Source organism: Enterobacter sp. UPMP701 (genome assembly GCF_053709515.1).
Genome location: NZ_JBSKJN010000012.1, coordinates 1 through 94,965 on the forward strand (window position 1 = coordinate 1; position 94,965 = coordinate 94,965).

The window sequence follows — 94,965 nt, forward strand, 5'->3', positions numbered from 1 at the left end:
GTGAAGAGGCCATCCGGAAGGATGGCCTTTTTGCGTTTCTGAACCACCGGATGTTGCAGGCCGGGTAAGGCGAAGCCGCCACCCGGCAGGTCAGACCGCACACCACCTCACAATAAACTCAGCAATCCCGTCCACATCATTTAAATCCAGCACCGGAATTTCAAGCGGCAGTCCAGCATCACTGGCCACCGCAATCACATGCTCATCCAGCGTTAACTCGCTGATATCATGCCCGGCATCGCTTCTGAACAGCAGGATCTTAGGCACGGCCTCATGCTTAAATCCCTCAACCAGCACCAGATCCAGCGTGGAGTGATCCATCCGGCTCACCAGATACGCGAGATCCAGCGGCGCCTCATCCGGCGTTTCTGTCATCAATGCCCAGCGCTGATTGCTTGCGACCATTGTCTGCGCAGCACCCGCTTTGCGCAGCTCATAGCTATCTTTGCCCGGCTTATCGACATCCATATTATGGTGAGTATGCTTAATCAAGCCTGGACGAATACCGCGGGCGCACAGCGCGGGTATCAGTTTTTTCAGCAGCGTGGTTTTTCCTGTCCCACTCCAGGCGGAAATGGCTAAAACAGAGGTCATCTCTTCTCCTGCATGGCCTGTAAATCTTCCGTTGTGTTCACATTCACGAACGATGTTTTCATGTCGCTAAAATCAACAGCATGTCCGCCGACCTGAAGCATAAACACCATCACTTTTCGTTCTCCGGCAGCCAGATAGTCGCTCAAAGCAGGGATCAACGATCTGTTAATGAGCGCGATAGTTGGGTGGTCGCGCTCGCCGTCATGCACCCAGACCACGGATGAATCACCCCGCTGCTGCACCATTCGCTCCACCAGGCTGGTTGGTATAAATGGCGTATCGCACGAACAAAAGAGAAACCACTCTCCCTGCGACTGCTGCATCACCGAAAGCATGCCGGCCAGCGGCCCCGGATAATCTGCGAGGTTATCCTGATAAACGGGAAATCCGCTGCGCTGGTAAATATCGATATGGCGATTTGCGCTCAGCGCCATTGCCGATACCTGATCGACAAGCGTATCAGCGACATGCTGCCATAAGGGCTTGCCCTTCAGGAGCTGTAATCCCTTATCTTCCCCGCCCATCCGCGTAGCTCTGCCGCCTGCGAGAACGACGCCAATGATTTCCTGGCTAAGATTCACGAATATCGCCTCTTTTATTGTGGGATTGACCCTGCTAACGTGTCACTCTAAATGAAAGGAGCACCACCATGAAATGTAAACGTCTGAATGAAGTCATTGAACTCCTCCAGCCAGCCTGGCAAAAAGAGCCTGAGCTGAATCTGATGCAATTCTTACAGAAACTGGCGAAAGAGTCAGGTTTTGACGGCGAACTGGCAGACCTTTCTGATGACATCCTGATCTACCACCTCAAAATGCGCGACTCTGCCAAAGATGCTGTTATTCCTGGTATTCAGAAGGATTATGAGGAAGATTTTAAAACCGCATTGCTGCGCGCCCGGGGCGTAATTAAAGAGTAAAAGCTTGTAAGCGGAGCCACCGAAATCGCCACAAGATGATATCCTGAATCATTCGTATAATTTCCGGATGATCGGATGAACGACCAGGCTTTTACTTTCCAGACACTACACCCGGATACCATTATGGATGCCCTGTTTGAACAGGGTATTCGTGTGGATTCCGGGCTAACTCCGTTAAACAGCTACGAAAACCGCGTCTACCAGTTTCAGGACGAGGATCGTCAGCGCTTCGTCGTTAAGTTTTATCGACCTGAACGCTGGTCCGCAGAACAAATTCAGGAAGAACACCAGTTTGCTCACGATCTGCTGGAAGATGACGTCCCCGTAGCCGCACCCATAAAGTTCCATAACCAAACGCTGCTTACGCATGAAGGGTTTTACTACGCCGTATTCCCAAGTCTGGGTGGTCGTCAGTTTGAAGCGGATAATATCGATCAGATGGAGTGGGTTGCTCGCTATCTGGGACGTATACACCAGACGGGGCGCAAAAAAGACTTTATTGCCCGTCCGACTATCGGGATTCAGGAATACCTTCTTGAACCGCGCGACGTATTCGAAAAATGTGCAATGATCCCCAAAGCGTTAAAGGATGATTTCCTTAACGCCACCGATAAGCTCATAGCTGCGGTTAAAGCCTGCTGGCGAGATGATATCGCCATCCTGCGGCTGCATGGCGATTGTCACGCCGGGAATATCCTCTGGCGTGATGGCCCGCTGTTTGTCGATCTTGATGATGCGCGCATGGGACCAGCGGTTCAGGATCTGTGGATGCTGCTCAATGGCGATAAAGCCGAGCAGCGCATGCAGCTTGAAACGATTATTGAAGCCTATGAAGAATTTAGCCCGTTTAATTCAGACGAAATTGCCCTGATTGAGCCTTTACGTGCGATGCGTTTTGTTTATTATCTCGCATGGTTAATCAGGCGTTGGGACGATCCCGCATTTCCCCGAAATTTCCCGTGGCTTACCGGAGAAGATTACTGGCGCAGCCAGATATCTACATTTACTGAGCAGGTCAAGGTTCTTCAGGAACCCCCTCTGCAATTAACGCCGATGTATTAATTGGACACACCCAGGAGAGAGTTAATCATGAAAAAAATTTGGCTGGCGCTGGCAGGTATGATTTTGGCATTTAGCGCTTCTGCTGCGCAGTTTACCGACGGCAAACAGTACATCACGCTGGACAAGCCTGTCGCTGGCGAGCCACAGGTTCTGGAGTTCTTCTCGTTCTATTGCCCACACTGCTATCAGTTCGAGCAGGTACTGCATGTTTCTGACAACGTGAAGAAAAAGCTGCCAGAAGGCACCAAAATGACCAAGTACCACGTCGAGTTCCTGGGTCCATTGGGTAAAGACCTGACTCAGGCGTGGGCGGTTGCGATGGCGCTGGGCGTGGAAGATAAAATCACCGCTCCAATGTTTGAAGCCGTACAGAAAACCCAGACCGTTCAGACCACTGCGGATATCCGTAAAGTGTTCGTTGATGCCGGTGTGAAAGGTGAAGAGTACGACGCCGCGTGGAACAGCTTTGTGGTGAAATCGCTGGTCGCTCAGCAGGAAAAAGCGGCCGCTGACCTGCAGCTTCAGGGCGTTCCGGCGATGTTTGTTAATGGCAAATATCAGCTGAACATGCAGGGCATGGACACCAGCAGCATGGATATCTTCGTACAGCAGTATGCTGATACCGTGAAATACCTGGTCGAGAAAAAGTAAGTTCCTTGATGTAAAAACGCCGGTCATTGGCCGGCGTTTTTGTATGAAGATTTAATGCTGTCTATCAGTTCATCTTTCTCTTTCCAGAGCGTATTAAGCCATTGCTGGAAACGACGTTTAAAATTCTTATCGTTAACGTAGTCACCATGCAGCTCGGCATCGATCGGAACTAAATCTACCCGAACCACAATGCGTGTCAGTTTGCCGCTGAGCATGTCGAAAAACGGCGTCTTATCGTTTGCCGGATAGCAGAGCGTGACGTTAAGTAACTTATCAAACTGTGTACCCAGCACGTTAAGCGCCATCGCGATACCCGCAGCCTTTGGCGGAAGCAGATTCTGATAAGGGGAGCGAGTGTGTTGACGTTTCTCTTCGGTAAACCGTGAGCCTTCAACAAAGTTCACGATGGTCGTTGGATGCGCGCGAAACTTTTCACAGGAACGACGAGTCGTCTCCACATCCTTACCGCGACGCTCCGGATGACGAATCAGATAGCTGCGCGAATAACGTTTCATAAACGGCATATCAAGCGCCCAGCAGGCCAGCCCGATAAAGGGCACCCAGGCAAGCTGTTGTTTCAGGAAGTACTTGTTCATGGGGATGTGTTTGCGGAAAAGCACGCATAACACCACGATGTCCGCCCAGCTGTGGTGATTGCAGATCAGCAGGTACCAGTTCTTTTTGTTGAGGCTTTCCAGCCCTTCAACATCCCACTTCAGATGCGGATTCAGACACAGCAGGATCGCCAGCCCTTCGCACCAGCAGTACATCATGAAATTACAAAACGCAGATACGGCTCGCCACACCACCGGGACAGGCAGCAGCAGTTTAACTATCCCGGCGACAATGATCGGCACAGAACAGGCAATCGTCACCAGAATAGTTAAAATGATGCTTAGCGGTAATGTTATTGCAGCGAGCAATCTCGACATGATGAGCTTTTTCAGGTAGTTAGCTGTAAGTGAGCGACCGGCTATTCGGCGCAGGGCGCTGATTTTACCAGAAAACAGGCAAAGTAATGGCGCTTTCATACCGTCAATCGGCGGCTTTTACCCGGACACAGAAGATTTCTCTAATATTGAGCGCTAATCAGGAGTTATATCCACATAGACTAAATAGCCATCACCACACATTTTTGAGGGCGTGCTGTCAATTAAGTGCATGATATTTAGTGTTTTATTTATGGTGGGCGTCTGCGTTAAGCGTCTTTTTTATATATGAAGTGAAAATATACACAAACTTATCCACAGTTTGAATTTTGCGAGCGATCCTCACGATCGCAAAATCTTTTCCTGTATCTGGTGCGAATAACTGATGTTTTCATCCTTCTGTGGCATCCTTTACCCATAAATTGATTAAAGGCACGGACATTATGGTTCAGATCCCAGAAAACCCACTTATTCTCGTCGACGGCTCTTCTTACCTGTATCGGGCGTACCATGCGTTTCCTCCTCTGACCAATAGCGCAGGGGAACCTACCGGCGCAATGTACGGCGTGCTCAATATGCTGCGCAGCCTGATCCTTCAGTATCAGCCGACCCATGCGGCTGTCGTTTTTGATGCGAAAGGCAAAACCTTCCGCGATGAGCTGTTCGAGCATTACAAATCTCACCGTCCGCCAATGCCTGACGATCTGCGTGCGCAGATTGAGCCGCTGCACGCCATGGTGAAAGCGATGGGCCTGCCGCTGCTGGCGGTTTCTGGCGTGGAAGCTGACGACGTCATCGGCACGCTGGCGCGTGAAGCAGAAAAAATGGGCCGTCCGGTGCTGATCAGCACCGGTGATAAAGACATGGCGCAGCTGGTGACGCCAGGTATCACCCTGATCAACACCATGACGAACACCATTCTGGGGCCAGAAGAAGTGGTCACTAAGTATGGCGTGCCGCCAGAGCTGATTATCGATTTCCTCGCGTTGATGGGCGACTCCTCGGATAACATTCCCGGTGTTCCTGGCGTCGGTGAAAAAACCGCGCAGGCGCTACTCCAGGGGCTGGGTGGCCTGGATACGCTCTATGCGGAATCAGACAAAATCGCCGGCCTTTCCTTCCGTGGCGCAAAAACCATGGCCGGGAAGCTGGAAGAGAACAAAGAGGTGGCTTATCTCTCCTATAAGCTGGCAACGATCAAAACCGATGTGGAACTGGAGCTGGGCTGTGAGCAGCTTGAAGTGCAACAGCCTTCTGCTGACGATCTGCTGAGCCTGTTTAAAAAATACGAATTCAAGCGCTGGACCACTGACGTGGAAGCCGGTAAATGGCTGCAGGCAAAAGGGGCGAAACCTGCGGCAAAACCGAAGGAAACGATCGTCATTGATGCCGAAGAGCAGGCGGAAGAAGAAGCCGCAGCGCTCTCCTTCGATAACTACGAAACCATTCTTGACGAGTCGCAGTTGATTGCCTGGATCGAAAAACTGAAAAAAGCACCGGTCTTTGCCTTTGATACGGAAACTGACAGTCTCGATAACATCTCTGCCAATATGGTGGGCCTGTCATTTGCGACAGAGCCGGGTATTGCTGCTTACGTTCCTGTGGCGCACGACTATCTGGATGCGCCAGAGCAGATCTCCCGTGAACGCGCGCTTGAGCTACTGAAGCCGATTCTGGAAGACGAAAAGGCGCTGAAGGTCGGGCAAAACCTCAAGTACGACCGCGGCATTCTGCAAAACTACGGCATTGAACTGCGCGGGATTGCCTTCGACACCATGCTCGAATCCTACATTCTGGACAGCGTCGCGGGCCGTCATGATATGGATTCCTTATCTGACCGCTGGCTCAAGCACAAAACGATCACCTTTGAAGAGATTGCCGGTAAAGGGAAAAATCAGCTCACCTTTAACCAGATTGCTCTCGAAGAAGCAGGGCGCTATGCGGCGGAAGACGCCGACGTCACACTGCAGCTTCACCTGAAAATGTGGCCAAAACTGCAGAAGCACGAAGGTCCGCTGAACGTGTTCCAGCATATCGAGATGCCGCTGGTGCCCGTGCTGTCACGTATTGAACGTAACGGCGTGAAAATCGACCCTACGGTGCTGCATAACCACTCCGGGGAGCTGGCGCAGCGTTTGACCGAGCTCGAGCAAAAAGCGCATGAGCTTGCCGGCGAGCCGTTTAACCTCTCTTCACCGAAGCAGCTGCAAACCATCCTGTTTGAAAAGCAGGGCATCAAGCCATTGAAGAAAACCCCAGGCGGCGCGCCGTCAACGTCTGAAGAGGTGCTTGAAGAGCTGGCGCTGGACTACCCGCTGCCAAAAGTGATTCTGGAGTATCGTGGTCTCGCGAAGCTGAAGTCTACCTATACCGACAAGCTCCCGCTAATGATCAACCCGAAAACGGGTCGCGTGCACACGTCGTATCATCAGGCTGTCGCGGCCACGGGGCGTCTCTCGTCAACCGATCCTAACCTGCAGAACATCCCGGTACGTAACGAAGAAGGCCGCCGTATTCGCCAGGCTTTCATCGCACCAGAGGATTATCTGATTGTCTCTGCTGACTACTCGCAAATTGAATTGCGCATTATGGCGCATCTGTCCCGCGACAAAGGCCTGCTGACCGCCTTTGCCGAAGGAAAGGATATCCACCGGGCAACCGCGGCGGAAGTCTTCGGCTTGCCGCTGGAGAGCGTGACCAACGAACAGCGCCGCAGTGCAAAAGCGATCAACTTCGGTCTGATTTACGGCATGAGCGCGTTTGGCCTTTCACGCCAGCTCAATATTCCGCGTAAAGAGTCGCAGAAGTATATGGACCTTTACTTTGAACGCTATCCCGGCGTGCTGGAATATATGGAACGCACCCGTGCGCAGGCGAAAGAGAAAGGTTACGTTGAAACCCTTGATGGCCGCCGTCTCTACCTCCCGGACATCAAATCCAGCAACGCGGCGCGCCGCGCTGGCGCAGAGCGTGCGGCGATCAACGCCCCAATGCAGGGAACCGCAGCGGACATTATTAAGCGTGCCATGATCGCTGTTGACGCCTGGCTGGAAAAAGAGAAGCCACGCGTGAAAATGATCATGCAGGTACACGATGAATTGGTATTTGAAGTGCACAAGGACGATCTCGATTCCGTGTCGACAAAGATCCATGAACTGATGGAAAGCAGCATGACGCTTGACGTGCCGTTGCTGGTGGAAGTGGGAAGTGGTGAAAACTGGGATCAAGCTCACTAAGGGTTATATGAATAACGCGCTTTTTATGTAAGTTAGCAACATAACAACGCGCGTTTTGTGACGATCATTAGAATTCCCTATGTAAAGAATGAAAAAAAACTACAAAAAGTGCTTTTTCTGCAGCAAAAAAAGGGGTAGAGTTATCCACGTAGGGTACAGAGGTAAGATGTTCTATCTTTCAGACCTTTTACTTCACGTAATCGGATTTGGCTGAATATTTTAGCCGCCCCAGTCAGTAATGACTGGGGCGTTTTTTATTGCGGCAAAGAAAAGTTCAGGCAAAAAAAAGCGCGGACTTCGCCGCGCTCGGTATTACTCTTCTTCCGCTTCCGTCGCGGGTTCCAGCTCGTTAAACCAGCTATCGAGCTTCTGGCGCAGCTTGTCCACGCCCTGCTTTTTCAGCGAAGAGAAGGGTTCCACCTGTACATCGCCATTGAAGGCCAGTACCGCTTCACGAACCATATTCACCTGCGCTTTCCGCGCGCCGCTCGCCAGCTTATCGGCCTTGGTCAGCAGGACCAGCACGGCAATATCGCTTGCTACAGCCCAGTCGATCATCTGCTGATCGAGATCTTTCAGCGGGTGACGAATATCCATCAGCACCACCAGACCTTTCAGGCACATGCGTTTTTCCAGGTATTCGCCCAGCGCACGCTGCCATTTGATCTTCATCTCTTCAGGCACCTGCGCATAACCGTATCCCGGTAAGTCGACGAGGCGTTTGCCTTCAGCGACTTCAAAGAGGTTAATCAGCTGGGTACGGCCAGGTGTTTTTGAGGTACGCGCCAGGTTCTTCTGATTGGTCAGCGTATTCAGGGCGCTGGATTTACCCGCATTAGAGCGGCCAGCAAATGCCACTTCAATACCGGTATCAGAAGGCAGGTGGCGAATATCGGGCGCACTGGTGACAAAATGCGTCTGTTGGTAGTTCCAGGTAGTCACGTGGTCGTCTCCAAAAATCGTAATCTGAGGGGATTATACCCGAATGCGGGCAAAAGGCTTTTCTCATTGCACAGGGCTTGCAGGCGAATGCCCGAACCGTTGTGAGAGATCGGCTAATGTTGCTATGGGAGATTTCAGAGAATTCGCAGGTGCCAAAAAAGCCAAACTGTTTTAAATCATAAGCTTATTACCGGGTAATTATCTGAAAATTTCTTTTTGTCCCGTTTCGTTGCTTGTTAGTTTAACTGAACAAGGTAAAGTGTGCGTCAGGGCGAGGAAGCCAACGGGAATTAGACTTAAGGATTAGGGTCAGGAGCGCCAGGAGGCGAAGACGCAGGACTGTCAGGATGACCAGCGCCTGGAGGCGTTTTAACAGGAAATGGAACCATACACGGACGGTATCAGCCAAAGGATAAACAGGGTGTGTTGTTGGTAAACATGGAATGTCTGGCCCGCTAAGGGTTGTGAGTCAGGAAAAAAGGCGACAGATTGCTCTGTCGCCTTTTTTCTTTGCTTGCTTTCTGCTAGATTTCGCCGCAATTCTATACTGAAGAAAACGACTTAAAGATAAAACATCATGAAAAAACCGACCACCGCAGCGGGCGCGAAACGCCCGGCAAAAGCACGCCGCAAAACGCGCGAAGAACTTAATCAGGAAGCGCGCGATCGCAAACGCGATAAAAAACATCGTGGCCATGCTGCGGGTAGCCGTGCGAACGGCGGTGCGGCAGCCGGCGCTTCTGCAAAAGGCAAACAGCAGAAAGATCCTCGTATCGGCAGTAAAACTCCCATTCCACTGGGCGTGACAGACACCCCGGTCACTAAGCAGCACAAACCAAAGAGCGAGAAACCTATGCTTTCACCGCAGGCTGAGCTGGATATGCTGGAGAACGATGAGCGCCTGGACGCGCTGCTGGAACGTCTTGAAGAGGGTGAAACCCTGACCGCCGAAGAGCAGTCATGGGTGGATGCCAAACTGGACCGCATTGATGAACTGATGCAGAAGCTGGGTCTGTCTTATGATGACGAAGACGACGAAGAGGAAGAAGAAAAGCAGGAAGACATGATGCGTCTTCTGAAGGGTGGAAACTAACATTTGCATCCGGCAGGTACGATAGTCCTGCTTATAACCCTTCCGGTTATATGTTATCTGGTGTGGTTATTCGTTAAACTACGGCGGTTGTCGCGGCGACAGAAGTGGCTGCGCACCCGAATGATGGCCCGCGATGGGGCCAGAACGGGCCGCCGTATACGAACGCGACACCAACGGAAGGAGTGAGCATGTCAGCACCAACTATCGACTGGGATTTGGCCTTAATCCAGAAATATAACTATTCCGGGCCGCGTTATACCTCATACCCCACCGCGCTGGAGTTCTCCGATGCCTTCGGCGAGGCGGATTTTCAGCAGGCCGTCGCGCGCTATCCAGAGCGTCCGCTGTCGCTTTACGTCCATATTCCGTTCTGCCATAAGCTCTGCTACTTCTGCGGTTGTAATAAAATCGTTACCCGCCAGCAGCATAAAGCTGACCAGTATCTTGACGCACTCGAACAGGAAATTGTGCATCGAGCACCGCTGTTTAAAGGGCGTCACGTCAGCCAGCTTCACTGGGGCGGCGGCACGCCAACCTATCTGAACAAAGCGCAAATAAGCCGCCTGATGGCGCTGCTGCGCAACAATTTCAGTTTTAATGCCGACGCTGAAATCTCGATCGAAGTCGATCCACGTGAAATTGAGCTGGATGTACTGGATCACTTACGCGCCGAGGGCTTTAACCGTCTGAGCATGGGCGTGCAGGATTTCAATAAAGAGGTTCAGCGTCTGGTCAACCGCGAGCAGGATGAAGAGTTTATCTTCGCCTTACTCAACCACGCGCGTGACATCGGCTTTACCTCGACCAATATTGACCTGATTTACGGCCTGCCAAAGCAGACGCCGGAAAGCTTCGCCTTTACGCTGAAACGCGTGGCCGAGCTCAACCCGGACCGCCTCAGCGTCTTTAACTATGCGCACCTGCCAACGCTCTTTGCCGCCCAGCGCAAAATTAAAGATGCCGATCTGCCTTCTGCCCAGCAGAAGCTGGATATCCTGCAGGAAACTATCACCTCGCTGACCGAAACCGGCTATCAGTTTATCGGGATGGATCACTTTGCCCGTCCGGATGACGAGTTGGCGATTGCCCAGCGTGAAGGTGTCCTGCACCGTAACTTCCAGGGTTACACCACCCAGGGCGACACCGATCTGCTGGGGATGGGCGTCTCGGCGATCAGCATGATTGGCGACTGCTACGCGCAGAACCAGAAAGAGCTGAAGCTCTACTACCAGCAGGTTGATGAAACGGGTAACGCGTTGTGGCGTGGTATCGCGCTAACCCGTGACGACTGTATACGTCGCGATGTGATTAAGGCGCTCATCTGCAACTTCCGTCTCGACTTTACCGATGTGGAAGCACAGTGGGATCTGACATTCAGCGATTATTTTGCGGAAGACCTGAAGCTGATTGCACCGCTGGCGAAAGACGGGCTGGTGGATGTGTCGGAGAGCGCGATTGAGGTCACGCCGAAAGGGCGTCTGTTGATTCGTAATATCTGCATGTGCTTCGACGCCTATCTGCGTCAGAAAGCGCGTATGCAGCAGTTCTCGCGGGTGATTTAAGCAGCAAAAGCACGAAACGTAGGCCGGGTAAGGCGAAGCCGCCACCCGGCTTTTACATTTCAACCCCGCTAGCTAAACAGCCCAACCAACGCCGCACACAGCACCGCCGCAACGGCAGTTTGTGGCGTGTGGCTTTCAGCTGCCCCGCTAGAGAGCAAATTGACTAATGTTTCCAGCATGATGTTCACCCCCAATTTCCGGGCACGATCATACAAAACTCATCGGAACAGTAAAGCGCAAAATAACGTCAATTTGCGCTCAATTAATAACCTTTACACAGCGGCGTACGATCACTCCATTCCCAGCTCTTTCAGCTTGCGCGTGAGGGTATTACGTCCCCATCCCAACAGGCGAGCGGCTTCCTGCTTATGGCCCTGCGTATGACGAAGCGCGGTGGTCAACAGCGTGCGCTCCATCTCTGGCTGAGCCTCGGAAAGCAGGTTTTGATGACCGGAACGCAGTGCGCGGTCAGCCCACTGCGCCAGCAGCGTCGCCCAGCTGTCCGGCAGCGCGTGACCGGTGCTGCTTTCAGGTGCAGTGGCTTCAAACAGCTCTGCGGGTAAATCCTGAATCAGCACTTCCTGTCCGGCGGCCATCACGGTTAACCAGCGACAGGTGTTTTCCAGCTGGCGCACGTTGCCCGGCCACGCAAGTCGGGTGAGGGCGGCATCGGTTTCCGGGTGAAGCTGCTTGGCCTCCACGCCAAGCTCGCGGGCTGCCACCTGCAGGAAATGACGCGCCAGGCGGGGAATATCTTCCCGGCGCTCGCGCAGCGGCGGCAGATGAACGCGGATCACGTTCAGGCGATGGAATAAATCCTCACGGAATTTCCCCTCCTGTACGCGCAGCTCCAGGTTCTGGTGCGTCGCAGCGATAATGCGCACGTCCACCTTCACCGGAGCATAGCCGCCCACGCGGTAAAACTGCCCGTCGGCCAGCACGCGCAGCAGGCGGGTCTGCACGTCCAGCGGCATATCACCGATCTCATCCAGGAACAGCGTGCCGCCGTCTGCCTGCTCAAAGCGCCCCTGGCGAATGGTATTTGCGCCGGTAAACGCCCCTTTTTCGTGGCCGAACAGTTCAGATTCAATCAAATCCTTCGGTATCGCCGCCATGTTAAGCGCGATAAAGGGCGCTTTCGCCCGCGGGCTATGGCGATGTAATGCATGCGCCACCAGCTCTTTACCGGTTCCCGATTCACCGTTAATCAATACGCTGATGGACGACCGCGACAGACGGCCAATAATGCGAAACACGTCCTGCATCGCCGGCGCTTCGCCAATGATGTCCGTCGTTGGCCCGAAATCAGGCGTATGGCGCGGCTGCTGCTGCTCCTGGTAGTGGCTAATCGCGCGTTCAACCAGCGCCACCGCCTCGTCGATATCAAACGGTTTGGGCAGATAATCGAATGCCCCTTGCTGGTAGGCGCTCACTGCGGCATCCAGGTCGGAGTGCGCCGTCATTATGATGACCGGAAGCATAGGGTGGCGTTGTTTGATCTGCTTTAACAACGCCAGCCCGTCCATTCCCGGCATGCGAATATCCGAAAGCAGAACATCTGGCGTTTTGGTGGTGAGTGCGTCGAGCACCTCGCTGCCGCTCTCAAACGTCGTGCAGCTTAACCCCGCCCCAGTGAGCGCGCGTTCCAGCACCCAACGGATGGAGCTATCGTCATCGACTACCCAGACTATCCCTCGTTGCATAAACGTCACCTTTATTTTTTAATCGGCAGGAAAACCGAAAACTCGGTATGTCCCGGCCAACTGGTAAATTCAATTTTGCCAGAGTGTTGGTCGATCAAACTGCGGGCAATGGATAACCCCAGCCCGGTGCCGCCTTCACGGCCGCTGACCATCGGGTAAAACAGCGTGTCCTGCAGATGCGGCGGGATACCCGGACCGTTATCCTCAACGTCGATGCGCGCCGCCAGACGATAGCGCACGCCGTGCAGCGTGAGCTGGAAGGCGGTGCGGGTACGTAAAATAATCTCGCCCCCTTCCGGTCCCAGCGCCTGTAGCGCGTTACGTACAATGTTCAGCAGAACCTGTTCAATCTGGTCCGGGTCATGCGCCAGTTCCGGCAGGCTTGGGTCGTAATCGCGCACCAGCGTGACGTTCTCTGGCAGTTCCATTGAGACGAGCTTCACCACCCGTTCCGCCACTTTATGAATGCTTTCAGAGACGTGCATGCCCGGCTGCTGCGGCCCAAGAAGACGGTCAACCAGATTACGCAGGCGGTCGGCCTGCTCAATAATAACGTTGGTGTACTCTGCCAGCGCAGGGTCGGGCAACGCCTTGGTCAGCAGCTGTGCTGCACCGCGTAACCCACCCAGCGGGTTTTTGATTTCATGCGCGAGACCTCGCACCAGGTCACGGGCGGCAATTTGCTGCGCATGCTGCAGCTGCTCCTGGCTCAGGCGACGCTGATTATCCATCGGCGCCATTTCAAGCAGGATCATGCCTTCGGGAAGACGTTGCGCGGTCAGCGATAAAATATGCGAACGCCCGTCGATCACCAGCGTCACTTCGTTATCGGTGAACCCCTGTCCGGCCTGCAAACTTTCCTGCATCAGGCCAATATTCAGCGAGAAATAGCTCAGGAGTTCAGGAAGCGGGGTGCCAAACAGTTTTCTCGCGCTCTGGGCGAGCAGCTGCTGCGCCGCCGGGTTGGCATAATGGACGGCCAGCTCGTCGTCGACCAGCAAGATACTGTTAATTAAAGAATTGAGGATCTGCCCAGCATCGGGCAGCGTGCCAGTTGCCATTCAGCAGTCTCCTGGAGTTGGTTGCACTATTTTAGTGCAGTATAGCGTTTTCGGCGTAAAAAGCGCGTGAGATCAGGTTGTTGGTGGAGAAAAAAGCCCATCCGGAGATGGGCTAAAAGTTTCCACGGCAACTACCCCCGGCGCTTGTCACGCCGGGTAAAACAACTTAATTAAACGCTGTAGTACAGTTCGAACTCAACCGGATGCGGAGTCATACGCACGCGGTCGTTCTCTTCAGTACGCAGAGCGATGTAAGCATCGATAGCGTCGTCAGTGAATACGCCACCTGCAGTCAGGAACTCGCGGTCTGCGTCCAGCGCCTGCAGCGCTTCTTCCAGAGAGCCTGCAACCTGTGGGATCTCTTTCGCTTCTTCTGGCGGCAGGTCGTACAGGTTTTTGTCCATCGCTTCGCCCGGGTGGATCTTGTTCTTGATACCGTCCAGACCGGCCATCAGCAGTGCTGCGAAGCACAGGTATGGGTTAGCCGCCGGGTCCGGGAAGCGCACTTCGATACGACGCGCTTTAGGAGACGCCACCACCGGGATACGGATAGATGCAGAACGGTTACGCGCAGAGTAGGCCAGCATGACTGGCGCTTCGTAGCCCGGGACCAGACGCTTGTAGGAGTTAGTGGTTGGGTTCGCCAGGGCGTTGATCGCTTTAGCGTGCTTGATAACACCACCGATGTAATACAGCGCCTGCTCGGACAGACCCGCGTATTTGTCGCCAGAGAACAGGTTGGTACCGTTCTTGGACAGAGACATGTGGCAGTGCATACCGGAACCGTTGTCGCCAAACATTGGTTTTGGCATGAAGGTCGCGGTTTTACCGAAACGGTGCGCAACGTTGTGCACAACGTATTTGTAGATCTGAATTTCGTCCGCTTTTTTGGTCATGGTGTTGAAGCGGGTTGCCACTTCGTTCTGACCCGCAGTCGCCACTTCGTGGTGGTGGGCTTCAACAACCAGACCCATCTCTTCCATCACCAGACACATGGTGGAACGGATGTCCTGTGCAGAGTCGACCGGAGGAACCGGGAAGTAGCCGCCTTTCACGCCAGGACGGTGACCTTTGTTACCACCTTCGTACTTGGTGGAAGAGTTCCATGCGCCTTCGATGTCGTCGATAGCCACATGGGAGCCGGAAATAGAGGCACCGAAGCGGATGTCGTCAAACAGGAAGAACTCTGGCTCTGGCCCGAACAGAACGGTGTCCGCGATGCCGGTAGAACGCAGGTACTCTTCAGCGCGTTTTGCGATAGAACGTGGGTCGCGGTCGTAGCCCTGCAGCGTACCTGGCTCGAGGATGTCGCAACGGATGATCAGGGTTGGTTCTTCGAAGAACGGATCAATGACCGCAGTGGTGGCATCTGGCATCAGAACCATGTCGGATTCGTTAATGCCTTTCCAGCCACCAATGGAGGAGCCGTCAAACATTTTGCCTTCTTCAAAGAATTCGGCGTTCACCTGATGAGCAGGGATTGTGACGTGCTGTTCTTTACCTTTGGTATCGGTGAAGCGCAGATCAACAAACTTCACTTCATGTTCGTTCAGCATCGTCAAAACGTGTTCAGCGGACATACTTAACTCTCCAGATTGGTCATTGTCGTCGTGGTAACGAGGTCTTCAATTTCTGTTTGTACTGGCTGTTGCCATGTATTTTTTATAAAGCGAAATCTGTGCCAACTTTTAAAACACCCCAAAAAGGCGTTATCATGCGCACCATAGTGCAAAAGGGCTGCACCATGATGGATTTGTTGCACCAGTATAGTGCTTCAATGTGAACATTAAGCACCATATTGGTGCAATTTACGTTAAAGTGCCCTTTTACCGCTCCGTGAAAGCGATCACAAAGCATCTCTGCAATACTTGTTTGCGGGGGATGTTTGTGATCCTGTTTTGTAGTGCGATTAATCCGTGTACAATAACGCGCTATTTCTAAATGCCTGAGGCAAAGTTGTGATCGAAAATTTGCGTAACATCGCCATCATCGCGCACGTTGACCATGGTAAAACTACCCTGGTTGATAAGCTGCTGCAGCAATCCGGTACGTTTGATGCGCGTGCCGAAACCCAAGAACGCGTGATGGACTCCAACGATTTGGAGAAAGAGCGTGGGATTACCATCCTCGCGAAAAACACCGCGATTAAATGGAATGACTACCGTATCAACATCGTTGATACCCCAGGGCACGCCGACTTCGGTGGTGAAGTTGAACGTGTTATGTCCATGGTAGACTCCGTTCTGCTGGTCGTTGACGCAATGGATGGCCCAATGCCACAGACGCGCTTCGTGACCAAAAAAGCTTTTGCCCATGGTCTGAAGCCAATCGTTGTTATCAACAAAGTTGACCGCCCTGGCGCGCGTCCTGACTGGGTTGTTGACCAGGTCTTCGACCTGTTCGTTAACCTCGACGCGACCGACGAGCAGCTGGACTTCCCTATCGTTTACGCCTCTGCGCTGAACGGTATCGCCGGTCTGGACCACGAAGACATGGCTGAAGACATGACCCCGCTGTATCAGGCGATTGTTGACCGTGTTCCTGCGCCAAACGTTGACCTGGAAGGCACCCTGCAGATGCAGATCTCCCAGCTCGACTACAACAACTACGTTGGCGTAATCGGCATTGGCCGTATCAAGCGCGGTAAAGTGAAGCCGAACCAGCAGGTTACTATCATCGATAGCGAAGGCAAAACCCGTAACGGTAAAGTCGGTAAAGTACTGACTCACCTGGGTCTTGAGCGTATCGAGAGCGACATCGCTGAAGCGGGCGACATCATCGCCATCACCGGTCTGGGTGAACTGAACATCTCCGACACCATCTGCGATCCGCAGAACGTCGAAGCGCTGCCAGCCCTGTCCGTTGATGAACCAACCGTATCCATGTTCTTCAACGTCAACACCTCTCCGTTCTGTGGTAAAGAAGGTAAGTTCGTTACCTCTCGTCAGATCCTTGACCGCCTGAACAAAGAGCTGGTGCACAACGTTGCGCTGCGCGTTGAAGAAACCGAAGACGCTGATGCATTCCGCGTTTCCGGTCGTGGTGAGCTGCACCTGTCTGTTCTGATCGAAAACATGCGTCGTGAAGGTTTCGAAATGGCGGTTTCCCGTCCGAAAGTAATCTTCCGCGAAATCGACGGCCGTAAACAAGAGCCGTTCGAAAACGTAACGCTGGACGTTGAAGAGCAGCACCAGGGTTCTGTCATGCAGGCGCTGGGTGAGCGTAAAGGCGACCTGAAAAACATGAATCCAGACGGCAAAGGCCGCGTACGTCTCGACTACGTGATCCCAAGCCGTGGCCTGATCGGCTTCCGTTCTGAGTTTATGACCATGACCTCCGGTACCGGTCTGCTGTACTCCACTTTCAGCCACTACGATGACGTGCGTCCAGGCGAAGTGGGCCAGCGTAACAACGGCGTGCTGATCTCCAACGGTCAGGGTAAAGCGGTTGCGTTTGCGCTGTTCGGTCTGCAGGATCGCGGTAAGCTGTTCCTGGGTCACGGTGCTGAAGTTTACGAAGGCCAGATCATCGGTATTCACAGTCGTTCTAACGACCTGACCGTAAACTGCCTGACCGGTAAGAAACTGACCAACATGCGTGCGTCCGGTACTGACGAAGCAACGGTTCTGGTTCCACCGATCAAGATGACGCTGGAGCAGGCTCTGGAGTTCATCGATGATGACGAACTGGTAGAAGTGACTCCACAGTCAATTCGTATCCGTAAACGTCACCTGACCGAGAACGATCGTAAACGTGCAATGCGCGGTGCGAAAGAAGACTAATACGGTCAATCCGTATTAAAAAAAGCCGCTGAGAAATCAGCGGCTTTTTTATTAGAACGAATAACGTAACCCTAACCGAATCCGGTACTGCTCGCGGTTGTAATCATTCCACCTGTCCAGCCACTGCAGTTCGAGGTACGGCAGCCAGTTTCTGTCGATTTTATAGCTGAACTTGTTGGTAATTTCCCAGTGATGATCTTTGCCATTTTTGCTGTGGTAATCATTCACCCGCTGGAAAAAGTGCGGTTCAAAGGTGTAGAAAAACGCATCCGTCACTTTGAAATTCCAGTAGTTAGCAAACTCATGCGTGTCGTTTTTATCCATCTGCCCGTTATAGTCCGGCGTATCGTAATTGTTATGGTTATAGCGATAGCGGAACGTCAGATTAAACCCGTCCGTAAATTTATAGTTAGTATCTAAATAAACCGCGCCACCTGATCCTGCGCTGCTGTCATTAATCAAGCCGCCGGGCTGGAAGGTCAGTTTGTCGGTCGGTTTGAAGAGTGGATACCACCCCTCGATTTCGTTATAGCTGTGCTTCAGTTCGTCCCATTTCCCCACGTTATAAGCGTTGGTGAACATCAGCCCCGCGCCCATATCGAAGTTATAGCCCGCGCGCAGGATCACTTCGTGCAGCTCAGAGGCGGTGTTATAGGCTTCACGCGTTTCGACATACGCTCCGGCAAATACCGGGCAGGACACAGACGACACGATCAGTACAGTGATGATTCTTTTCATAATTTGTCCATGTATCAGGTACAGAAAGGCCTCCCTCCTGATAAACAGGAAGGACATAATGGCCGGATTTATAGTTATAAAGTGACTGCTGACGCTTTATTGTTGGTGGTTATCTCAGGGGGATTCGCGGTCTGTTTTTTCCGTTTTCCATTCTCCTCGATAATAAAGGCGAAGCGCGCTTCGTTGAGTTTATAAAACAGCCCCATGGTCACGGCGGCAACCATCGCCAGACCGCACGGCCAGAGGAAAATCAGCTGACGTAAGCCAAGCAGGGTGCCCGCGCTCTGCACCGCATGGGGAACGTAGCCAATCTGGGTGAGCATGATGCCGGGCAGGAAACCGGCGAGCGCGGCGGAGATTTTGCGCGAAAAGGTATAGCCGGTATAAACGGACCCTTCGGCGCGAATTCCGGTTTTCCACTCGCCGTAATCGACGGTATCTGGCACCAGCGCCCAGTTCAGGCTGTTTACAAACGCGGTGCCGAAGAAGGCCATGCAGGAAAACAGCACGAACAGCAGGGAGCTGGTTCCCCAGAAGAAGTTCAGCACGTCGCCCACCGCCCACAGCGTCAGCCCGCCTAGATAGACCGGCTTCTTGCCAAAGCGCTTCACCGCGCCGGGCACCAGAAACACGCCAATCAGAATGCAGCCCATGCTGAAAAAGCCCATCCACGACAGCAGATGCAGATCGTTCAGCACGTACTGGGTGTAATAGACCTGAATCGCCAGCTTGATGTTAAACGCGGCGAGGGTACAGAGGTTGGCGATGCACAGCACCAGCAGCGGCGGATTGCGGAAAATCGCACAGAACGATTTCAGCATGCCGGGCTTATGGTGATCGGGCGTAAGCTCCACGTAGCGCTCTTTCACCCCGCTGTAGCACCACCACATGCAGAACAGGCCACCGGTGACGAACACCAGCGCGGCCACCAGATAGCCGAGTGAGGGCTGGCTGACGAACAGCGCCTGAATGGGCATAAAGCCGACGGTGCAGAGCAACAGCCCTACCGTTGCGCCGCCCTGACGCCACGCCGCAAGCTGCGCGCGCTCGTTCGGGTTTTTGGTGATGGCCGGAACCATCGCGCCGTAGGCGCAGTTCATCAGGCTATAGCAGAGGCCAAACATCATGAAGAGCACGGTGGCGAGGGCCGTTTTCACCGTCAGGCTAAAGTCATTGGCCATAAACTGCGCGGTGGCGACCAGCGCCACCGGGACGGAAGCGTAAAGAATGAATGGCCTGAACTTCCCCCTCGGTCCGATGTTGCGCCGGGAGTCGAGCAGCACGCCGGTCAGCATGTCGGTCAACGCGGTAAAAAACTTTGCCACCAGGAAAATAATGCCGCCGTAGAACGCGGGCATGCCCAGTTCGTCCGTGTAAAACTTCAGCAAATACAGGGTGCCAATACACAGCATCAGATTCGAGCCAAAATCGCCCATCCCGTAGGCGCACTTCTCACGCAGGCTCAATTTCAGGGTTAACGGATCACTGTTATGTGTCATGGTCGATCCTCAAAGCGCCCCGCAGGGCGCTCAATCACGTCATTTATGCCGTACGTTTGCGCAGCTCAATTTCTTCCACGATGCGCACATACATCTTCTCGTTGAGGTTGTAGAAGCAGCCCATCGCCACGATGGTGATGACCGCCAGCAGGCTCGGATAGATAAATATCAGCTGCCGCAGCCCTTCAACCGTTCCGGCGGATTGCACCACGTTGGGCACATAGCCGATCTGGGTGAGCATAATCCCCGGGAAAAAACCTGCCAGCGCCTGCGATACCTTCCGGAAGAAGGTAAAGCCGGTATAGACCGTCCCCTCGGAGCGCACGCCGGTGCGCCACTCGCCGTATTCCACGGTATCGGACACCAGCGCCCAGTTCAGGCTGTTCACGAACGCGGAACCGAAGAACGCCAGGCAGGAGAACGCCACGAAGCTCACCGAGCCGCCGCCGAAGAAGTAGTTGAGCAGATCGCCCGCCACCCAAATCATCAGCCCGCTGATGTAGACTTTTTTCTTGCCGAAGCGCCGCACCGCGCCGGGCATCATAAAGACGCCGATAAAAATACAGCCCATGCTGAAGAAGCCCATATACGACAGCAGGATCGGATCGTTCAGCACGTACTGCGTGTAGTAGACCTGAATGGCGAGCTTGACGTTAAAGGCGCCCAGCGTGCACAGGTTCGCGATGCACAGGATAAACAGCGGACGGTTCCCGGCGATGGCGCGAAACGACTGCAACAGCCCCGGTTTCTGCGCCGGGTTAGCGGGCTGCGTCTCGACGTAACGCTCGGTCACGCCCTTATAGCACCACCACATAAAGAACAGCCCGAACAGCGAGAAGAGGGTGGCGGCAAAGATGTAGCCAAGCTGGTCATTGCCCTCAATGAGATTCATCACCGGGACAAAACCGACGGTACAGAGCAGCAGGCCCAGCGTGGCGCCACCCTGACGCCAGGCGGCCAGCGAGGCGCGCTCGTCCGGGTTTTTGGTAATGGCAGGCACCATCGCGCCGTAGGAGCAGTTCATCATGCTGAAGAACAGGCCGTACAGCATGAACAGCACCGTCGCCATCACCGTTTTACCGGTGATTTCAAACGGTGTGCCGACGAAGTTGGCAATCGCCAGTAAGGTCACCGGGAACGCCGCGTACAGTACGAACGGGCGGAATTTCCCTTTCGGGCCGATTTTGCGCCGGGAGTCGAGCATGATCCCGGTGCCCATGTCGGTGAAGGCGGTAAAGAACTTCGCAATCAGGAAGATGATCCCGCCGTAGGTGCCGGGCAGCCCCAGCACGTCGGTGTAAAACTTCAGCAAATAGAGCGTGCCGATATCCAGCAGGATGTTAGAGCCGAGGTCGCCCATCCCGTAGGCGAGTTTTTCTTTAAACGGCAGGCGTAGGGTTGCCGGATCGGAAGTATGTTGCCTCATTATTGTTCTCCGTCTGCCCGCAGGTTTCCCTGCGGGCGAGCCTTATCAGATATCACGTAAGGTGCTAAACAGATCTGCCCATTCGCTGTGCTGGCGATAGAACACCGGCGGCTTGCCGAGCGGGGCATCAACGGTCACGTCACCGCCCTGGCAGATTTCCCCCGTCCACGCATTGACCCAGCTATCCTGAGGCAGATAGAGCGTCCAGTCGCGGCGTCCCTCTTCATGGACCGGCGCCACCAGCAGATCGCGGCCAAACAGATACTGGTATTTCAGCGTGTAGGCACGCGCGTCGTCTTCGTAGTGCAGGAACAGCGGACGCATCACCGGCAGGCCGCTTTTCGCGTTCTGCGCAACCGCAGCTTTGATATACGGCTTCAGAGTGGTGAACACAGTGGTCATGCGCGCGAAGTGCGCGATGGTTTCCGCATCGCCGTCGAACTGCCAGTTATCGCCAGGGCGGTTGCCCTCGTGGGTACGCATCATCGGCGTAAAGGCGCTGAAGTCGCACCAGCGCAGCAACAGCTCTTTGCTGCGCTTCATCTCGAAGAGCGTCGTATAGCCGCCAATGTCGCTGTGGTGCAGCCCGTGCCCGGTCATTGCCAGCGACAGCGCCGCCGGTACGACGGACGCCAGACCATCGTCCAGGCTCCAGTCGACGTTCTGATCCCCCGCCCACATCATCACCGAGTGCTTCTGGCTGCCGGTGTAGCCCGCGCGCATGAAGAACAGGATCTCCCCGAGCTTGCCGGTCTCCTCCAGCGCCTCGTAGTTACATTTCGCCCACAGGGCAGGCCACGCGTTATGCATGATCTCCGCGCTCACGCCGTTGTGCAGGAAGGTATCGGTCGGCAGATATTCCCCGAAATCGGCCATCCAGCCGCCGCAGCCCAGTTCGATCAGGTTCTTTTTAATGACCTCTTTGTACCAGCCGTAGGCTTCCGGGTTGGTCAGGTCGATAACGCCCGCGTAGAACTCGCCGAACTCAACGTGGTAGTCCTCGCCGTCGGCGTTTTTGGTCAGATAGCCGCGCTTCGCCGCTTCTTCGCAGAGATCTTTATCGCTGGCGACGTACGGGTTGATGTAGGAGAGGAACTGCACGCCTTCTTCTTTCCACTGCGCAATCCGCTCATCAAGCTGCGGATAGAGCGCGCTGTTCCACTTCCAGTTCCACATCACGCGCTTGCCAAAGGAGGTCATGCGGATGCCGGACCAGTCCTGTGCCCAGATGCCGTTCACCTTCACGCCGCCCTTGCGCATAGCGTCGAGCTTCTGCTGGCACACCTCGGTGCCGCCCTGAATACCCAGCGTCACGCCGTCGTAAACCCAGTCCGGCAGCTCAGGCTGACGCCCCAGCAGGCCGGTCAGTTTTTCCAGCAGATCGACGTAGGTTTGCGCACATTCGAAGCGCAGCGTGGCGTTATCTTCCCAGAAGGCCAGCTCGTGGAAGTCCGGCGCGCTGAAGTCGAAGTTCATGTAGCAGCTGTTGTCCACGTGGCAGTAGTACTTCTGGGTGCTCACGAAGGTAGGCTGCGGGAAGAAGGTCCAGTAGTAATCGCCGCCTGCGTTCTCTTTACAGTCTGCCTGCCAGGTGACGTAGGTTTGCTTGTTGCGGCCCACGCCCTGCTCGCTGGTCCACAGCGGGAAGGGCTTGCCGCGCAGATCGAAGTACGAGAACTGCTCGCCGCAGCCGTAAATGTGATCGTCAGGCTGGGCCGCCAGCCGCAGCCAGATGCGGTTATGGCTGGTGGCATCGTTTTTCAGCTTCAGCTCCAGACGGCCTTCCGTATCCACGCCCACCAGCAGTGTCGCACTCACCGCATCGCCGCGGGTAAAGCGGATCGCCCAGCCCGCGCTTTGCTGCGTGATGGTCACGTCCGTCAGGGCAATTTTTTCGTTGAGCTTGTCTTTGATGCTGAAGTTGCCGCGAAACATCTCGATATCCGCCTCACCTGCGCCTATCCACAGGCAAGGCGCATCGGTGGAATGGGATAAAATCAGACGGTCCTGCCAGCGCAGGGTGAAACCACTTTCGTTATTTTTCAGGTCAATATTGTGTAGGGTACGCATAAAAACTCCGTCTTTATTATTTAGCCAGGCTATCCAGTAATCCGGCGGCGACGGCAGGCGCTAAGCCCGGCGCCAGCGGCAGGCGGGGGATCACCAGGCAGTGCAGCAGGTGGTAAATATCCTGCTTGCCGTCCCAGACTTTGGTGGTCACTTCGTTGTTGGTGTCCAGCTCCTGCCACCATGAACCGTTCTCGTAGTCCATCAGGTACTTGATGCAGTAATCCCACCATTTCTGATACCAGGCTTCGTACTGCGCCTCGCCAGTGACGGTGTAGAGTGCGTAAGCCGTACCCATCGCCTCGACGATTGGCCAGCGCACGCGTTCGCGCACGATTGGCTTGCCGTCCCAGCCCACTGAGTAGACAAACCCATCGGCCCCGTCGGGCGCCCAGGCGTCGCGGATGGTGGCGTGGAACAGGCCTTTCGCATCTTCCAGCAGCCACTCTGGCGGGGTTTCAAAGCGGGCTTCCAGCGCGGCGCGCAGGTGCAGCATCAGGCGGCCCCACTCGATCCAGTGCCCCGGCGTACCGCCGTAGGCGCGGAAACGGTGAGCAGGATTATCGATGTTGTAATCGCGGATCGGGTTCCAGTTGGTGTCGAAATGCTCGTTAACGCGGTACTCCCCTTTGCGCGCCACGTCGTGAATAATCACCGAGGCGATGCGCAGGGCACGGTCGAGCCATTTCCGGTCGTGGGTCACGTCATACACGATCAGGAAGGCTTCCACGGCGTGCATGTTGGCGTTACCGCCGCGGTAATCTTCCGTTTTGCTGAAGGCTTCATCCCAGGACTCCAGGCACATCTGCTCCTGTTCGCTCCAGAAGTAGCGCTCAATCACCTCGATGGCATCGTCCAGCAGCTTGCGCGCCTGCGGGTGGCCGGTGGTGACGGCGCTCGCCGCGCCCAGCAGGACGAAGAAATGCTGATAGCCCTGCTTGGAGGCATCAACTACCCCTTCATCGTTGACGCAGGCGTACCAGCCGCCGTGCTGTTTGTCGCGCAGCGGGCCGTTGAGGGCATTAATGCCGTGCTCAACCAGGGCGTACGCGCCGGGGCGCCCCATGTTCGCCGCCACCGCGTAGACGTGCAGCATGCGGGCGGTGATCCACAGATGGGTGCCCATATCGCTGCGCACCTGCCCGTTATTGCCCAGCCAGCCAAAGCCGGTCGGGATAGCGGCGTTTTTGCCGAAATCGAGAATGCGGTCGGTCTCTTGTTCGAGCCAGCGGTTGTGGCTCAGAGTGTTAAACCATTTCATGTTCGGGTCCTTTCTCAGCGGCGAGCCATCATTTCGTCGACGATCTCACCCAGACGCTGCAGTTTGGGTACGGAAATATCGCGGAGCATCAGCCCGGTATCCGGCAGGCCAATCACCGAGGACCAGACCGCGCGACCGGCTAAAAAGCCCGACGCACCCGCCTGCATCGCCACGCTCACCGCGCGCGGGAATAACTTATCGTCCACGCCGGAGGAGAGGATCACCCACGGCATAGCGATGTTCTCATTCAGCTTCTGCGAGGCCGTCAATAGTTCCTGCTGCGTGCCCTTACCAAACAGCGGCATCTCCACTTTGTAGAGATCGGCACCGCTGTCACCCAGCTCTTTAGCCGCATCGATAATCGCCTGCTCGCGGTCAAATGCGGCGCCGCGGCGCGGTGGACGCACCACCGGCTCGATAATGCTCAGCAGCCCGTTGTCGTGGCACAGCGTATTGAACGCTTTCACCATTTCCAGGCGCTGCTGCGGATCTTCATCGCTGCGCCACAGCACCAGCAGCTTCAGCGCCTTACCGCCATCGCGTTTGACCGCCTGCGCGTCGATGTTCTTGTCGATCACCACGCTGTCGACCGGAATACCGTTCCCCGGGATAAACTCGTCGGCGGCCACAATCATCGCGCAGCTTTTGGCTACGGCCTGCTGCTCCACGATCTGGCGATAGCAGAACTGCTGATCGACGAGAATGGCAGAGGCGTACGGCGACAGAATTTTCGCCGCGTTGACCTTAAAATCCGTGAGGTGCTGGTCGGTTACCGGCACCGGCGCGCCTGCCGCGGCAAACATCAGGCGCATTGCTTCGCGCTGGTCCACGGCCAGCATCGCAAAACCGCCGGAAGGTCGGGTGATATCTTTCAGGGTGTACATCGTCATTCCTCAGTCCTTTCGTATCAGTGTGATTTTTTCAGCCCGGCAGATGCGCGAACCTGTTCAAGAATGGCCGTCCAGTCTTCGCGCCCGCGCCCGGCGGCGCGTGCCTGGTTGTAAACTTCGCGGGAGGCCGCGCCCAGCGGCATCGGAACGTGGAGTTGGTTGGCCACGTCGAGGGCGATCCCCAGATCCTTATGCGCAAGGTCGATCATGAAGGCGGGAGAAAGATCCCCTTTCAGCACCTTGTTCGGCCAGGACGTCGTGAAGTGGCCTTTGCCCGCCGGCGTGCCGCTCATCACCTTGAGCGCCACGTCAAAGGAGAGGCCGAGCGCTTCGCACAGTACGGCCGCCTCGGCGGAAAGGGCGTTCAGGGCGATGCTCATGTAGTTGTTAATAAGCTTCACACGAATGCCCATGCCCGGCCCGCCAGCGTTAATCAGCTCATTGCCCATCGCCATTAATACGGGGGTAGCGCGTTCAACCTGCTGGGCCGTGCCGCCTGCCAGCAGGAGCAACGTACCGGCGATGGCATGGTCAGACGTGCGTCCGACGGGCGCGTCCATCAGGCTGAAGCCGCGTTCAGCCATCTCGCGGATCAGCGCGTCGGTTTGCAGCGGATGAATGGTGGACATATCTATCACCAGCGCGTCGCGGGATAGCCCCTCGCACACGCCGTACTCGCCGAACAGCACGCTGCGCACCAGGTCGCCGTTTGGTAGCATAGTGATGACGAATTCGGCATCCGTTGCGGCCTGTGCGGGCGTTGCCGCCGCCCGAGCGCCGCTCTCTACCAGCGCCTGAACCGCCTGCGGGTTCACATCAAAAACGTTAAGCTGGTGGCCCTGTTTCAACAGATTCTTCGCCATGGGCGCGCCCATCTGTCCTAAGCCGATAAATGCGATTGCTGACATGCCTCTCTCCTGTCACATCGTGTCAATTTTTGCGCGTTTGTGGTGTCTGTTTTTGATCGTATTTGTAATTTATAGTCAAAAAATTGACACGGGTCACTTTTTAAACATTTGGTGAAATTAAAATGAAGGCATCAGAAATCGCAGAAGGAATCACCATGACTCGCATCGTTTGTGTCGGCATTACCGTGCTGGATCGCATCTGGTATCTCGATGATTTACCGAAAGAAGGTGGGAAATATGTCGCAAAAGACTATACGGAAGTGGGCGGCGGCCCGGCGGCAACGGCGGCGGTGGCGGCGGCGAAACTGGGCGCGGAAGTGGATTTTATTGGTCGGGTGGGGGACGACGATACCGGCAGACGGCTGCTCGCGGAGCTGGAATCCCTGGGGGTGAATACCCGCTTTACGCGCGTGTTTAAGGGGGCTCGTTCGTCACAGTCGGCGGTGCTGGTGGACGGCAGCGGGGAGCGCGTTATAGCGAACTATCCCAGCCCCGATCTCCCTGCGGCGGCAGACTGGCTGCAGCAAATCGACTTCTCCCAGTGGGACATTGTCCTGGCAGACGTGCGCTGGCATGACGGCGCAAAACAGGCGTTTACCCTTGCCAGACAGCAGGGCGCCCCGACTTTGCTGGATGCCGATGTCACCCCGCAGGACATCGCGGAGCTGATAGCCTTAAGCGACCATGCGGCCTTCTCCGCGCCGGGGCTGCGGCGCTTAACGCAGCGGGATGAAACCGAAGACGCGCTGAGAAAAGCACAAACGCTCACAAATGGACATGTGTATGTCACGCAGGGGCGAGACGGCTGCTTCTGGCTGGAAAATGACACGCTGTGCCATCAGCCCGGTTTTGAGGTGAACGTCATTGATACCACGGGTGCGGGCGACGTTTTCCACGGCGCGCTGGCGTTCAGCCTGGGCCAGCAATCCCCCGTCGCAGACGCCGTACGTTTTGCCAGCGCCGTCGCAGCCCTGAAATGCACAAAGCCCGGCGGGCGCGCGGGTATACCCGACTGTGATCAAACCCGCTCTTTTTTGTCACTTTTTGTATAAAATGCGGGGCGTGATGGTTTTCAGAGGACAGCCCATGAGCCTTACCGAACTGACCGGCAACCCGCGTCACGATCAGCTGCTGACGCTGATTGCCGATCGCGGCTATATGAACATTGATGAACTGGCGCAGCTGCTGGATGTCTCCACGCAAACGGTGCGCCGGGATATCCGTAAGCTCAGCGAGCAGGGGCTGATCACGCGTCATCACGGCGGCGCGGGCAGGGCATCCAGCGTGGTAAACACGGCATTCGAGCAGCGTGAAGTCTCGCTTACCGAAGAGAAGCGTGCGATTGCCGAGGCGATTGCGGACTATATCCCGGACGGTTCGACTATTTTCATCACCATCGGCACGACCGTGGAGCACGTTGCCCGGGCGCTGCTTAACCATAACCATCTGCGCATCATCACCAACAGCCTGCGGGTGGCGCATATTTTGTATAAGAACCCGCGCTTTGAAGTGATGGTGCCGGGCGGCACGCTGCGCCCGCACAATGGCGGCATTATCGGGCCTGCGGCAACCGCCTTCGTGTCTGGCTTCCGTGCAGATTATCTGGTGACCAGCATCGGGGCAATTGAGCACGACGGCGCGATGATGGAGTTTGACGTCAACGAAGCCAGCGTGGTGAAAACCATGATGGCTCACTCCCGCCATATTCTGCTCGCGGCCGATCATACGAAATATACCGCTTCTGCGGCCGTTGAGGTTGGTAACGTGTCGCAGGCCACAGCGCTCTTCACCGACGAGATGCCCGGTTCGGCGCTGCAAAATCACCTGAAATCCAGTAAGGTTGAAATGGTTCTGGCCTGTACCAGCGAAGATATCACCTGAAGCAAAAAGCCGCTGATTTCTCAGCGGCTTTTTTATTATTTGAAGCTGTATTTTACCCCCAATATTCCCTGCGTATCGCTGTAGCCTTTGTCGCCAATCTGCTGTGCCACATTGCCCCAGACGCTAAGCTGCGGCGTAATTTGTCCTTCTACACCTGTCTTAAGTTCACCGATATTGCGCGTGCCGCGCATCTCATTGCTGACGTCATCCATGCGGATGCGCGTGGTCTGGGTATTGTGGATCCAGTTTGCCTCGATAAACGGCTGGAAGGTGCGTGATTTACCGTCGTCCATCGCGTTATGTCCGCTGATGTAGGCCTTAACGCCGAGACGCGTCATCAGGTTCCCCTGGGTTTCGTCTTTCACCCGCGTGCCGTTACGTTCGCGATGGTCGTCAGCCTGCACGTCCATCCAGACGGCCTGCGCTTTCGGCTGGATCCAGTAGCTGTTGCGGCCGCTTTCGCCCAGCTTAACGCTATAGCCCGCTTCTACAGAGGCGGTCACGCCGCTGGAGCGATAACGCTCAGTCGCCTGATCCTGCCCCATCACCTTATTATCAAACCAGTTATACAGCACCCAGCTATCCACGTAGGTGCCGCTTTTATCGGCGTCGTTTGCGTACCAGGTACCGTACAGACCAACGCTATAGCCATTCACTTCGCCACGTGAGTGGTATCCGGTCAGGCTGGAAGCGCTCCGGCTCTGGCTGTTGCCGTAGCCTGCCATCAGGCCAAGATGCCAGCGGTCCAGGCCATCAGTGCTCCACTGGGCGACATCGCCACCCAGCTGCAGCACGTAGCGATTGGCGGTTGTTTTTAGCTGGCCGCTGCCATCGTTGAAACGCGTATGCCCGCCGACGTTACGCATCCACAGGCTCGTCACTTTTTGCTCGCCGGTGAGCAAGTCGGTGTACTGCGTTTCACCCAGACGATCGTGCAGGCGGGTCATAAACAGCGTATTTGCCGCATAGCTGTTCGCCTGATAGCTGCCAAATTCCGGACGGTACTGATGTTCGCTTTTCGGCGGTGCAGCAGGCGGTACCGGTTCCTGCGGCGGGATCACCGGGTCAACTGGCGGGTCCACAGGGTCGACGGGATCAACAGGGGGGTCCACCGGGTCAACAGGAGGGTCGACAGGGTCAACAGGGGGATCTACCGGGTCGACCGGTGGGTCAACGGGTTCAACCAGGCTGGTCAGGAACCAGTTCTTACCTTTCTGCACAACGTTATAGTCATAACCCCCCGCCACGATGCGGCTGCCCTTCTCAAACGTCCCGTCAGAGTTACCGCCAACGCTGACAATTTCAATTCCTTCTACGGTTTGTGCGCCGGTACCGCCAATGTTATTCACTTCCACGTCGGTATGGCCGGATGTGTTTCCTTCGACGGTCAGCTTGTCGGTTTCCGAAGTATCGTCAAACAGCACGGTATTGAAAACCAGCTTGCCGCCGTTGCCGATGTAATCCTCGTTGATGGTCAGGGTTTGCCATGCCGCATCCCCGGCATGCTGGAAATTAATCGTGCCACCCGCATTCAGCGTCAGGCTGGTCAGCGTGGAGTTGTCGCGCATATTCCACACGGCATCATTCATCGTAAGCGCGAGGGTACCGGTTCCGGCGGCGTTGCTCTCAATGTAGGACGCTCCGTTCCACAGTGAGTTGTTATTCATTGTCAGCGTGATGGTGCTGTTTTGTGCCGGAAGCGTGCTGGTGGCCGCGACGCCGCCTACGGAAAGGATATCGCCGTCGAGGATGAATTTGCCGCCCGCGGAGGCATCAATCACCCCACCATTGCTGGCGTTCAGGGCATAGCTACCGTTGTCGCGCTGGCCTGCGGTAGTAATGGTTGCGCCGCCCTCGAGCGTTATCACGCCGCGTGACCAGGCGTACATCCCGTGCGGTGCTTGCGCGGAGCTACTGGTTTTCTCACTGCTGTTGACCGCAATGGTGACGTTATCCCCAACGTTTACCGCTGCTGTGTACGCATAGACGCCATGCGCGCTGGCACCGTTGGTGATGATGGTCGCGCCTTCATCAAGGGTAATGGTTGACGAGCCGGTAGAATACACGCCGGAGGCACTGGCCGCGTCAGTGGTGATGGTCGCTTTTTTTCCCAGCTCGATTCTGGAGGCAGAACCCGCATACAGGCCGTAGGCCGAGGTGCCGAACGTTTCGATGGTGGCCTCATCCCCCAGACGGACGGATGAGCCGCTCTGGTTGGTACGAATCCCCTCGGCGTAGGTACCCCGTGTCACAATATGCGCGCGATCGCCGACGATAATGTTATTTTTGGCCTTCGAGGCATCATTCAGTGCATAGGCGCTAATGCCGCGACCGGTACTGCCGGTGGTTTCGATATAGAGATCGTCCCCCACATAAATATTGGCGGAGCCGAGAGAGCCCTGGCTGAAGGAGCTGTATCCGGCATTAATACCGTCACCGCTTTGGCCATTAACGTAAATATGGGTGCGGTCGCCAGTAATAATAAACACCGGATTATCCGGCGTGTTCATACCATGGGTACGAATACCGTCGACATCTTTACCATTATTGGCAGCGACTTTTGACTGGGTACGAATAGTCAGATCGTCACCAAATATCACCCCCGGGCTGCCGGACGTGGAATTCTGGATAACGGTTACTGAATGCTCAAAGGCTTCCGCCCCTGGTCCTTCGAGAGTGATCCCATCTCCATAGACAGGGATATTGCCCGGACTGTACTGGTAGACATAGTTAGGATCGCTGGTATTTTTGCTAAAGTTCGCGTTTGCCGTTGCAGGAATCAGCGCCTGTATTTCTGCAGGCAAATCCGTTACTGCTCCGGTGGCTGGTAAATTAGCAAAATCGATCACTGCTGCATTTGCGGTAAATAGTGCTGACGATAGCGCCAGCGAAATCGCAACGGCGACAGGTGAATGTTTCAATAAATATGGCATAACTGCCCTCTTTCTTTCAGGCGTAAAACATCCTCACACCATTAAATGTGGGTATGTTAAGGAGTTGAAATTACAAAATAGAAACGAGTATTTTATGAATGCTGGTACCTAACTTCCTCTCTAATCGTATTTTATGAACGTAAATTTTTTTCACATCAATGCTGGTCGTTTTTATTATCTCCTGGAGGCACGCTCCTGACATAAATCTGTTAAGTAAAGTGAATTCAACAGTATTCAGGGTGTTTCCTCGCCTGCTGCTCAATCGCCTGCCGGAAAAAAGATGGTTGATTTTTTCCTGCAATAAAGCCTCATTATCATCTGAATAAATAATTCCCTTTATTTCACTGCGGTGAGCGAAAAAATAATGAGCCAACGCCTGCAGTTTACGGTCTGTGATAAGTACAATGTGCATATTAGTCATCGCCAGATGTTCAATCCATTGCGGATCGACAAGCAGGCGCAGGTTATATATCGAAAAATCTACAAAAATAAAGCCGCGTAATAAATGATTCTTCTTCCCGGACAATATTTTATTTTCTACTGCAAGTTGCAGGAAATGATTTCCCACCGGCCAAACTGCGAAGGAGGCGCTGCCACAGTATTGTGATCGCACTGCGGTATCCGGGAATAACTGACAGGACAATTCGCAGCTTATACAGCGGACAACCTTTTGCGACGATGTTATCATCCAGTCCACTCCTGTCTTTTTTTCATTATCAATATTTCACTGCCTTTCAAATGTGTCAATCTTGAAACATATCCAGCGATCCTGACGTATTTATGAGAAATAACGGCAGAGAATATAAATTCCTGGCGGTATCTATTCTTGCAGGCCGCAGGCATAGCGACAGAACATCGGTTGCCAGACGTTCCCCAGGAATATCCATCAAACCATTAAGATTATTCGGCAAAAACAACGCCGGAGAGAAATTGACGAAATAGCACTAATAGCTAAAGATTCGTCACCTCGCTCTGCCTGAACGTCAGTCTTTTCTCAACGTGTGGCTCAATATAATTATTTGGGCTGGCGAAGTGTAATGAAATCTCATTATGTCCTTTTAGCTGAGGCTCACCTAAGAAAAAATTCTTATAACCTATTGAAAATTAATGTGATGCTTCTAATCTTAGGTAGGGAGGTGTCGCGTCCTAATCCTTCTGGCCTATACTGTTGTTAAATATATGGGTGTGCAGGGTTAAATATTGTTATTGTAGAGGAAAGTAAAATTGTATCTCATTAACAAGCTGGTCGAGTATGACCCGGAAAACAAAACTCTGGTGAATCATATTACCGGGCGCACCATACAATTGCAGCTTCCTGCCAATCTCTGCTTTCTTTATCTTGTCACCCATCCTGGCGAAATAATTTCGCAAAATCAGTTAATGGTGGTGGGATGGGGAGAGCGTAACGACGTCACCACACCGAATACCTTTTACCAGGCCATTTTGACATTACGCAATGCGCTGGCTGAGGTGGGGTTACCGCGCGATACGGTAAAAACGATTTCGCGTCGCGGGCTGACGCTTTCCGAAGCCACTCAGGTTGAAGTATTTACCCCCTCCGCAGAGCCGGTAATTGCCAATAAAGACGCGGCAATATCCGGGGGCATCGTGATGAAGAAACCAGTGTGGTTAATAATCGCCACCGCTACGCTTTTGTTGATCGCGATTATTAACGGCGGCTTATTATATAAACATCACCATAACATGCCGTTTAGTCACTACATTCCACTTTCAACGGGCAGCACGACCAACGCCTGCCAACTCTTTTATGCACCTAATGAACATATGCAGGACCACTACCTGCGCTTGTTAAAAAATTACCCCGCCCTGTGTGCCGGAAACCGATACGTTTTTCTCATCGGCTATAGTAAAACGGAGCGAATCGCGGCGTTTGTCTGTAATAACGATGCGCGACATGACGCGGCAGCGCTATGTACCACGCATTATTTTTGGGCGCATGAGCAATGATGACATACGGGAACCGTATTATTTTTCTGGCGGCGTTTCTGGGCGCCGCTATCATCAGCGGCTGGTTAGCGTATTCGCATTTTTCGAGTGCGCCGATACGCTGTACAGGTGATGTGGAATGGACGATTGGTAAAAACCGATTTGTCGGTACGCTTTCCTGGCGAATGCAGCATCGGGAAGGGACCGCGGTCATTAACGGAAAACTGTTTGGTCACGTGGTTTCTGAAGTCAACCGCACCATCTATTTCCACTACAGCGATCACCAGAACGCGCGCGTATTAAATAACGTTCGTATTGTTAAAACCTTCGCCGATAGTGCGGATGAGGCTGATATCAATGCAACGCTACCGGGTTTTTATCGCACCCCGGGAAGAGATCTGAGCCTGATGATTGACGAGTATCGCGGAGCCTGGCTTTTTGCCGCGTCGAACGTCCCTTCACTTTACTGTCATAAAAACGCGCCGTAAAAATCGATTGCACACCTTAGACGGCACGCATAGTCAAACCTCGTTATTCCCGCTACAGTTATCTCTCCACGGCGAAAGGAGATAAACATGCTTTATATCTTTGATTTAGGAAACGTAATCGTCGATATCGATTTTAATCGCGTGCTGGGGGCATGGAGCGACTTTAGTCGTGTGCCGCTGGCGACGTTAAAGCAGGATTTCGCGATGGGGGAGACCTTCCATCAGCACGAGCGCGGCGAGATTAGCGATGAAGAGTTTGCTGAACGTTTCTGCCAGGAGATGGGGCTTTCGTTAAGCTATGAACAGTTTTCCCACGGCTGGCAGGCGGTGTTCGTCGCGATCCGTCCGGAAGTGATCGACATTATGCACAAGCTGCGCGAGCAGGGGCACCGGGTGGTTGTGCTGTCGAACACCAACCGTCTGCACACGACCTTCTGGCCAGAGGAATACCCTGAAGTTAAGGCGGCGGCAGATAAGATCTATCTTTCGCAAGAGATGGGTATGCGTAAGCCTGAAGCGCGAATTTATCAGGCTGTTTTGCAGGCAGAGGGATTCACCGCGGCCGATGCGGTCTTTTTCGACGACAACGCCGATAATATAGAGGGAGCTAACCAGTTGGGTATCACGTCAATTCTGGTGACCGGAAAAGAGACGATACCGAACTACTTTGCGAAGCAGTTATGCTAAAAACCGTTCATCAAAAAGCCACGCATCATACTCGCCCAATGAGGGCCTGGCTGAAGCTGCTCTGGCATCGCATTGATGAGGACAACATGACCACGCTGGCAGGTAACCTCGCCTACGTGTCGTTGCTCTCATTAGTCCCGCTGGTGGCGGTTATCTTTGCGCTATTTTCCGCTTTCCCGATGTTCGCGGACGTCAGCCTGCAGCTTCGCCATTTCGTCTTTGCGAATTTCATTCCTGCCACCGGGGATGTTATCCAGAACTACATCGAGCAGTTTGTTGCCAACTCCAGCAAGATGACGGCTGTGGGGGCTTGCGGCCTTATCGTCACCGCGCTGCTGCTGATGTACTCCATCGACAGCGCGCTTAACACCATCTGGCGAAGCAAAAAAATCCGTCCTAAGGTCTATTCCTTTGCCGTCTACTGGATGATCTTAACGCTGGGGCCGTTGCTGGCCGGGGCGAGCCTGGCAATCAGCTCATATCTCCTCTCCTTGCGCTGGGCGAGTGATTTAAACGGCGTGATTGATAATGCGCTTCGCATCTTTCCGCTGATCCTGTCCTGGCTCTCGTTCTGGCTGCTCTATAGCGTTGTACCGACCACGCGCGTGCCTAACCGCGATGCGGTGGTTGGGGCGCTGGTGGCGGCAGTGCTTTTTGAACTGGGTAAAAAAGGGTTTGCCCTTTACATCACCATGTTTCCCTCTTATCAGCTGATTTACGGCGTGCTGGCGGTGATCCCCATTTTGTTTGTCTGGGTTTACTGGACCTGGTGTATCGTCTTGCTTGGCGCCGAAATAACTGTCACTCTCGGCGTATACCGCGAACTTAAAAAAGCAGCAGAAGCTGAAAAACAATTAGAAGCAGACCAACCATGATTGCATTGATACAGCGCGTGACCCGTGCCAGCGTCACCGTGGAGGGAGAGGTGACGGGTGAAATTGGCCCAGGACTTTTGGTGTTGTTAGGTGTCGAAAAGGATGATGACGAGCAAAAAGCGAACCGCTTATGCGAGCGCGTGCTGGGCTACCGCATTTTCAGCGATGCGGAAGGCAAGATGAACCTGAACGTCCAGCAGGCGGGCGGCAGCGTGCTGGTGGTTTCCCAGTTTACGCTGGCAGCGGATACCGAGCGCGGCATGCGCCCGAGTTTCTCTAAAGGCGCCGCGCCGGATCGTGCAGAAGCATTTTACGAATACTTTGTTGAGCGTTGTCGCCAACAGGAAATGAATACGCAAACCGGACGATTCGCTGCAGATATGCAGGTCTCGCTGGTGAACGATGGCCCCGTCACATTCTGGCTCCAGGTATGAGCCAACTGGCGGCGTGGCCGCGGGTAACAAGAGAGAGTACAGCTATGTATCACCTTCGAGTACCGCAAACGGAAGAAGAGTTAAACGCGTATTACCAGTTCCGCTGGGAAATGCTGCGCAAGCCACTGCATCAGCCAAAAGGCTCTGAACGCGACGCCTGGGACGCGATGGCCCACCATCAGATGGTGATGGACGAAGAGGGTAACCTCGTCGCCGTCGGGCGTTTGTATATCAACGCCGATAACGAAGCGTCGATTCGCTTTATGGCGGTTCACCCGTCAGTGCAGGACAAAGGCCTCGGGACCCTGATGGCGATGACGCTGGAGTCCGTCGCCCGTCAGGAAGGCGTTAAGCGCGTCACCTGTAGCGCCCGTGAAGATGCCGTGGAGTTCTTTGCCAAACTTGGTTTTGTTAACCAGGGCGAAATCACCGCTCCGCAAACCACGCCGATTCGCCATTTCCTGATGATCAAACCCATCGCCACGCTGGACGACATTCTGCATCGTGCAGACTGGTGCGGCCAGCTGCAGCAGGCCTGGTATGAACACATCCCTCTGAGTGAAAAAATGGGCGTGCGGATCCAGCAGTACACCGGGCAAAAATTCATTACCACCATGCCGGAAACCGGCAATCAAAATCCGCACCACACCCTGTTTGCTGGCAGCCTGTTCTCCCTGGCGACGCTTACCGGCTGGGGGCTGATCTGGCTAATGCTGCGCGAGCGCCATCTGGGCGGCACCATCATTCTGGCCGATGCCCACATTCGCTACAGCGCGCCTATCAGCGGCAAGCCGAGCGCGGTGGCGGATCTTGGCGCTCTCGGCGGAGACCTTGATCGTCTGGCTCGTGGCCGCAAAGCCCGCGTGCAGATGCAGGTCGAGCTGTTCGGTGATGAAACCCCGGGCGCGGTGTTTGAAGGAACTTATATCGTTCTTCCTGCGAAGCCGTATGGCGCGTATGAAGAAGGGGGAAATGAGGAGGAATAGTCGCCTGTTCACTCTCGTCGGACGTGATGAATTCGCCATGCGATATCCCGCATAACGTCTTGCGCTGACTGGCTAATTCCACCAAGCTGGAAGAAGCCGTGGATGACACCCATCCAGCGCTGAGCGGTACACGTCACCCCTTGTTTCGTGAGGCGTTGAAACAGCGCCTCTCCTTCATCGCATAACGGATCGTACTCAGCAGTAACGATATGGACCGCTGGCAGGCCGCTGAAGTCTTCTCGCCACAGCGGGCTAACTTCAGGATGCTGACGGTCGGCTCCAGCCAGATATATTTCATAGCCGCTCAGCAGGGTATCGCGAGTAATCACGTAATCCATGCCGTTGAAGGTATAGCTTTCAAAACTGGCCGTGGCGTCGAGCATGGGGTAGATAAGAATAAGCTGTACAGGTTGCCACAGCCCTTTAGCCTTAAGCCGCAGCGCCGTCACCAGCGCAAGATGTCCACCCGCGCTGTCTCCACAGAGGGTGATTTGATTTCTATCCACGCCCAATTTGTCTGCATGCTTCCAGATCAGATCCGCACCTTTTTCGGCATCGTCATGTGCGGCGGGGAAGGTATGCTCCGGTGCCAACCTGTACTGAATCGCAACCACCCGGCAATTGCCGTAGCAGGCTAACTGACGGAGTTGGTTGTCATGGGTATCAAAGCCGCCGCTGATAAAGCATCCACCGTGATAGTAGAGGGCAGCAGGCAATATTTCAGGGGCATTAAGAGGTGAAAACACGCGAATGGTCATATTTTCAAGAACAAGCGTCTCCACCTGAACGCGCGTTTCTGTCTTCCCGGCAAGCCCCGTACTGGCAAGATACCCAGCACGTCGTACCTCAATGGTCTGTCGACGTGACGAGGGCCGACCTGCAGCAATAAATCCCTGAACCAGCTGTGCAATACCCTGTTCCAGTGCCATGAGAATTCTCTTTAACTGTATGGATATACAGTTTTATAGCCTGGTTTGATTCAAAAGAAAACAAGAAAATTGTTCAGGGCAACAATCTGGAAAGCGGCTCGCAAATGGAAGGCAAAACTATTGGGTGGGGCTTTAACCCTGCCGAGAGAAAGGGTATGTTGCCTTTAAAATAGGCAATAGTGATATACTGAGGTGATATATGAGTATACTGGCGGAGCTTAACATGGGCAGAATTCTGATCGATTTGTCGGATGATGTTATTCAACGTCTCGATAACCTCAAACAGCTGCGTAACCAACCTCGTGCCGAATTACTGCGTGAAGCAATTGAGCAGTATCTCGATCAGCAAAGCTCGTCAATTATTCGTGATGCGCTTGGTCTGTGGGGGAACCAGCAAGAAGACGGTTTAGAGTATGAGCGCAAGCTGCGTGAGGAGTGGTAGTGATGGAACACATGGCGGTTTTTGATACCAATATCCTGATCGACCTTTTCAACAATCGCGTCGAGGCAGCAAATACGATCGAAAACACAGCGTCACACCGGTCAATCAGTCTAATCACATGGATGGAAGTCATGGTAGGGGCGCGCAAACATGGCCACGAAGCGAAAACAGCGGCGGTAATGGGCGCATTTGAGGTTATCGATGTAACCCGAGAGATCGCAGAAAGAAGCGTCGTGCTCCGTGAGAAGCATGGCATGAAACTGCCGGATGCCATTATTTTAGCGACTGCCCAAAGCAGAAATTGCCCGTTAATCACCCGGAATATCAAAGACTTTCAGGGGATTGCCGGAGTGGTTTTACCTTATCAATTGTAGGCCGGGCAAGCTCGCGCCGCCCGGCACTCTCACAGGAGACTACTCCCCTTCACCCGGGAACAGGAACGGGTTGATCGAGCTGCGGGCAAAGCCCTCCTGCTCCATCTTCGCGTCCAGAATCAGCGAGGCGAGATCGTCGGCCACGGCTTCGACTTTCGGATCTTTTTCCTGATACAGAATCTTCAGGTAAGTTCCGCAATCGCCGCAGCTTTCGGCTTTCACCGCCGCGTCTTCATTTTCCAGCGACCAGTAGTTCAGATCGCGGGTCTGCTCGCAGTTGCTGCACTTGATGCGCACCACGTGCCACTCGGTTTCACACAGGTTGCAGTGCAGATAGCGCAGCCCCTGCGTGGTGCCAATCTGTACCATGCTGGAGACCGGCATTGAACCACACACCGGGCAGAACTGGCGCGCTTCACCGTATTCAGCGCGGGCTTTACCGGGGATCAGGCTGGCCATTTGCGCCCAGTAGAGCGACAGCGCAGCCCAGATGAACGGCGCTTTATCGCTGCTCACCAGTGAGAAGTCGGAAGCAAACAGCGCGCTCGCCATCTCTTCCAGCTCCTGATCGGAGGCTTTTTCCAGGTTCTCAATGACCGCCAGCGCCGTGCCGCTCATCTCAGGCTTCAGCTCGGCAATCAGCGAATGCAGCAGCTTATGCCAGTGCTTGTCGCGCGGCAGGACGTGAATGTCCAGCGGCGGCTTACCCTGTGCGTTGGCTTCTTTGATGCGTGCGGTCAGGTCCATTTGCAGCGGATGGTCGTACAGCACCACTTCCTGCGCATGGGCGACCAGCGCGGCAAAACGCAGAAAATCGCCCAGCGGGTTGTTCTCTGCCAGCTCGCGCAGACGCTCTGCGCGGCGGTTGTAGAGGTTCTTGAGTCTGGGGAATAACAACGGCGGAATATACTCCGCCGTGCGTTTCTCGCTCGACCCCAGCTCATCTTGCGGGATTATGCGAATACTCATTCAGATGACTTTTCCTGTTTCTGGCGGACTTCACGGTACCAGCGCGGGTGATGTTTCTTCGCCCACGTACTGGTAACCCATCCTTCCACCATCGCGGTAATGGTGCCTTTCACCCAGAGGGCGGCGTAAATATGCACCATGATAACCACAATTAACGCCACTGCGGCAAATGAATGCAGCATCAGCGCGAATCGGATCACCGGGATTGAGAAAGCAGGCGCAAAGTACGGACGCCAGATGATCACGCCGCTCACCAGCAACAGGACCAGGAAAATAATCGCCGCCCAGAATACGCATTTCTGGCCGAAGTTATAACGCCCGGTATCACCTACTTCCTCGTTGACGACGATCTTACGAATATTCTTCGCCCAAAAGATATCATCCCGATTGATTAGGTTATGGTGCCAGTAACGGAAAAACATGATGATAAACGAGGCAAACATCACTACACCCACGAACGGGTGAAGGATGCGCGCCAGTTGCGGCGTGCCCAGTACCTGCATCAGCCAGTTGAAGGACGGGAAGAAGAATCCCAGCCCGCTTATCGCCGCCAGCATGAAGCAGAAGGCGGTGACCCAGTGGTTGATGCGTTCCGGCGCGGTGTAGCGCACGATGGTGTCACGTTTTCTCATTTGCGCACCTCGTCTTTCTCTTCATGCAGGTTGTCGTCTTCCTCTTCCGCGCGGTTCGGACCAACGCCGACGTAGTGGAAGATGCTCGCTGCGAAGGTGGCAGCAAAGCCCACCGCTGCCAGCGGTTTCCAGATGCCTTTCCAGAACTTCACGGTGGCGCTGATTTCCGGGTTCTCCGGCAGGCCATGGTACAGGTTCGGCTTGTCGGCGTGGTGCAGCACGTACATGACGTGCGTACCGCCCACCCCGGCCGGATCGTACAGGCCAGCGTTGTCGTAACCACGGGTTTTCAGCTCGCCCACGCGCTCTGCCGCCAGCGTTTTCATATCCTCTTTAGAGCCAAAGTGGATAGCGCCGGTTGGACAGGTCTTCACGCACGCTGGCTCCTGGCCCACGTTAACGCGGTCAACGCACAGCGTACATTTGTAGACGCGGTTGTCTTCCGGGTTCATGCGCGGCACGTCGAACGGACAGCCGGCGATGCAGTAGCCGCAGCCGATGCACTGCTCGGACTGGAAGTCGACGATGCCGTTGGCATACTGAATGATAGCCCCTTCTGACGGACACGCCTTCAGGCAGCCCGGATCCGCACAGTGCATACAGCCATCTTTGCGGATCAGCCATTCCAGTTTGTCGTTCTGCTCCACTTCCGAGAAACGCATCACCGTCCAGGACTTGGCGGTCAGGTCCGCCGGGTTGTCGTACACCCCGACGTTGTGACCCACTTCGTCACGGATGTCGTTCCACTCTGAACAGGCCACCTGACAGGCTTTACAGCCGATACAGGTGGTCACGTCGATAAGCTTCGCCACTTCCTGCTGGTGGTCCCGCGCCTGAGGCGCGGGCGTGAAACCGTTAGTCGCGGAACGACGGATAATGTCTTGAGATTGATAAGCCATAAGTCGTCTCCGTTACACCTTTTCCACGTTCACGAGGAAGGCCTTAAACTCCGGCGTCTGCGTGTTCGCATCGCCGACGAACGGCGTCAGAGTGTTCGCAATGAACCCTTTCTTCGCCACGCCCTCATAACCCCAGTGAATCGGAATACCGATGGTGTCCACCTGCTGACCGTGAACGTTCAGCGTGCGAATACGCTTGGTCACCACCGCCTTGGCTTTGATATAGCCGCGGTTAGAGGAGACCTTCACGGTATCGCCATGCGCAATGCCGAGCTTGTCCGCCAGCTTCTCACCGATCTCCACAAACTGTTCCGGCTGCGCGATGGCGTTCAGCAGCGCGTGCTTGGTCCAGTAGTGGAAGTGCTCGGTCAGACGGTAAGTGGTGCCCACGTACGGGAACTTGTCCTTTTTACCCAGCGCTTCAAAGTCGCCCTTGAAGATACGCGCTGCCGGGTTAGAGACCACGTTCGGGTGCAGCGGGTTAGTGCCCAGCGGCGTCTCAAACGGCTCGTAGTGTTCCGGGAACGGCCCTTCCGCCATCTTATCGATAGCAAACAGGCGTCCCATCCCTTCAGGCTGCATGATAAACGGCCCGACGTCGCTGCCCGGTGCGGCAGTGCTGTAGTCCGGAATATCCACGCCGCCCCATTTCGCGCCGTCCCACTTCAGCAGCTGACGCTTCGGATCCCACGGGTTGCCCTGCGGGTCAGCGGATGCGCGGTTATAGAGGATGCGGCGGTTGAGCGGCCACGCCCATGCCCAGCCCAGCGTATTGCCGAGGCCCGACGGGTCGGCGTTGTCGCGGTTGGCCATCTGGTTGCCTTTCGGCGTCCAGCTACCGGCAAAGATCCAGCAGCCGCTCGACGTGGTACCGTCATCCCGCAGGTGTGCGAAGGTGCTGAGCTGATCGCCTTTCTTCGCCAGCACCGCGCCGGTGGCCGGGTCGATAACGTCCGCCAGCGCCTTACCGTTGCTCTCCATCGCCACTTCTTCCGGGGAAGGATTTTCCGGCGTCGAGTAGTTCCAGGTCATGTTCAGCACCGGCTCAGGGTTCGCGCCGCCTTCTGCCGCATACATCTTACGCAGGCGTAAGAAGATACCGGCCAGGATCTCGCCGTCGTTCATGGCGATGCCCGGGGCGTCCGCGCCTTTCCAGTGCCACTGCAGCCAGCGGCCGGAGTTAACGATAGAACCGTTCTCTTCCGCGAAGCAGGTGGACGGCAGACGGAACACTTCGGTCTGAATCTTCGACGGATCGACATCGTTTGATTCGCCATGGTTCTGCCAGAAGGTCGAGGTCTCGGTGTTGAGCGGGTCAATCGTGACCAGGAACTTCAGTTTCGACAGAGACTCAACCACCTTGTTCTTGTTCGGGAACGACGCCACCGGGTTAAAGCCCTGGCAGATATAGCCGTTGACCTGGCCCTGGTGCATCATCTCGAAATACTGCAGGACGTCGTAACCTTTGTCCCACTTCGGCAGCCAGTCAAAGCCCCAGCTGTTTTCCGCCGTCGCTTTGTCGCCGTAGAAGGCTTTCATCAGCGAGACGAAGAACTTCGGATAGTTGCCCCAGTAGTTCACCTGGCCTTCGAGCAGCGGTTTTGGCGTGCTGGCCGTCAGGTAGGTCTGCAGGTCGGGCTGTTTCTCGCTCGGCAGGTTCATGTAACCCGTCAGGCTCTGCGACAGCAGACCGAGGTCGGTCAGACCCTGAATGTTGGAGTGACCGCGCAGGGCGTTCACGCCGCCGCCTGCCATCCCCATGTTGCCGAGCAGCAGCTGCACCATTGCCATGGTGCGGATGTTCTGCGCGCCGATGGAGTGCTGCGTCCAGCCGAGTGCATACAGGAACGACGCGGTTTTGTCCTTCGCGCTGGTCTCCGCGATCAGCTCGCAGACCTTCAGGAAGTCCGCCTTCGGCGTGCCGCAGATGTTTTCAACAACCTCCGGCGTATAGCGGGAAACATGCTCTTTCAGCAGGTTCCACACGCAGCGCGGGTGTTGCAGGGTGGTGTCGCGCTTCGCAAAGCCTTTCTCATCCAGCTCGTAGTTCCAGCTGGTTTTGTCGTACTTGCGTTTTTCCGCGTCATAACCGCTGAACAGGCCATCTTCGAAGTGGTAATCCTCACGCACGATCAGGCTGGCGTTGGTATAGGCTTCGGTGTATTCGCGGTTATATTTTTCGTTGGTCATCAGGTACAGCAATACGCCTGACAGGAAAGTGATGTCAGTACCTGAACGAATAGGGGTGTAGAAATCCGCCACTGACGCAGTACGCGTAAAGCGGGGATCGATCACAATCAGTTTCGCACCGTTGTGGATTTTGGCTTCCATCGCCCAGCGGAACCCGACAGGGTGCGCTTCAGCGGCGTTACCGCCCATCACCACAATAAGGTTGGCGTTCTTGATGTCGACCCAGTGGTTGGTCATCGCACCGCGACCAAATGTTGGAGCAAGACTTGCTACCGTTGGTCCGTGTCAGACACGCGCCTGGTTGTCGACCGCGAGCATACCGAGTGCACGCGTGAATTTCTGGGTTAAATAGCCGGTTTCGTTACTGGAGGCAGAAGCACACAGCATCCCGGTGGAGAGCCAGCGGTTAACCGTGACGCCGTCGGCGTTCTTCTCAATAAAGTTGGCATCGCGGTCTTCTTTAATATGTTTTGCGATGCGGTCAAACGCCTCTTCCCAGCTGATTTGCTGCCATTTATCGGAGCCAGGCGCGCGGTATTCCGGGAATTTCAGTCGGCTTTCGGAGTGGATAAAGTCCACCAGACCGGCCCCTTTAGGGCACAGCGCACCACGGTTGACCGGATGATCCGGGTCACCTTCGATATGGAAAATAGACGCTTTGGCGTTTTTAGCACCGTCGCCGAGGCTATACATTAACAGCCCGCAACCGACAGAGCAGTACGTACAGGTATTACGGGTTTCACGGGTACGCAGCAGTTTATACTGCCGCGTTTCCGCCAGCGCTACGCCGGGCGCAAAGCCCAGTGCCGCTGCCGTGGTGCCTGCCATACCGCCAGCGCAGATCTTAAAGAACTGCCTTCTGCTGACCTGCATGGGTCACTCCTTGTTTCGACATTGCTTACATATGTAGTTTTAACTTCGCGGTTGAGAATTGACCGCAAAGGAGAAAAATTTGCGTTAATCCCTCATTTCTCCGAGGGATATCATCAGAATACCACAATGTCGGTATACCTGTTCTAACGGCGTTAATACAAAGTGAACGTATTATCACTGCGTTGATTATAAAGTGTGATATTGATCACGTTATCTGCTCTGCATGTTAAAGGGGTGTAGCGGAGGTCGGGTTGCACCCCTTCTTAATGAGTAGGAGAATGAGTGTCGAAAAGTTGATCCATACTATGCGTAAGGCCTGCGGTTTATGCTGCAATAGCAGGCTTACTTCCGTGGTTGTTCAGGAATACCGTTGTGTCTAAACAAAACCGTGCTACCAGCCCATCACCACTGCCTGCGGGCGTTGTGGAACTGTCGGTACGCAGACCGCCCCACATTACCCAAACCACGCCTGATTTTCTGGCGGAAGAAGTGCCCGTTGCGCTCGTTTACAACGGTATTTCGCATGTGGTGATGATGGCTTCACCCAAAGATCTCGAACTGTTCGCCATCGGTTTTTCCCTCTCTGAAGGCATTATTGCGCACCCGCAGGATATCTACGGCATGGACGTGGTTCAGGCCTGCAATGGTCTGGAAGTGCAGATTGAACTCTCCAGCCGTCGCTTTATGGGGCTGAAAGAGCGCCGTCGGGCGCTGGCCGGGCGCACTGGCTGTGGGGTCTGCGGCGTCGAGCAGCTTAACGACATCGGTAAGCCGGTGCAGCCGCTGCCGTTTACCCAGACCTTTAATCTGGCACATCTCGACCGTGCGCTTGAGCACCTCAACAATGTTCAGCCCATTGGCCAGCTGAGCGGCTGTACGCACGCGGCGGCGTGGGTATTGCCGTCAGGGGATATTGCCGGGGGGCATGAGGACGTGGGCCGCCACGTTGCGCTCGACAAGCTATTAGGCCGTCGTGCGCGGGAAAGCGATCTCTGGCAGCAGGGCGCGGCGCTTGTTTCCAGCCGTGCAAGCTATGAGATGGTGCAGAAGTCCGCGATGTGCGGCGTGGAAATTCTGTTTGCGGTGTCGGCGGCAACCACGCTGGCGGTGGAGGTGGCGGAGCGCTGCAACCTGACGCTGGTGGGCTTCTGCAAGCCGGGAAGGGCGACGATTTACACCCATCCCCAGCGGTTAATGGTTGATCAGTAATTTTGAATGATAATAGCAAATCCTTCCGCTTTTAGTTGTTAAGGATGAGGGCTAGTATTTATCTCATCAAGGCACGGTGCCTTACCTAAACAACTTAACGAAAGGGTTTATATCATGAAAAGCATCAAAACTTTTGTCGCTGTAATCGCTCTGGCTGCTTCTTTCGGTTCTTTCGCTGCGCAGACCGTAACCGCTTCCGCCTCTACGCTTGACGGTGCAGAAGCAAAAATTGCTGCACAGGCCCAGGAAGCAGGTGCATCATCGTACAAAATTACCCAGGCATTCACCGGTAACCGCGTACACATGACCGCTGAATTGAATAAATAAGTCTTGTAGCCACTGTCCCTTGTTCTTCGGAGCAGGGACAGGTTCCCTTCTTACGCTCTTCTTTTTCCTCACCTTTCTCTTCTGATACTGCCCCCTCTGGCTATTAAGAGTCTTTTAGATAACACAATTCTATACATACCCGAAATGTAAGGTCTGACCAGATTGCTGCTTATATTTTTCATATGAATGTTTTTTATTGTTTTAATTCATTGCTGTTTCGAATACATACATAAAATTAATATCACATCTTGAGTTTTGCGGATTTCCTCAGGCACTAATCCTAAAAGGATTTTGAGTTATTGATTCTGTTTATTTGTAATGCTATTTTCCAGAATACAAAATGTTTTACGTTATAAACTATGGGTCAGGTAATTATTACCTGGTTTTTTGTATTCACTAATATATGGAAATAAAATGAACGCGATGTTTAAAAAAGGAATGCTGGCGTCGGTACTGGCAGTAGCGGCGTCTTCAGCAATGGCAGCTTCCAGTGTTGATATTCAGGTTACGGGTAAAATCGTACCGTCCTCCTGTACACCGGCATTTATTAGCGGTGGTGGTATTGCCGATTATGGCACCATGAAAGTGGCCTCACTGAATTCTACGACGGCAACGCCGCTGACGGATGTTAAAATTATCCCTATTTCTATTACCTGCGAAGAAGCGACCCGTATTGCGGTGACCTTTAACGATGCGCATGCTGACTCTGCACCAACGGCAGATCTGCCTGCTCATTGGGCGGATCTGGATTTCGCAATTACCCCACAGTATACCGCCGGACTGGGCATGTATAACGGCAAGCAGATTGGTGCTTATTCATTAGGTATTCAGCTGACGAAGGGCGCTGTAACAAACGACGCTGGCGATGAGTTGTATCCAACCTATTCGCTGAATAACGGTGCAAGTTGGGGCAGTAAAGCAGGGGATCGTTATTTACAGGTTACAACCGATAAAAGCGAAATATATTCCTTCAGTACAGTATTGGGTGGCACGCCTGTCGCACAAACCAAGGTTAACTTTAACGTAGGTGTCGCCGCGATGATTAACCCAACCAACGATTTAAACGTTACCGATGAAGCCACGCTGGACGGCTTAACCAATGTTGAGCTGGTTTATCTGTAATCGCCCCCGCGCATTATGAAATACCTGACACCTCACTCCGGTGGGGTGTCATTTATCAATATTAATGGACTAATATTATGCTGCTTTTAAAGAGAACGCTGATCTGTGCCTGCCTGCTGGCCTCATTCAACGGTATGGCTGCCGGGATGGTGCCGGACACCTCGCTGCTGATTGTCAATGAAGACGAGCAGGGGGCCAGCATGGATGTCAAAAACACCGATGCTGACGCACAGCTGCTGTACACCAAAATTATAGATCTCCCGGATGACCCAAAACCTGGCCTGATTGCCACGCAGCCGGTTGTGCGCGTAGATGCAGGTAAAACGCAGCGCGTACGCTTTGTGCTGAAAAGCAGCGCTAAGCCGCTGAAGGTCGAGCATTTCAAGCGTGTCATTTTTACCGCCATCCCACAGCGTGAAAAAAACAAAGTAAAAGTGGTTTTTAGCCAGAACCTCCCCGTTATTATTCACCCGGCAGGCCTGGCGGTAAATATTGAACCCTGGAAGGCCCTCACCTGGCAGATTAACAATGGCAACGTCACGGTGGAGAACACTACGCCTTATGTGGTCCGAATGGAGCAAAAGGTAAAATTAATGGAGTCGGGTACGGTCGCGAAATTGAATAAGACTTATATTCTTCCTGGCGAAAAAATGACGGCCAGCGCGTCAGCCAAAATATCAGCATCCGAAAAACAAATCGAAATCTATCCGGCTACGCGCTATGGCTATAAGGCGGGCAGTTATATTGCCGACCTTAAGCAATAAAATCACTTAACGGTACATGGAGTAGTTATGTTAAACGGTTCCTGTAAAAAGGGAATGCTCGTGTTTTGCCTTAGCGCGTTGGCATTTAATATTCGGGCTGAAATCTCCTCTACGGCAAATGAATCAATGGAGCTGGCGCGAGCCATTTTTGATGGTGATGCCTTAAAAAATAACGGGCTTGATCCGGCTATCGCAGATTATTATTCTCTGGCTCCCCGTTTTACCCCTGGCTACCATAATGTGACGGTTAATATTAACGGTAAGCCGCGCAATATTATGCCTGTGAAATTTGATGAAGAAGGAACGCCCTGTATTGATAAAGAGTTTCTGGAAAACGCGGGTCTGATTAAACAGATTAAAAGAGGAGCCTGCCCGAAGATTCATCAATACTGGTCCGGGTCAACGATTCAGACGTCACCAGATATTGAAGAAATATCGGTGGTCGTTCCGCCGGAAGCGGTAGATCCTGATTATGGCCGCCAGTTCGCAGAGGTAAGCGGCGGACGTGCAGCCATGCTGAATTACTCCATGTTCGGCACCCATAATCAATATGATGGTGACAACGCCGACCGTTTCCAGTCGACCTTTGAAATGGGCTTTAACGCTGGCGACTGGATTGTACGCAGCACGCAGTTTATTAGCGACGGCAGCGATCAGGGTTTTGACGTCGAGTCTCTCTACACCTATGCCCAACGTACCTTTACCGATTACGGCGTCATGGTGCAGGGCGGCCAGATTAACGTCGCCAACAGCCGCTTCAGTATCCCGAGTATTTACGGGGTCCAGATGTTGCCGGATACCGCACTCGCTTCCCAGGCGGGTACAGGTGTCGAAGTCAGCGGTATTGCCCGTAATCCGCAGGCGCGCGTCGATATCCGCCAGGGCGGACAGCTCATCTACTCCACGTTGGTTCCCGCCGGGCCGTTTAACTTAGATGATGTGCCGCTGGCTAATCTTAATACCGACCTGAACGTAACCGTCACTGAGACTGACGGCAGCGAAAACCGGTTCACCGTCTCGGCAAGTACGTTCCGCAGTAATCATGTGGGGCGCGCACCGGGCTTTACGCTGGCTGCGGGTCGTGTGGAAGATATGGATTCGCGGTTCGAAAACCCGTGGGTAGTCTCAGCCAACAACGGCTGGTCTCTCAACAAGCGGATGAATTTCCTCGCCGGCATGGTCATGGCGGATAACCACTATTACGGCTTCTCCGGCAACCTGGATACCGTGCCCATGCAGAACCTGTATGCCTCACTTGGTTTTCTGGCGTCAATCGACAACCAGACGCAAACCGACGGCAACAAAACGACGCTGGATTTGGGGTATGCCCTGCCATGGGGCATTGGACTTTCGCTGGGCGGCAGCTACGGCACCCCGGATTATCGCGAGATGACGGAACTCTACGGTGACGATGACGATATGTCGCAAACCAAATACGACTCTACCGTCGGCATCAACTGGTCAAACGCGACGCTCGGCCGCTTCTCTCTAAGCTATTACCGCAATGAGAGCTGGAACAGCGAATACGACAGCCGCCGGTTTATCTCGTCGTGGTCGCAAACCTTTAAATACTTCAACGTGAGCGTGAACTGGGAGTCGGATGTCAGCCGAAATGACAGTAGCGACAACGACCAGTTTTACGTCAACGTCTCGATCCCGCTTGGGCGGTCCGGGGTGACGACCAGCTCCTGGTATCGCGAGAGTGAAGGTAAGAGCTCCTACGGCACGCGGGCGATGGGCTCGCTCAACGCTGAGAACCAGTACATGGTTGGGGTCACTCAGGACCAGGATGAAAACACCACCAGTTGGGATAGTTCGCTGAACAGTAATCTGCATTACACCAACCTGGCGTTGGCCGCAGGGGGAGATAACGACAACAATACCAACTACTCTGCATCGTTAAGCGGTGGCATTGTCGCCCACAGCGACGGGGTGACCTTCTCGCCTTACCGCGTTAGCGATACCTATGCCATTGCCAGACTGGATAAACCGGTGGCCGGTATCGAGATTGACACCACGCGCGGCGCGGTATGGACGGACAAATGGGGCCGGGCAATTATTCCTGCGCTGACGCCGTTCCGTGAAAGCTCGATTGAGATCAACACGGAAAGTCTGCCAGGCAATCTGGACGTGAGAAACGGCCGAACGGCGATCAAAGCGTCTCACGGCGCCGTGGCGAAGTGGGAGTTTGCGACGTTAAGCCAGCGCCGCGTGCTGCTCAATATTCAACGTGCGGACGGCACACCGCTGCCGGAAGGGGTCTCGATTGTAGACGTCGCAGGGGAGTATGTGACGAGCGCACCCGAAGATGGCGTGATCTTCCTGAACGATATCTCCGCCAGCCAGCAGCTGTATGCGAAGCTGGATGAAGGGCGTTGCAAGCTGACGTATACCCTGCCAGAGGCGGAACCAAATAAATTCTATGAAGAGGTGACAGGGAAATGTCTCTGAACAACGTTCGTCAATACGCGCTGATGCTTGTGTTGCTCTGCGGCGCATCGGGCCTTCCGGGGATGGCGAAGGCCGCTGAGGAAGACTGTGACATGATGTCGGCTGTGAAGAAAGTCGATTACGGGCGCTACCGTAAGGAGGATATGCGGAAGGCCTCCACTGAGCATGTGGGTAAGGTCTATAACGGTTATGCCTCGGTCACGCGCGAGTTTCAGGTTTCCGTCCTGTGCCCCGATGCGCGCAAAATGCGCATTTCCGTTGACGGTGCTGCCCGACAGAACATGGCGTATCGCTTTACGGACAGCGGCGCAATGAAAATCGAATTCAGGGATGGGCGCGTTGACGGGAGTCCGGTGCAACTGGCTGCGGTCGATATTGGTGCGGTTGCCGTTCAGGGTGGCGCATCACAGGTTACGCTGAAGCCTGAAAAAGCCCTGGCTGCGGTTAACGGCACGGAAGTGGTAGGCGAGCAGTTCACCGCCACCATGATGATTACGACCTATCTTTCTGACGAAGCATTTGGTGTTACCAACACCACGGATTTTAACGAGATGCTTACCCTTAACCTCGATACGCTTCCTGCGCGATAACCTCTATGATGCCCGACAGACCTGTTCTGTCGGGCATTCTTCTTAGTGGAGTCCCGCCAGACGTAGCAGCGCCGTTACCACCGCTGCCGCTACGATCACCACAATTAACGGCATCTTCCGCCAGGCCAGAAACACCGCAAACGCCACGCCCAGCACCCGCGCCATCCCGGCGAAATGTTCCCCTTCATAAAACGTGGTCGCCAGCGCCACCGAAAACAGCAACACCGTTGCCGCATCGGAAAGCAGGGCCTGTGATCGCTCGGAAAGCGCCAGCCGGTTGCCCAGTTTTGCCCCGCCGAGGCGCATCAAATACGTTCCCGCAGACAGGATCGCGATGCCGAGAATAAAGACCGTCATGTTCCCCATTATTTTTTCCTCGCAGCGAGACCAAGTAACGAGAGCAGCACCGGTAAGCCCACCGGGGCAAACGGCACGGCGGCCAGTGATAGCGCGGCGCCGCTGCAGGCGCGGATCAGCGTGGTACGGTTTTTAAACGCGGGTACCACTAACGCCAGTAAAATCGCCGGGAATACCGCATCCAGCCCGATGGTTTCCGGGTCCGGCAGCAGTTTGCCGACCATGGCACCCAGCAGCGCGCCCACCGGCCAGATAATCGCCACGCCCAGACCGCATAACCAGTAGGCTGCTTTACGCTGTTCGGGCGTTTTTTGCGACAGGCCAAACACCACGCTTTCATCGTTCATGATGTGACAACCGAGATAGCTCAAACCCCGTTTGCCCACCAGTTCACGCACCGTTACGCCAAACGGCACATGGCGCGCATTGACCAGTAAACCGGCAGCGGCTGCCGCCAGCGGGTTACCGCCGCTCGCCACAATGCCGATAAACATAAATTCGGACGCGCCCGCCAGCACGGTGAGGGAGAGGACAAACGGCACCCACAGCGGGAAGCCGTAGGCCATCGCCAGCGAGCCATAAGACATCCCGACGACCCCAACCGCGAGGCAAACCAGGATGATTGCTTTAATCGTGTCGCCTTTCAGGCAGGAGAGATGATGCGTCATACATTTTTAGCCATATCGAACGGGTATCCATTATAATGAACGCAACAGAACTGTTTTTCAAGATGAACGATTCGTTCGATTTATAGAACAAAGAGGCCGTTTTATGACGCAGCCAATTAGCGTGATCGCCAAAAGCCTGGTGCGAGAACGCCTGCGAACCGGGCTTTCACTGGCGGAAATTGCCCGTCGTGCCGGGATCGCCAAATCCACGCTTTCCCAACTGGAGTCCGGTAACGGTAACCCGAGCCTGGAGACGCTGTGGTCGCTTTGCGTGGCGCTGGATATCCCTTTCGCCCGCCTGCTGGAACCACAGCAGACGACAACACAGGTCATCCGCCGTGGAGAGGGAACGAAGGTCGTTGCCGGGCAGGCTAACTACGAAGCTATTTTGCTGGCGGCGTGTCCGCCGGGCGCGCGGCGCGACATCTATCTGCTGCTCACCCAGCCAGGCGCAGACCGTATATCCCAGCCGCATCCGCCGGGGTCCGTTGAACATATTATTGTGACGCAGGGGCGCGCGTTAGTCGGCCTGATCGACGCAGCGGAAGAGCTCGGCCCGGGGGATTACATCTGTTATCCCGCCGATCTGCCGCATATCTTTAAGGCGCTGGAGCCGGATACGCACGCGCTGCTGGTGGCGGAACAGAACTAACAGAGATACGGAAACTCATGTCGCTTAAAGCCATTGCCAAAGAATTGGGGCTGTCAGTCACCACCGTCAGCCGCGCACTCAACGGATATGACGACGTCTCCGCCGAGACGCGCGCCCGCGTGGAAGCAGAGGCTCAGCGCCGTGGCTACCGACCTAACACCTTCGCCCGCCGCCTCAAGATGGGCAAAATCGACGCCGTCGGGCTGGTGTTCCCCGTGCATCCCGTTCCGCTCAATAATAGCGTTTTTATGGACATGGTCGGCGAAATTAGCCACGAACTGGCGCGACATGAAATCGATTTACTGCTGATTGCCGATGATGATTTGGCCGATAAGCACAGCTACATGCGCATGGTGCAGAGCCGCCGTGTGGATGCGCTGATCGTAGCGCACACGCTGGACCACGATCCGCGTCTTGAGCAGCTTCAGGCCGCCGGTTTTCCATTCCTGGCGCTCGGGCGCAGCCACCTCCCGCAGCCGTACGCGTGGTTTGACTTCGACAACTACGCCGGTACGCATCAGGCTACCCGCTGGCTGATCGAGAAAGGCCATCAGCGCATTGCGTTGCTCGGTGAAAGCAACAATCAGGCGTTTATTACCCAGCGTCGTCAGGGCTTTCTCGATGCCCTGCGAGAAGCCGGGCTTTCCAGTGAATGGCTGCGCGCCATGCCGCCGTCGCGCCGCGTGGGGTATGCCACCACCAAAGAGCTTCTCGCTCTGCCGCAGCCGCCGACGGCCATCATTACCGACTGCAATACCCACGGCGACGGCGCGGCGATGGCGCTGGCGCAGATGGGGCGCTTATCCGGCGACAACGCCGTCTCGCTGGTGGTCTACGACGGCCTGCCGCAGGACAGCATTGTCGATATCGACGTAGCGTCAGTCATTCAGTCCACCCGTCAGGGTGTCGGAAAACAGATTGCCGATATGGTGCGCCAGCTGATTAACGGCGACGATATCGAGCAGCTTCAGGTGCTCTGGCAGCCTGAATTCTCTCCGGGCCAGACGGCCTAAACCCACGAAAATTCCAAACCCGATCACAGAACCGAAACGTTTTGGTTTGTATCCGAAACGTTTCGGATCAACACTCAGGACATCCCGACGACAGGAGATGTCTGATGCAAGATTCCATTTTTCGACTCGAAAGCAATACGGTAGACGTGGTGGTTAAAACCCACCCGTTCGCCGAAATTCTCTACTGGGGGCCGCACCTTCAGCACTTTTCGCCACACGATGTGCTGAGCATTGCGCGCCCGGTCGCGAACGGCAGGCTGGATGTCGACTCCCCGGTCACGCTGATGGCGGAGCTGGGGCACGGCCTGTTTGGCTCGCCAGGCATTGAGGGGCATCGTCAGGGGCTGGACGGCTCCCCGGTGTTCAAAACCACGCAGGTGCAGCAGGACGGAAACACCCTGACGATTACCGCTGAAGATGAACATGCGGGTCTGCGCCTGACCAGCGAGCTGGCGCTGGATGCCAGCGGCGTGCTGGTGGTGCGCCACGGCCTGACCAATCTGAAAGTTCAGCCGTGGCAGGTGGACCGTTTCGCCGTCACGCTGCCGGTGGCCGAGCGCGCGCAGGAGGTGATGGCCTTCCACGGACGCTGGATCCGGGAATTTCAGCCGCACCGTGTCAGGCTTGAACACGACAGCTTCGTGATTGAAAACCGCCGGGGTAAAACCTCCCACGAGCACTTCCCGGCGCTGATTGCCGGTACGTCGTCGTTTAGCGAAATGCAGGGCGACGTCTGGGGCGTGCATCTGGGCTGGAGCGGCAACCATCGCCTGCGCGCGGAAGCGAAAACCGATGGTCGTCGCTACCTGCAGGCCGAAGCGCTCTACCTGCCGGGAGAGATGGCGGTTGAAGAGGGCGACACGCTCTGGACGCCGCGCCTGTATGCCAGCTACTCCATGCGGGGCCTGAACGGCATGAGCCAGCAGTTCCATCGCTATCTGCGCGATAACGTTATCCGCTTCCCGGAAAACAAACCGCGCCCGGTGCACCTCAATACCTGGGAAGGGATCTACTTCAACCACGACCCGGACTACATCATGCGCATGGCCGACGAGGCCGCGGCACTTGGGGTGGAACGCTTTATTATCGACGACGGCTGGTTCAAAGGCCGCAACGACGATCGCGCCGCGCTGGGCGACTGGTATCTGGACGAAAAAAAATACCCGAACGGCCTGACGCCGGTGATCGACCACGTCAAACGGCTCGGCATGGAGTTTGGCATCTGGGTTGAGCCGGAGATGATCAACCCGGATTCCGATTTGTATCGCGCGCACCCTGACTGGGTGCTGGCGCTGCCGGGCTACGCCCGGGTGACCGGGCGTCATCAGCTGGTGCTCAACCTGAACATCCCGGAAGCCTTTGATTACCTCGTGGAGCGCATGAGCTGGCTGCTGGGCGAGCACGCGGTCGACTACGTGAAGTGGGACATGAACCGCGAGCTGGTGCAGCCGGGACACGAGGGTAAAGCCGCCGCCGACGCGCAGACTCGCCAGTTTTACCGCCTGCTGGACGTGCTGGGCGAGCGCTTCCCGCATATTGAGTTTGAATCCTGCTCGTCGGGTGGCGGGCGTATTGATTACGAAGTGCTGACCCGCAGCCACCGCTTCTGGGCGTCCGACAACAACGACGCGCTGGAGCGGAACACCATCCAGCGCGGCATGAGCTACTTCTTCCCGCCGGAGGTGATGGGCGCGCATATCGGTCATCATAAATGCCACGCCACCTTCCGCCAGCACAGCATCCAGTTTCGCGGGCTGACGGCCCTGTTTGGCCATATGGGGCTGGAGCTGGATCCGCTTACCGTCGATGAAGATGAACGCGAAGGCTATCGGCACTACGCCGCGCTGCATAAGCGGTGGCGCGAGGTGATCCACCATGGTACCCAGTGGCGTATGGATATGCCGGACGCTACCACCCTGGCACAGGGTATTGTGAGCAAAGACAAAGCGCAGGGGCTGTTTATGGTCAGCCAGCTTGCGATGCCGGATTACACCCTGATGATGCCGCTGCGCATGCCGGGGTTAGACGCCAGCGCGCAGTACCGCATCACGCTGCTCGATCACCCGAACATCCAGATTACGGGTGAGGGTGGACACACCATGCGCAAGCTGCCTTCGTGGATGGAAGCGCCGCAAACGGTGAGCGGCGAGTGGCTGATGCAGGCGGGTATTGCGCTGCCGATTCTGGACCCGGAGACCGCCATTTTGATTGGCGTCGAACGCGTGTAAGGTTGAAGGGCCGGGCAGCCGGCCCTCCGTTGAGGATAAAAATAATGAACACAACAACCTGTACCCACAAAGACAACCCTAACTTCTGGATCTTCGGGCTGTTCTTCTTTCTCTACTTCTTCATCATGGCCACTTGCTTTCCGTTCCTGCCGATCTGGCTGTCGGACATCATCGGCCTGAATAAAACCCATACCGGGATTGTCTTCTCCTGCATCTCGCTGTCGGCCATCGCCTTCCAGCCGGTGCTGGGCGTCATTTCGGACAAGCTTGGGCTGAAAAAACACCTGCTGTGGATCATCGCGGTGCTGCTGTTCCTGTTCGCGCCGTTCTTCCTGTACGTCTTCGCGCCGCTGCTGAAAACCAATATCTGGCTGGGCGCGCTGAGCGGCGGGCTGTATATCGGCTTTGTCTTCTCGGCTGGATCGGGGGCAATTGAGGCCTACATCGAGCGCGTGAGCCGCAACAGCTTCTTCGAATACGGCAAGGCGCGCATGTTCGGCTGTCTCGGCTGGGGGCTGTGCGCCTCAACGGGCGGCATCCTTTTTGGCATCGATCCGTCGTACGTTTTCTGGATGGGCTCGGGAGCAGCGCTGTTGCTGATGCTGCTGCTGGTCGTTGCGAAGCCGAAGCCCAACCAGACGGCGCAGGTCATGAACGCCCTGGGCGCGAATCAGCCTCAGATCACTGCCAAAACCGTGTTCAACCTGTTCCGCCAGCGCAGAATGTGGATGTTTATTCTGTACGTGATTGGCGTAGCCTGCGTGTATGACGTTTTCGACCAGCAGTTTGCCACCTTCTTTAAAACCTTCTTCGCCACGCCGCAGGAAGGCACCCGCGCCTTTGGCTTTGCCACCACGGCGGGGGAAATTTGCAACGCCATCATCATGTTCTGCTCGCCGTGGATCATTAACCGCATCGGCGCGAAAAACACGCTGCTGATCGCCGGAGTGATTATGGCGACGCGCATTATCGGCTCGTCGTTCGCCACCACCGCCGTGGAGGTGATTGCCCTCAAGATGCTGCACGCGCTGGAGGTCCCGTTCCTGCTGGTGGGCGCATTCAAGTACATCACCGGTGTATTTGATACGCGGCTTTCGGCCACCATCTACCTGATTGGCTTCCAGTTTGCCAAACAGTCGGCGGCGATTTTTCTCTCCGCCTTTGCCGGGAATATGTATGACCGGATCGGCTTCCAGGAGACGTACCTGATGCTGGGCTGCTTCGTGCTGGCGATTACGGTGGTGTCGGCGTTTACGCTGAGTGGCAGGCGGGAGATTGCTGCCGCCTCGGGGGCAGCAGCGTTAACACATCAGTCCAGGTAAAACACCTCTTCCAGCTCCGCACTCACCGGGCTGTTATCCGGGTTAGACGGCATAACGTCACCCATATGCTTCCACCAGCGCTGGCAGACGTCGGTATTCGCTACCGCGTTCCAGCGCTCCTCCGATTCAATCTCCACGGTGGCAAACAGCAGGTTGCGGGCTTTGTCGAGATAGATGGCGTAGTGGTGCGCGCCGTGGGCTTTCAGCACCGCTTCCAGCTCGGGCCAGATAGGGTTGTGGCGGCGCGCGTACTCCTCGTGCGCGTCCGGGTTTACCTGCATCACAAAGGCTTTGCGGATCATAGTGCCTCCAGGTACAGCTCGCGGACCTCATCGCGGCTGGCGGTGCGCGGGTTGCACGGCGCGCACGGGTCGGCGAGGGCTTTATCCAGCCAGCCTTCGATGTCCGCTCTGGCCTCGCCCTTCGTGGCGGTGCCTTTCACAAGGTCATCCGCCAGGTAGGTTGCCGCATAGCCCAAATCAATGGGGTTCCAGATGGCAAAGCTTTTGCTCGCGCCGGATTTTACCGCGCCCGCCATTTCAGACGGCAGGCCTAACCCGGTGACGTACACTTTGCCGATCTTGCCCTGGTCTTTCACCGCCTGCGCCGCAGCGACAATGCCCACGGACGACGGTGAAACGATCACTTTCAAATCAGGGTAGGTTTTCAGCAGGCCGACCGCCTCGCGGTAGCTTTTATCAGAGAGATCGTCGCCGTAGGCCACGGTCACCAGATTGACGGACGGGTACTTCGGCAGCACCTTTTTCATCTCCGCAATCCAGGTGTTCTGGTTTGTTGATGTTGGCGTGGCGCTCAGCACGGCAACGTCGCCTTTCTCGACGTTCAGCGCCTTCATCGCGTCGGCGGCGAGCTTGACGTTGGTTTCGCCAATCAGGGCGTTATTGGACGGGTTCAGGTGGATCTGACGCCCGGCTTTCGCTACGCCAGAATCCCACGACACCACCTTGATGCCGCGCTGCATCGCTTTTTTCAGCACCGGCACGACGGCGTCCGGATCGTTCGCGGAAATCGCGATCGCATCCACGCCCTGGGCGATCAGTCCGTTCAGCACCTCGATCTGCGCTTCTGCCGTGGTGGTGGTCGGGCCGGTATAAATCACTTTTACATCGCCTAACTCTTTGGCCGCCTCCTGCGCGCCGACGTTCGCTGCTTCGAAGAATCCATTCCCTAAGGACTTCGCCACCAGGGCGATTTTCACTTCAGCTAAAGCGGAACCGGACAACGCCAGAGCGGCAACGGTGAGGATCAAGCTTGTCTTTATTTTCATTGCTTTTACTCCACTGACTTGAGTTAGTTGTAGGGATTGCAGGTGGTTTTCGCCCCGTCTCGGTGAGCGGGGCGCGATGTTGTTATTTGTACAGATCTAACGCAGACTGCATCGGGGTGACGCCAAAGCGTTTGCCCAGGGCGATCAGCTCTTCCCGGGTGATGGTCTGCTTCATGCCGCCCATGGAATAGACCTTCACCAGCACCTCCGCGGATTTCTCGGCGGTGTCGATCAGGCCAAAGGTTTCATCCAGCGTCGGGCCGCTGCCAAACACGCCGTGGAACGGCCACAGCACCAGAGAGTGCTTTTGCATATCCACGGCGGTTGCCTGGCCGATTTCGTCGGTACCCGGCACCATCCACGGCAGAATGCCGACGCCGTCCGGGAACACCACCAGACACTCGGTGCTGCCTTCCCACAGTTTGCGGGTGAAGAAATCAGAATTGTTTTCCAGCACGTAGGTCAGGGCGATCAGGTTGGTGGCGTGGCAGTGCATGATCACGCGGTCCTTGCCATTAGTCGCCTTGATGCGTTCGCAGTGGGAGAGGAAGTGCGCCGGCAGTTCAGAGGTGGGGACCGCTTCATCCGTGAGTCCCCACAGAATGTGGTAGCCTGCGCCGTCGCTGTCCACTTTTACCACGCCGAGGTTGGCCTGCGGGTCGAGCTGGACGTTGCGGAAAAACTTCCCGGAGCCGGTGACGATAAACGGCGTGTTGGCGAGTAGCGGCATCGGCTGACTCAGGGCGATATAGCGCGGCTTCTGGTGGAAATCTGCGGCGAACGGTTCGATATCCGCATCGTCCAGGCGCAGCGTCAGGTTGCCGCCGTTGCGCTCGTCCCAGCCCTTCAGCCAGGCGTCAGAGGTGGCTTTGATCATGCCCTGGACGAACCAGGAGGTGGTGATGGTCTGCATAGTTTTCTTTTCCAGTTATCGTGGTGAGAGTTTCCCCTCATCCTAACCCTCTCCCCAAAGGGGAGAAGGGATGGTTTGCTCCCTCTCCCCTTTGGGGAGAGGGCAGGGGTGAGGGGCCAGTTACCCGCGCTGACTCAACACGTCTTTCTCATACGCCCGCACGTTGTCCAGCCACTGGCTGCCTGCCGGCGCGTCGCTACGCTGGCAGTACATCTCCCACACCGCCTGCCACGGCAGGGATTTCTGCTCTTCCAGCAGCGCCAGACGCGCGGTGTAGTCGCCGTTAGCCTCCAGCTGTTTCAGCGCGCCGACAGGCTCCAGCAGGGCGCGCAGCAGGGCTTTTTTCATGTTGCGGGTGCCGATTACCCACGCCGCGATGCGGTTGATGGAAGCATCGAAGAAGTCGAGGCCGATGTGGACGCGGTCAAAGAGGTCGTGGCGGATGATTTCGCTCGCAATCGCCTGGGTTTCATCATCCAGCAGCACCACGTGGTCGCTGTCCCAGCGCACCGGGCGGCTGACGTGCAGCAGCAGGCGCGGCACGTAGAGCATGGCAGCGGAGATTTTGTCGGAGATCACCTCGGTCGGATGGAAGTGACCGGCATCCAGGCACAGCGCGGTCTGGCGGCTGGTGGCGTACCCCATGTAGAACTCGTTCGAGCCGACGGTGTAGCTCTCGGCGCCAATGCCGAACAGCTTGCTCTCCACGGCGTCGATGTGGTGCGCCGGATCCAGCTTCTCGCTGATGGCTTCATCCAGCGCGGACAGCAGGCGCTGACGCGGGGCCAGTCGGTCTACGGTGATGTCCTTCATGCCGTCCGGGACCCAGATATTCATCACCGACGGCGTGCCAAGCTGCTCGCCGAAATACGCCGAGACGCGGCGGCTGGCTTTGACATGGTCGATCCAGAACTGGCGGATTTCGTCGTTGGCGTGCGCAAGGGTAAACCCGTCCGCGCTCAGCGGGTGCGAGAAGCAGGACGGGTTAAAATCGAGACCCAGCCGGTTGGCTTTCGCCCACGCCACCCAGTGCTTAAAGTGCTCCGGTTTGATTTCGTTACGCGCGACCGGCTCGTCGGACTCCAGATAAATGGCGTGCAGATTCAGGCGTTTTGGCCCGGGGATCAGGCTCAGCGCCAGCTCCAGATCCGCACGCAGTTCGGTAGCGTTGCGCGCTTTGCCCGGGTAGTTACCCGTGGCCTGAATGCCACCCGTCAGGGAACCGCCCGGATTCTCGAAACCGGCGACGTCATCACCCTGCCAGCAGTGCATGGAGACGGGCAGACGGTCGAGCTGGCGCAGCGCCTTTTCGACATCCACGCCGACGGCGGCGAAACGCTGTTTAGCCAGGCCCCAGGCTTGTTCAAGTTGAGTGGTCATGCGCAAAGCTCCTTAGTCAGTCGTTTTTGCTGAAACTGCGCCCGATAGCGGGCAATTTCATGGCAGGGATGGGGGGTGAAGGTGGTCAGGCTGTGATTCGCCGTCACCACCGACCGGAAATCGTCAACGTTTGAAAGTTCGTCCAGGGTCATCAGCTGAATGCCGATATTGCCGAGCGTGGAGGCTTCAACCGGACCTGCCACCACGGTAATGCCGCAGGCATCCGCGCAGAGCTGGTTCAGCAGCTGGTTCTGGCAGCCGCCGCCCACGATATGCAGCTGCGTGAACGGTTTGCCGCGAAGGTCAGCCAGCTCGCTCAGGATGTCGGCATAGAGCAGGGCGAGACTGTCAAAAATGCAGCGCGCCAGCTCGGCGGGGCGGGAAGGTACCGGCTGCCCCGCTTCAAAACAGGCGGCCTGGATTTCAGCGCTCATGTGCGCCGGGTTGATAAAGCGGTCGTCGTTCGGGTTAATCAGGAAGGTGCAGGCCTTCAGCGTTTCGGTTTCCGCGATAAGCGCGGGCAGGTCGGTGATGTTCTGCTCTTTCAGCACCCGCTGGAGCAGCCACAGGCCCATGATGTTCTTCAGCACCCGGTAGCGCCCTTCGGCGCCACCTTCGTTAGTGATGTTCGCCGCCATCGCGGCATCGCTGGTGTACGGCGTTTTGCTCTCAAAGCCCATCAGCGACCAGGTGCCGGAAGAAAGGTACGCCGCGTCTTTGCCGGCGAGCGGCGAGGCAATGACCGCGCTGGCGGTATCGTGGCTGGCGACGGCAACGACGGGGATTTCATTCCCCTGCGGGCAAATCCACTGACCGATCACATTTCCGGGGTGCGTTGGCGTGCCGAACCAGGACGGCGATGCGCCCGTCCACGCCAGCAGGTTTTCGTCCCAGTTATCGGTGTTGATGTTCACCAGTTGGGTGGTGGTGGCGTTGGTGTATTCCCAGTTCATGTTGCCGGTCAGACGGTAGCTTAAGTAGTCCGGGATTAGCAGTGCATGCGCCACCTTTTCGACCAGCTCTGGCTGTTGCTCCACCAGCGCGCGCAGCTGGTACAGCGTGTTAAACGGCAGAAACTGGATGCCGCTGCGACCATAGATGTTCTCCTTGCCAAGCTGCGCGATGGCGTGCGCCATCAGCCCAGCGGTACGGCTGTCGCGGTAGGAAACGGGCAGGCCGACGCGTTCGCCGTGACTGTCCAGCAGCACGTAATCCACACCCCAGGTATCAATGCCGATACTGTCGATGCGAATACCGTCCTTGCAGACGTTATGAAGTCCGGTGCGGATCTCCGCCTCCAGCGCATCGATATCCCAGGTAACAAAACCGTCCTGTTTTTGCAGACAATTGGCGAAACGGTGCATTTCGCGAAGCGTAAGGGTGTGCAGGTCACAGTCCCAGGTGGCGAGCATTACACGGCCGCTGGATGCGCCTAAATCGACAGCCACACAATGGCGAAAAGTCATGGTCGGGTCCTTTCTTAAGTCATTAGCGAGGAGTGTAAGAAAGGGAAGAAATAGCCACCTTCTCGCCACTGACAGCCCAAATCTCGCGCTGGCAAGAAAGCAAAGATGAACGTGAGGGAGTTCACAGTTTCCAGTAATGGCGGGGTTTGCAGGCAGTGTGACGCTGACCGCATTTCCCGATCTTTCCGCTCGTTTCTTGAAAAAACGGCAGCTTTTGCGCGGTTTGCTGTCAAAAATTTAAGGTGAGCGAGGAAAGCCTTAATTACTATTTTGAGAACTTTTCTCATTGGTGGGGGCCGTTATGACCGTACTGCACAGCGTCGATTTTTTCCCTTCGGGGGCATCTCCCGTCGCGATTGAGCCACGGCTTCCTCAGGCTGCGTTCCCGGAACATCATCATGATTTTCATGAGATTGTGATTGTTGAGCACGGAACGGGCATCCACGTGTTTAACGGTCAGCCGTATACCATCAGCGGCGGTACGGTGTGCTTCGTGCGCGACCACGACAGGCATCTGTATGAACATACCGACAACCTGTGCCTGACCAATGTGCTCTATCGTTCTCCGGATGGGTTCCAGTTTCTTTCCGGGCTGAATCAGCTGTTGCCGCAGGAGAAGGACGGCCACTACCCGTCGCACTGGCGGGTGAATCAGTCCACGTTGCAGCAGGTGCGGCAGCTGGTGAGCCAGATGGAGCAGAGCGAGGACGGGCAGGAGACGCACGCCATCGCCACCCGCGAGCTGCTGTTTATGCAACTGCTGGTACTGCTGCGGCGCAGCAGCCTGGTGGAAGGGCTGGAAGATCATTTTGCCGAAGATGTCTGCTGGGAAACGCTGGCAGATGACTTTTCGCTCTCGCTGCGCACGCTGCATCGTCAGCTCAAGCAGCATACCGGGCTGACGCCGCAGCGCTACCTCAACCGTCTGCGCCTGATCAAAGCGCGTCACCTTTTACGTCATACCGACGAAAGCGTCACCGATATCGCCTATCGCTGCGGATTCGGCGACAGTAACCACTTTTCGACGCTTTTTCGCCGTGAGTTTAGCTGGTCGCCGCGCGATATTCGTCAGGGTAAGGACGCGTTGCTTCAGTAACGCGAGAGTAGTCACCGTTTTCAGGCCGCAAAAACGCTAATAATGTCCGGTTATTCGCCGTAGAGGTTGTGGTGTGGCTGCTCAACTCATTCTTCGCAAAGATGATTTTTTTGCCTCCGCAAGTCAGGCCGTTGCGGTGGCCGACCGTTATCCGCAAAATGTCTTTGCCGAGCACACCCATGAGTTCTGCGAGCTGGTGCTGGTGTGGCGTGGCAACGGCCTGCACGTCCTCAACGACCGACCCTACCGCATCACGCGTGGAGACCTGTTTTACATTCGCGCTGAAGACAAGCACTCTTACGCCTCGGTTAACGATCTGGTGTTGCAGAACGTCATCTACTGCCCTGACAGGCTCAAACTGAATGTCGACTGGGCGGGCAACATCCCGGGCTTTCCTGATACCAGAGGCGAACCGCACTGGCGCTTAAGCAGCAACGGTATGGCTCAGGTGCGCCAGACCATTTCCCAGCTGGAGCAGGAGAGCCAGAAGAGCGATCCGGTGGCAAACCAGATGTCGGAGCTGCTTTTCGCCCAGCTGGTGATGACCCTCAAACGTCATCGTTACGCCACGGATAATCCCTCCGCCACCACGCAGGAAGCGCTGCTGGATAAGCTCATCACCCGGCTTGCGGGTAGCCTGAACAAGAGTTTCGTGCTGGAAAAATTCTGCGAGCAGGAGCAGTGCAGCGAGCGCGCGCTGCGCCAGCAATTCCGCACCCAGACGGGGATGACGGTCAACCATTATCTGCGTCAGCTGCGCATCTGCCACGCCCAGTATCTGTTACAGCATACGGAGCTGATGGTGAGTGAAGTGGCGATGCGCTGCGGCTTTGAGGACAGTAACTACTTTTCGGTGGTGTTTAACCGCGAGGTGGGGATGACGCCGGTTCAGTGGCGTCATCGCAGTCGAAAAGCAGCGTAATCAATTCGCCATGCCGAGGCCGACGATATTGGCCGCAATGATAATCACCACGCAGCCCAGGCTCAGCACGCCAATCGGACGACGCCCGGCGTTGTTCCACTCCTTCAGCACCAGCCCAACCAGCCCACCGCACAGCACGTAGAAACTCATGTGCAGCATCCAGCTCATATAGTCATACTGCGGCGGAATGCTGGCGTGACCCCAGGCGTAGAAGAAGAATTGCAGATACCACATCAGGCCGCCGAGCGCGGAGAGCAGGACGTTGGTGACGATCAGCGGTTTTGCCAGCGAGAAATCGGCTTTTACCGACAGCTTCTTTACTTTTGCCAGACGAATGAAGCAGAAACCGAGGTTTATCAGCGCGCCACCGCCCATGATCACCACGTAGCTTGGCAGGGCAACGTACAGCGGATCGACGCCCAGCGCCGCAGCGGCGTCGTGCATCGGTTTGGCGGCGTTCATGGCGAACGACATGCCCGCCGAGAAGACGCCGCACATCACCGCCAGCAGCAGCCCTTTCTTCAGATTGAACTCTTCGGCCCTGATGCCCATCTTGCGTTCTTTTAGCTGGCCTGCGCGGGTGACGATCCCCACGCCGATTACTGCCACCAGCACGCCCAGCAGCGTCATTCGCCCGCCCTGGGTGTTGATCAGTACGTCGAAGTTGCCGTTGAGGATGGGCGTCATCAGCGTGCCGACGATCAGCGTAATGCCAATCGCGATGCCGATGCCCATCGACATGCCGAGGTAGCGCATGGTGAGGCCGTAGTTGATATTACCGATGCCCCACATCGCGCCGAACAGGAATACCGGCAGCAGGGTGGAGGCGTTGAAGGAGGAGAAGTAGCCCCAGAAATCGGGTAGCAGCATGGCGCTGATTGTCCACGGCAAAATCAGCCAGGACACGGTACCGCCAACGGACCACATGGTTTCCCACGACCAGCCTTTCACCTTTTTGAACGGGGCATAGAAACAGGCTGCACTGGCTGCGCCTATTAAATGCCAGAAGATACCCATCGTAATCGCATGATTCATTTTTACGTCCTCATCGTTTTTATAGCCGGAGGCTTCCCCCCGACTTGATGAGTGTAAAAATTAGGCGGTTCAGGAACCTTCAGACGATTGCCGCACTTTTGTTTTGAATGGCAATCAGCACGTTAAGCGCGTGAGCAGACTCACAATTCCTTTATTTCTCAAAAACCGAATAACCTTATAAAAACTACGGCATTGATAATCATTTTCAATATCATTTAATTAACTATAATGAACCAACTGCTTACGCGGCATTAACAGCTGTGCCGCCCGACAATAATGGAGAGGATTATGAGTTATACACTGCCATCCCTGCCGTATGCCTACGACGCACTGGAACCGCATTTCGACAAGCAGACGATGGAAATCCATCACACTAAACACCACCAGACCTACGTGAACAACGCGAATGCTGCGCTGGAAAGCCTGCCAGAGTTCGCTAATCTGCCTGTGGAAGAGCTGATCACCAAGCTGGACCAGCTGCCGGCAGACAAGAAAACCGTGCTGCGTAACAACGCTGGCGGTCACGCTAACCACAGCCTGTTCTGGAAAGGCCTGAAAACCGGTACCACCCTGCAGGGCGACCTGAAAGCGGCTATCGAGCGCGATTTCGGTTCCGTTGACAACTTCAAAGCGGAATTCGAGAAAGCCGCTGCAACCCGTTTCGGCTCTGGCTGGGCGTGGCTGGTTCTGAAAGGCGACAAACTGGCGGTGGTTTCTACCGCTAACCAGGACTCCCCGCTGATGGGTGAAGCTATCTCTGGCGCATCCGGCTTCCCAATCCTGGGTCTGGACGTGTGGGAACACGCTTACTACCTGAAGTTCCAGAACCGTCGCCCTGACTACATCAAAGCCTTCTGGGATGTGGTGAACTGGGACGAAGCAGCAGCGCGTTTCGCCGCTAAAAAATAAGGTTGCATTGACGCCTGTGAGAAGCGAGTCTGATGACTCGCTTTTTTTGTATCTGAAGGAGTAGAGATGCATTATCCGGTGAATGTATTTACAGGCAAGGTAAGGGAATACGACGGCAGCCGCCCGAGCGCCATCGCCAAAATTCAGGTCGACGGGGAGCTGACGTTAACCGACCTCGGGCTGGCGGGTGACGAGCAGGCCGAAAAGAAAATCCACGGCGGGCCGGAGCGCGCGCTGTGCCACTATCCTCGCGAGCACTACCAGTACTGGAAAGCCGAATTCCCCGAGCAGGCGGATCTCTTCGTCGCCCCCGCGTTTGGCGAGAATCTCTCCACCGAAGGGCTCACCGAAAAGAACGTGTTTATAGGTGATATCTACCGCTGGGGCGACGCCCTGATTCAGGTGACGCAGCCGCGCTCGCCGTGCTTTAAGCTTAACTACCACTTCGGAATTCAGGATATCTCGGCCCAGCTGCAAAAAGCGGGTAAAACCGGCTGGCTGTACCGCGTGGTGCTGGCAGGGCAGGTGTCAGCGGATGCACCGCTTGAGCTCGCGTCGCGCCTGAGTGAGGTGTCGGTGTACGAGGCCTGCGCAATTGCCTGGCATATGCCTTTTGACGATGAACAGTATCATCGCTTGCTGTCGGCGGCGGGGTTGTCTACCAGTTGGACAAGAACGATGCAGAAGCGGCGCGTAAGCGGCAAGATCGAGGATAATTCTCGGCGATTGTGGGGGAAATAACTGCCCCCTCACCCTAACCCTCTCCCCATAGGGGAGAGGGGACGGCTCGGTGCGGTCTTTTCACCCTCGCCCCTTTGGGGAGAGGGCCGGGGTGAGGGGATTACGAACGCTTATACAGCGGTAGCCACAGCGTTAACCGCAACCCGCCCAGCGGGCTGTCGTCGGCTTTCACCCAGCCGCGGTGCTGCTGCATGGCGGTTTCAACAATTGCCAGACCCAGCCCCGTACCACCAGATTCACGGTCACGAGCCTCATCGGTACGGTAGAACGGACGGAAAATCTGCTCGCGGTCTTCCGGGCTGACGCCAGGACCGTCGTCATCGACAATGACCGTAATCCCGTCTTTATCCACCGAAAACGCCACTTCAATCTTCGTGTGCGAATAGCGCAGGGCGTTACGCACGATATTCTCCAGCGCGCTTTCCAGTGTGTTGGGGTTACCGTAGAGCGGCCACGGGCCCGGCGGGAAGTTGACGGTAAAGGATTTTCCCATCTGTTCCGCTTCGAACGCCGCGTTGTCCAGCACCTCGTGCCACAGGTGATTGGCTTTCACCGTTTCGCTCACCAGCGCATTTTTCTGCTGATTGCGCGACATCACCAGCAGGTCGTTAATCATGCTGTCCAGGCGATGCGCTTCCGTTTCAATACGCTCCAGCTCTTTGCTCTCACCGCTGCGGCGACGCAGCAGGGCGGTACCCAGCTGTAAGCGCGTGAGTGGGGTGCGCAGCTCGTGCGAGATATCCGAAAGCAGGCGCTGCTGCGCGGTCATCATGCGATCCAGCGCGCTCACCATCTGGTTAAAACTGGTCCCGGCGGCAAGGAACTCCTGCGGCCCGGCTTCCAGTTCCGGGTGTTGTCGCAGGTTGCCCTGCGCCACTTCATCTGCGGCATTTTTCAGCTTACGCGCCGGTTTTGCCAGGCTCCACGCCAGCCATAACAGCAGCGGGGAACTGACCAGCATCGTGACGATCAGCAGCAGAAGCGGACGGTCAAACAGCAGGTTGATGAAGTCGGACTGGGAACTGCTCGCAGGGCGAATCAGATAGAGCTGGTAATTGTCTTCCCCATCTCGCACCGAGAAAGGACCGACCATCTCTACCCGACCATATTTCTTCTTCTGTGGGTGATCGGCGTTATCCGCCTGACCAATAAAGTTGCGGATGATCTGCATTTCATTGCGATCGGCCCCAATGACGCGGCCTTCGCTGGTCACCAGCAGCAGGCGTTGTCCGGGCGGCGCCCACTTGTCGATAGCGCGAAATAATCTGCGCCACCACATTAAATCGTTCGGCGGATCGTTTGCCAGCTCGGCTTCCACGTGCTGCTCGATCATCACGCCCTGACGTTGCTCGCTGTCGAGCAGCTCCGTCATCTGGCGTGAGTCGAGTTTTGGCAACATCAAAACGAGCATTAAAACCAGTGCCAGCGTTAGCCAGAAGATGGCGAAGATGCGGGCGGTTAAGCTGCCTATCATGAAGCGGAAACCATCAGATAACCGCGGCCACGCAAGGTTTTAAACCATGGGTGACCGTCTTTACGCTCCGGCAGCTTACGGCGCAGGTTAGAGATGTGCATATCGATAGCGCGGTCAAACGGGGTGAGGCGTTTGCCCAGCACTTCCTGGCTTAAATGTTCACGCGATACGACCTGGCCGAGATGCTGCGCCAGCAGATACAGCAGGGTGAACTCGGTGCCGGTCAGTTCCAGCGTTTCACCGTCGAAGCTCGCTTCCTGGCGGCCCGGGTTCAGGCTCAGGGAGTCCACTTCAAGCGTAGGTGAGCTGTTGTCAGTATTTTGCTGCTGCTCGCTCCAGTGGGAACGACGCAGGATCGCGCGAATACGGGCCACCAGTTCACGATCGTTGAACGGCTTAGGCAAATAATCATCCGCACCCAGCTCAAGGCCGAGAACGCGGTCAAGCTCGCTGCCGCGGGCGGTCAGCATGATAACGGGGGTCTGGTGTGTCTGGCGAAGCTCTTTCAGCGTATCAATACCGTTTTTCTTCGGCATCATTACGTCGAGCAAAAGTAGATCGATGCTGTCGTCAAGGAGACTCAGCGCTTGCTCGCCATCATGGGCAACCAGGACGTTGAAACCTTCCATGTCGAGCAACTCCTTTAAAAGGGATGTGAGCTCTCGGTCATCATCAACTAACAGGATTTTATTCATTGTTTAAATACCTCCGAGGCAGAAATTACGACATCAAGGCTATCTAATCCATGACTTTACGTTGTTTTACACCCCCTGACGCATGTTTGCAGCCTGAATCGTAGACTGTCTCTCGTTGAATCGCGACACGAAAGATTTTGGGAGCAAGTGATGCGCAAAGTTACCGCTGCCGTCATGGCCTCAACGCTGGCGTTCAGTGCGTTTAGCCAGGCTGCTGTAGCTATCATCGGCGATAACGGTTCCTCGCAAGAGGGCGCAACGCAGCACAGCAGCCAAAGCCATATGTTTGACGGCATAAGTTTAACCGAACATCAGCGTCAACAGATGCGAGATCTGATGCAGAGGGCACGCCACGACCAGCCCCCTGTTAATGTTAGCGAAATGGAGACAATGCATCGCCTTGTCACCGCAGAAAATTTTGACGAAAGCGCTGTACGCGCTCAGGCCGAAAAAATGGCACAGGAACAGGTTGCCCGCCAGGTAGAGATGGCGAAGGTCCGCAACCAGATGTTCCACCTGCTAACGCCCGAGCAGCAAGCGGTTTTGAATGCCAGACATCAGCAGCGTATGGACCAGCTGCGTGAGGTTGCACGGATGCAGCGAAGCTCAGAGACGACGTTTTTCAGTAGCAATAGCAGTACCCGTAGTAACCAGTAAACCCTGTTTTCCTTGCCATAGACACCATCCCTGTCTTCCCCCACATGATGTGGGGGCTTTTTTTGCCCCGCATTCTGATTTGTTAACCGTTTATTCATCCTTTGCCTCCCCATGCTTCCGTTATACTAGCGGCATGACATGACAGGAGCGTTTATGAATCAATCCTATGGAAGGCTGGTAAGCCGGGCCGCCATTGCGGCGACCGTCATGGCCTCTGGCCTGCTGCTGATTAAAATCTTTGCCTGGTGGTATACCGGCTCGGTCAGTATTCTGGCGGCGCTGGTGGATTCACTGGTGGATATCGCCGCCTCGCTGACCAATCTTCTGGTGGTGCGCTATTCGCTGCAACCGGCGGATGAAGAACATACGTTTGGCCACGGCAAAGCGGAGTCGCTGGCCGCGCTGGCGCAAAGTATGTTCATTTCTGGCTCCGCGCTGTTCCTGTTTTTGACCGGTATTCAGCACCTTATTTCGCCTTCGCCGATGAACAATCCCGGCGTTGGCGTGGTCGTCACGGTCATTGCACTTATAAGCACACTTGTTCTGGTAACGTTCCAGCGCTGGGTCGTTCGCAAAACGCAAAGTCAGGCCGTACGGGCGGATATGCTTCATTATCAATCTGATGTTATGATGAATGGGGCTATTCTTATTGCGCTCGGTCTGGCCTGGTATGGCTGGCATCGGGCCGATGCGTTGTTTGCGTTAGGGATCGGTATCTATATTTTATATAGCGCCTTACGGATGGGGTATGACGCGGTGCAGTCACTGCTCGATCGCGCTCTTCCGGACTCAGAACGTAATGAAATTTTTTCCATCGTGACCTCCTGGCCCGGCGTCAGCGGTGCACACGATCTTCGAACGCGGCAGTCAGGGCCGACCCGCTTTATTCAGATTCATATTGAAATGGAAGACAACCTGCCACTGGTACAGGCTCACGTTATTGCAGAGCAGGTCGAGCAGGCGATTTTGCAGCGTTTTCCTGGTTCAGACGTCATCATTCACCAGGATCCCTGCTCGGTTGTGCCCGGACATGTTGGGCTTTCGTAATTCGTTGTAAAAAAGTGAGCCAGGCCAGCATTTTGTGTATAAATTACCGCCATTTGGTCTGACCTGAATCAATTCAGCCAGAAGGGATTGATATACTATTTGCAGTATTCGTTGGTCGATAAGTTTCTTCCGGCAACAGATTTCAATTTTGCATTCCTAAGTTCAGAGGTAGTCATGATTAAGAAAATCGGTGTGTTGACAAGCGGCGGTGATGCGCCGGGCATGAACGCGGCAATTCGTGGGGTTGTCCGTGCAGCGCTGACGGAAGGTCTGGAAGTTTTTGGTATCTATGATGGTTACCTGGGTCTGTATGAAGACCGTATGGTTCAGCTCGACCGTTACAGCGTGTCTGACATGATCAACCGTGGCGGTACCTTCCTTGGGTCTGCGCGCTTCCCGGAATTCCGTGATGAACACATCCGTGAAGTGGCTATTGAGAACATGAAAAAACGTGGCCTGGACGCGCTGGTGGTCATCGGCGGTGACGGCTCGTACATGGGTGCAAAACGTCTGACTGAAATGGGCTTCCCGTGCATCGGCCTGCCGGGCACCATCGACAACGATATCAAAGGCACTGACTACACCATCGGTTACTTCACCGCGCTGGGCACCGTTGTGGAAGCTATTGACCGCCTGCGTGACACCTCTTCTTCTCACCAGCGTATTTCTATCGTTGAGGTGATGGGCCGTTACTGCGGTGACCTGACCCTGGCGGCGGCTATCGCCGGTGGCTGTGAGTTCGTGGTGGTTCCTGAAGTGGAATTCAGCCGTGAAGATCTGGTTGCTGAAATCAAAGCCGGTATCGCGAAGGGTAAGAAACACGCAATCGTGGCGATCACCGAGCACATCTGTGACGTTGACGAGCTGGCGAAGTACATCGAAACCGAAACCAAACGCGAAACCCGCGCAACCGTACTGGGTCACATCCAGCGTGGCGGTTCCCCTGGCCCGTACGACCGCATTCTGGCGTCCCGCATGGGCGCGTACGCGATCGAACTGCTGCTGCAGGGTCACGGCGGCCGTTGCGTCGGTATTCAGAACGAACAGCTGGTTCACCATGACATCATCGACGCGATTGAAAACATGAAGCGTCCGTTCAAAGGTGACTGGCTGGACTGCGCGAAAAAACTGTACTGATCCTTTGAGCCCTCTTCATTCTGAAGAGGGCTTTTATTCCTCCACGTTATAGCCAATCTTTTTTTATTCTTTAATCATTAGTTCCCTTTCTGGCACGCTGCATTCATCAAAACACTACATAAGAGAGCTGGGCGATGAATAAATGGGGCGTGGGGTTAACATTATTGCTGGCATCGACCAGCGTTCTGGCAAAGGACATCCAGTTACTGAACGTGTCATACGACCCGACGCGTGAGCTGTACGAGCAGTACAACAAAGCGTTTGCGGCCCACTGGAAGCAGGAAACTGGCGACAATGTGGTGGTTCGCCAGTCGCACGGTGGCTCCGGTAAGCAGGCGACGTCCGTCATCAACGGTATTGAAGCCGATGTGGTCACCCTGGCACTGGCCTACGATGTCGACGCTATCGCCGAGCGTGGCCGTATCGACAAAAACTGGATCAAACGCCTGCCGGACAACTCTGCGCCATACACCTCGACCATCGTTTTCCTGGTGCGTAAAGGCAACCCGAAACAGATTAAGGACTGGAACGACCTGATCAAACCTGGCGTCTCGGTGATTACCCCGAACCCGAAAAGCTCCGGCGGCGCACGCTGGAACTACCTGGCGGCCTGGGGCTACGCGCTGCACCACAACAACGGTGATCAGGCGAAAGCACAGGAGTTCGTCAAATCCCTGTACAAAAACGTTGAAGTGCTGGACTCCGGCGCGCGTGGCGCAACCAACACCTTCGTCGAGCGCGGAATTGGCGATGTGCTGATTGCCTGGGAAAACGAAGCCCTGCTGGCGACCAACGAACTGGGTAAAGACAAGTTTGAGATCGTGACTCCGAGCGAATCCATCCTCGCCGAGCCGACCGTTTCCGTGGTCGATAAGGTCGTTGATAAGAAAGGGACCAAAACGGTGGCGGAAGCCTACCTGAAGTACCTCTACTCTCCGGAAGGCCAGGAAATCGCGGCGAAGAACTTCTATCGTCCACGTGATGCGGCTGTCGCGAAGAAATACGATAGTGAATTCCCGAAACTGAAGCTCTTCACCATTGATGATGTGTTCGGCGGCTGGACGAAAGCGCAGAAAGAGCACTTCTCTAATGGCGGCACCTTCGACCAGATTAGCCAGCGCTAAAGGTTAGCAAACGACACGGCGACCCGGTGTGAGAAATCCACCGGGTTTTTTATTTGGTCATCATTTTGCGTTACTCTTTTGCCTCTATTGAAAACAGGGAACGCGTTGTGAAAAAAATTATCTTACTGATTCTGATCGTTATCGCCCTTGCCGCAGGGGGCGTGTACTGGATGAAAGCGGGTAATCCGAATGCGTTGCGTCATATCGTTCTCGACCAGTGTGTGCCTAACCAGCTGCAACACCGTAACCCGGCACCCTGCGCGCAGGTGAAGCCTGACGCGGGCTATGTGGTATTTAAAGACCGCAACGGGCCGCTGCAGTATCTGCTGATGCCAACGTATCGCATCAACGGTACCGAAAGCCCGCTCCTGACCGAACCTCACACGCCGAACTTCTTCTGGCTGGCGTGGCAGTCGCGCAGCTTTATGACCATGAAGCGTGGCGCCGAAGTGCCGGACAGCGCCATTTCGCTGACGATTAACTCGCCGACTGGCCGCACGCAGAACCATTTCCATATCCATATCTCCTGCCTGCGCCCGGACGTACGCGAGAAGCTCAACGCGGCGCAGGGAGAAATCAGCACCCAGTGGCTACCGTTCCCGGGAGGGCTGGAAGGGCATGAGTATCTTGCCCGTCGGGTGACGGAAAATGAGCTGGTCCAGCGCAGTCCGTTTATGATGCTGGCGGAAGAGTTGCCGGAAGCGCGCGACCATATTGGGCGTTTCGCGCTGGCGATGGCGCAACAGTCGGATGGCTCGTTTGTGTTGCTGGCGACCGAGCGTAACCTGCTCACGCTTAACCGCGCGTCAGCAGAGGAATTGCAGGATCATCAATGCGCTATCCTGAAATAACCCCACCATAAATCGCGTTTACTCGGGCTGCCTGTCACCGTAGACTTGCTGAAAAATTCTACAGGAGACAGGTATGTCGCTCTGGTTAACGCATCCTCTGCTGCTGCCTTCATTGATTGTGGGCGTCACCATCGTGCTGTGGGCGACGTCGCTGTTGCCGGAATTTATCACCGCGCTGCTGTTTTTCACGGCGGCAATGGCCGCCAGAATCGCCCCGCCAGAGGTGATTTTTGGCGGTTTTGCCTCGTCGGCTTTCTGGCTGGTCTTCAGCGGCTTTGTGCTCGGCGTGGCGATCCGTAAAACCGGCCTGGCGGACCGGGCCGCGCGGGCGCTGTCGGCAAAGCTCACTGACTCCTGGGTGCTGATGGTGGCAAGCGTGGTATTGCTCAGCTACGCACTGGCGTTTGTGATGCCGTCGAACATGGGACGCATTGCGCTGCTGATGCCCATTGTCGCGGCGATGGCAAAACGTGCCGGTATTGCCGACGGCTCCCGCGCCTGGTTCGGACTTGCGCTGGCCGTTGGGTTCGGCACCTTCCAGCTTTCGGCGACTATCCTGCCAGCAAACGTCCCTAACCTGGTGATGAGCGGTGCGGCGGAAGGTTCGTACGGCATTCATCTGAACTATGTCCCGTATCTGCTGCTGCACACGCCGGTGCTCGGTATTCTCAAAGGCCTGATTCTGATTGGCCTCATTTGCTGGCTATTTCCCGGTAGCCCAAAACCGCCGAAGGAACTCATGTCGTCCGAACCCATGGGGCGGGATGAAAAGCGTCTTGCCTGGCTGTTGGCACTGGTGTTGACGATGTGGGTGACGGAGAGCTGGCACGGCGTAGGGCCTGCGTGGACGGGGCTGGCGGCGTCGGTCATCGTTATGCTGCCGCGCATCGGTTTTATCACCGGCGAGGAGTTCTCGGCGGGGGTGAATATGCGCACCTGTATTTACGTCGCGGGCATTCTTGGGCTGGCGATTGTCGTGACGCAAACGGGTATCGGAGCGGCCGTAGGCGAAGCGTTGCTGCGCATTATGCCGCTGGATGCGGACAGGCCGTTCACCAGTTTCCTGGCCCTGACCGGCATCACCACGGCGCTCAACTTCATTATGACCGCCAACGGCGTTCCTGCGCTGTACACCACGCTGGCGCAGAGCTTCTCGGATGCGACCGGTTTCCCGCTGCTGTCGGTGATTATGATTCAGGTGCTGGGGTATTCCACGCCGCTGCTGCCGTATCAGGCGTCGCCGATTGTGGTGGCAATGGGCTTAGGGAAAGTGCCTGCGAAGGCGGGGATGCTGCTCTGTCTGGCGCTGGCGATTGCGACATATCTGGTGCTGCTGCCGCTGGATTATTTGTGGTTTAGCGTATTAGGTCGTTTGTAGCGGCGGGTAAGCGCAAGCGCCACCCGCCACAAAGGCCATTACGCCTGTTTAGCCGCTTCTGCCGCTTTAACGATCACTGCGAAAGCGTCCGCTTTCAGGGATGCACCGCCAACCAGTGCGCCATCGATGTCTGGCTGGGTGAACAGCTCAGCAGCGTTGGAGGCGTTTACGGAACCGCCGTACTGGATAATCACTTGCTCAGCGACTTTCGCGTCGGCTTTAGCAATGTGATCACGGATGAATTTGTGAACTGCCTGAGCCTGCGCAGGGGTAGCAGATTTGCCGGTACCGATCGCCCAGACTGGCTCGTAAGCGATAACCGCGCCTTCGAACGCTGCCGCGCCCTGAGTTTTCAGCACGGCGTCGATCTGACGTGCGCACACTTCTTCAGTTTTGCCCGCTTCGTTTTCCGCTTCGGTTTCACCGATGCACAGAACCGGGATCAGGCCTTGCTCTTTCAGCACGGCGAATTTCTTCGCGATGAACTCGTCAGATTCTTTGTGGTAGGTGCGACGCTCGGAGTGGCCGATGATGATGTATTTTGCGCCGATATCTTTCAGCATTTCAGCGGAAGTTTCACCGGTGAACGCGCCAGACAGGTTAACGTCAACGTTCTGCGCGCCCAGCACGATGTGGCTGCCGTCAGCGGCACGTTTAGCCAGATCCAGGTACATATCCGGCGGAGCGATAGCAACCGCGCAGCCGGTCACGCCAGCCAGCTCTTTACGCAGGTTCGCAACCAGTTCGTTTACCATGTGGCGGCTGCCGTTCAGTTTCCAGTTACCCATCACTAAAGGATGTCGCATTTCAATTCTCCACGCTAAATAAGCGAATTAAGGAATATGGCCGCCCTCTCGGGCAGCATGGTCTGTGAATCAGTATAGAGATTTTCCCCTGAAAGGCTTTGCTTTTTGTCATTAATTCGCCCCGCCGAGAGTGTCAGATAGTGCCAGCTTAATCGGTTCAACAGCGAAGGTCAGTCCTTTTTCACCGTTATCCGCCACCACATAGCGAATCGCGCCTTCGGTCGTGGCGTAGTACCGCTTGTTTTTACCGGCGGCCAGCAGTTTTTGCAGCTTTTGCTGGCTTTGCTTTTTCGTCAGCGCAGGCGTAAACGCCTGTAGCACCGCACTCATGTAATCAAGCGCCTTCGATTTAGCGGCTTTCTGCTCTGGCCCCTGAATCGGCAGCCAGGTGATTTGCATGCTTTTGATTTTTAACGTACCGCGCTCCAGCGCTGTGGAAGCATACAAATTCTCGTTAATCTTGCTCGCTGCACGGGTCAGTGTAGGGGTATCGCGCGAGCTATCAATGGCGCGAAACTCATCCAGCGGCAGCCCTGGGTTGGCCTGATTGAAAGCTTCGCGAAACTGGCTGATGGACTGATCGAAGGACGGTGCGCCCGCCAGCAAATACGGCGCTGTGGTGGGGGCCGCGGTGTCGGCGGCGTGCAGCGGAAAACCCGCGCTGAGCATCGCTAAACACAGGAAAAGAGAGTGTGCCGAACTTTTCATCAACATTGCCCCTGGCCGTAAGTGCTCATGATTAAAACGATATCTGGTCGGCTTGTCAAAAGGTCACAACTCCAGGGTAAAATGCGGGCTAAATGATAATAAGGAACCTTACATGACCATACAGCAGTGGCTGTTTTCATTCAAAGGGCGTATTGGACGCCGTGATTTCTGGGTCTGGATGGTAACGTGGGTTGTCGCCATGCTGCTTCTGTTTTTCGTTGCTTACAACGCCTGGCTGAGCACGCAAACGGCGGCATTCGCACTGGTCTGCCTGCTATGGCCAACGGCGGCCGTCGTGGTGAAACGCCTGCACGATCGCGGTCGCTCCGGCGCGTGGGCATTTCTGATCATACTGGCGTGGATGCTGGTGGCAGGGAACTGGGCGATGTTGCCGTCCATCCTGCCGTGGGTCGTGGGAAGGCTGCTGCCATCGGTCATCTTCGTGATGATGATTGTCGATCTGGGCGCGTTTATCGGCACCCAGAGCGAAAACAAATACGGTAAAGACACCGTCGAGGTGAAATACCGCTGATCACCAGTAGTGTTCGGCGGTCATATGGCCCGGCCGGCGGCGAAGATGTTTCGTCATCTGCCGGGTATCCTTCAGAAGCTGCTGCGTGTCCCGGACCATCTGCGGGTTACCGCACAGCATGACGTGGCTGGTCTCGGCCGTTATCGGTAAACCCACCGCTTCTTCCAGTGCGCCGCTCTCAATTAACGCCGGTACGCGACCGGTAAGCGCTCCTGCTACGGTTTCGCGGCTGACTACCGTCTGAATCTTTAACTTTCCGCCGTACTGCTGTTCCAGCGCCTGCATCTGCGGGAGATAGCTTAAATCTGCGGCGTAGCGCGCGGCGTGAACCAGCACGATGTTTTTAAAGCGCTCCAGATCTTTACCGTACTGCAAGATAGAGAGATACGGACCGATGGCCGTGCCGGTCGCCAGCATCCAGAGGGTATCGCAATCCGGGATCTCTTCGAGCACAAAGAAACCCGCCGCTTCGCTCACAATTTGCACATCGTCGCCGGGCTTAAGGGCGGCAAGACGCGGGCTCAGCTTGCCGTCCGGGACGGTGACCAGATAGAACTCGAGGTCCGGGTTATCCGGCGCGTTAACGTAAGAGTAGGCGCGCTGCACGCGCTCGCCGTCGACATCCAGCCCCAGCTTGGCAAATTGCCCGGCCTTAAACGGGTGCACGGGAGCATGCAGGGTGAGACTAAATAGCGCATCGGTCCAGAATTCTACCTTTGTGACTTTACCTGTTACCCAGTCCGCCATGATCTTCTCCTGTGCTGTTTCTCTGTTCTATCTTCCGTACTTGTGGGAAACATTTCCAGCCCCTTCGGGTCGGAAAGCTCTATCGATCAAACGGTTTTACAGAATGTGCGTCTGCACGTCCGGGTCTTTACGGTCGAGATAGTGAATGGACTGAATGCGTCGGATGGTGCGCGATTTACCGCGGATCAGCAGCGTTTCGGTGGTTGCCATGTTGCCCTTGCGGGTGATGCCGTCCAGCAGATCGCCTTTGGTGATGCCGGTTGCGGAGAAGACCACGTTATCGCTGCGGGCCATGTCGTTAAGTGCCAGGACTTTATTGGCTTCGATGCCCATCGCCGCGCAGCGTGCCAGCTCGTCCTCGCCAATGCGACGGTTCTCGTCGCTGTCACCTTTCACCTCGTGACGCGGCAGCAGGCGCGCCTGCATATCGCCGTCCAGGGCGCGGATTACCGCCGCAGAGACCACGCCTTCCGGCGCGCCGCCGATACCGTAAAGCACGTCGACTTCACTGTCCGGCATGCAGGTCAGAATGGAGGCGGCAACGTCACCATCAGGGATAGCAAACACGCGCACCCCGAGTGCTTGCAGGTACGCGATGGTGGCGTCGTGGCGCGGTTTTGCCAGAATAGTCACAGTGAGTTCGTTGAGCGGTTTACCCAGCGCCGTTGCGATATTGCGCAGATTCGCATCCAGCGGCAGGCTGAGGTCGATTGCACCTTTCGCACCAGGACCAACTATCAGCTTTTCCATATACATATCCGGCGCGTTGAGGAAGCAGCCTTTATCGCCCACGGCCAGCACCGCCAGCGCGTTGGCCTGGCCCATCGCCGTCATGCGGGTGCCTTCGATCGGGTCTACCGCGATATCCACGGCATCGCCTTTGCCGGTACCGACTTTTTCACCGATGTAGAGCATTGGCGCTTCGTCGATCTCGCCTTCGCCGATGACGATGGTGCCGTCGATGTTGACCTGGTTAAGCACAATGCGCATGGCATGGACGGCGGCGCCGTCTGCGGTATTTTTGTCGCCACGACCCAGCCATTTATAGCCTGCAAGGGCAGCCGCTTCGGTAACGCGGGAAAACTCGATAGCAAGTTCACGTTTCATGAGGTACTCGTACAATCAAAAGGAATTGCACGAAGTTTATCACAGAGTGGGGAGGGGGGTTTAAGTCCCCTCTCCCCTTTGGGGAGAGGGGTAGGGTGAGGGGGGATTACTCGTCGTGCTCTTCCCACGCCAGGGCGCGTTTCACCGCTTTCTTCCAGCCACTGTAGCGGAAGTTACGCTCGGTGGTTTCGATGCCCGGGCGGAATTCGCGCTCGATGACCGCTTTTTCCTGCAGCTCGTCCAGGTTCTGCCAGAAGCCAACCGCCAGACCTGCAAGATACGCCGCACCCAGCGCCGTCACTTCACGCACTTCAGGGCGCTCAACGCGGGTGCCCAGAATGTCGGACTGGAACTGCATCAGGAAGTTGTTAGCCACCGCACCGCCGTCCACGCGCAGGGCGTGCAGACGAATGCCGGAGTCAGCCTGCATCGCTTCCAGCACGTCGCGCGTCTGGTAGGCGATGGATTCCAGGGTAGCGCGAATGATGTGGTTAGAGTTCACACCGCGTGTCAGACCGAAAATCGCGCCGCGTGCATACGGATCCCAGTACGGTGCGCCCAGACCGGTGAACGCAGGCACCACGTACACGCCGTTGGTGTCTTTCACTTTGGTCGCGAAGTACTCGGAGTCAAACGCGTCGCTGATCAGCTTCATCTCGTCGCGCAGCCACTGAATAGATGCGCCCGCCATAAATACCGCCCCTTCCAGGGCATAGTTCACCTCACCGCGTGGGCCGCAGGCGATGGTAGTCAGCAGGCCGTTTTCTGATTTCACCGCTTTCTCGCCGGTGTTCATCAGCATAAAGCAGCCGGTGCCGTAGGTGTTCTTCGCCATCCCTTCCTTGACGCACAGCTGGCCGAACAGCGCCGCCTGCTGGTCACCGGCGATACCGGCGATAGGAATACGGGTGCCGCCTTTACCGCCGATGTTGGTCTGGCCGTAGACTTCAGACGACTTACGCACTTCAGGCAGCATCGCGCGCGGAATATCCAGCGCGTCCAGCATCTTGTCATCCCACTCCAGGGTGTTGATGTTGAACAGCATGGTACGCGAGGCGTTGGTGTAGTCGGTAACGTGAACGCGTCCCTGGGTCATCTTCCAGATAAGCCAGGTGTCGACGGTCCCGAACAGCAGCTCGCCGCGTTTTGCACGCTCGCGTGAACCTTCCACGTGGTCGAGGATCCATTTCACTTTTGTGCCGGAGAAGTACGGGTCAACCACCAGACCGGTGGCGTTACGCACATACTCTTCCATCCCGTCGCGCTTAAGCTGTTCACAGATCTCTGACGTACGGCGGCACTGCCAGACGATGGCGTTGTAAATAGGCTTACCGGTTTCGCGTTCCCAGACGATGGTGGTTTCACGCTGGTTGGTAATACCAATCGCGGCAATCTCGTCGGAGCTGATGTCGGCTTTCGCCAGCACTTCGACCAGCGTGGAGCTTTGTGACGCCCAGATCTCCATCGGGTCGTGTTCTACCCAGCCTGGACGAGGATAAATTTGCTCAAATTCGCGTTGAGACACGCTGACAATGTTCGCGTCATGATCCATTACGACAGCGCGGGAGCTGGTAGTGCCCTGGTCGAGCGCAACGATATATTTTTTTTCGGTCATGGTATGTGTCCCGTAGTCAGATTACAGCGAAGCTTTTTGTTGTGTGGTAGAAGTCGTCTCCTTCTCCTCGTCCACACAGGTGTCGCACGGTAAGTGGCGACCAATTAATTTGCGGTAGCTAAATGCGCCCAGCGCAGCCCCGACAACCGGCGCAAACAGCGGAACCAGGAAGTAAGGAATGTCTTTGCCGCCGGTGAAGGCCACGTCGCCCCAGCCTGCGATAAAGGCGAATGCTTTGGGTCCGATATCACGCGCCGGGTTCATCGCGAAGCCGGTCAACGGGCCCATGGATGCACCAATCACCGCAATCAGCAGACCAATCAGCAGGGGGGCCAGCGGGCCGCGCGGAATGCCGTTTCCGTCGTCGGTCAGCGCCAGGATAACGCCCATCAGAATAGCGGTAATCACCATTTCAACTGCGAACGCCTGCACAAAATTGATATGCGGGTTAGGGTAGGTTGAGAAGATGCCTGCCAGATCCAGACTTTCGACGCTACCGCGCACCATATGATGCGTCTGTTCGAAGTCGATGAAAAGATTGTAATAAAGCCCGTAAACTAACGCCGCTGCGCAAAACGCGCCGGCAAATTGAGAAATAATGAAAGGAACAACTTTGCGTCCGTCGAAGCACGCGAACAGCCACAGTGCGATAGTCACCGCCGGGTTAAGATGTGCACCAGAGACCCCTGCAGTCAGGTAGATGGCCATCGCCACGCCCAGACCCCAGATGATACTGATTTCCCACTGACCAAAACTGGCACCCGCCACTTTCAGTGCAGCGACACAACCCACTCCGAAGAATATCAACAACCCGGTACCAAGGAACTCGGCAATGCACTGGCCTTTTAAGGTTGATGTCTGACTCATAATCGGAATCCTGAAGAAATTGATGTTTGTTGTTAGCGTGGCCACCCGTGACAGCCACGATGTCCTGTAGACATAGTGTTAATTTATCGTTAACGAGCAAAAACGAGAAATATCGAAATCAAAATGTGTGGTCTGCGTCAATAAAATGAGCGTTTTCGCGCCATAAAGCGCGTTTTTACGTCAGTTGCGAACGGTAAGTTGAATCATTTCTTTAACGAATGAGTTAACAACTTAGAGGTATATGCCGCGAACGCACCAGGACGAGGCCGAAAAGTGTTGCAAACCGCGATCTGCGTGGCATGCCGCTGGACAGGCGCGGCAGGGCTCCATACAATCGGAACATATGTTGTGCGCGTTTATGTTAAAGCGTCGCCTTGCAATTCAGGAGAGGTAGGATCATGTCTTTAGAAGTGTTTGAGAAACTGGAAGCGAAAGTACAGCAGGCGATTGACACCATCACGCTGCTGCAGATGGAAATTGAAGAACTGAAAGAGAAGAACAACAGCCTGGCGCAGGAAGTTCAGAACGCTCAGCACGGCCGCGAAGAACTGGAGCGCGAAAACAACCAGCTGCGCGAACAGCAGAACGGCTGGCAGGATCGCCTGCAGGCGCTGCTGGGACGTATGGAAGAAGTCTGATCCCCTTAGGGATTACTGAGTCGGCCGGGTAAGGCGAAGCCGCCACCCGGCTTTTTTATGGTTATCGCTCACTGAGTCAAACCATAAAAAAGGCCGCCCGAGGCGGCCTTAACGCTACTTGTCCTGCGCTGTCATAGTAAAAGCAACGAACACATTGGGTTCATCACTTTTTACCACGAGTACGCTGGCGACAATGAACGCGATACATAAATAGCGTTTCATTATGCGGTCCCTGCAGCTAACCGCTCCACCATTCACCACCAGTGATAAGTCGGTGGACACAAGCCTGGTTAAAGGCTGCTTTACGGTTGTGAATACACCTTTCCCTGGACCGATGCCCATTTGCGAAATGGCGGAAAGGGACGCAGCATCATAATGAGCAACAGAAGCGTAGTTAAGGTTTTCATCGATAATTAGGAATTTATAAAGGGTCGATGGGGTTACCTGATATTTGAACCAGGGTAAGATAAAAACCCTGGTTAAAGGTTGCAAAACTTCCCAACGGACCGCGAATCCCGAGGGACAAAAAAACCGCCACATTGCTGTTGGCGGTTTTTTTATGGTTCACGCTTACGGTTTTATTACTCGATATCCAGCGCATCTTCGGACAGGATAATGCCGGTATTATCAGCGTAGAGATGGTCGCCGGAGAAGAAGGTCACGCCGCCGAAATTGACGCGCACGTCGCTTTCGCCGATGCCGTCACCCGCTGCACCAACCGGAATGGCCGCGATGGCCTGAATACCGATATCCAGGTCTTCGAGATCGTCCACCTGGCGCACAGAGCCGTACACTACAATGCCTTCCCACTCGTTCTGGGCGGCAATTCCGGCCAGTTCCGCATCAATCAAGGCACGGCGCACGGAACCGCCGCCGTCGACCACCAGAACGCGGCCACGGCCGTTCTGTTCGAGCAGATCGTACAGCAACCCGTTATCCTCGAAACATTTCACCGTGATGATTTGTCCGCCAAACGACGACCGTCCACCAAAGTTGGAGAACAGCGGTTCAACGACGTTGACATCTTCCTGGTAGATGTCACAAAGCTCGGAGGTATCGTATTTCATAGGTTTAACGCTCAGTTGCTGCGAATGTGTTCAGTATATCGTGCGAAATGCGTTGTTGGCAAAATCATCAATTGTTAATTGATATTTGTCAGCTAACTGAGCGTCTGGCTCAGGACAATCCCGATGACGAACAGCAGGTTAGTCAGCAACGCGCCTTTTACCGTACGTTCCAGCATCGGCGGCATGGCGGATGGGCTGAGTTCACGCATCACAAAGCGGGCCTGCTTTATCAGCAGCGGTGCGGCAAGGATAAACAGCCAGCCCCACAAACTCTGCAAGGAGATCAGGTTAAACAGCGCCAGGCACACCAGCGCGCCGATGAGCAGGCAGGCATGATAGCGGCGCGCATTGACCGGCCCCAGACGCACCGCCAGCGTGTTTTTACCGTTCTCACGATCGCTGTCGATGTCGCGCAGGTTGTTGATGTTGAGCACCGCCGTCGCCAGCAGGCCGCAGGCGGTGGCGGGCAGGAACAGGGCAGGGATAACGGTATGCGCCTGCAGGTACCAGCTTCCCATCACGCTCAGCCAGCCGAAGAACACCAGCACGGAGATATCACCGAGGCCAATATACCCGTAAGGGCGCGTGCCAACGGTGTACGTAATCGCTGCGATAATCGCAAGCAGGCCCAGCACCAGGAAGCCAATGAAATCGCTGGTGGTTTTCGAGGCGACCGTCACCAGCGCCAGGCCGGATAAGCAAATCAGCACCACGGTGATAATCAGCGCGCGTTTCATCTGTGCCTGGGTAATCACCCCTTTCTGCATCCCGCGCAGCGGCCCAATACGGTCAGGTTTATCGCTGCCTTTCACCGCATCGCCGTAGTCGTTAGCAAGATTGGAGAGAATTTGCAGCAGGCCGGCGGTAATCAATGCCAGCGCGGCAACCAGCGGATCAAAATAACCCTGCCACCAGGCAAGCGCCGTACCGACGATAATCGCGGCAAAGGCCAGAGGAAGCGTTTTAGGGCGCAGACTTTCGAGCCACGCCTGAGTACGGCTGATATCAGTCATAGTAATTTAGCCAATAAAAATGGGGGCCTTAGCCCCCATTAACAGTGATGAGAATGCAATAACCGCGATTATAGGATAAAACGGCTCAGATCTTCATCTGCCACTAACGCATCCAGATGTTTGCTCACATAATCTGCGTCAATGGTAATGGTTTGACCGTTAAGGTCGCTCGCATCATAAGAGATGTCTTCCACCAGGCGTTCCAGCACGGTGTGCAGACGACGCGCACCGATGTTCTCGGTGGTTTCGTTGACCTGCCATGCGGCCTGGGCAATACGTTTGATCCCGTCTTCGGTGAACTCAAGGTTCACGCCTTCGGTCGCCATCAGCGCTTTGTACTGCACGGTGGCAGAGGCGTTTGGCTCGGTCAGGATACGTTCGAAATCTTCGGTGGTCAGCGCCTGCAGCTCAACGCGGATGGGCAGACGGCCCTGCAGTTCCGGGATCAGATCTGACGGGCTGGCAACCTGGAACGCACCGGAAGCGATAAACAGAATGTGGTCCGTTTTCACCATACCGTGCTTGGTAGAGACGGTGCAGCCTTCAACCAGCGGCAGCAGGTCGCGCTGAACGCCTTCGCGGGACACGTCCGGGCCGGAGCTGTTGCCGCCGCGCTTACAAATTTTGTCGATTTCATCGATAAACACGATACCGTGCTGCTCAACCGCGTCGATGGCGTCCTGTTTCAGCTCTTCCGGGTTCACCAGCTTCGCCGCTTCTTCTTCAATCAGCAGCTTCATCGCGTCTTTGATTTTCAGCTTACGCGCTTTCTGCTTCTGGCCGCCCAGGTTCTGGAACATGGACTGCAGCTGGCTGGTCATCTCTTCCATGCCCGGAGGCGCCATGATTTCGACACCCATCGGCGCAGCAGCGAGGTCGATCTCAATCTCTTTATCATCCAGCTGGCCTTCACGCAGTTTTTTGCGGAACGCCTGACGCGCGGCTGAAGGCTCAGCCTGCTGTTCTGCCTGGCCCCAGTTGTTTTTTGCCGGTGGGATCAGCACGTCGAGAATACGCTCTTCGGCCATCTCTTCGGCGCGATAGCGGTTTTTCTCGATCGCCTGGACGCGCACCATCTTGATCGCCGAGTCGGTCAGATCGCGGATGATGGAGTCCACTTCTTTACCCACATAGCCCACTTCGGTGAACTTGGTGGCTTCAACTTTGATGAACGGCGCGTTCGCCAGCTTCGCCAGACGACGGGCGATTTCGGTTTTACCCACGCCGGTCGGGCCGATCATCAGAATGTTTTTCGGCGTCACTTCGTGGCGCAACTCTTCGTCAAGCTGCATACGACGCCAGCGGTTACGCAGGGCGATAGCCACGGAACGCTTGGCGTTATCCTGGCCGATAATGTGTTTGTTCAGTTCGCTGACAATTTCGCGTGGGGTCATTTCAGACATGGGAGATCCTTACGCTTTGGAGGTCAATTCTTCGATGGTGTGGTTGTGGTTGGTATAAATGCAGATATCGCCTGCAATATCCAACGCCTTCACCGCGATATCACGCGCGTTCATGTCGGTATTTTCCAACAGCGCGCGGGCTGCAGCCTGGGCATAAGGGCCGCCAGAGCCGATGGCAATCAGGTCATTCTCCGGCTGGATCACGTCACCGTTACCGGTGATGATCAGCGATGCAGTTTCATCGGCTACCGCCAGCAGCGCTTCGAGCTTGCGCAGCATGCGGTCGGTACGCCAGTCTTTTGCCAGCTCAACGGCGGCTTTCACCAGATGACCCTGGTGCATTTCCAGTTTGCGTTCAAACAGTTCAAACAGCGTGAAGGCATCCGCCGTGCCGCCTGCAAAACCGGCGATCACTTTGTCGTTATAAAGACGACGGACTTTCTTCACGTTGCCTTTCATGACGGTATTACCCAGCGTGGCCTGGCCATCACCGGCAATTACCACCTGGCCGTTACGGCGTACACTTACTATTGTTGTCACGAGCAGACCCCCTGGTTACAAATTCGGGAAACAGAAGCCCTGAGCCTGTGCTCAGGGCTGAATTAAATGATAGATGGGGGGGATTTTGGGGGTTTCAACCCCCGGAGGCGAGTCGAATGCAGTTTGTGTGACCGGCCACTTTCAAACGGGAAATGGTGCCATCGGCATTTTCTTTGCCTTTGACAGGGCCAATCACCACGCGGTTCCAGCCGTTGTTGGTGGTAATGCGTGAGTCAAATCCTTCAAAGGCCAGCTGAGCACGTACCGTTTCCGCCTGCTCGGCACCTTTAAACGAACCGCACTGCACCATCCAGCGGCGCTCATCTTTTTTCTCAGCCGTCTGCTTCGGCGCGTCGGTCTCTTTGGTCACCGGCGCGGCCTGCTGCGTTTTTGGCTGCTGCGCGGTGGTATGTGCTGGCGTCTGGAGCAGATCCTGATACGGCTGCGCCGCTTGTTTTTGCGGCTGCGCTTTTGGCTGTTGTACAGGCTGCGACTGCGCCGTGCGCGTTTGCTGCGGCGGCTGCTGGTATGGCTGAGCCTTCGGCTGCTGTACCGGCTGAGTTTGCGTCCACTGCTGCTGCTGTTGCTGCTGAATTTGTGCCTGGCGCTGACGCTGCAGCTGCAACGTTTGCTGACGCTGCGCTGGCGTTTGTTCATTCCACGGCACTTCATTCAGCTGCGTCGGCTGCTGGCGCATGTCGGCCTGCATCTGTGCCAGCAGCTGGCGCTGTTCGTCCGTCAGCTGATCGGCATTCTTCACTTCACCACCGGCTGAAGGCTCGGTAGGCGCACGCACGCCAGGCTGACGACTTTCCAGCTCTTTGATATAGCGCCAGCGCTCTTCAGGTTTCGGCGGCAGACCATTTCCCACCACTTTGTTGCCCTGAAGCGCCTCGGACTCTTCTTTTTTATGGTGCGTGATGAAGTACAGACCACCAATAAAGGCCACCAGCACTGCCGCAGCAATAGCGACCATTGCTGGCGAGACCGCAGGCAGATTACGCTGCTTGCTTTTTGAACTGCTCTTTTTGCGTCGCGAAGGTGCCGGCTGGCCGCGACGTACATAATCTCGTTGTGCCACTATCGTTTCGCTGTATTTATTCGTTCGTCAGCCCGCCATGTTACTTAAGCGGCGGGGCTTTGACCAGATAAGGGTGTCCGAAAGGCATTTACTTTAAGTCAATGCCTGGGTAGAGCCGCGAACAATCAGCTCGCAGTCCAGTAACCGCGAGCCGCTGCTAACCGTTTGACCCTGCAGCTGATCCAGCAAAAGCAGCATCGCTTCACGGCCAATCTGATAGCGCGGTTGTGAAACGGTAGAGAGAGGCGGATCGCAAAACTCTGAAAGTGAAATATTATCGAAGCCGATAATTGACAGGTCTTTTGGCACGCGTAAGCCACGGCGTTTAGCGTGGGACAACGCGCCCAGCGCCATCACATCACTGTGGCAGAACACCGCTGTCGGCGGTTCCGGCAGCGCCAGCAGTTTCTCCAGCGCCTGTCCGCCCGCTTCAAAGGTAAAATCACCGCGCGCAATATAGTGCGGATCGACAATGGCTCCGGTCCGGCGCAGCGCCTGAACATAGCCCTGCAGGCGATAGTGACAGAGTGGCATCTCTTCTGGCCCGGCAATGCAGCCAATACGCTTATGCCCCAGCTCCTGAAGATAGTTCACCGCGTTGAACGCGGCCGTCAGGTTATCGATATGCACCGTCGGCAGCTCCAGCTCGGGCGCAAATTCGTTGGCCATCACCATCGGCGGTAAATTGCGCTGCTCTTCGATGCTGGCATCAAACGGCAGGCGCGAGCCAAGCAGCAACATGCCGTCAATCTGCTTGGTAATAATGAGGTCGATAAAGGTTTTTTCCTGCTGATTCTGGTGGGCGCAGTCGCCTATCAGCACCAGATAGCCTTGCTCTGCCGCCGTTACTTCGATGCCGCGAATGATCTCGCTGAAGAACGGATCGCAGATATCCGGCACAATCACCAGAATCGTTCGCGATTCATTGCGCTTGACGTTCCGTCCCATGGCCTGCGGGAAATAACCCACTTCCAGGGCCGCCTGCTCGACCTTGTTGCGGGTCGCCTGGGAAACTTTATCCGGGTTCATTAATGCGCGGGACACGGTTGCCGTTGAGACTTGTGCTTTCTCGGCAACGTCTTTCATGGTCGCCGTGGCAACCTCTTTCCTGGACTTCAACGTCTTCTCCTCGCCTGAACACCGAACTGCGGACGTCACCATTTTTACAGATAGTTAATGGAATCGGTTACAGAATTTTCATAAAAAGTGTGAGGCGCATTAAATTTTTCGATCCGTCTTCAGCCTTCGATAGGATCGACGTCCAGCACCCACTTCACTTTACGCGCTTCCGGCAGGGTATGGATGAGCGCCAGCGTACCGCTGACGATGTGTTGCAGGCGAATACGCGACGGGTGCTGAAGCAAGATTTGCCAGCGGAAACGTCCGCCGCGCTTTGGCGCCAGCGCCGGAACCGGGCCCAGGATCCACAGCTGATTATCCACCAGCGGGCTGGCCTGCAGGAGGTTTCTCAGCTGCTGCAGGAAAAGCGGCGCCTGCTGGTTGTTATGGTCTTCCGCACGGATGATGACGTGGCTGGTCCACGGCGGCAACTGCAAGGTCTGGCGCTCTGCCAGCGCCTGCTCGGCAAAAGCGTCATAGCCTTTGTGCAGCAGCGTTTGCAGCAGCGGATGTTCAGGGTGGTGCGTTTGCAGCACTACTTCGCCCTGTTTCCCCGCGCGACCGGCACGTCCTGCCACCTGGGTATAAAGCTGGGCGAAGCGTTCGGCTGAGCGGAAATCTGCCGAGAACAGCGCGCCATCCACGTCCAGCAGGGCGACCAGCGTCACGTCCGGGAAGTGGTGTCCTTTGGCCAGCATCTGGGTGCCAATCAAAATGCGCGCCCCACCGCGATGTACTTCGGCCAGCTGCTGTTCCAGCGCACCTTTGCGGCTGGTGGTGTCCCGGTCGATTCGGGACAGGGGCACGTCCGGGAAGAAGGGCGCAAGGGCCTGTTCCAGCTGTTCCGTGCCCAGACCCACCGGCACGATATGCGTGGAACCGCACGACGGGCACTGACGCGGCACCGGGCGCTGGCTGTCGCAGTGGTGGCAGCGCAAATGCCGCTGGGCCTGGTGGAAGGTGTAGTAGTGGTCGCAGCGCGGGCATTCGGCAATCCAGCCGCAGTCGTGGCACAGCAGGGCGGGGGCAAATCCGCGACGGTTCAGGAACAGGATCACCTGGTTCCCCGCCTGCAAATGCTGGCGCATGCGGGAAATTAAGGCAGGCGCGAGCCCAGCCTGGACCTGCTGGCCTTTGAGATCCAGCACGTGCTGAATGGCCGGGCGGGCATTTCCCGCGCGACGCGTCAGGCGCAGCATGTGGTATTTACGCTGGCGCACGTTGTGCAGCGTTTCGAGCGCAGGCGTGGCGGAGCCGAGAATAATAGGGATCTGCTCGCTGTGTGCGCGGTAGACCGCCAGGTCGCGGGCGTGATAGCGCCAGCCTTCCTGCTGTTTATAGGAGCTGTCGTGCTCTTCGTCGATCACGATAACGCCAAGATTTTTAAACGGCGTAAACAGCGACGAGCGGGTGCCGATCACAATCGCTGCTTCGCCGTTTTTCGCTTTCAGCCAGGCGCTAAGGCGCTCGCTGTCGTTCAGCCCGGAGTGCAGTACCTCAACCGGCGCGTTAAAGCGTTCGCGGAAGCGGGCAATAGTCTGCGGCGTCAGGCCGATTTCCGGCACCATCACCAGCGCCTGTTTGCCCTGCGCGAGCACGTTTTCCAGCACGCTCAGATAAACTTCCGTCTTGCCCGAGCCCGTCACGCCCGCCAGCAGCCAGGCGGAAAAATGGTCCGAGGCGCTGTGAATCGCGCCCACAGCGGTGGCCTGCTCGGTGTTCAGACGCAGACGATCTCCAGAAACGGAGAAGCCGTCGCGCCAGTCGTGAAGGGCGGGCGCTTCGCTGGCCAGTTCGCTCAGCCCTTTCTTGCGTAATGCCTGCAGCGCGGCTTCGCTGACCTCAAGCTCGTCCACCTGATGCCGCCAGATTTTTCCCTGACGCAGTGCGGCCAGCGCCTGCTGCTGTTTCTGCGAGCGCTTCAGGCTGTTGATATCCACGGCCTGGCCCTGTTCCGTGGCAAACCAGTACCACATCGGCGCATGGCTGGCGCTCTTGCCCTGGCGCAGCATAATCGGCAGGGCGTGGAACAGGACGTCGCCAATCGGATGGTGATAATAATCCGCTGCCCACAGCAGCAGTCGCCAGGTGCTGGCGGAGTAAACCGGCTCGCTGTCCAGCACCTCAACCACCGACTTCAGTTCGTTAAGCGGCAATTCGCTCTTGTCGCTGACGGAGACGACGATCCCCACGCGCTGCTGTTTGCCAAACGGCACAGTCACGCGACAGCCCGCTTTGGCGCTCATGCTGTCGGGCAGCAGGTAGTCAAAGGTGCGGGGAAGCGGAACGGGCAGGGCAACGTGAGCGACGGGCATCGAATCTTCCTGACTTGAAAAGTGGCGCGTTAGTATACACATTAGTGAAAGCGGCGTGCGGATCAGTTTGCATACGCTGGTCAAATTCTGTATGATTCGCCGCCTTTGGTGTACTTTACGCCAAAGAACTTACATTCAACATCGCGTGGTGTCTGGCGTTAGGGCTGGAAGAGCGACGCGGCCTTAACTGAGGTTCTCCCATGAAAAAAGATATTCACCCGAAATACGAAATGATTACTGCAAACTGCTCTTGCGGTAACTCTATCCAGATCCGCTCTACTGTGGGTCACGATCTGAACCTGGACGTGTGCGGCAAATGCCACCCGTTCTACACTGGTAAGCAGCGTGATGTTGCAACCGGTGGCCGTGTTGACCGCTTCAACAAGCGTTTCAGCATCCCGGGCGCTAAATAAGTTTCCCGAAAAAAAGGCACCGCAAGGTGCCTTTTTTGTATCCGCTTCTCAGTATTCCCACGTCTCCGGGTCAATACCCAGTTCACGCATGATCACCTTCGCCTCTTCCGGGATTTCGTCGCTACGCTCTTTGCGCAGATCGTCATCGTTTGGCAACGGTTGGCCGGTAAACGCATGCAGAAACGCTTCGCAAAGCAGTTCACTGTTGGTTGCGTGACGCAGGTTGTTCACCTGACGACGCGTACGTTCATCGGTGAGGATCTTCAACACCTTCAGAGGAATGGAAACCGTAATTTTCTTTACTTGCTCACTCTTCTTACCGTGCTCAGCGTATGGGCTGATATATTCGCCGCTCCATTCAGCCATGAGATACCTTTAATCCTCTCAGTCATTAATCTAAAGGTGCAAAACCTGTAACCACCGATTTTGAACCGCAAACCTGCATAGTTTACCGTAGAGACGATACCGTGGCACGGATATTGCCGCTGCAGCGTGTCCTAAAGCATATAATTTTAACGGCTATTTGCGTATTGCTCAATCTATACGCAAAGAAGTTTAGATGTCCAGATGTATTGACGTCCATATCATCAATGTTTACTCTGGTGCCTGACTTTTCACCTTATTCGCCAGGAAGCCCTCACCATGACGCGTAAACAGGCCACCATCGCAGTGCGTAGCGGATTGAACGATGACGAGCAGTACGGCTGCGTTGTCCCGCCGATTCATCTTTCCAGTACTTACAATTTCACCGGATTTAATGAACCCCGCGCGCATGACTACTCGCGTCGTGGCAACCCTACGCGTGACGTGACCCAGCGCGCGCTGGCCGAGCTGGAAGGGGGCGCAGGTGCAGTATTAACCAATACGGGCATGTCTGCCATCCACCTGGTGACGACGGTCTTCCTGAAACCGGGCGATCTGCTGGTTGCACCGCACGACTGCTACGGCGGCAGCTATCGCCTGTTTGACAGCCTGGCAAAGCGCGGCTGCTACCGCGTGCTGTTTGTCGATCAAAACGACGAGCAGGCGCTGAAACAGGCGCTGGCCGAGAAGCCGAAGCTGGTTCTGGTGGAAAGTCCAAGCAACCCATTGTTGCGCGTTGTCGACATTGCGAAAATTTGTCAGCTCGCAAGGGATGCGGGAGCGATAAGTGTAGTGGATAATACCTTCCTCAGTCCGGCCCTTCAGAACCCACTGGCACTGGGTGCAGATCTGGTATTGCATTCATGCACTAAATATCTGAACGGCCATTCTGACGTGGTAGCGGGCGTGGTGATTGCTAAAGATCCCGACGTTGTCACCGAACTGGCATGGTGGGCCAATAACATTGGCGTCACCGCGGGCGCGTTCGACAGCTATCTGCTGTTGCGCGGCATCCGCACGCTGTCGCCGCGTATGGACGTAGCGCAGCGTAATGCCCAGGCGATTGTCGATTTCCTGAAAACTCAGCCGCTGGTGAAGAAGCTTTATCACCCGTCGCTGCCGGAAAATCAGGGGCACGAGATTGCCGCGCGCCAGCAGAAAGGATTTGGCGCGATGTTAAGTTTTGAACTGGACGGTGACGAGCAAACGTTGCGTCGCTTCCTGAGCGGGCTGTCATTGTTTACGCTGGCGGAATCATTAGGTGGGGTTGAAAGCTTAATCTCCCACGCCGCGACCATGACGCACGCAGGTATGGCACCGGAAGCACGTGCCGCCGCCGGGATTTCCGAGACGCTGCTGCGTATCTCGACCGGTATTGAAGATTCTGAAGATTTAATTGCCGATCTGGAAAATGGCTTCCGGGTCGCAGCCAAGGGGTAATCATGAGTGTGATAGCGCAGGCAGGGGCGAAGGGTCGTCAGCTGCACAAGTTTGGTGGTAGTAGTCTTGCTGATGTGAAATGTTATCTGCGCGTTGCAGGGATCATGACCGAGTATTCACAGCCGGGGGACATGATGGTTGTCTCTGCGGCAGGCAGCACCACCAACCAGTTGATTAGCTGGCTGAAACTGAGCCAGACCGATCGCCTTTCTGCGCATCAGGTGCAACAGTCCTTACGTCGTTACCAGAGCGAACTGATTGCCGGTTTGCTGCCTGCTGATGTGGCGGACGGGCTGATCAGCGCCTTTACGCATGACCTTGAGCGTCTGGCTGCCCTGCTGGACAGCGGCATTACCGACGCGGTCTATGCCGAAGTGGTGGGCCACGGTGAAGTGTGGTCCGCACGTCTGATGGCTGCCGTTCTGCAACATCTCGGTGTGGACGCGGCCTGGCTCGACGCGCGTGATTTCCTGCGCGCTGAACGCGCTGCGCAGCCTCAGGTGGATGAAGGGTTGTCCTACCCGCTGCTGCAACAGCTGCTGGTGCAACATCCGGGTAAACGTATCGTCGTCACCGGCTTTATCAGCCGCAGCAATGCGGGCGAAACCGTGCTGCTGGGCCGTAACGGTTCGGACTACTCGGCTACGCAAATTGGTGCGCTGGCGGGCGTATCCCGCGTCACCATCTGGAGCGACGTGGCCGGTGTCTACAGCGCGGACCCGCGTAAAGTGAAAGATGCCTGCCTGCTGCCGCTGCTGCGCCTCGACGAAGCCAGCGAGCTGGCGCGCCTGGCGGCACCGGTGTTGCACGCCCGCACGCTGCAGCCGGTTTCCGGCAGCGATATTGACCTGCAGCTACGCTGTAGCTATACGCCGGATCAGGGCTCAACGCGCATTGAGCGCGTGCTGGCATCCGGTACGGGCGCGCGTATTGTCACCAGCCACGACGACATCTGCCTGATTGAGTTCCAGGTCCCGGCAGGTCAGGACTTCAGGCTGGCGCATAAAGATATCGACACGATCCTGAAACGCGCCCAGGTGCGTCCGCTGGCCGTTGGCGTGCATAACGATCGTCAACTGCTGCAGTTCTGCTATACCGCTGAGGTGGCGGACAGCGCGCTGAAAATTCTGGATGAAGCAGGCCTGCCGGGCGAGCTTCGCCTGCGTCAGGGTCTGGCGCTGGTGGCGATGGTGGGCGCGGGCGTCACCCGTAACCCGCTGCACTGCCACCGCTTCTGGCAGCAGCTGAAAGGCCAGCCGGTGGAGTTCACCTGGCAGTCGGAAGAGGGTATCAGCCTGGTCGCCGTACTGCGTAAAGGCCCAACTGAAAGCCTGATTCAGGGTCTGCACACCTCGTTGTTCCGCGCGGAAAAACGCATCGGCCTGGTGCTGTTCGGGAAAGGCAACATCGGTTCCCGCTGGCTGGAGCTGTTTGCCCGCGAGCAGGTGACGCTCTCGGCGCGTACCGGGTTTGAATTCATTCTCGCGGGCGTGGTGGACAGCCGCCGCAGCCTGCTGAACTACGAAGGGCTGGACGCCAGCCGGGCGCTGGCCTTCTTCAACGATGAAGCGGTCGAGCAGGACGAAGAGTCGCTGTTCCTGTGGATGCGCGCGCATCCGTATGACGATCTGGTGGTGCTGGACGTCACCGCCAGCGAACAGCTTGCCGATCAGTATCTGGATTTCGCCAGCCACGGGTTCCATGTCATCAGCGCCAACAAGCTGGCGGGGGCGAGCAGCACCGATAAATACCGTCAGATCCACGACGCGTTTGAAAAAACGGGTCGCCACTGGCTCTATAACGCCACCGTTGGTGCGGGCCTGCCGGTAAACCATACCGTGCGCGACCTGATTGAAAGCGGCGACAGCATTCTGGCGCTGAGCGGTATCTTCTCCGGCACGCTCTCCTGGCTGTTCCTGCAGTTTGACGGCACCGTACCGTTCACCGACCTGGTGGATCAGGCGTGGCAGCAGGGCTTAACCGAGCCCGATCCGCGCGTCGACCTCTCCGGTAAAGACGTGATGCGCAAGCTGGTGATCCTGGCGCGCGAAGCCGGTTATGACATCGAACCGGATTCTGTTCGCGTCGAGTCGCTGGTGCCTGCGGGCTGCGAAGAGGGTTCTGTTGACCACTTTTTCGAAAACGGCGACGAGCTGAATGATCAGATGGTGCAACGTCTGGAAGCGGCAAACGAGATGGGGCTGGTGCTGCGCTACGTGGCGCGTTTCGAGGCGAACGGTAAGGCGCGCGTGGGTGTCGAGGCGGTGCGTCCTGACCATCCGCTGGCGGCCCTGCTGCCATGCGATAACGTCTTCGCCATTGAAAGCCGCTGGTACCGCGATAACCCGCTGGTGATCCGTGGACCGGGCGCGGGGCGCGACGTCACCGCCGGGGCGATCCAGTCTGATATCAACCGTCTGGCTAAGCTGCTGTAATCTCTACCCCTCACCCTAACCCTCTCCCCAAAGGGGAGAGGGGACTGCTCAGTGCGGTCTTTTCCCCCTCGCCCCTTT

The 94,965-nt window shown here is 55.8% G+C and carries 88 protein-coding genes and 1 pseudogene; 43 read left to right on the forward strand and 46 right to left on the reverse strand.

Going from position 1 to position 94,965, the window contains the following annotated elements; all coding sequences use genetic code 11:
• Window positions 1-90: 90 nt before the first annotated feature.
• Window positions 91-594, reverse strand: a complete 504-nt coding sequence (mobB, locus tag ACWKXT_RS19920) for a molybdopterin-guanine dinucleotide biosynthesis protein MobB (RefSeq protein WP_454529402.1) — start codon at window positions 592-594, stop codon at window positions 91-93.
• On the reverse strand, window positions 591-1,175 hold the full coding sequence (mobA, locus tag ACWKXT_RS19925; RefSeq protein WP_454529401.1) for a molybdenum cofactor guanylyltransferase MobA: 585 nt from the start codon (window positions 1,173-1,175) through the stop codon (window positions 591-593). The genes mobB and mobA overlap by 4 nt, the downstream gene beginning before the upstream one ends.
• Before the next feature lie 68 nt (window positions 1,176-1,243).
• On the opposite strand from mobA, the gene ACWKXT_RS19930 reads away from it, so the two are divergent.
• From ACWKXT_RS19930 to dsbA, 3 genes are all read left to right on the forward strand, one after another.
• The gene (locus ACWKXT_RS19930; protein ID WP_003861904.1) at window positions 1,244-1,513 is read left to right on the forward strand and encodes a YihD family protein; all 270 of its coding nucleotides are present in this window, start codon (window positions 1,244-1,246) and stop codon (window positions 1,511-1,513) included.
• Window positions 1,514-1,588: 75 nt separating this feature from the next.
• Window positions 1,589-2,575, forward strand: a complete 987-nt coding sequence (locus ACWKXT_RS19935; RefSeq protein ID WP_454529400.1) for a serine/threonine protein kinase — start codon at window positions 1,589-1,591, stop codon at window positions 2,573-2,575.
• 27 nt (window positions 2,576-2,602) lie between these two features.
• Window positions 2,603-3,226 carry a thiol:disulfide interchange protein DsbA gene (gene dsbA, locus ACWKXT_RS19940; RefSeq protein ID WP_454529399.1) on the forward strand — a complete coding sequence of 208 codons (624 nt, stop codon included), beginning with the start codon at window positions 2,603-2,605 and terminating at the stop codon, window positions 3,224-3,226.
• Between the two features lie 23 nt (window positions 3,227-3,249).
• Here dsbA and ACWKXT_RS19945 read toward each other — a convergent pair whose 3' ends face one another.
• A complete protein-coding gene (locus ACWKXT_RS19945) occupies window positions 3,250-4,158 on the reverse strand; it encodes an acyltransferase (RefSeq protein WP_454533299.1) in 909 nt (302 codons plus the stop codon).
• A 440-nt stretch (window positions 4,159-4,598) separates the two neighbouring features.
• Here ACWKXT_RS19945 and polA point away from each other — a divergent pair, with 440 nt between their 5' ends.
• Window positions 4,599-7,391 carry a DNA polymerase I gene (gene polA / locus ACWKXT_RS19950; protein WP_454529397.1) on the forward strand — a complete coding sequence of 931 codons (2,793 nt, stop codon included), beginning with the start codon at window positions 4,599-4,601 and terminating at the stop codon, window positions 7,389-7,391.
• Between the two features lie 166 nt (window positions 7,392-7,557).
• On the forward strand, window positions 7,558-7,605 hold the full coding sequence (locus ACWKXT_RS19955) for a spot 42 RNA, inhibition of DNA synthesis (protein ID WP_071892919.1): 48 nt from the start codon (window positions 7,558-7,560) through the stop codon (window positions 7,603-7,605).
• 98 nt (window positions 7,606-7,703) lie between these two features.
• Here the strand turns inward: ACWKXT_RS19955 and yihA are convergent, their stop codons facing one another.
• Window positions 7,704-8,333, reverse strand: coding sequence for a ribosome biogenesis GTP-binding protein YihA/YsxC (yihA, locus tag ACWKXT_RS19960; RefSeq protein ID WP_014885764.1), 630 nt, complete (start codon window positions 8,331-8,333; stop codon window positions 7,704-7,706).
• A gap of 577 nt (window positions 8,334-8,910) precedes the next feature.
• Between yihA and yihI the strand changes: the two genes are divergently transcribed.
• Window positions 8,911-9,426: a Der GTPase-activating protein YihI gene (yihI, locus tag ACWKXT_RS19965; RefSeq protein WP_454529396.1), complete on the forward strand. Its 516-nt coding sequence runs from the start codon at window positions 8,911-8,913 to the stop codon at window positions 9,424-9,426.
• Between the two features lie 188 nt (window positions 9,427-9,614).
• Window positions 9,615-10,988: an oxygen-independent coproporphyrinogen III oxidase gene (hemN, locus tag ACWKXT_RS19970; protein ID WP_454533269.1), complete on the forward strand. Its 1,374-nt coding sequence runs from the start codon at window positions 9,615-9,617 to the stop codon at window positions 10,986-10,988.
• Window positions 10,989-11,056: 68 nt separating this feature from the next.
• Here the strand turns inward: hemN and ACWKXT_RS19975 are convergent, their stop codons facing one another.
• From ACWKXT_RS19975 to glnA, 4 genes are all read right to left on the reverse strand, one after another.
• Window positions 11,057-11,167, reverse strand: coding sequence for a YshB family small membrane protein (locus ACWKXT_RS19975; protein WP_454529394.1), 111 nt, complete (start codon window positions 11,165-11,167; stop codon window positions 11,057-11,059).
• A 111-nt stretch (window positions 11,168-11,278) separates the two neighbouring features.
• Window positions 11,279-12,691: a nitrogen regulation protein NR(I) gene (gene glnG, locus ACWKXT_RS19980; protein WP_166712637.1), complete on the reverse strand. Its 1,413-nt coding sequence runs from the start codon at window positions 12,689-12,691 to the stop codon at window positions 11,279-11,281.
• Between the two features lie 11 nt (window positions 12,692-12,702).
• Window positions 12,703-13,752, reverse strand: coding sequence for a nitrogen regulation protein NR(II) (glnL, locus tag ACWKXT_RS19985; RefSeq protein ID WP_454529393.1), 1,050 nt, complete (start codon window positions 13,750-13,752; stop codon window positions 12,703-12,705).
• Between the two features lie 170 nt (window positions 13,753-13,922).
• Entirely contained in the window at window positions 13,923-15,332 is a 1,410-nt protein-coding gene (gene glnA / locus ACWKXT_RS19990; protein ID WP_008501856.1) for a glutamate--ammonia ligase, read from the reverse strand.
• A gap of 378 nt (window positions 15,333-15,710) precedes the next feature.
• Between glnA and typA the strand changes: the two genes are divergently transcribed.
• The gene (typA, locus tag ACWKXT_RS19995; protein ID WP_028014891.1) at window positions 15,711-17,534 is read left to right on the forward strand and encodes a ribosome-dependent GTPase TypA; all 1,824 of its coding nucleotides are present in this window, start codon (window positions 15,711-15,713) and stop codon (window positions 17,532-17,534) included.
• A gap of 51 nt (window positions 17,535-17,585) precedes the next feature.
• Here the strand turns inward: typA and ompL are convergent, their stop codons facing one another.
• The 7 genes from ompL to yihU form a co-directional block, all read right to left on the reverse strand.
• On the reverse strand, window positions 17,586-18,272 hold the full coding sequence (gene ompL / locus ACWKXT_RS20000; protein ID WP_023333894.1) for a porin OmpL: 687 nt from the start codon (window positions 18,270-18,272) through the stop codon (window positions 17,586-17,588).
• Between the two features lie 74 nt (window positions 18,273-18,346).
• Window positions 18,347-19,771: an MFS transporter gene (locus ACWKXT_RS20005; RefSeq protein WP_454533270.1), complete on the reverse strand. Its 1,425-nt coding sequence runs from the start codon at window positions 19,769-19,771 to the stop codon at window positions 18,347-18,349.
• A gap of 43 nt (window positions 19,772-19,814) precedes the next feature.
• On the reverse strand, window positions 19,815-21,197 hold the full coding sequence (locus ACWKXT_RS20010) for a glycoside-pentoside-hexuronide (GPH):cation symporter (protein WP_252032852.1): 1,383 nt from the start codon (window positions 21,195-21,197) through the stop codon (window positions 19,815-19,817).
• A gap of 45 nt (window positions 21,198-21,242) precedes the next feature.
• Window positions 21,243-23,267, reverse strand: coding sequence for an alpha-glucosidase (locus tag ACWKXT_RS20015; RefSeq protein ID WP_454533271.1), 2,025 nt, complete (start codon window positions 23,265-23,267; stop codon window positions 21,243-21,245).
• Window positions 23,268-23,283: 16 nt separating this feature from the next.
• Entirely contained in the window at window positions 23,284-24,525 is a 1,242-nt protein-coding gene (yihS, locus tag ACWKXT_RS20020) for a sulfoquinovose isomerase (protein ID WP_252032847.1), read from the reverse strand.
• Window positions 24,526-24,539: 14 nt separating this feature from the next.
• Entirely contained in the window at window positions 24,540-25,415 is an 876-nt protein-coding gene (gene yihT / locus ACWKXT_RS20025) for a sulfofructosephosphate aldolase (RefSeq protein ID WP_454533272.1), read from the reverse strand.
• Between the two features lie 17 nt (window positions 25,416-25,432).
• Window positions 25,433-26,323 carry a sulfolactaldehyde 3-reductase gene (gene yihU / locus ACWKXT_RS20030; RefSeq protein ID WP_454529388.1) on the reverse strand — a complete coding sequence of 297 codons (891 nt, stop codon included), beginning with the start codon at window positions 26,321-26,323 and terminating at the stop codon, window positions 25,433-25,435.
• A gap of 155 nt (window positions 26,324-26,478) precedes the next feature.
• Between yihU and ACWKXT_RS20035 the strand changes: the two genes are divergently transcribed.
• Complete coding sequence (locus ACWKXT_RS20035; RefSeq protein ID WP_454533273.1) at window positions 26,479-27,375, forward strand: sugar kinase; 897 nt, start codon at window positions 26,479-26,481, stop codon at window positions 27,373-27,375.
• A gap of 34 nt (window positions 27,376-27,409) precedes the next feature.
• Window positions 27,410-28,204: a DeoR/GlpR family DNA-binding transcription regulator gene (locus ACWKXT_RS20040; protein ID WP_454529386.1), complete on the forward strand. Its 795-nt coding sequence runs from the start codon at window positions 27,410-27,412 to the stop codon at window positions 28,202-28,204.
• Window positions 28,205-28,239: 35 nt separating this feature from the next.
• Here ACWKXT_RS20040 and ACWKXT_RS20045 read toward each other — a convergent pair whose 3' ends face one another.
• On the reverse strand, window positions 28,240-31,137 hold the full coding sequence (locus ACWKXT_RS20045; RefSeq protein WP_454533274.1) for an autotransporter outer membrane beta-barrel domain-containing protein: 2,898 nt from the start codon (window positions 31,135-31,137) through the stop codon (window positions 28,240-28,242).
• A 70-nt stretch (window positions 31,138-31,207) separates the two neighbouring features.
• Entirely contained in the window at window positions 31,208-31,825 is a 618-nt protein-coding gene (locus ACWKXT_RS20050) for a helix-turn-helix transcriptional regulator (protein WP_454533275.1), read from the reverse strand.
• Window positions 31,826-32,361: 536 nt separating this feature from the next.
• On the opposite strand from ACWKXT_RS20050, the gene ACWKXT_RS20055 reads away from it, so the two are divergent.
• From ACWKXT_RS20055 to fabY, 6 genes are all read left to right on the forward strand, one after another.
• Window positions 32,362-33,105, forward strand: coding sequence for a winged helix-turn-helix domain-containing protein (locus ACWKXT_RS20055; RefSeq protein ID WP_454533276.1), 744 nt, complete (start codon window positions 32,362-32,364; stop codon window positions 33,103-33,105).
• On the forward strand, window positions 33,105-33,572 hold the full coding sequence (locus ACWKXT_RS20060; protein WP_454533277.1) for a hypothetical protein: 468 nt from the start codon (window positions 33,105-33,107) through the stop codon (window positions 33,570-33,572). The genes ACWKXT_RS20055 and ACWKXT_RS20060 overlap by 1 nt, the downstream gene beginning before the upstream one ends.
• Window positions 33,573-33,659: 87 nt before the next feature.
• Window positions 33,660-34,259, forward strand: coding sequence for a glucose-1-phosphatase (yihX, locus tag ACWKXT_RS20065; RefSeq protein ID WP_045260234.1), 600 nt, complete (start codon window positions 33,660-33,662; stop codon window positions 34,257-34,259).
• Window positions 34,253-35,134 (forward strand): virulence factor BrkB family protein, encoded by an 882-nt coding sequence (locus ACWKXT_RS20070; protein WP_454529380.1) that lies wholly within the window; start codon window positions 34,253-34,255, stop codon window positions 35,132-35,134. The genes yihX and ACWKXT_RS20070 overlap by 7 nt, the downstream gene beginning before the upstream one ends.
• Complete coding sequence (dtd, locus tag ACWKXT_RS20075; RefSeq protein WP_454533278.1) at window positions 35,131-35,568, forward strand: D-aminoacyl-tRNA deacylase; 438 nt, start codon at window positions 35,131-35,133, stop codon at window positions 35,566-35,568. Before ACWKXT_RS20070 ends, dtd begins: the two co-directional genes overlap by 4 nt.
• Window positions 35,569-35,612: 44 nt before the next feature.
• Window positions 35,613-36,554, forward strand: coding sequence for a fatty acid biosynthesis protein FabY (gene fabY, locus ACWKXT_RS20080; RefSeq protein WP_165853358.1), 942 nt, complete (start codon window positions 35,613-35,615; stop codon window positions 36,552-36,554).
• Window positions 36,555-36,562: 8 nt separating this feature from the next.
• On the opposite strand, the gene ACWKXT_RS20085 is transcribed toward fabY, so the two are convergent.
• Window positions 36,563-37,483: an alpha/beta hydrolase gene (locus ACWKXT_RS20085; RefSeq protein WP_454533279.1), complete on the reverse strand. Its 921-nt coding sequence runs from the start codon at window positions 37,481-37,483 to the stop codon at window positions 36,563-36,565.
• A 199-nt stretch (window positions 37,484-37,682) separates the two neighbouring features.
• Between ACWKXT_RS20085 and ACWKXT_RS20090 the strand changes: the two genes are divergently transcribed.
• Window positions 37,683-37,925 carry a ribbon-helix-helix protein, CopG family gene (locus ACWKXT_RS20090; protein ID WP_454529377.1) on the forward strand — a complete coding sequence of 81 codons (243 nt, stop codon included), beginning with the start codon at window positions 37,683-37,685 and terminating at the stop codon, window positions 37,923-37,925.
• A gap of 2 nt (window positions 37,926-37,927) precedes the next feature.
• Entirely contained in the window at window positions 37,928-38,299 is a 372-nt protein-coding gene (locus ACWKXT_RS20095; protein ID WP_454529376.1) for a PIN domain-containing protein, read from the forward strand.
• 39 nt (window positions 38,300-38,338) lie between these two features.
• Here the strand turns inward: ACWKXT_RS20095 and fdhE are convergent, their stop codons facing one another.
• From fdhE to fdnG, 4 genes are read right to left on the reverse strand one after another with little or no spacing between them, the layout of a single operon-like run.
• Window positions 38,339-39,268 (reverse strand): formate dehydrogenase accessory protein FdhE, encoded by a 930-nt coding sequence (gene fdhE, locus ACWKXT_RS20100; RefSeq protein ID WP_061096528.1) that lies wholly within the window; start codon window positions 39,266-39,268, stop codon window positions 38,339-38,341.
• Window positions 39,265-39,900, reverse strand: a complete 636-nt coding sequence (fdoI, locus tag ACWKXT_RS20105; protein WP_010436852.1) for a formate dehydrogenase cytochrome b556 subunit — start codon at window positions 39,898-39,900, stop codon at window positions 39,265-39,267. Before fdoI ends, fdhE begins: the two co-directional genes overlap by 4 nt.
• Entirely contained in the window at window positions 39,897-40,799 is a 903-nt protein-coding gene (fdxH, locus tag ACWKXT_RS20110; protein WP_003861960.1) for a formate dehydrogenase subunit beta, read from the reverse strand. Before fdxH ends, fdoI begins: the two co-directional genes overlap by 4 nt.
• A 12-nt stretch (window positions 40,800-40,811) precedes the next feature.
• Window positions 40,812-43,862 (reverse strand): formate dehydrogenase-N subunit alpha, encoded by a 3,051-nt coding sequence (gene fdnG, locus ACWKXT_RS20115; RefSeq protein WP_454529375.1) that lies wholly within the window; start codon window positions 43,860-43,862, stop codon window positions 40,812-40,814.
• A 372-nt stretch (window positions 43,863-44,234) separates the two neighbouring features.
• Between fdnG and fdhD the strand changes: the two genes are divergently transcribed.
• From fdhD to ACWKXT_RS20145, 6 genes are all read left to right on the forward strand, one after another.
• Entirely contained in the window at window positions 44,235-45,071 is an 837-nt protein-coding gene (gene fdhD, locus ACWKXT_RS20120) for a formate dehydrogenase accessory sulfurtransferase FdhD (protein ID WP_454533280.1), read from the forward strand.
• Between the two features lie 114 nt (window positions 45,072-45,185).
• Complete coding sequence (locus tag ACWKXT_RS20125; RefSeq protein ID WP_015569916.1) at window positions 45,186-45,398, forward strand: YdgH/BhsA/McbA family protein; 213 nt, start codon at window positions 45,186-45,188, stop codon at window positions 45,396-45,398.
• 414 nt (window positions 45,399-45,812) lie between these two features.
• The gene (locus ACWKXT_RS20130) at window positions 45,813-46,520 is read left to right on the forward strand and encodes a DUF1120 domain-containing protein (RefSeq protein ID WP_454533281.1); all 708 of its coding nucleotides are present in this window, start codon (window positions 45,813-45,815) and stop codon (window positions 46,518-46,520) included.
• 77 nt (window positions 46,521-46,597) lie between these two features.
• A complete protein-coding gene (locus tag ACWKXT_RS20135) occupies window positions 46,598-47,284 on the forward strand; it encodes a fimbria/pilus chaperone family protein (RefSeq protein ID WP_454533282.1) in 687 nt (228 codons plus the stop codon).
• A gap of 27 nt (window positions 47,285-47,311) precedes the next feature.
• Complete coding sequence (locus ACWKXT_RS20140) at window positions 47,312-49,735, forward strand: fimbrial biogenesis usher protein (protein WP_454533283.1); 2,424 nt, start codon at window positions 47,312-47,314, stop codon at window positions 49,733-49,735.
• Window positions 49,726-50,325 (forward strand): DUF1120 domain-containing protein, encoded by a 600-nt coding sequence (locus tag ACWKXT_RS20145; protein ID WP_120159770.1) that lies wholly within the window; start codon window positions 49,726-49,728, stop codon window positions 50,323-50,325. Before ACWKXT_RS20140 ends, ACWKXT_RS20145 begins: the two co-directional genes overlap by 10 nt.
• 42 nt (window positions 50,326-50,367) lie before the next feature.
• Here the strand turns inward: ACWKXT_RS20145 and ACWKXT_RS20150 are convergent, their stop codons facing one another.
• Window positions 50,368-50,691, reverse strand: coding sequence for an AzlD domain-containing protein (locus ACWKXT_RS20150; RefSeq protein ID WP_454533284.1), 324 nt, complete (start codon window positions 50,689-50,691; stop codon window positions 50,368-50,370).
• The gene (locus tag ACWKXT_RS20155) at window positions 50,691-51,350 is read right to left on the reverse strand and encodes an AzlC family ABC transporter permease (RefSeq protein ID WP_080330303.1); all 660 of its coding nucleotides are present in this window, start codon (window positions 51,348-51,350) and stop codon (window positions 50,691-50,693) included. Before ACWKXT_RS20155 ends, ACWKXT_RS20150 begins: the two co-directional genes overlap by 1 nt.
• A 103-nt stretch (window positions 51,351-51,453) precedes the next feature.
• Between ACWKXT_RS20155 and ACWKXT_RS20160 the strand changes: the two genes are divergently transcribed.
• The 4 genes from ACWKXT_RS20160 (at window position 51,454) to ACWKXT_RS20175 (ending at window position 56,565) form a co-directional block, all read left to right on the forward strand.
• Window positions 51,454-52,002: a helix-turn-helix domain-containing protein gene (locus ACWKXT_RS20160; RefSeq protein ID WP_010436871.1), complete on the forward strand. Its 549-nt coding sequence runs from the start codon at window positions 51,454-51,456 to the stop codon at window positions 52,000-52,002.
• Window positions 52,003-52,019: 17 nt separating this feature from the next.
• Window positions 52,020-53,015 (forward strand): LacI family DNA-binding transcriptional regulator, encoded by a 996-nt coding sequence (locus ACWKXT_RS20165; RefSeq protein ID WP_059311778.1) that lies wholly within the window; start codon window positions 52,020-52,022, stop codon window positions 53,013-53,015.
• A 104-nt stretch (window positions 53,016-53,119) separates the two neighbouring features.
• The gene (locus tag ACWKXT_RS20170; RefSeq protein ID WP_454533285.1) at window positions 53,120-55,243 is read left to right on the forward strand and encodes an alpha-galactosidase; all 2,124 of its coding nucleotides are present in this window, start codon (window positions 53,120-53,122) and stop codon (window positions 55,241-55,243) included.
• A 44-nt stretch (window positions 55,244-55,287) separates the two neighbouring features.
• Window positions 55,288-56,565 carry an MFS transporter gene (locus ACWKXT_RS20175; RefSeq protein WP_042716414.1) on the forward strand — a complete coding sequence of 426 codons (1,278 nt, stop codon included), beginning with the start codon at window positions 55,288-55,290 and terminating at the stop codon, window positions 56,563-56,565.
• Here the strand turns inward: ACWKXT_RS20175 and rhaM are convergent.
• The 5 genes and pseudogenes from rhaM to rhaB form a co-directional block, all read right to left on the reverse strand.
• On the reverse strand, window positions 56,553-56,867 hold the full coding sequence (gene rhaM / locus ACWKXT_RS20180) for an L-rhamnose mutarotase (RefSeq protein WP_003861978.1): 315 nt from the start codon (window positions 56,865-56,867) through the stop codon (window positions 56,553-56,555). The genes ACWKXT_RS20175 and rhaM overlap by 13 nt on opposite strands.
• Before the next feature lie 110 nt (window positions 56,868-56,977).
• A pseudogene (rhaS, locus tag ACWKXT_RS20185) lies at window positions 56,978-57,853 on the reverse strand (rhamnose ABC transporter substrate-binding protein); the annotation flags it as partial.
• Window positions 57,854-57,935: 82 nt separating this feature from the next.
• A complete protein-coding gene (rhaD, locus tag ACWKXT_RS20190; protein ID WP_454533286.1) occupies window positions 57,936-58,766 on the reverse strand; it encodes a rhamnulose-1-phosphate aldolase in 831 nt (276 codons plus the stop codon).
• A 120-nt stretch (window positions 58,767-58,886) separates the two neighbouring features.
• Window positions 58,887-60,146, reverse strand: a complete 1,260-nt coding sequence (gene rhaA / locus ACWKXT_RS20195) for an L-rhamnose isomerase (protein WP_454533287.1) — start codon at window positions 60,144-60,146, stop codon at window positions 58,887-58,889.
• Window positions 60,143-61,612, reverse strand: a complete 1,470-nt coding sequence (gene rhaB / locus ACWKXT_RS20200) for a rhamnulokinase (RefSeq protein ID WP_454533288.1) — start codon at window positions 61,610-61,612, stop codon at window positions 60,143-60,145. The genes rhaA and rhaB overlap by 4 nt, the downstream gene beginning before the upstream one ends.
• A gap of 301 nt (window positions 61,613-61,913) precedes the next feature.
• On the opposite strand from rhaB, the gene rhaS (ACWKXT_RS20205) reads away from it, so the two are divergent.
• On the forward strand, window positions 61,914-62,708 hold the full coding sequence (gene rhaS, locus ACWKXT_RS20205; RefSeq protein ID WP_454533289.1) for an HTH-type transcriptional activator RhaS: 795 nt from the start codon (window positions 61,914-61,916) through the stop codon (window positions 62,706-62,708).
• A 73-nt stretch (window positions 62,709-62,781) separates the two neighbouring features.
• Complete coding sequence (gene rhaR / locus ACWKXT_RS20210; RefSeq protein WP_454529361.1) at window positions 62,782-63,630, forward strand: HTH-type transcriptional activator RhaR; 849 nt, start codon at window positions 62,782-62,784, stop codon at window positions 63,628-63,630.
• Here the strand turns inward: rhaR and rhaT are convergent, their stop codons facing one another.
• Entirely contained in the window at window positions 63,631-64,665 is a 1,035-nt protein-coding gene (gene rhaT, locus ACWKXT_RS20215) for an L-rhamnose/proton symporter RhaT (protein WP_454533290.1), read from the reverse strand. It lies immediately after the preceding gene.
• Window positions 64,666-64,953: 288 nt separating this feature from the next.
• Here rhaT and sodA point away from each other — a divergent pair, with 288 nt between their 5' ends.
• Together sodA and yiiM are read left to right on the forward strand one after the other, a co-directional pair.
• Window positions 64,954-65,574: a superoxide dismutase [Mn] gene (gene sodA / locus ACWKXT_RS20220; RefSeq protein WP_003861999.1), complete on the forward strand. Its 621-nt coding sequence runs from the start codon at window positions 64,954-64,956 to the stop codon at window positions 65,572-65,574.
• A 66-nt stretch (window positions 65,575-65,640) separates the two neighbouring features.
• Window positions 65,641-66,315 (forward strand): 6-hydroxyaminopurine reductase, encoded by a 675-nt coding sequence (gene yiiM / locus ACWKXT_RS20225; RefSeq protein ID WP_454529359.1) that lies wholly within the window; start codon window positions 65,641-65,643, stop codon window positions 66,313-66,315.
• Between the two features lie 100 nt (window positions 66,316-66,415).
• On the opposite strand, the gene cpxA is transcribed toward yiiM, so the two are convergent.
• Together cpxA and cpxR are read right to left on the reverse strand one after the other, a co-directional pair.
• Window positions 66,416-67,789, reverse strand: coding sequence for an envelope stress sensor histidine kinase CpxA (gene cpxA, locus ACWKXT_RS20230; RefSeq protein ID WP_014885717.1), 1,374 nt, complete (start codon window positions 67,787-67,789; stop codon window positions 66,416-66,418).
• Window positions 67,786-68,484 carry an envelope stress response regulator transcription factor CpxR gene (gene cpxR, locus ACWKXT_RS20235; RefSeq protein ID WP_003862004.1) on the reverse strand — a complete coding sequence of 233 codons (699 nt, stop codon included), beginning with the start codon at window positions 68,482-68,484 and terminating at the stop codon, window positions 67,786-67,788. The genes cpxA and cpxR overlap by 4 nt, the downstream gene beginning before the upstream one ends.
• A 150-nt stretch (window positions 68,485-68,634) precedes the next feature.
• Between cpxR and cpxP the strand changes: the two genes are divergently transcribed.
• The 6 genes from cpxP (at window position 68,635) to ACWKXT_RS20265 (ending at window position 74,678) form a co-directional block, all read left to right on the forward strand.
• On the forward strand, window positions 68,635-69,141 hold the full coding sequence (gene cpxP / locus ACWKXT_RS20240) for a cell-envelope stress modulator CpxP (protein WP_080330314.1): 507 nt from the start codon (window positions 68,635-68,637) through the stop codon (window positions 69,139-69,141).
• 153 nt (window positions 69,142-69,294) lie between these two features.
• The gene (fieF, locus tag ACWKXT_RS20245) at window positions 69,295-70,188 is read left to right on the forward strand and encodes a CDF family cation-efflux transporter FieF (protein WP_454529357.1); all 894 of its coding nucleotides are present in this window, start codon (window positions 69,295-69,297) and stop codon (window positions 70,186-70,188) included.
• A gap of 174 nt (window positions 70,189-70,362) precedes the next feature.
• Window positions 70,363-71,325, forward strand: coding sequence for a 6-phosphofructokinase (gene pfkA / locus ACWKXT_RS20250; protein WP_028014852.1), 963 nt, complete (start codon window positions 70,363-70,365; stop codon window positions 71,323-71,325).
• A gap of 134 nt (window positions 71,326-71,459) precedes the next feature.
• Window positions 71,460-72,449 carry a sulfate ABC transporter substrate-binding protein gene (locus tag ACWKXT_RS20255; protein ID WP_454533291.1) on the forward strand — a complete coding sequence of 330 codons (990 nt, stop codon included), beginning with the start codon at window positions 71,460-71,462 and terminating at the stop codon, window positions 72,447-72,449.
• A gap of 107 nt (window positions 72,450-72,556) precedes the next feature.
• Window positions 72,557-73,300 (forward strand): CDP-diacylglycerol diphosphatase, encoded by a 744-nt coding sequence (locus tag ACWKXT_RS20260; protein ID WP_454533292.1) that lies wholly within the window; start codon window positions 72,557-72,559, stop codon window positions 73,298-73,300.
• Between the two features lie 73 nt (window positions 73,301-73,373).
• Window positions 73,374-74,678: an SLC13 family permease gene (locus ACWKXT_RS20265; RefSeq protein WP_454533293.1), complete on the forward strand. Its 1,305-nt coding sequence runs from the start codon at window positions 73,374-73,376 to the stop codon at window positions 74,676-74,678.
• Window positions 74,679-74,716: 38 nt separating this feature from the next.
• Here ACWKXT_RS20265 and tpiA read toward each other — a convergent pair whose 3' ends face one another.
• Together tpiA and ACWKXT_RS20275 are read right to left on the reverse strand one after the other, a co-directional pair.
• Window positions 74,717-75,484: a triose-phosphate isomerase gene (gene tpiA / locus ACWKXT_RS20270; RefSeq protein ID WP_006808674.1), complete on the reverse strand. Its 768-nt coding sequence runs from the start codon at window positions 75,482-75,484 to the stop codon at window positions 74,717-74,719.
• A 111-nt stretch (window positions 75,485-75,595) separates the two neighbouring features.
• Window positions 75,596-76,192 carry a DUF1454 family protein gene (locus ACWKXT_RS20275; protein WP_454529353.1) on the reverse strand — a complete coding sequence of 199 codons (597 nt, stop codon included), beginning with the start codon at window positions 76,190-76,192 and terminating at the stop codon, window positions 75,596-75,598.
• A gap of 112 nt (window positions 76,193-76,304) precedes the next feature.
• Between ACWKXT_RS20275 and ACWKXT_RS20280 the strand changes: the two genes are divergently transcribed.
• The gene (locus ACWKXT_RS20280; protein ID WP_028014847.1) at window positions 76,305-76,724 is read left to right on the forward strand and encodes a DUF805 domain-containing protein; all 420 of its coding nucleotides are present in this window, start codon (window positions 76,305-76,307) and stop codon (window positions 76,722-76,724) included.
• Here ACWKXT_RS20280 and fpr read toward each other — a convergent pair whose 3' ends face one another.
• The 4 genes from fpr to ACWKXT_RS20300 all read right to left on the reverse strand — a co-directional run bounded on the left by fpr (window position 76,725) and on the right by ACWKXT_RS20300 (window position 81,060).
• Window positions 76,725-77,471, reverse strand: a complete 747-nt coding sequence (fpr, locus tag ACWKXT_RS20285) for a ferredoxin--NADP(+) reductase (protein WP_454533294.1) — start codon at window positions 77,469-77,471, stop codon at window positions 76,725-76,727. It abuts the gene before it with no gap.
• Window positions 77,472-77,567: 96 nt separating this feature from the next.
• A complete protein-coding gene (gene glpX, locus ACWKXT_RS20290; RefSeq protein ID WP_454533295.1) occupies window positions 77,568-78,578 on the reverse strand; it encodes a class II fructose-bisphosphatase in 1,011 nt (336 codons plus the stop codon).
• Between the two features lie 106 nt (window positions 78,579-78,684).
• Window positions 78,685-80,193 (reverse strand): glycerol kinase GlpK, encoded by a 1,509-nt coding sequence (gene glpK, locus ACWKXT_RS20295; protein WP_454533296.1) that lies wholly within the window; start codon window positions 80,191-80,193, stop codon window positions 78,685-78,687.
• Window positions 80,194-80,214: 21 nt separating this feature from the next.
• Window positions 80,215-81,060, reverse strand: a complete 846-nt coding sequence (locus ACWKXT_RS20300) for an MIP/aquaporin family protein (RefSeq protein WP_080330325.1) — start codon at window positions 81,058-81,060, stop codon at window positions 80,215-80,217.
• A gap of 398 nt (window positions 81,061-81,458) precedes the next feature.
• Here ACWKXT_RS20300 and zapB point away from each other — a divergent pair, with 398 nt between their 5' ends.
• Window positions 81,459-81,698 carry a septal ring assembly protein ZapB gene (gene zapB, locus ACWKXT_RS20305; protein ID WP_028014842.1) on the forward strand — a complete coding sequence of 80 codons (240 nt, stop codon included), beginning with the start codon at window positions 81,459-81,461 and terminating at the stop codon, window positions 81,696-81,698.
• Between the two features lie 581 nt (window positions 81,699-82,279).
• Here the strand turns inward: zapB and rraA are convergent.
• The 7 genes from rraA to priA all read right to left on the reverse strand — a co-directional run bounded on the left by rraA (window position 82,280) and on the right by priA (window position 90,236).
• A complete protein-coding gene (rraA, locus tag ACWKXT_RS20310) occupies window positions 82,280-82,765 on the reverse strand; it encodes a ribonuclease E activity regulator RraA (protein ID WP_048210859.1) in 486 nt (161 codons plus the stop codon).
• Window positions 82,766-82,857: 92 nt separating this feature from the next.
• The gene (gene menA / locus ACWKXT_RS20315) at window positions 82,858-83,778 is read right to left on the reverse strand and encodes a 1,4-dihydroxy-2-naphthoate polyprenyltransferase (RefSeq protein WP_454529350.1); all 921 of its coding nucleotides are present in this window, start codon (window positions 83,776-83,778) and stop codon (window positions 82,858-82,860) included.
• A gap of 68 nt (window positions 83,779-83,846) precedes the next feature.
• The gene (gene hslU, locus ACWKXT_RS20320) at window positions 83,847-85,181 is read right to left on the reverse strand and encodes an HslU--HslV peptidase ATPase subunit (protein WP_028014840.1); all 1,335 of its coding nucleotides are present in this window, start codon (window positions 85,179-85,181) and stop codon (window positions 83,847-83,849) included.
• Between the two features lie 9 nt (window positions 85,182-85,190).
• Window positions 85,191-85,721, reverse strand: coding sequence for an ATP-dependent protease subunit HslV (gene hslV / locus ACWKXT_RS20325; RefSeq protein WP_014072345.1), 531 nt, complete (start codon window positions 85,719-85,721; stop codon window positions 85,191-85,193).
• 94 nt (window positions 85,722-85,815) lie between these two features.
• Window positions 85,816-86,802 carry a cell division protein FtsN gene (ftsN, locus tag ACWKXT_RS20330; protein ID WP_454533297.1) on the reverse strand — a complete coding sequence of 329 codons (987 nt, stop codon included), beginning with the start codon at window positions 86,800-86,802 and terminating at the stop codon, window positions 85,816-85,818.
• 93 nt (window positions 86,803-86,895) lie between these two features.
• On the reverse strand, window positions 86,896-87,921 hold the full coding sequence (cytR, locus tag ACWKXT_RS20335; RefSeq protein WP_080330329.1) for a DNA-binding transcriptional regulator CytR: 1,026 nt from the start codon (window positions 87,919-87,921) through the stop codon (window positions 86,896-86,898).
• Window positions 87,922-88,040: 119 nt separating this feature from the next.
• Complete coding sequence (gene priA / locus ACWKXT_RS20340; protein ID WP_454533298.1) at window positions 88,041-90,236, reverse strand: primosomal protein N'; 2,196 nt, start codon at window positions 90,234-90,236, stop codon at window positions 88,041-88,043.
• A gap of 200 nt (window positions 90,237-90,436) precedes the next feature.
• On the opposite strand from priA, the gene rpmE reads away from it, so the two are divergent.
• Window positions 90,437-90,649 (forward strand): 50S ribosomal protein L31, encoded by a 213-nt coding sequence (gene rpmE, locus ACWKXT_RS20345; RefSeq protein ID WP_003862040.1) that lies wholly within the window; start codon window positions 90,437-90,439, stop codon window positions 90,647-90,649.
• A gap of 48 nt (window positions 90,650-90,697) precedes the next feature.
• On the opposite strand, the gene metJ is transcribed toward rpmE, so the two are convergent.
• Window positions 90,698-91,015, reverse strand: a complete 318-nt coding sequence (metJ, locus tag ACWKXT_RS20350; protein WP_003862042.1) for a met regulon transcriptional regulator MetJ — start codon at window positions 91,013-91,015, stop codon at window positions 90,698-90,700.
• Between the two features lie 276 nt (window positions 91,016-91,291).
• On the opposite strand from metJ, the gene metB reads away from it, so the two are divergent.
• Together metB and ACWKXT_RS20360 are read left to right on the forward strand one after the other, a co-directional pair.
• Window positions 91,292-92,452, forward strand: a complete 1,161-nt coding sequence (gene metB / locus ACWKXT_RS20355; RefSeq protein WP_021242813.1) for a cystathionine gamma-synthase — start codon at window positions 91,292-91,294, stop codon at window positions 92,450-92,452.
• 2 nt (window positions 92,453-92,454) lie between these two features.
• Window positions 92,455-94,887, forward strand: coding sequence for a bifunctional aspartate kinase/homoserine dehydrogenase II (locus tag ACWKXT_RS20360; RefSeq protein WP_041911800.1), 2,433 nt, complete (start codon window positions 92,455-92,457; stop codon window positions 94,885-94,887).
• Window positions 94,888-94,965 lie beyond the last annotated feature (78 nt).

What these genes read in the sequence shown, in the direction of transcription:
- dsbA (WP_454529399.1), top strand. Translation starts at nt 2,603, where the DNA reads ATGAAAAAAATTTGGCTGGCGCTGGCAGGTATGATTTTGGCATTTAGC.
- rpmE (WP_003862040.1), top strand. Translation starts at nt 90,437, where the DNA reads ATGAAAAAAGATATTCACCCGAAATACGAAATGATTACTGCAAACTGC.
- ACWKXT_RS19935 (WP_454529400.1), top strand. Translation starts at nt 1,589, where the DNA reads ATGAACGACCAGGCTTTTACTTTCCAGACACTACACCCGGATACCATT.
- glpK (WP_454533296.1), bottom strand. Translation starts at nt 80,193, where the DNA reads ATGACCGAAAAAAAATATATCGTTGCGCTCGACCAGGGCACTACCAGC.
- ACWKXT_RS20150 (WP_454533284.1), bottom strand. Translation starts at nt 50,691, where the DNA reads ATGGGGAACATGACGGTCTTTATTCTCGGCATCGCGATCCTGTCTGCG.
- rhaM (WP_003861978.1), bottom strand. Translation starts at nt 56,867, where the DNA reads ATGATCCGCAAAGCCTTTGTGATGCAGGTAAACCCGGACGCGCACGAG.
- cpxP (WP_080330314.1), top strand. Translation starts at nt 68,635, where the DNA reads ATGCGCAAAGTTACCGCTGCCGTCATGGCCTCAACGCTGGCGTTCAGT.
- ACWKXT_RS20175 (WP_042716414.1), top strand. Translation starts at nt 55,288, where the DNA reads ATGAACACAACAACCTGTACCCACAAAGACAACCCTAACTTCTGGATC.
- fdoI (WP_010436852.1), bottom strand. Translation starts at nt 39,900, where the DNA reads ATGAGAAAACGTGACACCATCGTGCGCTACACCGCGCCGGAACGCATC.
- cpxA (WP_014885717.1), bottom strand. Translation starts at nt 67,789, where the DNA reads ATGATAGGCAGCTTAACCGCCCGCATCTTCGCCATCTTCTGGCTAACG.
- ACWKXT_RS20045 (WP_454533274.1), bottom strand. Translation starts at nt 31,137, where the DNA reads ATGCCATATTTATTGAAACATTCACCTGTCGCCGTTGCGATTTCGCTG.
- rhaT (WP_454533290.1), bottom strand. Translation starts at nt 64,665, where the DNA reads ATGAATCATGCGATTACGATGGGTATCTTCTGGCATTTAATAGGCGCA.
- fdhE (WP_061096528.1), bottom strand. Translation starts at nt 39,268, where the DNA reads ATGAGTATTCGCATAATCCCGCAAGATGAGCTGGGGTCGAGCGAGAAA.
- hslU (WP_028014840.1), bottom strand. Translation starts at nt 85,181, where the DNA reads ATGTCTGAAATGACCCCACGCGAAATTGTCAGCGAACTGAACAAACAC.
- ACWKXT_RS20135 (WP_454533282.1), top strand. Translation starts at nt 46,598, where the DNA reads ATGCTGCTTTTAAAGAGAACGCTGATCTGTGCCTGCCTGCTGGCCTCA.
- metJ (WP_003862042.1), bottom strand. Translation starts at nt 91,015, where the DNA reads ATGGCTGAATGGAGCGGCGAATATATCAGCCCATACGCTGAGCACGGT.
- glpX (WP_454533295.1), bottom strand. Translation starts at nt 78,578, where the DNA reads ATGAAACGTGAACTTGCTATCGAGTTTTCCCGCGTTACCGAAGCGGCT.
- fpr (WP_454533294.1), bottom strand. Translation starts at nt 77,471, where the DNA reads ATGGCGGACTGGGTAACAGGTAAAGTCACAAAGGTAGAATTCTGGACC.
- cpxR (WP_003862004.1), bottom strand. Translation starts at nt 68,484, where the DNA reads ATGAATAAAATCCTGTTAGTTGATGATGACCGAGAGCTCACATCCCTT.
- ACWKXT_RS20265 (WP_454533293.1), top strand. Translation starts at nt 73,374, where the DNA reads ATGTCGCTCTGGTTAACGCATCCTCTGCTGCTGCCTTCATTGATTGTG.
- ACWKXT_RS20085 (WP_454533279.1), bottom strand. Translation starts at nt 37,483, where the DNA reads ATGGCACTGGAACAGGGTATTGCACAGCTGGTTCAGGGATTTATTGCT.
- tpiA (WP_006808674.1), bottom strand. Translation starts at nt 75,484, where the DNA reads ATGCGACATCCTTTAGTGATGGGTAACTGGAAACTGAACGGCAGCCGC.
- zapB (WP_028014842.1), top strand. Translation starts at nt 81,459, where the DNA reads ATGTCTTTAGAAGTGTTTGAGAAACTGGAAGCGAAAGTACAGCAGGCG.
- ACWKXT_RS20070 (WP_454529380.1), top strand. Translation starts at nt 34,253, where the DNA reads ATGCTAAAAACCGTTCATCAAAAAGCCACGCATCATACTCGCCCAATG.
- ACWKXT_RS20035 (WP_454533273.1), top strand. Translation starts at nt 26,479, where the DNA reads ATGACTCGCATCGTTTGTGTCGGCATTACCGTGCTGGATCGCATCTGG.
- ACWKXT_RS20010 (WP_252032852.1), bottom strand. Translation starts at nt 21,197, where the DNA reads ATGAGGCAACATACTTCCGATCCGGCAACCCTACGCCTGCCGTTTAAA.
- glnL (WP_454529393.1), bottom strand. Translation starts at nt 13,752, where the DNA reads ATGGCAACTGGCACGCTGCCCGATGCTGGGCAGATCCTCAATTCTTTA.
- yihX (WP_045260234.1), top strand. Translation starts at nt 33,660, where the DNA reads ATGCTTTATATCTTTGATTTAGGAAACGTAATCGTCGATATCGATTTT.
- metB (WP_021242813.1), top strand. Translation starts at nt 91,292, where the DNA reads ATGACGCGTAAACAGGCCACCATCGCAGTGCGTAGCGGATTGAACGAT.
- yiiM (WP_454529359.1), top strand. Translation starts at nt 65,641, where the DNA reads ATGCATTATCCGGTGAATGTATTTACAGGCAAGGTAAGGGAATACGAC.
- ACWKXT_RS20015 (WP_454533271.1), bottom strand. Translation starts at nt 23,267, where the DNA reads ATGCGTACCCTACACAATATTGACCTGAAAAATAACGAAAGTGGTTTC.
- ACWKXT_RS20280 (WP_028014847.1), top strand. Translation starts at nt 76,305, where the DNA reads ATGACCATACAGCAGTGGCTGTTTTCATTCAAAGGGCGTATTGGACGC.
- dtd (WP_454533278.1), top strand. Translation starts at nt 35,131, where the DNA reads ATGATTGCATTGATACAGCGCGTGACCCGTGCCAGCGTCACCGTGGAG.
- ACWKXT_RS20140 (WP_454533283.1), top strand. Translation starts at nt 47,312, where the DNA reads ATGTTAAACGGTTCCTGTAAAAAGGGAATGCTCGTGTTTTGCCTTAGC.
- yihS (WP_252032847.1), bottom strand. Translation starts at nt 24,525, where the DNA reads ATGAAATGGTTTAACACTCTGAGCCACAACCGCTGGCTCGAACAAGAG.
- ACWKXT_RS20090 (WP_454529377.1), top strand. Translation starts at nt 37,683, where the DNA reads ATGAGTATACTGGCGGAGCTTAACATGGGCAGAATTCTGATCGATTTG.
- yihU (WP_454529388.1), bottom strand. Translation starts at nt 26,323, where the DNA reads ATGTCAGCAATCGCATTTATCGGCTTAGGACAGATGGGCGCGCCCATG.
- hemN (WP_454533269.1), top strand. Translation starts at nt 9,615, where the DNA reads ATGTCAGCACCAACTATCGACTGGGATTTGGCCTTAATCCAGAAATAT.
- rhaA (WP_454533287.1), bottom strand. Translation starts at nt 60,146, where the DNA reads ATGACCACTCAACTTGAACAAGCCTGGGGCCTGGCTAAACAGCGTTTC.
- ACWKXT_RS20005 (WP_454533270.1), bottom strand. Translation starts at nt 19,771, where the DNA reads ATGACACATAACAGTGATCCGTTAACCCTGAAATTGAGCCTGCGTGAG.
- rhaD (WP_454533286.1), bottom strand. Translation starts at nt 58,766, where the DNA reads ATGCAGACCATCACCACCTCCTGGTTCGTCCAGGGCATGATCAAAGCC.
- ACWKXT_RS20145 (WP_120159770.1), top strand. Translation starts at nt 49,726, where the DNA reads ATGTCTCTGAACAACGTTCGTCAATACGCGCTGATGCTTGTGTTGCTC.
- glnG (WP_166712637.1), bottom strand. Translation starts at nt 12,691, where the DNA reads ATGCAACGAGGGATAGTCTGGGTAGTCGATGACGATAGCTCCATCCGT.
- ACWKXT_RS20060 (WP_454533277.1), top strand. Translation starts at nt 33,105, where the DNA reads ATGACATACGGGAACCGTATTATTTTTCTGGCGGCGTTTCTGGGCGCC.
- ACWKXT_RS20275 (WP_454529353.1), bottom strand. Translation starts at nt 76,192, where the DNA reads ATGAAAAGTTCGGCACACTCTCTTTTCCTGTGTTTAGCGATGCTCAGC.
- glnA (WP_008501856.1), bottom strand. Translation starts at nt 15,332, where the DNA reads ATGTCCGCTGAACACGTTTTGACGATGCTGAACGAACATGAAGTGAAG.
- ACWKXT_RS20050 (WP_454533275.1), bottom strand. Translation starts at nt 31,825, where the DNA reads ATGATAACATCGTCGCAAAAGGTTGTCCGCTGTATAAGCTGCGAATTG.
- ACWKXT_RS20160 (WP_010436871.1), top strand. Translation starts at nt 51,454, where the DNA reads ATGACGCAGCCAATTAGCGTGATCGCCAAAAGCCTGGTGCGAGAACGC.
- mobB (WP_454529402.1), bottom strand. Translation starts at nt 594, where the DNA reads ATGACCTCTGTTTTAGCCATTTCCGCCTGGAGTGGGACAGGAAAAACC.
- sodA (WP_003861999.1), top strand. Translation starts at nt 64,954, where the DNA reads ATGAGTTATACACTGCCATCCCTGCCGTATGCCTACGACGCACTGGAA.
- ACWKXT_RS20040 (WP_454529386.1), top strand. Translation starts at nt 27,410, where the DNA reads ATGAGCCTTACCGAACTGACCGGCAACCCGCGTCACGATCAGCTGCTG.
- ACWKXT_RS19945 (WP_454533299.1), bottom strand. Translation starts at nt 4,158, where the DNA reads ATGTCGAGATTGCTCGCTGCAATAACATTACCGCTAAGCATCATTTTA.
- pfkA (WP_028014852.1), top strand. Translation starts at nt 70,363, where the DNA reads ATGATTAAGAAAATCGGTGTGTTGACAAGCGGCGGTGATGCGCCGGGC.
- rraA (WP_048210859.1), bottom strand. Translation starts at nt 82,765, where the DNA reads ATGAAATACGATACCTCCGAGCTTTGTGACATCTACCAGGAAGATGTC.
- ACWKXT_RS20130 (WP_454533281.1), top strand. Translation starts at nt 45,813, where the DNA reads ATGAACGCGATGTTTAAAAAAGGAATGCTGGCGTCGGTACTGGCAGTA.
- ACWKXT_RS20300 (WP_080330325.1), bottom strand. Translation starts at nt 81,060, where the DNA reads ATGAGTCAGACATCAACCTTAAAAGGCCAGTGCATTGCCGAGTTCCTT.
- yihT (WP_454533272.1), bottom strand. Translation starts at nt 25,415, where the DNA reads ATGACGATGTACACCCTGAAAGATATCACCCGACCTTCCGGCGGTTTT.
- rhaS (WP_454533289.1), top strand. Translation starts at nt 61,914, where the DNA reads ATGACCGTACTGCACAGCGTCGATTTTTTCCCTTCGGGGGCATCTCCC.
- priA (WP_454533298.1), bottom strand. Translation starts at nt 90,236, where the DNA reads ATGCCCGTCGCTCACGTTGCCCTGCCCGTTCCGCTTCCCCGCACCTTT.
- yihI (WP_454529396.1), top strand. Translation starts at nt 8,911, where the DNA reads ATGAAAAAACCGACCACCGCAGCGGGCGCGAAACGCCCGGCAAAAGCA.
- fieF (WP_454529357.1), top strand. Translation starts at nt 69,295, where the DNA reads ATGAATCAATCCTATGGAAGGCTGGTAAGCCGGGCCGCCATTGCGGCG.
- ACWKXT_RS20255 (WP_454533291.1), top strand. Translation starts at nt 71,460, where the DNA reads ATGAATAAATGGGGCGTGGGGTTAACATTATTGCTGGCATCGACCAGC.
- fdxH (WP_003861960.1), bottom strand. Translation starts at nt 40,799, where the DNA reads ATGGCTTATCAATCTCAAGACATTATCCGTCGTTCCGCGACTAACGGT.
- menA (WP_454529350.1), bottom strand. Translation starts at nt 83,778, where the DNA reads ATGACTGATATCAGCCGTACTCAGGCGTGGCTCGAAAGTCTGCGCCCT.
- ACWKXT_RS19930 (WP_003861904.1), top strand. Translation starts at nt 1,244, where the DNA reads ATGAAATGTAAACGTCTGAATGAAGTCATTGAACTCCTCCAGCCAGCC.
- ACWKXT_RS20125 (WP_015569916.1), top strand. Translation starts at nt 45,186, where the DNA reads ATGAAAAGCATCAAAACTTTTGTCGCTGTAATCGCTCTGGCTGCTTCT.
- ACWKXT_RS20095 (WP_454529376.1), top strand. Translation starts at nt 37,928, where the DNA reads ATGGAACACATGGCGGTTTTTGATACCAATATCCTGATCGACCTTTTC.
- polA (WP_454529397.1), top strand. Translation starts at nt 4,599, where the DNA reads ATGGTTCAGATCCCAGAAAACCCACTTATTCTCGTCGACGGCTCTTCT.
- ACWKXT_RS20165 (WP_059311778.1), top strand. Translation starts at nt 52,020, where the DNA reads ATGTCGCTTAAAGCCATTGCCAAAGAATTGGGGCTGTCAGTCACCACC.
- ACWKXT_RS19975 (WP_454529394.1), bottom strand. Translation starts at nt 11,167, where the DNA reads ATGCTGGAAACATTAGTCAATTTGCTCTCTAGCGGGGCAGCTGAAAGC.
- rhaB (WP_454533288.1), bottom strand. Translation starts at nt 61,612, where the DNA reads ATGACTTTTCGCCATTGTGTGGCTGTCGATTTAGGCGCATCCAGCGGC.
- ACWKXT_RS20360 (WP_041911800.1), top strand. Translation starts at nt 92,455, where the DNA reads ATGAGTGTGATAGCGCAGGCAGGGGCGAAGGGTCGTCAGCTGCACAAG.
- ACWKXT_RS20170 (WP_454533285.1), top strand. Translation starts at nt 53,120, where the DNA reads ATGCAAGATTCCATTTTTCGACTCGAAAGCAATACGGTAGACGTGGTG.
- ompL (WP_023333894.1), bottom strand. Translation starts at nt 18,272, where the DNA reads ATGAAAAGAATCATCACTGTACTGATCGTGTCGTCTGTGTCCTGCCCG.
- ACWKXT_RS20155 (WP_080330303.1), bottom strand. Translation starts at nt 51,350, where the DNA reads ATGACGCATCATCTCTCCTGCCTGAAAGGCGACACGATTAAAGCAATC.
- fabY (WP_165853358.1), top strand. Translation starts at nt 35,613, where the DNA reads ATGTATCACCTTCGAGTACCGCAAACGGAAGAAGAGTTAAACGCGTAT.